General features: G+C 64.5%; 115 protein-coding genes, 2 tRNA genes, 1 pseudogene and 1 riboswitch (2 of these 119 only partly in view). Of the genes and pseudogenes, 67 read left to right on the top strand and 51 right to left on the bottom strand.

All coding sequences use genetic code 11. From position 1 onward, the window contains the following. Window positions 1-482, bottom strand: partial view of an L-threonylcarbamoyladenylate synthase gene (locus tag I6F31_RS02345; RefSeq protein WP_225155389.1) — the start only. 526 nt of this gene lie to the left of the window's left edge; only the first 482 of its 1,008 coding nucleotides appear in the window; the start codon lies at window positions 480-482; its stop codon lies off the left edge, out of view. Between the two features lie 50 nt (window positions 483-532). Between I6F31_RS02345 and I6F31_RS02340 the strand changes: the two genes are divergently transcribed. Both I6F31_RS02340 and I6F31_RS02335 read left to right on the top strand, forming a co-directional pair. After that, window positions 533-609 (top strand) — tRNA-Pro (locus tag I6F31_RS02340). A gap of 349 nt (window positions 610-958) precedes the next feature. Next, window positions 959-1,933: a tripartite tricarboxylate transporter substrate binding protein gene (locus tag I6F31_RS02335; protein ID WP_036003826.1), complete on the top strand. Its 975-nt coding sequence runs from the start codon at window positions 959-961 to the stop codon at window positions 1,931-1,933. 310 nt (window positions 1,934-2,243) lie between these two features. Here I6F31_RS02335 and I6F31_RS02330 read toward each other — a convergent pair whose 3' ends face one another. The 3 genes from I6F31_RS02330 to I6F31_RS02320 all read right to left on the bottom strand — a co-directional run bounded on the left by I6F31_RS02330 (window position 2,244) and on the right by I6F31_RS02320 (window position 3,591). Further along, the gene (locus I6F31_RS02330; protein ID WP_146207753.1) at window positions 2,244-2,540 is read right to left on the bottom strand and encodes a hypothetical protein; all 297 of its coding nucleotides are present in this window, start codon (window positions 2,538-2,540) and stop codon (window positions 2,244-2,246) included. A gap of 158 nt (window positions 2,541-2,698) precedes the next feature. Continuing rightward, window positions 2,699-3,025: a hypothetical protein gene (locus I6F31_RS02325; protein ID WP_036003836.1), complete on the bottom strand. Its 327-nt coding sequence runs from the start codon at window positions 3,023-3,025 to the stop codon at window positions 2,699-2,701. A 212-nt stretch (window positions 3,026-3,237) separates the two neighbouring features. Continuing rightward, window positions 3,238-3,591, bottom strand: coding sequence for a hypothetical protein (locus tag I6F31_RS02320; RefSeq protein ID WP_225112605.1), 354 nt, complete (start codon window positions 3,589-3,591; stop codon window positions 3,238-3,240). 129 nt (window positions 3,592-3,720) lie between these two features. On the opposite strand from I6F31_RS02320, the gene I6F31_RS02315 reads away from it, so the two are divergent. The 5 genes from I6F31_RS02315 to I6F31_RS02295 all read left to right on the top strand — a co-directional run bounded on the left by I6F31_RS02315 (window position 3,721) and on the right by I6F31_RS02295 (window position 7,520). Beyond that, entirely contained in the window at window positions 3,721-4,680 is a 960-nt protein-coding gene (locus tag I6F31_RS02315; protein WP_225146222.1) for an N-carbamoyl-D-amino-acid hydrolase, read from the top strand. A 143-nt stretch (window positions 4,681-4,823) separates the two neighbouring features. Beyond that, the gene (locus tag I6F31_RS02310) at window positions 4,824-5,375 is read left to right on the top strand and encodes a TetR/AcrR family transcriptional regulator (protein ID WP_225184618.1); all 552 of its coding nucleotides are present in this window, start codon (window positions 4,824-4,826) and stop codon (window positions 5,373-5,375) included. A gap of 82 nt (window positions 5,376-5,457) precedes the next feature. Then, a complete protein-coding gene (locus I6F31_RS02305) occupies window positions 5,458-6,651 on the top strand; it encodes an MFS transporter (protein WP_225184617.1) in 1,194 nt (397 codons plus the stop codon). Between the two features lie 121 nt (window positions 6,652-6,772). After that, window positions 6,773-7,192 carry a hypothetical protein gene (locus I6F31_RS02300; RefSeq protein WP_036003874.1) on the top strand — a complete coding sequence of 140 codons (420 nt, stop codon included), beginning with the start codon at window positions 6,773-6,775 and terminating at the stop codon, window positions 7,190-7,192. Between the two features lie 130 nt (window positions 7,193-7,322). Then, complete coding sequence (locus I6F31_RS02295; RefSeq protein WP_036003876.1) at window positions 7,323-7,520, top strand: hypothetical protein; 198 nt, start codon at window positions 7,323-7,325, stop codon at window positions 7,518-7,520. A gap of 237 nt (window positions 7,521-7,757) precedes the next feature. On the opposite strand, the gene I6F31_RS02290 is transcribed toward I6F31_RS02295, so the two are convergent. Next, on the bottom strand, window positions 7,758-8,735 hold the full coding sequence (locus I6F31_RS02290) for a LysR family transcriptional regulator (RefSeq protein ID WP_225184616.1): 978 nt from the start codon (window positions 8,733-8,735) through the stop codon (window positions 7,758-7,760). A gap of 119 nt (window positions 8,736-8,854) precedes the next feature. Between I6F31_RS02290 and I6F31_RS02285 the strand changes: the two genes are divergently transcribed. The 10 genes from I6F31_RS02285 (at window position 8,855) to I6F31_RS02240 (ending at window position 20,087) form a co-directional block, all read left to right on the top strand. Further along, window positions 8,855-9,892 carry a class 1 fructose-bisphosphatase gene (locus I6F31_RS02285; RefSeq protein ID WP_057027006.1) on the top strand — a complete coding sequence of 346 codons (1,038 nt, stop codon included), beginning with the start codon at window positions 8,855-8,857 and terminating at the stop codon, window positions 9,890-9,892. 12 nt (window positions 9,893-9,904) lie between these two features. Further along, entirely contained in the window at window positions 9,905-10,780 is an 876-nt protein-coding gene (locus I6F31_RS02280; RefSeq protein WP_036003856.1) for a phosphoribulokinase, read from the top strand. Window positions 10,781-10,796: 16 nt separating this feature from the next. Beyond that, on the top strand, window positions 10,797-12,815 hold the full coding sequence (gene tkt, locus I6F31_RS02275) for a transketolase (protein WP_225184615.1): 2,019 nt from the start codon (window positions 10,797-10,799) through the stop codon (window positions 12,813-12,815). Window positions 12,816-12,827: 12 nt separating this feature from the next. Further along, entirely contained in the window at window positions 12,828-13,913 is a 1,086-nt protein-coding gene (fba, locus tag I6F31_RS02270) for a class II fructose-bisphosphate aldolase (protein WP_036003862.1), read from the top strand. A gap of 38 nt (window positions 13,914-13,951) precedes the next feature. Beyond that, the gene (locus tag I6F31_RS02265; RefSeq protein ID WP_036003865.1) at window positions 13,952-15,412 is read left to right on the top strand and encodes a form I ribulose bisphosphate carboxylase large subunit; all 1,461 of its coding nucleotides are present in this window, start codon (window positions 13,952-13,954) and stop codon (window positions 15,410-15,412) included. An 11-nt stretch (window positions 15,413-15,423) separates the two neighbouring features. After that, window positions 15,424-15,831 (top strand): ribulose bisphosphate carboxylase small subunit, encoded by a 408-nt coding sequence (locus I6F31_RS02260; RefSeq protein WP_036003868.1) that lies wholly within the window; start codon window positions 15,424-15,426, stop codon window positions 15,829-15,831. Between the two features lie 99 nt (window positions 15,832-15,930). Then, window positions 15,931-16,863: a CbbX protein gene (gene cbbX, locus I6F31_RS02255; RefSeq protein WP_225154015.1), complete on the top strand. Its 933-nt coding sequence runs from the start codon at window positions 15,931-15,933 to the stop codon at window positions 16,861-16,863. Beyond that, window positions 16,860-17,597: a ribulose-phosphate 3-epimerase gene (gene rpe / locus I6F31_RS02250; protein WP_036003883.1), complete on the top strand. Its 738-nt coding sequence runs from the start codon at window positions 16,860-16,862 to the stop codon at window positions 17,595-17,597. Before cbbX ends, rpe begins: the two co-directional genes overlap by 4 nt. Window positions 17,598-17,849: 252 nt before the next feature. Next, a complete protein-coding gene (locus tag I6F31_RS02245) occupies window positions 17,850-19,706 on the top strand; it encodes an EAL domain-containing protein (protein WP_036003887.1) in 1,857 nt (618 codons plus the stop codon). A 168-nt stretch (window positions 19,707-19,874) separates the two neighbouring features. Continuing rightward, the gene (locus tag I6F31_RS02240) at window positions 19,875-20,087 is read left to right on the top strand and encodes a hypothetical protein (RefSeq protein WP_036003891.1); all 213 of its coding nucleotides are present in this window, start codon (window positions 19,875-19,877) and stop codon (window positions 20,085-20,087) included. An 18-nt stretch (window positions 20,088-20,105) separates the two neighbouring features. Here I6F31_RS02240 and I6F31_RS02235 read toward each other — a convergent pair whose 3' ends face one another. Further along, window positions 20,106-20,942, bottom strand: coding sequence for a universal stress protein (locus I6F31_RS02235; protein WP_036003894.1), 837 nt, complete (start codon window positions 20,940-20,942; stop codon window positions 20,106-20,108). 205 nt (window positions 20,943-21,147) lie between these two features. Here I6F31_RS02235 and I6F31_RS02230 point away from each other — a divergent pair, with 205 nt between their 5' ends. Together I6F31_RS02230 and I6F31_RS02225 are read left to right on the top strand one after the other, a co-directional pair. Then, a complete protein-coding gene (locus I6F31_RS02230) occupies window positions 21,148-22,701 on the top strand; it encodes a Do family serine endopeptidase (RefSeq protein ID WP_225184614.1) in 1,554 nt (517 codons plus the stop codon). 269 nt (window positions 22,702-22,970) lie between these two features. Then, complete coding sequence (locus tag I6F31_RS02225; RefSeq protein WP_036003965.1) at window positions 22,971-23,333, top strand: hypothetical protein; 363 nt, start codon at window positions 22,971-22,973, stop codon at window positions 23,331-23,333. A 6-nt stretch (window positions 23,334-23,339) separates the two neighbouring features. Here the strand turns inward: I6F31_RS02225 and I6F31_RS02220 are convergent, their stop codons facing one another. Both I6F31_RS02220 and I6F31_RS02215 read right to left on the bottom strand, forming a co-directional pair. Then, on the bottom strand, window positions 23,340-23,657 hold the full coding sequence (locus I6F31_RS02220; protein ID WP_225143557.1) for a DUF6496 domain-containing protein: 318 nt from the start codon (window positions 23,655-23,657) through the stop codon (window positions 23,340-23,342). 90 nt (window positions 23,658-23,747) lie between these two features. Beyond that, the gene (locus I6F31_RS02215) at window positions 23,748-23,942 is read right to left on the bottom strand and encodes a DUF3072 domain-containing protein (RefSeq protein ID WP_057026883.1); all 195 of its coding nucleotides are present in this window, start codon (window positions 23,940-23,942) and stop codon (window positions 23,748-23,750) included. Between the two features lie 115 nt (window positions 23,943-24,057). On the opposite strand from I6F31_RS02215, the gene I6F31_RS02210 reads away from it, so the two are divergent. Beyond that, a complete protein-coding gene (locus I6F31_RS02210) occupies window positions 24,058-24,279 on the top strand; it encodes a hypothetical protein (RefSeq protein WP_225143559.1) in 222 nt (73 codons plus the stop codon). A 96-nt stretch (window positions 24,280-24,375) separates the two neighbouring features. Here I6F31_RS02210 and I6F31_RS02205 read toward each other — a convergent pair whose 3' ends face one another. Continuing rightward, window positions 24,376-24,618, bottom strand: coding sequence for a hypothetical protein (locus tag I6F31_RS02205; protein ID WP_036003915.1), 243 nt, complete (start codon window positions 24,616-24,618; stop codon window positions 24,376-24,378). Window positions 24,619-24,713: 95 nt separating this feature from the next. Beyond that, window positions 24,714-24,971: a hypothetical protein gene (locus tag I6F31_RS02200; protein WP_036029986.1), complete on the bottom strand. Its 258-nt coding sequence runs from the start codon at window positions 24,969-24,971 to the stop codon at window positions 24,714-24,716. 140 nt (window positions 24,972-25,111) lie between these two features. Between I6F31_RS02200 and I6F31_RS02195 the strand changes: the two genes are divergently transcribed. Then, complete coding sequence (locus I6F31_RS02195) at window positions 25,112-25,333, top strand: hypothetical protein (RefSeq protein ID WP_036029983.1); 222 nt, start codon at window positions 25,112-25,114, stop codon at window positions 25,331-25,333. Here I6F31_RS02195 and I6F31_RS02190 read toward each other — a convergent pair. Then, window positions 25,330-26,817, bottom strand: a complete 1,488-nt coding sequence (locus tag I6F31_RS02190; RefSeq protein WP_036003924.1) for an HWE histidine kinase domain-containing protein — start codon at window positions 26,815-26,817, stop codon at window positions 25,330-25,332. The two genes, I6F31_RS02195 and I6F31_RS02190, sit on opposite strands and share 4 nt — an antisense overlap. A 13-nt stretch (window positions 26,818-26,830) precedes the next feature. Next, window positions 26,831-33,124: a HAMP domain-containing protein gene (locus I6F31_RS02185; RefSeq protein ID WP_225127578.1), complete on the bottom strand. Its 6,294-nt coding sequence runs from the start codon at window positions 33,122-33,124 to the stop codon at window positions 26,831-26,833. A 280-nt stretch (window positions 33,125-33,404) separates the two neighbouring features. On the opposite strand from I6F31_RS02185, the gene I6F31_RS02180 reads away from it, so the two are divergent. After that, the gene (locus I6F31_RS02180) at window positions 33,405-33,698 is read left to right on the top strand and encodes a hypothetical protein (protein ID WP_057026877.1); all 294 of its coding nucleotides are present in this window, start codon (window positions 33,405-33,407) and stop codon (window positions 33,696-33,698) included. 3 nt (window positions 33,699-33,701) lie between these two features. On the opposite strand, the gene I6F31_RS02175 is transcribed toward I6F31_RS02180, so the two are convergent. Beyond that, window positions 33,702-34,214: a DUF4142 domain-containing protein gene (locus I6F31_RS02175; protein ID WP_225184613.1), complete on the bottom strand. Its 513-nt coding sequence runs from the start codon at window positions 34,212-34,214 to the stop codon at window positions 33,702-33,704. A 95-nt stretch (window positions 34,215-34,309) separates the two neighbouring features. Between I6F31_RS02175 and I6F31_RS02170 the strand changes: the two genes are divergently transcribed. The 3 genes from I6F31_RS02170 to I6F31_RS02165 all read left to right on the top strand — a co-directional run bounded on the left by I6F31_RS02170 (window position 34,310) and on the right by I6F31_RS02165 (window position 35,021). After that, window positions 34,310-34,504, top strand: coding sequence for a hypothetical protein (locus tag I6F31_RS02170; protein ID WP_074447527.1), 195 nt, complete (start codon window positions 34,310-34,312; stop codon window positions 34,502-34,504). 113 nt (window positions 34,505-34,617) lie between these two features. After that, the gene (locus tag I6F31_RS36435; protein WP_271542554.1) at window positions 34,618-34,746 is read left to right on the top strand and encodes a hypothetical protein; all 129 of its coding nucleotides are present in this window, start codon (window positions 34,618-34,620) and stop codon (window positions 34,744-34,746) included. 71 nt (window positions 34,747-34,817) lie between these two features. Further along, window positions 34,818-35,021 (top strand): hypothetical protein, encoded by a 204-nt coding sequence (locus I6F31_RS02165; protein WP_225184612.1) that lies wholly within the window; start codon window positions 34,818-34,820, stop codon window positions 35,019-35,021. 145 nt (window positions 35,022-35,166) lie between these two features. On the opposite strand, the gene I6F31_RS02160 is transcribed toward I6F31_RS02165, so the two are convergent. After that, window positions 35,167-35,412 carry a hypothetical protein gene (locus tag I6F31_RS02160; RefSeq protein WP_036003940.1) on the bottom strand — a complete coding sequence of 82 codons (246 nt, stop codon included), beginning with the start codon at window positions 35,410-35,412 and terminating at the stop codon, window positions 35,167-35,169. 168 nt (window positions 35,413-35,580) lie between these two features. Here I6F31_RS02160 and I6F31_RS02155 point away from each other — a divergent pair, with 168 nt between their 5' ends. After that, window positions 35,581-35,748 carry a hypothetical protein gene (locus I6F31_RS02155; RefSeq protein ID WP_167361644.1) on the top strand — a complete coding sequence of 56 codons (168 nt, stop codon included), beginning with the start codon at window positions 35,581-35,583 and terminating at the stop codon, window positions 35,746-35,748. Window positions 35,749-35,845: 97 nt separating this feature from the next. Here I6F31_RS02155 and I6F31_RS02150 read toward each other — a convergent pair whose 3' ends face one another. The 6 genes from I6F31_RS02150 to I6F31_RS02125 all read right to left on the bottom strand — a co-directional run bounded on the left by I6F31_RS02150 (window position 35,846) and on the right by I6F31_RS02125 (window position 40,088). Then, entirely contained in the window at window positions 35,846-36,334 is a 489-nt protein-coding gene (locus I6F31_RS02150) for a DUF3147 family protein (RefSeq protein WP_225184611.1), read from the bottom strand. Next, window positions 36,334-36,681, bottom strand: a complete 348-nt coding sequence (locus I6F31_RS02145; RefSeq protein WP_036030998.1) for a DUF3147 family protein — start codon at window positions 36,679-36,681, stop codon at window positions 36,334-36,336. Before I6F31_RS02145 ends, I6F31_RS02150 begins: the two co-directional genes overlap by 1 nt. Further along, the gene (locus I6F31_RS02140; RefSeq protein WP_225136463.1) at window positions 36,678-37,265 is read right to left on the bottom strand and encodes a phosphatase PAP2 family protein; all 588 of its coding nucleotides are present in this window, start codon (window positions 37,263-37,265) and stop codon (window positions 36,678-36,680) included. The genes I6F31_RS02145 and I6F31_RS02140 overlap by 4 nt, the downstream gene beginning before the upstream one ends. A gap of 159 nt (window positions 37,266-37,424) precedes the next feature. After that, window positions 37,425-37,979: a DUF4142 domain-containing protein gene (locus I6F31_RS02135; protein ID WP_036003951.1), complete on the bottom strand. Its 555-nt coding sequence runs from the start codon at window positions 37,977-37,979 to the stop codon at window positions 37,425-37,427. Between the two features lie 85 nt (window positions 37,980-38,064). Continuing rightward, on the bottom strand, window positions 38,065-38,292 hold the full coding sequence (locus I6F31_RS02130) for a hypothetical protein (RefSeq protein WP_036003954.1): 228 nt from the start codon (window positions 38,290-38,292) through the stop codon (window positions 38,065-38,067). An 8-nt stretch (window positions 38,293-38,300) separates the two neighbouring features. After that, a complete protein-coding gene (locus I6F31_RS02125) occupies window positions 38,301-40,088 on the bottom strand; it encodes a thiamine pyrophosphate-requiring protein (protein WP_225184610.1) in 1,788 nt (595 codons plus the stop codon). A gap of 145 nt (window positions 40,089-40,233) precedes the next feature. On the opposite strand from I6F31_RS02125, the gene I6F31_RS02120 reads away from it, so the two are divergent. Beyond that, window positions 40,234-40,608, top strand: a complete 375-nt coding sequence (locus I6F31_RS02120) for a PRC-barrel domain-containing protein (protein ID WP_036003959.1) — start codon at window positions 40,234-40,236, stop codon at window positions 40,606-40,608. Between the two features lie 24 nt (window positions 40,609-40,632). Here I6F31_RS02120 and I6F31_RS02115 read toward each other — a convergent pair whose 3' ends face one another. Then, on the bottom strand, window positions 40,633-41,097 hold the full coding sequence (locus I6F31_RS02115; RefSeq protein WP_036031008.1) for a helix-turn-helix domain-containing protein: 465 nt from the start codon (window positions 41,095-41,097) through the stop codon (window positions 40,633-40,635). Between the two features lie 173 nt (window positions 41,098-41,270). On the opposite strand from I6F31_RS02115, the gene I6F31_RS02110 reads away from it, so the two are divergent. From I6F31_RS02110 to I6F31_RS02090, 5 genes are all read left to right on the top strand, one after another. After that, complete coding sequence (locus I6F31_RS02110; RefSeq protein ID WP_036031046.1) at window positions 41,271-42,008, top strand: SDR family oxidoreductase; 738 nt, start codon at window positions 41,271-41,273, stop codon at window positions 42,006-42,008. A gap of 61 nt (window positions 42,009-42,069) precedes the next feature. Then, the gene (locus I6F31_RS02105) at window positions 42,070-43,071 is read left to right on the top strand and encodes a nitronate monooxygenase family protein (protein WP_225184609.1); all 1,002 of its coding nucleotides are present in this window, start codon (window positions 42,070-42,072) and stop codon (window positions 43,069-43,071) included. Between the two features lie 109 nt (window positions 43,072-43,180). Then, window positions 43,181-43,597 carry a hypothetical protein gene (locus tag I6F31_RS02100; protein WP_225146198.1) on the top strand — a complete coding sequence of 139 codons (417 nt, stop codon included), beginning with the start codon at window positions 43,181-43,183 and terminating at the stop codon, window positions 43,595-43,597. Window positions 43,598-43,709: 112 nt separating this feature from the next. Next, window positions 43,710-45,275, top strand: coding sequence for an alkaline phosphatase D family protein (locus I6F31_RS02095; RefSeq protein ID WP_225184608.1), 1,566 nt, complete (start codon window positions 43,710-43,712; stop codon window positions 45,273-45,275). A gap of 257 nt (window positions 45,276-45,532) precedes the next feature. Continuing rightward, window positions 45,533-46,351 (top strand): aldo/keto reductase, encoded by an 819-nt coding sequence (locus tag I6F31_RS02090; protein WP_225184607.1) that lies wholly within the window; start codon window positions 45,533-45,535, stop codon window positions 46,349-46,351. A gap of 266 nt (window positions 46,352-46,617) precedes the next feature. Here the strand turns inward: I6F31_RS02090 and I6F31_RS02085 are convergent, their stop codons facing one another. Both I6F31_RS02085 and I6F31_RS02080 read right to left on the bottom strand, forming a co-directional pair. Next, complete coding sequence (locus tag I6F31_RS02085) at window positions 46,618-46,857, bottom strand: hypothetical protein (protein ID WP_225136478.1); 240 nt, start codon at window positions 46,855-46,857, stop codon at window positions 46,618-46,620. A 103-nt stretch (window positions 46,858-46,960) separates the two neighbouring features. Beyond that, window positions 46,961-47,413, bottom strand: coding sequence for a hypothetical protein (locus I6F31_RS02080; protein WP_225184606.1), 453 nt, complete (start codon window positions 47,411-47,413; stop codon window positions 46,961-46,963). A 159-nt stretch (window positions 47,414-47,572) separates the two neighbouring features. On the opposite strand from I6F31_RS02080, the gene I6F31_RS02075 reads away from it, so the two are divergent. Beyond that, window positions 47,573-47,845, top strand: coding sequence for a helix-turn-helix domain-containing protein (locus tag I6F31_RS02075; RefSeq protein ID WP_036031024.1), 273 nt, complete (start codon window positions 47,573-47,575; stop codon window positions 47,843-47,845). Window positions 47,846-47,865: 20 nt separating this feature from the next. Here the strand turns inward: I6F31_RS02075 and I6F31_RS02070 are convergent, their stop codons facing one another. Beyond that, window positions 47,866-49,098, bottom strand: coding sequence for a PLP-dependent aminotransferase family protein (locus I6F31_RS02070; protein ID WP_225184605.1), 1,233 nt, complete (start codon window positions 49,096-49,098; stop codon window positions 47,866-47,868). 51 nt (window positions 49,099-49,149) lie between these two features. Then, the gene (locus tag I6F31_RS02065) at window positions 49,150-49,677 is read right to left on the bottom strand and encodes a DUF3124 domain-containing protein (RefSeq protein WP_225184604.1); all 528 of its coding nucleotides are present in this window, start codon (window positions 49,675-49,677) and stop codon (window positions 49,150-49,152) included. A 67-nt stretch (window positions 49,678-49,744) separates the two neighbouring features. Here I6F31_RS02065 and I6F31_RS02060 point away from each other — a divergent pair, with 67 nt between their 5' ends. The 4 genes from I6F31_RS02060 to I6F31_RS02045 all read left to right on the top strand — a co-directional run bounded on the left by I6F31_RS02060 (window position 49,745) and on the right by I6F31_RS02045 (window position 55,173). Beyond that, window positions 49,745-51,475 (top strand): cation:proton antiporter, encoded by a 1,731-nt coding sequence (locus I6F31_RS02060; RefSeq protein WP_036004008.1) that lies wholly within the window; start codon window positions 49,745-49,747, stop codon window positions 51,473-51,475. A 189-nt stretch (window positions 51,476-51,664) separates the two neighbouring features. Beyond that, window positions 51,665-52,741 (top strand): 3,4-dihydroxy-2-butanone-4-phosphate synthase, encoded by a 1,077-nt coding sequence (gene ribB / locus I6F31_RS02055; protein WP_036004011.1) that lies wholly within the window; start codon window positions 51,665-51,667, stop codon window positions 52,739-52,741. A gap of 136 nt (window positions 52,742-52,877) precedes the next feature. Continuing rightward, the gene (locus tag I6F31_RS02050) at window positions 52,878-54,092 is read left to right on the top strand and encodes an acyl-CoA dehydrogenase (protein WP_036004014.1); all 1,215 of its coding nucleotides are present in this window, start codon (window positions 52,878-52,880) and stop codon (window positions 54,090-54,092) included. Between the two features lie 163 nt (window positions 54,093-54,255). Further along, the gene (locus tag I6F31_RS02045) at window positions 54,256-55,173 is read left to right on the top strand and encodes an MBL fold metallo-hydrolase (RefSeq protein ID WP_036004017.1); all 918 of its coding nucleotides are present in this window, start codon (window positions 54,256-54,258) and stop codon (window positions 55,171-55,173) included. A gap of 71 nt (window positions 55,174-55,244) precedes the next feature. Here I6F31_RS02045 and I6F31_RS02040 read toward each other — a convergent pair whose 3' ends face one another. Next, window positions 55,245-56,099: a DUF1499 domain-containing protein gene (locus I6F31_RS02040; RefSeq protein ID WP_057026863.1), complete on the bottom strand. Its 855-nt coding sequence runs from the start codon at window positions 56,097-56,099 to the stop codon at window positions 55,245-55,247. 253 nt (window positions 56,100-56,352) lie between these two features. Continuing rightward, window positions 56,353-57,981: a fatty-acid--CoA ligase gene (locus tag I6F31_RS02035; protein ID WP_225184603.1), complete on the bottom strand. Its 1,629-nt coding sequence runs from the start codon at window positions 57,979-57,981 to the stop codon at window positions 56,353-56,355. Between the two features lie 65 nt (window positions 57,982-58,046). On the opposite strand from I6F31_RS02035, the gene I6F31_RS02030 reads away from it, so the two are divergent. Next, window positions 58,047-59,129 carry an extensin family protein gene (locus I6F31_RS02030; RefSeq protein ID WP_225146195.1) on the top strand — a complete coding sequence of 361 codons (1,083 nt, stop codon included), beginning with the start codon at window positions 58,047-58,049 and terminating at the stop codon, window positions 59,127-59,129. Between the two features lie 36 nt (window positions 59,130-59,165). On the opposite strand, the gene I6F31_RS02025 is transcribed toward I6F31_RS02030, so the two are convergent. Next, the gene (locus I6F31_RS02025) at window positions 59,166-59,846 is read right to left on the bottom strand and encodes a L,D-transpeptidase (RefSeq protein WP_036031037.1); all 681 of its coding nucleotides are present in this window, start codon (window positions 59,844-59,846) and stop codon (window positions 59,166-59,168) included. 338 nt (window positions 59,847-60,184) lie between these two features. Here I6F31_RS02025 and I6F31_RS02020 point away from each other — a divergent pair, with 338 nt between their 5' ends. Further along, window positions 60,185-61,162, top strand: a complete 978-nt coding sequence (locus I6F31_RS02020; protein ID WP_036004038.1) for a magnesium transporter CorA family protein — start codon at window positions 60,185-60,187, stop codon at window positions 61,160-61,162. Window positions 61,163-61,366: 204 nt separating this feature from the next. Continuing rightward, entirely contained in the window at window positions 61,367-61,585 is a 219-nt protein-coding gene (locus tag I6F31_RS02015; protein ID WP_035696491.1) for a hypothetical protein, read from the top strand. Between the two features lie 213 nt (window positions 61,586-61,798). Here the strand turns inward: I6F31_RS02015 and I6F31_RS02010 are convergent, their stop codons facing one another. Together I6F31_RS02010 and pdxH are read right to left on the bottom strand one after the other, a co-directional pair. Next, on the bottom strand, window positions 61,799-62,551 hold the full coding sequence (locus tag I6F31_RS02010; RefSeq protein WP_036004050.1) for an SDR family oxidoreductase: 753 nt from the start codon (window positions 62,549-62,551) through the stop codon (window positions 61,799-61,801). A 26-nt stretch (window positions 62,552-62,577) separates the two neighbouring features. Beyond that, the gene (pdxH, locus tag I6F31_RS02005) at window positions 62,578-63,219 is read right to left on the bottom strand and encodes a pyridoxamine 5'-phosphate oxidase (protein ID WP_036004041.1); all 642 of its coding nucleotides are present in this window, start codon (window positions 63,217-63,219) and stop codon (window positions 62,578-62,580) included. A 113-nt stretch (window positions 63,220-63,332) separates the two neighbouring features. On the opposite strand from pdxH, the gene I6F31_RS02000 reads away from it, so the two are divergent. Together I6F31_RS02000 and I6F31_RS01995 are read left to right on the top strand one after the other, a co-directional pair. After that, the gene (locus I6F31_RS02000) at window positions 63,333-63,740 is read left to right on the top strand and encodes an RT0821/Lpp0805 family surface protein (protein ID WP_036004044.1); all 408 of its coding nucleotides are present in this window, start codon (window positions 63,333-63,335) and stop codon (window positions 63,738-63,740) included. A 166-nt stretch (window positions 63,741-63,906) separates the two neighbouring features. Further along, window positions 63,907-64,869 carry a J domain-containing protein gene (locus I6F31_RS01995; protein WP_057026860.1) on the top strand — a complete coding sequence of 321 codons (963 nt, stop codon included), beginning with the start codon at window positions 63,907-63,909 and terminating at the stop codon, window positions 64,867-64,869. Window positions 64,870-65,269: 400 nt separating this feature from the next. Here I6F31_RS01995 and I6F31_RS01990 read toward each other — a convergent pair whose 3' ends face one another. Next, entirely contained in the window at window positions 65,270-66,040 is a 771-nt protein-coding gene (locus tag I6F31_RS01990) for an anti-sigma factor (protein ID WP_036004055.1), read from the bottom strand. Window positions 66,041-66,146: 106 nt separating this feature from the next. Continuing rightward, window positions 66,147-66,635: an RNA polymerase sigma factor gene (locus tag I6F31_RS01985; RefSeq protein WP_036004059.1), complete on the bottom strand. Its 489-nt coding sequence runs from the start codon at window positions 66,633-66,635 to the stop codon at window positions 66,147-66,149. Between the two features lie 172 nt (window positions 66,636-66,807). Between I6F31_RS01985 and fabI the strand changes: the two genes are divergently transcribed. From fabI to I6F31_RS01965, 4 genes and pseudogenes are all read left to right on the top strand, one after another. Continuing rightward, window positions 66,808-67,623: an enoyl-ACP reductase FabI gene (fabI, locus tag I6F31_RS01980; protein WP_018648668.1), complete on the top strand. Its 816-nt coding sequence runs from the start codon at window positions 66,808-66,810 to the stop codon at window positions 67,621-67,623. Between the two features lie 12 nt (window positions 67,624-67,635). Then, window positions 67,636-68,235: a histidine phosphatase family protein gene (locus I6F31_RS01975; protein WP_036004064.1), complete on the top strand. Its 600-nt coding sequence runs from the start codon at window positions 67,636-67,638 to the stop codon at window positions 68,233-68,235. 181 nt (window positions 68,236-68,416) lie between these two features. Beyond that, window positions 68,417-69,505, top strand: a complete 1,089-nt coding sequence (aroC, locus tag I6F31_RS01970) for a chorismate synthase (RefSeq protein ID WP_036026145.1) — start codon at window positions 68,417-68,419, stop codon at window positions 69,503-69,505. 62 nt (window positions 69,506-69,567) lie between these two features. Beyond that, a pseudogene (locus I6F31_RS01965) lies at window positions 69,568-70,757 on the top strand (adenylate/guanylate cyclase domain-containing protein). A 42-nt stretch (window positions 70,758-70,799) separates the two neighbouring features. Here I6F31_RS01965 and clpS read toward each other — a convergent pair. The 3 genes from clpS to I6F31_RS01950 form a co-directional block, all read right to left on the bottom strand. Further along, window positions 70,800-71,105, bottom strand: coding sequence for an ATP-dependent Clp protease adapter ClpS (clpS, locus tag I6F31_RS01960; protein WP_036004073.1), 306 nt, complete (start codon window positions 71,103-71,105; stop codon window positions 70,800-70,802). Between the two features lie 141 nt (window positions 71,106-71,246). Continuing rightward, the gene (crcB, locus tag I6F31_RS01955) at window positions 71,247-71,630 is read right to left on the bottom strand and encodes a fluoride efflux transporter CrcB (RefSeq protein WP_225143576.1); all 384 of its coding nucleotides are present in this window, start codon (window positions 71,628-71,630) and stop codon (window positions 71,247-71,249) included. Between the two features lie 28 nt (window positions 71,631-71,658). Beyond that, complete coding sequence (locus I6F31_RS01950; RefSeq protein WP_225184602.1) at window positions 71,659-72,861, bottom strand: MFS transporter; 1,203 nt, start codon at window positions 72,859-72,861, stop codon at window positions 71,659-71,661. A 118-nt stretch (window positions 72,862-72,979) separates the two neighbouring features. Then, a riboswitch (Fluoride riboswitch) is annotated at window positions 72,980-73,056 on the bottom strand. Between the two features lie 303 nt (window positions 73,057-73,359). Here I6F31_RS01950 and I6F31_RS01945 point away from each other — a divergent pair. Beyond that, complete coding sequence (locus I6F31_RS01945; protein ID WP_036004084.1) at window positions 73,360-74,223, top strand: DUF1194 domain-containing protein; 864 nt, start codon at window positions 73,360-73,362, stop codon at window positions 74,221-74,223. Window positions 74,224-74,414: 191 nt separating this feature from the next. Then, on the top strand, window positions 74,415-75,050 hold the full coding sequence (locus I6F31_RS01940; protein ID WP_225143580.1) for a hypothetical protein: 636 nt from the start codon (window positions 74,415-74,417) through the stop codon (window positions 75,048-75,050). A gap of 4 nt (window positions 75,051-75,054) precedes the next feature. Here the strand turns inward: I6F31_RS01940 and I6F31_RS01935 are convergent, their stop codons facing one another. Beyond that, on the bottom strand, window positions 75,055-75,894 hold the full coding sequence (locus I6F31_RS01935) for a nucleotidyltransferase domain-containing protein (protein WP_225184601.1): 840 nt from the start codon (window positions 75,892-75,894) through the stop codon (window positions 75,055-75,057). 111 nt (window positions 75,895-76,005) lie between these two features. Here I6F31_RS01935 and I6F31_RS01930 point away from each other — a divergent pair, with 111 nt between their 5' ends. Further along, window positions 76,006-76,605, top strand: coding sequence for a hypothetical protein (locus I6F31_RS01930; protein WP_225184600.1), 600 nt, complete (start codon window positions 76,006-76,008; stop codon window positions 76,603-76,605). Here the strand turns inward: I6F31_RS01930 and I6F31_RS01925 are convergent. Further along, entirely contained in the window at window positions 76,602-77,681 is a 1,080-nt protein-coding gene (locus I6F31_RS01925) for a Tat pathway signal protein (protein ID WP_225184599.1), read from the bottom strand. The genes I6F31_RS01930 and I6F31_RS01925 overlap by 4 nt on opposite strands. Window positions 77,682-77,765: 84 nt before the next feature. Then, window positions 77,766-78,788: a GntR family transcriptional regulator gene (locus I6F31_RS01920; RefSeq protein ID WP_225143588.1), complete on the bottom strand. Its 1,023-nt coding sequence runs from the start codon at window positions 78,786-78,788 to the stop codon at window positions 77,766-77,768. On the opposite strand from I6F31_RS01920, the gene I6F31_RS01915 reads away from it, so the two are divergent. Genes I6F31_RS01915 through I6F31_RS01895 form a run of 5 tightly spaced genes read left to right on the top strand, consistent with a single transcriptional unit; the run spans window position 78,765 to window position 83,698 of the window. Beyond that, the gene (locus I6F31_RS01915) at window positions 78,765-79,700 is read left to right on the top strand and encodes a hydroxymethylglutaryl-CoA lyase (RefSeq protein ID WP_225146187.1); all 936 of its coding nucleotides are present in this window, start codon (window positions 78,765-78,767) and stop codon (window positions 79,698-79,700) included. The two genes, I6F31_RS01920 and I6F31_RS01915, sit on opposite strands and share 24 nt — an antisense overlap. Further along, a complete protein-coding gene (locus I6F31_RS01910; RefSeq protein ID WP_225146186.1) occupies window positions 79,697-80,911 on the top strand; it encodes a CaiB/BaiF CoA-transferase family protein in 1,215 nt (404 codons plus the stop codon). Before I6F31_RS01915 ends, I6F31_RS01910 begins: the two co-directional genes overlap by 4 nt. A 41-nt stretch (window positions 80,912-80,952) precedes the next feature. Continuing rightward, window positions 80,953-81,999, top strand: coding sequence for an ABC transporter substrate-binding protein (locus I6F31_RS01905; RefSeq protein WP_225112637.1), 1,047 nt, complete (start codon window positions 80,953-80,955; stop codon window positions 81,997-81,999). After that, the gene (locus tag I6F31_RS01900) at window positions 81,996-82,844 is read left to right on the top strand and encodes an ABC transporter ATP-binding protein (protein WP_225127544.1); all 849 of its coding nucleotides are present in this window, start codon (window positions 81,996-81,998) and stop codon (window positions 82,842-82,844) included. Before I6F31_RS01905 ends, I6F31_RS01900 begins: the two co-directional genes overlap by 4 nt. A 2-nt stretch (window positions 82,845-82,846) precedes the next feature. After that, the gene (locus I6F31_RS01895) at window positions 82,847-83,698 is read left to right on the top strand and encodes an ABC transporter permease (protein WP_225146185.1); all 852 of its coding nucleotides are present in this window, start codon (window positions 82,847-82,849) and stop codon (window positions 83,696-83,698) included. 9 nt (window positions 83,699-83,707) lie between these two features. Here I6F31_RS01895 and I6F31_RS01890 read toward each other — a convergent pair whose 3' ends face one another. The 7 genes from I6F31_RS01890 to I6F31_RS01860 form a co-directional block, all read right to left on the bottom strand. Beyond that, complete coding sequence (locus tag I6F31_RS01890; protein WP_225146184.1) at window positions 83,708-84,955, bottom strand: methyltransferase; 1,248 nt, start codon at window positions 84,953-84,955, stop codon at window positions 83,708-83,710. Beyond that, entirely contained in the window at window positions 84,948-85,682 is a 735-nt protein-coding gene (locus tag I6F31_RS01885) for a TlyA family RNA methyltransferase (RefSeq protein ID WP_225146183.1), read from the bottom strand. Before I6F31_RS01885 ends, I6F31_RS01890 begins: the two co-directional genes overlap by 8 nt. 27 nt (window positions 85,683-85,709) lie before the next feature. After that, a complete protein-coding gene (locus I6F31_RS01880) occupies window positions 85,710-86,264 on the bottom strand; it encodes a nucleoside 2-deoxyribosyltransferase (protein WP_225146182.1) in 555 nt (184 codons plus the stop codon). Window positions 86,265-86,481: 217 nt separating this feature from the next. Beyond that, window positions 86,482-88,410, bottom strand: coding sequence for a 1-deoxy-D-xylulose-5-phosphate synthase (gene dxs, locus I6F31_RS01875; RefSeq protein ID WP_036038029.1), 1,929 nt, complete (start codon window positions 88,408-88,410; stop codon window positions 86,482-86,484). Window positions 88,411-89,038: 628 nt separating this feature from the next. After that, window positions 89,039-89,290 carry an exodeoxyribonuclease VII small subunit gene (locus tag I6F31_RS01870; RefSeq protein ID WP_008132970.1) on the bottom strand — a complete coding sequence of 84 codons (252 nt, stop codon included), beginning with the start codon at window positions 89,288-89,290 and terminating at the stop codon, window positions 89,039-89,041. Between the two features lie 73 nt (window positions 89,291-89,363). After that, window positions 89,364-90,293 carry a histone deacetylase family protein gene (locus tag I6F31_RS01865; protein ID WP_225184598.1) on the bottom strand — a complete coding sequence of 310 codons (930 nt, stop codon included), beginning with the start codon at window positions 90,291-90,293 and terminating at the stop codon, window positions 89,364-89,366. A 122-nt stretch (window positions 90,294-90,415) separates the two neighbouring features. Next, a complete protein-coding gene (locus I6F31_RS01860; RefSeq protein WP_225184597.1) occupies window positions 90,416-92,077 on the bottom strand; it encodes a bifunctional metallophosphatase/5'-nucleotidase in 1,662 nt (553 codons plus the stop codon). Between the two features lie 230 nt (window positions 92,078-92,307). On the opposite strand from I6F31_RS01860, the gene I6F31_RS01855 reads away from it, so the two are divergent. Continuing rightward, the gene (locus tag I6F31_RS01855; protein ID WP_225184596.1) at window positions 92,308-93,540 is read left to right on the top strand and encodes an MFS transporter; all 1,233 of its coding nucleotides are present in this window, start codon (window positions 92,308-92,310) and stop codon (window positions 93,538-93,540) included. Between the two features lie 107 nt (window positions 93,541-93,647). Here the strand turns inward: I6F31_RS01855 and I6F31_RS01850 are convergent, their stop codons facing one another. Next, window positions 93,648-95,426 carry an acyl-CoA dehydrogenase gene (locus I6F31_RS01850; RefSeq protein WP_225184595.1) on the bottom strand — a complete coding sequence of 593 codons (1,779 nt, stop codon included), beginning with the start codon at window positions 95,424-95,426 and terminating at the stop codon, window positions 93,648-93,650. A gap of 243 nt (window positions 95,427-95,669) precedes the next feature. Here I6F31_RS01850 and I6F31_RS01845 point away from each other — a divergent pair. Together I6F31_RS01845 and I6F31_RS01840 are read left to right on the top strand one after the other, a co-directional pair. Further along, a tRNA-Gln gene (locus tag I6F31_RS01845) sits at window positions 95,670-95,744 on the top strand. 196 nt (window positions 95,745-95,940) lie between these two features. Continuing rightward, window positions 95,941-96,282, top strand: a complete 342-nt coding sequence (locus tag I6F31_RS01840) for a 5-carboxymethyl-2-hydroxymuconate Delta-isomerase (protein ID WP_225184594.1) — start codon at window positions 95,941-95,943, stop codon at window positions 96,280-96,282. A 28-nt stretch (window positions 96,283-96,310) separates the two neighbouring features. Here the strand turns inward: I6F31_RS01840 and I6F31_RS01835 are convergent, their stop codons facing one another. From I6F31_RS01835 to I6F31_RS01825, 3 genes are read right to left on the bottom strand one after another with little or no spacing between them, the layout of a single operon-like run. Beyond that, complete coding sequence (locus tag I6F31_RS01835) at window positions 96,311-97,105, bottom strand: IclR family transcriptional regulator C-terminal domain-containing protein (protein ID WP_036026095.1); 795 nt, start codon at window positions 97,103-97,105, stop codon at window positions 96,311-96,313. A gap of 60 nt (window positions 97,106-97,165) precedes the next feature. Then, complete coding sequence (locus I6F31_RS01830; protein WP_225184593.1) at window positions 97,166-98,404, bottom strand: FAD-dependent oxidoreductase; 1,239 nt, start codon at window positions 98,402-98,404, stop codon at window positions 97,166-97,168. Continuing rightward, a complete protein-coding gene (locus I6F31_RS01825) occupies window positions 98,401-98,724 on the bottom strand; it encodes a 2Fe-2S iron-sulfur cluster-binding protein (protein WP_081494511.1) in 324 nt (107 codons plus the stop codon). The genes I6F31_RS01830 and I6F31_RS01825 overlap by 4 nt, the downstream gene beginning before the upstream one ends. A 307-nt stretch (window positions 98,725-99,031) precedes the next feature. On the opposite strand from I6F31_RS01825, the gene I6F31_RS01820 reads away from it, so the two are divergent. The 9 genes from I6F31_RS01820 (at window position 99,032) to I6F31_RS01780 (ending at window position 108,282) form a co-directional block, all read left to right on the top strand. Next, complete coding sequence (locus I6F31_RS01820) at window positions 99,032-100,627, top strand: amidohydrolase (RefSeq protein WP_225184592.1); 1,596 nt, start codon at window positions 99,032-99,034, stop codon at window positions 100,625-100,627. Between the two features lie 56 nt (window positions 100,628-100,683). Continuing rightward, window positions 100,684-102,042 (top strand): aromatic ring-hydroxylating dioxygenase subunit alpha, encoded by a 1,359-nt coding sequence (locus tag I6F31_RS01815; protein WP_225184591.1) that lies wholly within the window; start codon window positions 100,684-100,686, stop codon window positions 102,040-102,042. A 34-nt stretch (window positions 102,043-102,076) separates the two neighbouring features. Beyond that, on the top strand, window positions 102,077-103,519 hold the full coding sequence (locus tag I6F31_RS01810) for a glutamine synthetase family protein (RefSeq protein WP_225184590.1): 1,443 nt from the start codon (window positions 102,077-102,079) through the stop codon (window positions 103,517-103,519). 82 nt (window positions 103,520-103,601) lie between these two features. Continuing rightward, window positions 103,602-104,726 carry an ABC transporter substrate-binding protein gene (locus tag I6F31_RS01805; RefSeq protein ID WP_225134249.1) on the top strand — a complete coding sequence of 375 codons (1,125 nt, stop codon included), beginning with the start codon at window positions 103,602-103,604 and terminating at the stop codon, window positions 104,724-104,726. 64 nt (window positions 104,727-104,790) lie between these two features. Then, window positions 104,791-104,949 (top strand): hypothetical protein, encoded by a 159-nt coding sequence (locus I6F31_RS01800; protein ID WP_157783994.1) that lies wholly within the window; start codon window positions 104,791-104,793, stop codon window positions 104,947-104,949. Then, window positions 104,949-105,818: a branched-chain amino acid ABC transporter permease gene (locus I6F31_RS01795; RefSeq protein WP_225134208.1), complete on the top strand. Its 870-nt coding sequence runs from the start codon at window positions 104,949-104,951 to the stop codon at window positions 105,816-105,818. Before I6F31_RS01800 ends, I6F31_RS01795 begins: the two co-directional genes overlap by 1 nt. Before the next feature lie 16 nt (window positions 105,819-105,834). Next, the gene (locus I6F31_RS01790) at window positions 105,835-106,824 is read left to right on the top strand and encodes a branched-chain amino acid ABC transporter permease (protein ID WP_109144604.1); all 990 of its coding nucleotides are present in this window, start codon (window positions 105,835-105,837) and stop codon (window positions 106,822-106,824) included. Between the two features lie 32 nt (window positions 106,825-106,856). After that, entirely contained in the window at window positions 106,857-107,588 is a 732-nt protein-coding gene (locus tag I6F31_RS01785) for an ABC transporter ATP-binding protein (protein ID WP_225112739.1), read from the top strand. Next, the gene (locus tag I6F31_RS01780; RefSeq protein WP_225143603.1) at window positions 107,569-108,282 is read left to right on the top strand and encodes an ABC transporter ATP-binding protein; all 714 of its coding nucleotides are present in this window, start codon (window positions 107,569-107,571) and stop codon (window positions 108,280-108,282) included. The genes I6F31_RS01785 and I6F31_RS01780 overlap by 20 nt, the downstream gene beginning before the upstream one ends. A gap of 515 nt (window positions 108,283-108,797) precedes the next feature. Here I6F31_RS01780 and I6F31_RS01775 read toward each other — a convergent pair. Then, window positions 108,798-109,076: a hypothetical protein gene (locus tag I6F31_RS01775; RefSeq protein WP_036026108.1), complete on the bottom strand. Its 279-nt coding sequence runs from the start codon at window positions 109,074-109,076 to the stop codon at window positions 108,798-108,800. 514 nt (window positions 109,077-109,590) lie between these two features. Here I6F31_RS01775 and I6F31_RS01770 point away from each other — a divergent pair. Beyond that, the gene (locus I6F31_RS01770; RefSeq protein ID WP_225143605.1) at window positions 109,591-109,827 is read left to right on the top strand and encodes a hypothetical protein; all 237 of its coding nucleotides are present in this window, start codon (window positions 109,591-109,593) and stop codon (window positions 109,825-109,827) included. 60 nt (window positions 109,828-109,887) lie between these two features. Here the strand turns inward: I6F31_RS01770 and I6F31_RS01765 are convergent, their stop codons facing one another. Continuing rightward, a protein-coding gene (locus I6F31_RS01765) for an SDR family NAD(P)-dependent oxidoreductase (RefSeq protein WP_057026998.1) crosses the window boundary here: on the bottom strand, window positions 109,888-110,083 show its 3' end. Its footprint extends 563 nt past the window's final position; the window shows 196 of its 759 coding nt (coding positions 564-759); the start codon falls outside the window, past its right edge — the gene reads right to left on this strand; its stop codon occupies window positions 109,888-109,890.

Below are 110,083 nucleotides of genomic sequence, written 5' to 3'. Positions count from 1 at the left end.
GTCGGCGAGACGTGGCCGGAGATGTTGGCCGAGGGCGCCACCACGGCGCCGCCGAAGGCGCGCAGGATCGCCTGCGCGACGGGATGGGCGGGGATGCGGATCGCCACCGTGTCGAGGCCAGCGGTGGCGAGATCCGCCACCGTGCAGTCCTCGGCCTTCGGCACCACGAGCGTCAGCGGCCCCGGCCAGAACGCCTCCGCAAGCGCCAGCGCCCGCGCATCGAACCGCCCGATCCGCCGCGCGGCCTTGAGGTCCGCGACATGCGCGATCAGCGGATTGAACGCCGGCCGGCCCTTGGCGGCGTAGAGATGGGCGATCGCGACCGCATTGGCAGCATCCGCCCCGAGCCCGTAGACCGTCTCGGTCGGAAACGCGACCAGCCCGCCGGCCGCAAGTCGCCGGGCGGCGGCTTCCGCGCCGGCTTCGCCGGCCGGCAATATCAGCGTTTCGACACCCGTCTTCACAGGGATAAAATTCCTCATCTCGGCCGCTTGCAGTGCGTCAAGCCCGACGCTATAAGCCGCCTTCTTGTCGGAGTGTGGCTCAGCCCGGTAGAGCACTGCGTTCGGGACGCAGGGGTCGCAGGTTCGAATCCTGCCACTCCGACCATTCTTCCAAAAGTCGACGTTTTCCAGAGTCTTGGCAGCCCGGCTGCCGGCGCGTCAGGACGCCTTTTTGCAACGATTTCGGGATTGGGTCCACGGCCGATTTGGCGGGGCAGGGTGGCCTGTCGCGGTAGCATGGCTTGCCAGAAGCGAGCGCCGGCGGTTCCGACTTGCGGAGCTAGGTCAGGGGCCTACCGCCGCGCCATCAGCACACCCACCAAAAACGCCACCATCAGCGCCGGGCCGTGGTGCCTCGCCGGTTGCCCTCCAGTCATCCCGACGGCTAGATGAGTCCCAAGCTGATCGCGCGCCTGAGGCGCGATCGGCCAATAACAAAAACAGGGCTGGAAATCATGAACAATAAAATCATCGCGCTCGCTACGGCTTTTGGCTTCGCGGCCTGCGGGTCGGCATGGGCCGCGTGGCCCGACGACAAGCCGATCGAAGTCGTCGTCGGCTTTGCGCCCGGCGGCGGCACCGATGTCATGGCGCGCAAGCTCCTTCCCTTTGTCGAGCGTGTGCTGGGCGGCAAGGCGAAGTTCGTCGTCCTGAACAAGCCCGGCGCCGGCGGAGAGATCGCGTTTGCGTCGATCGCGCGCGCGGCGCCCGAGGGCTATTCGATCGGTGTCGTCAACGTGCCAGGCTACAACTTCCTGCCGATGACCCGCAAAACCCAATACACCACGGATGAAATCCGGCTGGTCGCTCGCGTCGTCGAAGATCCGAATGTCATGGTGGTGCCTGCCGATAGCAGATTCAGCAATCTGCCGGATGTCGTTGCCGCACTGCGCAGCAAGCCGGGCTCGGTGACCTTCGGTCACAATGGTGCCGGCACGAACGGTCATCTGGCCATTCGCATGCTTGCGGCAGCCGCGAAAGTCGAGCCCAACGAGATCTCCTACAGAGGAACGGCCGCACAGCGGACCGATCTCCTGGGCGGGCATCTGGACGTCGGCATGGTCACCCTCAGCGAGATCCCCGAATTGCATGGCACCAACAAGGGGCCACTTCGTGTCATCGCGATCCTGTCGAAGAAGCGCTTTCCATCGCTGCCGGGCGTTCCGACGGCAGAGGAGGCGGGCTTTCCGGTCATGACGACGGCGGAACGCGGCTTCGCGGTCCCGAAGAGCGTTCCGGACGACGTCGTTAGGAAGCTGGAAACCGGGATTGCCGAAGCGCTGCGCAATCCCGAGTTCGTGACGAGCTCGCCCGGCGACGAGCCGGTGATCGCCTTCCTGCCTGGCGCCGAGTGGCAGAAACATCTCGACGATATGTCCGCAGCTTTACGTCCTTACGCCGAGCAGATGCGAGCAGACGGGCAGAAGTGATCGATCCTTCCGTAGCCGGCGGCTGTTGGGAGACTACCGCCGCGCCACCAGCACGCCCAGCAGAAACGGCATTGGGCCGGCTCTCAAAACCAGAGGACGAAGCCGCCCTAGTGTGGATATCGTCGCAAGTCGTGACTTTCACGATTCCTCGCTCTCGATTCGCACTCCGAATTTTAGCGGAAATTAGCTGACAACCTACTTCTGCAGCTCGCCTCGGTGCTGCGGAGCAATCCCTGCTGGTGCGCCCCGCCAACGCAAACGGCGCGGCCGTGATCGACCGCGCCGCTGTGATCTTCTGATGTGAAGGGCCCTATTCTTCGTAGGGTGCGTAGGCTGATGTGCCCCAGCGAGGCCCGTCATAGCCGTAACCCGGGCCCGGGTAACCGTAGGTGTTGGTGGGGTGCCAATCGCCGATGCGCTGGCATTGGCCGATGCCGGCCATCAACTGGCCGCCGCTCATGGCGGGCCCGGCGGCGCCGACTGCTTCTCCAGCCGGTGGGGTGCACGGGCCGGGACCGCGTCCCGCAGCGAGGCTGGGGCTTACAGTTGCGAGCGGCAAAATCGCGGCCAGAGTTGCGGCGACGCTCACGAGTTTCGTACGTGTCATGGTTGTCTCCATGTTCGAGGCTTAACGGGGGACCAATCCCTCCTGCCGCGAGACGTTCCGCGCGGAACGGTCGCGTTTTCCCGAGCAAAAAAGGTTTCCTCGGGTTTCACGGAACGCCGCGATTTCCATTGACGTGAGCGCGTCATCGCGAGCGCGCATCATCTGCGAGCGACCAGCACACCGACCAGAAAGGCCACCAGCAGCGACGGCAGCGGGGCGTCGCGCACCATGCCGCGGACGACGTCTTGCCAGTGCTGCTCCGGCACCAGTCTCGGCGATCGCACGTTGGGCGCGGGCTGGATACCCCAGTGTGATGCGAGCTCGGCGACCTCGCTTTGCGCGAGGCGCACGCCGTCGCGGACGCGATAGATCGCGGCCTCGGACCGCTCACGCGGTGCGAGCAGCATCAAGGTCTCGACCGCGGTGCGCAGCGTCATCTCGCCGTAGCCTTGCAGCCTGACCTGCTCCTCGGGATCGGACGTCATGCAAAATCCCTCACAGCGTCAAATTCTTCACAATGAGAAATGGCGCGCGATGGTGAAGGCCGCCGCCGTGCACAGAACCAGCGTGGGCCCGGCCACGTCGCGCGCGAGATCGGCGCGCGTCAGCTGCCTGCTTATGGTCTTGCTCCATGCTTTGCATGGAAATGGCCGCCGCCGCGCTTGGTTCCCTGCGCCGGCGCGAATCGGCAGGCCGACTATTTCCGCAGCAGCTCGCTCAAGGCCGCCGTCGCTTCGGCGCAGCGGATGTCGTCGATCTCCCGCGACAGGCTGAGCGCGCTCGATCTCAGCTCCTCGAGCTTCCAGCTGTCCGGATGCTGGTTTTCGAGCTGACCGAGACGCTTGTTCAGATCGTCTAATCTCGATTGAAGCTGCCCGATGCTGGCGGCCCCATTCACTTTCCAAACGCGTTGTGCGCGCATCGTCGTTCCCCTGATAGTCTCACGGCCTTGTGAGAGCGGTTCATGGCCGGAATGGGAGTTTGTTTTGTCCGGCTTCAGACGGCGGGGAACCGTTGCAGATCGGCAACGAAGTTCCTGTTTGGTGCTCACCCAGCGCCGCACGATGATACCCGCAGGCCCGGAATTTGATTGTGCCCTCAGTACGGGGCGCCGAGGCGGCCTGTGCGCGCAGGTGATAGGCTCTGGCCGGGCGCACTCGAAAAAAATGAGGAACGACGCGTGACGAGAACTGTGACCATTGCAGCCGGCCAGCTCGGACCGATCGCGAGGAGCGAGTCGAGGTCCGCGGTGATGGCGCGACTGATGGCGTTGATGCGCGAGGCGCGGGCCTGCGGCTGCGACCTGATCGTCTATCCCGAGCTGGCGCTGACCACGTTCTTTCCGCGCTGGTACTTCGAGGACCAGGCCGAGATCGACAGCTTCTTCGAGCGCGAGATGCCGGGTGCCGAGACACAGGCGCTGTTCGATCTCGCCCGCCAGCTCGGCATCGGCTTCTGCCTCGGCTATGCCGAACTGACGCTCGAGGTCGGGATTGTCAGGCGCTACAACACGTCCATCCTCGTCGACAAGAGCGGCGCGATCGTCCTGAAATATCGCAAGGTGCATCTGCCCGGCCATGCCGAGCACGAACCGTGGCGCGAATTCCAGCATCTGGAGAAGCGCTATTTCGAGCCCGGCAGCGGCTTCGGCGTGGTCGATGCCTTCGGCGGCGTGATCGGCATGGCGATCTGCAACGACCGCCGCTGGAGCGAGACCTATCGCGTGATGGGCCTGCAGGGCGTCGAGATGGTGCTGATCGGCTATAACACGCCGGTGCACAATCCGCCCGCGCCAGAGCATGACGATCTCTCGCTGTTCCACAATCATCTGGTGATGCAGGCCGGTGCCTATCAGAACGGCACTTTCGTTGTCGGCGTCGCCAAGGCCGGTGTGGAGGAGGGCGTCGACCACATCGGCGGCAGCTGCATCATCGCGCCCTCGGGCGAGATCATTGCGGCCTGCACGACAAAGGGCGACGAGATCGCGCTGGCGCGCTGCGATCTCGATCTCTGCAGTTCCTACAAGCGCACCACCTTCAATTTCGACGTGCACCGCCAGCCGCGCGCCTACGGCATGATCGTCGAGCGGAAGGGCGTGGCGATCATGGCGGATGGGACGCCGGTGCCGCGGAGGGGGTGACGCTCTCTCCTTCGTCATTGATTCCCTTCACGACCACGTGTGTTTATTCGGAAACGTTCGTTCCCTAGTATCCCGTAATGCAAAAGACCGCCCGCCGCTCCCGGCCTGCCGCCCGTCTGCCCGGCCGTCCCCGGGAATTCGACATGGACACCGCGCTCGACCGCGCCGTGCGTGTGTTTCGCGAGCGCGGCTATCATGCCACCTCGATCGGGGACCTCACTGCGGCGATGCGGCTCGCGACGGGAAGCATCTACAAGGCGTTTCGCGACAAGCATGCGGTGTTTCTCGCCGCCTTCGAGCGCTACACGGCCCTGCGCCAGCAGCAGACCCGCAGCGCGGCGCGTGGTGCAAACGGCCGCGAGCAAATCCGCAACGTGCTGCTGTCCTATGTCGAGCACTCCCGGGGAATCGAGGGGCGGCGCGGCTGCCTCGTGGTCGGCAGCGCGGTCGAGCTGTCCGCGCTCGATCCGGTCGTGGGTGCCCTCGTCAGCACACAGCTCGCGAGCAACGAGAGCTTCATCGCCGGCCTCATCCGCGCCGGACAGGCCGATGGCTCGATCCCCCGCCATGTCGTAGCCGACGACACCGCGCGGCTAATGCTCTGCATCACGCAGGGAATGCGCGTCGTCGGCAAGGCGCGTCTGCCGCTCGACGCAGAGCGTCTCGTCGGCGCCGCAATGAAGCTGCTCGCCTGAATTTTTTGTCAGAATAGGGAATGACTATTCCCTATACCTTACCTAATGGCCATTCCCTGCGCCTTACCTGGAGACCATGCGAATGACGATGAATGCCACGATCGAGACCGCGCCCGGGCCGGATGCGGTGTCGCAGCGCCTGACCTTCGTGCTTGCCGCGGCCTGTGGCATGGTCGCCGCCAACATCTATTATGCGCAGCCGCTGATCGCCCCAATCAGCGCCGCGCTCGGCCTGTCGCATGCAGCTAGCGGGCTGATCGTGACGATGACGCAGATCGGCTACGGCACCGGGCTGCTGCTGATCGTGCCGCTCGGCGATCTCGTCGAGAACCGCGCGCTGATCTGCTCGGTGATCATGCTCGGCGCCGCGGCGCTGCTCGCCGCGGCGTTCGCAAGCCATGCGCTGCCGTTCCTCCTCGCCGCACTGTTCATCGGCCTCGGCTCGGTCGCGGTGCAGATCATCATCCCCTATGCGGCGCATCTGGCGCCTGAAGCCATCCGCGGCCGCGTCGTCGGCAACGTCTCGACCGGCCTGATGCTCGGCATCATGCTGGCGCGTCCGGTGTCGAGCTTCGTCACCGCCTTGCTGTCGTGGCACGCAGTGTTCTTCGCCTCCGCCGCGCTGATGACCGTGCTCGCAGCCGTGCTCTGGATGACGCTGCCGAAGCGCAAGCCGGTCACGCGGATGCATTACGGCCAATTGCTGCTGTCGATGCCGGACCTGGTGCGGGCCACGCCGCTGCTGCGGCGCCGCGCGCTTTACCAGGCGAGCCTGTTCGGCGCCTTCACCCTGTTCTGGACGGTGGCGCCACTCCAGCTCGCCGGCGAGTTCGGCTTCTCCCAGCGCGGCATCGCGCTGTTCGCGCTGGCCGGCGTCGCCGGCGTGTTCGCAGCACCGATCGCCGGGCGCCTCGCGGACCGCGGCCATAGCCGGATCGCGACGCTGGTCGCGATGCTGCTCACGGCCGCCGGCTTCCTGGTGACCTCCATCGGCGCGTCCGGCTCGATGCTGAACCTCGCCTGTCTGGTGGTGGCCGCGATTGCGATCGATATCGGGGTCCAGGGCAATGTGGTGCTGGGCTTCCGCGCCATCTTCGCGCTCGGGCACGAGCACCGCAGTCGCCTCAATGGTCTCTACATGGCGACGTTCTTCGCCGCCGGCGCGGTCGGCTCGGCGGTCGGAGCATGGGCGTTCGCACAGGGAGGCTGGATGCTCGCATCGGCCATTGGCCTTGCTTTGCCCGTCGCGGGGTTGCTCTACGCGCTGACCGAGTAGCGGCCGTCGCCCGAACGGTGCGACCGACCTCGCGATGACGCAATTTGCATCTCGCGGATTGGTTGCGGTTGTAGTACTTTCGTCGCAACGCACCTGGTTAACGGGCGGCAGGGGGATGCTGATGAAACGTGCGGGGCTGTTTGGCGCACGGCGGGTACGGCCATGGTCGTGGGGGGCGTTTCTGCTCGGGCTCGCCGTCGTCGCGGTTTCGGCCGTGGTTCAGGGCATCTGCGTCCTGCTCGGCGCAAAGTTCTATTTCGCAGCGTTCCTGCCCGGCCTGTTCGTGCTTGCGCTGATGGCGGGTGCACCGGCGGCGGCATTCGCCGCGCTGCTCACCGTGCCGCTGGTGTGGTGGGCGTTCATCCCGCCGTTCTTCGAGCTCAATGCGCTGACCAGCGCGCATGCCGATTCCATCAACCTGTTCTGTCTTCTTGCCGTCCTCCTGATCGGCCTTGCCGATCTCTGCCGCGCGACGATGACAATCGTCAGAAGCGGCGGGCTGAAGCCTTCGGGCGAGAGCGCGGCAACGAATCCGCAATAGATCGCGCCGCGCGCGTTGCGCCCCGAGCAACAGTCCGGCAACCATCCGCGAACTTGCCGCGCGCCGCTAACTTTTCGAAAAAGATTTGGCCGCAGTTTCTCCCGCGGGAATGACGAGGGAGTTTTCGGACATGAACGGTCACGCCATCCTGGAGAACGTGCGCCGCTACCGCGGCATCGCATCGCTCTATCGCCAGACCGCAGCGTTCCGCCCGGGCCAGAGCTGGTCGCTGCTGGAGCAGGCGAGCGAGTGGGAGGCGCGGGCGCTGTCGGAGCTGGAAGCCTATTTCGCCTCGCGCACGGACCACACCGCCCCGCTCGCGGCCTGATCGCCGGCCATCGGCGCGCCCTGAACCGGCTCGCCGAAGGCGCGACCGCCACGGGCAACTACGGAGTTGTCTCCGCATCCTTCTGTGCTAGCAACGGCCGAGAGATTCTTCTTCACGTCGGCCGGGGCACGCGATGACCACCTTCAACCGCATCTTCACGACGGAGCGCCTGCTCCAGATCATCGTGGTGCTGGCGGCGACGCTCGCCATGAAGCTGATGAGCTGAGCGAAGGCCGGCTATCGTCCGCCTAGCTCGGGCAAATCAGGCAGATAATTCGAGCCTTCCGAGCCGAGGAAATCGAACATCGCCTGCGCGGGCGGCAGCAGCACCTTGTCGCTGCGGCGGATCACGTACCATTGCCGCACGATCGGCAGGCCCGCGACGTCGAGCACGACGAGCCGGCCCTCGGCGAGCTCATGCGCCACGGTGTGAGCCGAGATGAAGGCGATGCCGAGCCCGGCGATGACCGCCTGCTTGATGGTCTCGTTGCTGCTCATCTCCATGCCGATGATCGGCTCGAGATCCGATTTCTGGAACATGCCCTCCATCAGCGTCCGCGTGCCCGAGCCGGGCTCGCGGGTGAGGAAGGTCTCGTGCACGAGATCGGTCAGGCTGAGGCCGGAATCCTTCTCCAGCCAATGGCCCTTGCGCGCGACGATGATGTGCGGGTTGCGCCCGAGCTGGCGGACGTCGACGGTGACGTCGGCCGGTGGCCGACCCATTACCGCGAAGTCGAGGTCGTAGCCGTGCATGGCCTCGCGGATCTCCTCGCGATTGCCGATGGTCAGCTTGATCTCGATCTTGGGGTAGCGCTTGGAGAACGCCGCGATCGCGTGCGGCACGAAATATTTCGCGGTCGAGACCGCGCCGAGATGCACGGTGCCGTCGGTCCGCCCCGCGAGCAGGTCGAGCGCGCCCTGGCAATCGGTGATCGCGGCTTCGACCCGTTCGGCCAGCGCCAGCACCTCCCTGCCGGCTTCCGTCAGCAGCATGCCGTCGCCGGTTCGCTGCACCAGGGGCAGGCCGGCCAGGTCCTGCAGCTGCCGCAGCTGCTGGGTCACGGCCGGCTGGGTCAGCCCGAGATGGCTCGACGCCGCCGTCACGCTGCCTTTGGCCGAGAGCGCCGCAAGCGAGCGCAGCTGCCGGATCGTCAGATGCCGGAGCTGGGCCGCTGCATGGCCGGCGCTATTATAAGAAAATTCTTTGAGGCTCATTATGATTAGAAATTTTCCTTATTAAGCCGCTCCTGTCAATCTCCTGAATGCCGGCACTGACCGTGACCTGCCTCCACCAGGAGGGAATGGTTGCGGCACCGGCAAGGGGATGGACGCAGATGACCGGGCAACTCAGGCTGGACGACCACCTTCAACGGTATTCTGAGACCGCGCCGCATGCGTTGGCCGTGGCAGCCGCGGTCGATGCCATCGCGGCCGCGGCGATCGAGATTGCCGATCTCATCGCCAGCGGCGATCTCGCCGACGCCTCGGGCCTGACCACCGGGCGCAACAGCGACGGCGATCTCCAACGCGACCTCGACGTCCAGGCGGACGCGATCCTGCGCCGCTGCCTCGGCCGGCTGCCGATCGCGGCGCTGGCGTCGGAGGAGATGCGTGAGGCCCAGATCGTCGATCGTCAGGGGCGAATCTGCATCGCGATCGATCCGCTCGACGGCTCCTCCAACATCGACATCAACATGACCGTCGGCACGATCTTCTCGATCCTGCCGGCCCCCGATGATCTCTCACTCGCCTTTCAGCAGCGGGGCTCGGCGCAGCTCGCGGCGGGCTTCGTCACCTACGGCCCGCAGACCTCGCTGGTGCTGACGCTCGGCGACGGCGTCGACATTTTCACGCTCGACCGCAAGGCGGGCTGCTTCCGCTTCGCGCGCAGCGGCGTGCAGATCGCCGAAGCCTGCGAGGAGTTCGCGATCAACGCCTCGAACCGCCGGCATTGGGATCCGCCGGTGCGCGCCTTCATCGACGAATGCCTCGCCGGCGTCGACGGGCCCGCCAACCACGATTTCAACATGCGCTGGATCGGGTCGCTGGTCGCGGAGGCCTATCGCATCCTCACCCGTGGCGGCGTGTTTCTCTACCCTTCCGATGCGCGGCCCGGCTACGGCGACGGCCGCCTACGCCTGACCTACGAAGCACACCCGATGGCGATGATCATCGAGCAGGCCGGCGGCTCGGCCTCGACCGGGCGCGAGCGCATCCTCGATCTATCGGCGCAGAGCCTGCACCAGCGCGTGCCGCTGATCATGGGCTCGAGCAACGAGGTGCGGCGCGTCGAGGAGCTGCATTGCGATCCGCTGCTGGTTGCCAGCGTCTCGGCGCCGCTGTTCGCGCGGCGCGGATTCTTCCGGCTCTGAGCGAGGCGTCCGATGTCCAGGAAGCATCCGATCATCTCCATCACCGGCTCCTCCGGCGCCGGCACCACCTCCGTCAAGAAGACCTTCGAGCAGATCTTTTTCCGCGAGAAGGTCAACGCCGTCTACATCGAGGGCGACGCCTTCCACCGCTACGACCGTGCCGAGATGCGTGCGCAGATGGCGAAGGAGGCCGAGCGCGGCAACAAGCACTTCAGCCATTTCAGCCCCGAGACCAATTTGTTCGAGGAGCTGGAACGCGCCTTCCGCGACTACGGCGAGACCGGCACCGCGGTGACGCGGCACTACGTCCACGACGCCGAGGAATCGGCGCTGCATGGTGCGGCACCAGGCACCTTCACCGACTGGAAGCAGCTGCCGGAGGATTCGGACCTTCTGTTCTACGAGGGCCTGCACGGCGCCGTAGTCACCGATAAGGTGAACGTCGCGCGCTATGCCGACCTCAAGATCGGCGTCGTGCCCGTCATCAACCTCGAATGGATCCAGAAGCTGCACCGCGACCGCAGCGCACGCGGCTATTCGACCGAGGCGGTCACCGACACCATCCTGCGGCGGATGCCCGACTACATCCACTACATCTGCCCGCAATTCACCGAGACCGACATCAACTTCCAGCGCGTCCCGACCGTGGACACCTCCAATCCATTCATCGCGCGCTGGATCCCGACGCCGGACGAATCGATGGTGGTGATCCGCTTCAAGAATCCGCGCGGTATCGACTTCCCCTATCTGCTCTCGATGCTGCCGCAGAGCTGGATGTCGCGCGCCAATTCGATCGTGTGCCCGGGCGCGAAGCTGGACCTGGCCATGCAGCTGATCCTGACGCCGCTGATCATGCAGCTGATCGAGCGCAAGCGCAGCCTGAAGTGAACAGGGAGAGACTCCGATGAACATCTCCGTCCATGCCGAAGCCGACCTCAATGCGGTCACGCACAACGATCTCGCCAATGCCGTCCGCTTCCTCGCGGTCGACGCCATCGAGGCAGCGCAGTCAGGCCATCCCGGGCTGCCCATGGGCATGGCCGACGTCGCGACTGTGCTGTTCTCGCGCTTCCTGAAGTTCGACTCGGCGCATCCGAACTGGCCGGACCGCGACCGCTTCGTGCTGTCGGCGGGGCACGGCTCGATGCTGCTCTATGCGCTGCTGCATCTCACCGGCGGCGATATCAGCCTCGACGACATCAAGGCCTTTCGCCAGTGGGGCTCGAAGACGCCGGGCCACCCCGAATATGGCCACACGGCTGGTGTCGAGACCACGACGGGACCGCTGGGCCAGGGCATTGCGACCGCGGTCGGCATGGCGCTCGCCGAGCGGATGGCGAATGCGCGGCATGGCGATGGGCTCGTCGATCACTTCACCTATGTTATCGCGGGCGATGGCTGCCTGATGGAAGGCCTCAGCCATGAGGCGATCTCGCTGGCCGGTCATCTCGGGCTCGGCCGGCTGATCGTGCTGTTCGACGACAACGGCATCTCCATCGACGGTCCGACCTCGTTGGCGACATCGGACGACCAGCTCGCGCGCTCCGCTGCCTCCGGCTGGTCGGTGCGCCGCGTCGACGGACATGATCCCGAAGCGGTGGCGCAGGCGATAGCGGAGGAGCGGGAGACCGCGAAGCCGTCGCTGATCGCCTGTCGCACAATCATCGGCTATGGCGCGCCTGATAGACAGGGCACCGAGAAAGTGCATGGCGCGCCGCTCGGCACCGAGCAGACGGCAGCGGCGCGGCGGACGCTGGGTTGGGACTATCAGCCTTTCGTGGTGCCGATCCCGGTGCTCAAGGCTTGGCGGATGATCGGGCAGCGCGGGCAGGTCGATCGCCTCGCTTGGCTCGATCGTTACGAAGGTGCGACGCCGGAGCAGCGCGACCTGTTCGTCGAGGGCAAAGCCGCGGCTCTGCCCGCCTCCTATGCGCTGGCCGCGGCGAAATTGCGTGAGCACTTTGCATCCGAGCGGCCGAAGCTGGCGACGCGGCAGGCCTCGCAACAGGTGCTCGAGGGAATCGCAGGAACAATTCCCGGCCTGGTCGGCGGCTCCGCGGACCTCACCCATTCGAACCTGACGCATGCCAAGGCGCAGGCGCCGGTCAAGAGCGGTGCGTTCGCCGGCGACTACATCCACTATGGCATCCGCGAGCACGGCATGGCCGCAGCGATGAACGGCCTGGCGCTGCATGGCGGCTTCATCCCCTATGGCGGCACGTTCCTGGCGTTCTCCGACTACAGCCGGCCGGCGATCCGACTTGCAGCCTTGATGCGGCTGCGCGTCATCCACGTGATGACGCACGATTCCATCGGCCTTGGTGAGGACGGACCGACGCACCAGCCGGTCGAGCATCTCGCGGCACTGCGCGTGATCCCCAATCTACTGGTGTTCCGCCCCGCCGATGCCGTGGAGACGCTGGAGGCCTGGGATTGCGCGCTCGCGGCGGAGCATCGCCCCTCAGTGCTATGCCTGTCGCGGCAGGCCTTGCCGACATTCCGCAGCGATGGGCGCGGCAGAAACCGCGTCGCGAACGGTGCCTATCTCGTCGTCTCGCCGGACGGCGGCCGTGACGTGACGCTCATCGCAACCGGCTCGGAAGTCTCGATCGCGCTGGAAGCCGCACGCCTGCTCGCGACCGAGCACGTTCGCGCCGCCGTGGTCTCGGCTCCGTGTTTCGCACTGTTCGAGGAGCAGCCGGAGGATTACCGCGCCTCGGTGCTCGGCACCGCGCCGCGCGTCGGCATCGAGGCAGCTGTCGCCGGCGACTGGCATCGCTGGATCGGCGCTGACGGCGAATTCGTCGGCATGCGCGGCTTCGGCGCCTCGGCCCCCGCCCCGGTGTTGTACCGCGAATTCGGCATCACACCGCAAAGCATTGCGGAAGCGGCTCGCCGGGCGATGGCCCGCAAGAGCCAATAAGGAGGACGAATCTTGGCCCGTATTACTCTCCGCCAATTGCTCGATCACGCTGCCAGCCACGGCTACGCCGTGCCGGCGTTCAACATCAACAACATGGAGCAGGGCATCGCGATCATGCAGGCGGCGGCCGCGGTCGATGCGCCGGTCATCATCCAGGCCTCGCGCGGCGCGCGCAGCTATGCCGGCGATCTCATGCTTTCGCACATGATCGACGCGCTGGAGCGGACCTATCCCGACATTCCGCTCTGCATGCACCAGGACCACGGCAATGACGAAGCGACCTGCGCCTCGGCCATCGCCCATGGCTTCACCTCCGTCATGATGGATGGCTCGCTCAAAGCCGACGCCAAGACGGCGGCCGACTATGACTATAACGTCGCGATCACGCGCCGCGTCGTCGATCTCGCTCATTGGGTCGGCGCGTCCGTCGAAGGCGAGCTCGGCGTGCTCGGTTCGCTCGAGCACGGCGGCGGCGAGCAGGAGGATGGTCACGGCGTCGAGGGCAAGGTCGGCCACGATCAGCTCTTGACCGATCCGGACCAGGCCGTCGACTTCGTCCGTGCAACCAAGGTCGATGCGCTCGCGATCGCGATGGGCACCTCGCACGGTGCCTACAAGTTCAGCCGCAAGCCGGATGGCGATATCCTGGCGATGCGGGTGGTCGAGGAGATCCACGGCCGGCTGCCGAACACGCATCTGGTCATGCACGGCTCGTCCTCGGTGCCGCAGCCGCTCCAGGACATGTTCAACCAGTTCGGCGGCGAGATGCCGCAGACCTGGGGCGTGCCGGTCGAGGAGATCGTTCGCGGCATCCGAAGCGGCGTGCGCAAGATCAACATCGACACCGATTGCCGGCTGGCGATGACCGCGGTGTTCCGGAAGGTGGCGGCGGAAGCGCGCTCCGAATTCGATCCGCGCAAATTCCTGAAGCCGGCGATGGACGCAATGCGCGAATTGTGCCGCGAGCGGTTCGAGCAGTTCGGTACCGCAGGCCACGCCAGCAAGATCAAGGTCATTCCAATGAGCGAGATGGCGCGGCGCTATCGCGCCGGCGAGCTCGATCCGCGCATCGACGCCCGCGAGCCGGTTGCCGCTTAGCCAATCAGAAAGAGCAGAGAAAAGAGCAGGAGAGAGACATGAACGCACATGCAGGCACGGTCCGCGGCAAAGAGCGCTATCGCTCCGGCGTGATGGAGTACAAGCGCATGGGCTATTGGGAGCCCGATTACACGCCGAAGGACACCGACGTCATCGCGCTGTTCCGCGTGACGCCGCAGGAGGGCGTCGACCCGATCGAGGCCTCTGCCGCGGTTGCCGGCGAATCCTCGACCGCGACCTGGACGGTGGTGTGGACCGATCGCCTGACGGCGGCCGAGAAGTATCGTGCCAAGTGCTATCGCGTCGATCCCGTTCCGGGCTCACCCGGCTCGTATTTCGCCTACATCGCCTATGATCTCGACCTGTTCGAGCCGGGCTCGATCGCCAACCTCTCGGCCTCGATCATCGGCAACGTGTTCGGCTTCAAGCCGCTGAAGGCGCTGCGCCTCGAGGACATGCGCTTTCCCGTCGCCTATGTGAAGACGTTCCAGGGACCGGCGACCGGCATCGTGGTGGAGCGCGAGCGGCTCGACAAGTTCGGCCGGCCGCTGCTCGGCGCGACGGTGAAGCCGAAGCTCGGTCTGTCCGGCCGCAATTACGGCCGTGTGGTCTATGAGGCGCTGAAGGGCGGGCTCGACTTCACCAAGGACGACGAGAACATCAACTCGCAGCCCTTCATGCATTGGCGTGATCGCTTCCTCTATTGCATGGAGGCGGTGAACCGCGCGCAGGCCGCCTCCGGCGAGGTGAAAGGGACCTACCTGAACGTCACCGCGGCCACCATGGAGGACATGTACGAGCGTGCGGAGTTCGCCAAGGAGCTCGGCTCGGTGATCGTGATGATCGACCTCGTGATCGGCTACACTGCGATCCAGTCCATGGCCAAGTGGGCGCGGCGCAACGACATGATCCTGCATCTGCATCGCGCCGGCCACTCCACCTATACGCGGCAGAAGAGCCATGGCGTGTCGTTCCGCGTCATCGCCAAATGGATGCGGCTTGCCGGCGTCGACCACATCCACGCCGGCACGGTGGTCGGCAAGCTCGAAGGCGATCCCAACACCACACGCGGCTACTACGATGTCTGCCGCGAAGACTTCAACCCGACCAAGCTCGAGCATGGCCTGTTCTTCGACCAGTCCTGGGCGAGCCTGAACAAGATGATGCCGGTGGCCTCCGGCGGCATCCATGCCGGGCAGATGCACCAGCTGCTCGACCTGTTAGGCGAGGACGTCGTGCTGCAGTTCGGCGGCGGCACGATCGGTCATCCCATGGGCATTGCGGCCGGCGCGACCGCCAACCGCGTGGCGCTGGAAGCGATGATCCTCGCCCGCAACGAGGGCCGCGACTATGTCCACGAGGGCCCGGAAATCTTGGCCAAGGCGGCCCAGACCTGCACGCCGCTGAAGGCCGCGCTCGAGGTCTGGAAGGATGTCACTTTCAACTATCAATCCACCGACACGCCGGACTTCGTGCCGACCGCGCTGGAAACCGTCTGAGGAGATTTGAGATGAAGATCACCCAGGGCTGCTTCTCGTACCTGCCGGATCTGACCGACGAGCAGATCACCAGCCAGGTGCAGTATTGCCTCGCCAATGGCTGGGCGGTGAACATCGAGTTCACCGACGATCCGCATCCCCGAAACACCTATTGGGAGATGTGGGGCCTGCCGATGTTCGATCTCCAGGACGCCGCCGGCGTGATGATGGAGCTGGCCGAGTGCCGCAGGGTCTACGGCGACCGCTATATCCGCATCAGCGGCTTCGATGCCAGCCACGGCTGGGAGTCGGTGCGGATCTCCTTCCTCGTCAACCGGCCGAAGCAAGAGACGGAGTTCGAGCTGGTGCGGCAGGAGGTCGGCGGCCGTGCGGTCCGCTACACCACCGTGCGCAAGCCGGTTGCGCACGCGCCAGCTTGAGTCATCCGCTTCCGCGCGGAGCTCTCCCTGCTCCGCATCCTGGCGGACCACTGCTTCGCCGCCTCGCTCGCGGCGAAGCTCTTTTCTTCGAGGGTAGCCATGCTCGATGTCCCCCACGCAACCACGACCGAACACAGCGAGACCCATTTCGATCTCCGCAAGGAGGCTGAAGCCGCCGGAATCACCGAGACGCTTCAACAGCTCGATCAGGAGCTGATCGGGCTCAAGCCGGTCAAGAACCGCGTGCGCCAGATCGCCTCGCTGCTGCTGATCGAGCGCATCCGGCAGCGTGCCGGCCTCGCCTCCGCGCCGCCGACGCTGCACATGTCGTTCACCGGCAATCCTGGAACAGGCAAGACCACCGTCGCGCTGCGCATGGCCGGGATCCTGCACGGGCTCGGCTTCGTGCGGCGCGGGCAGGTGATCTCGGTGACGCGCGACGATCTCGTCGGCCAGTATATCGGCCACACCGCGCCGAAGACCAAGGAGATCCTGAAAAAGGCGATGGGCGGCGTGCTGTTCATCGACGAGGCCTATTATCTGCATCGTCCCGACAACGAGCGCGACTATGGTCAGGAATCGATCGAGATCCTGCTCCAGGTGATGGAGAACCAGCGCGAGGACCTCGTCGTGATCCTCGCCGGCTATGGCGAGCGGATGACGAAATTCTTCGCCTCCAATCCCGGCTTCCGGTCGCGGATCGCCCACCACATCGAATTCCCTGACTATGCAGAGGCCGAGCTGCTCGTTATCGCCGAGCTGATGCTGAAGGAGCGCGGCTACCGCTTCTCGGCTGCGGCGCGCGAGGCGTTCGAGAAATACATCGCGCTGCGCCGGATCCAGCCGTTCTTCTCCAATGCGCGCTCGATCCGCAACGCCGTCGACCGCATCCGCCTGCGGCAGGCCGATCGGCTGGTGTCCGATCTCGATCGCATGCTCGATGTCGCCGACCTCGAAACCATCGATGCCATGGACGTCTTGGCGAGCCGAGTCTTCAGCGGCGGTGCGGATGCGCGGAGTGCAGTGCCATGACGAAGGAGATCATGATCGCTCCATCGATCCTCGCCGCGGATTTCGCGCGTCTCGGCGAGGAGGTCGCCGCGATCGACGCCGCTGGGGCCGACTGGATTCATTGCGACGTCATGGACGGACACTTCGTGCCGAACATCAGTTTCGGTGCCGAGGTCATCAAGGCGATCCGTCCCTATTCGAAGAAGCCGTTCGACGTGCATTTGATGATCGCGCCGACAGATCCCTATCTCGAGGCGTTCGCAAAGGCCGGAGCGGACATCATCACGGTGCACGCCGAAGCGGGGGCGCATCTCGACCGCTCGCTGCAGGCGATCCGTTCGCTCGGCAGCAAGGCTGGCGTCAGTCTTTGTCCATCGACGCCGGATGCGGTGATCGAGTATGTGCTCGATCGGATCGATCTCGTGCTGGTGATGACGGTCAATCCGGGCTTTGGCGGCCAATCCTTCATCGCATCGCAGATCGACAAGATCAGGCGGATCAGGACCATGATCGGCGGGCGGCCGATCCGGCTCGAAGTCGATGGCGGTGTCACGCGCGACAATGCCGCGGCCGTGGCTGCAGCGGGTGCCGACACGCTGGTCGCCGGCTCCGCCGTGTTTCGCGGCAAGAGCGCTGGCGAATATGCCGCCAATATCGCGTCTATTCGCATCGCCGCGGAGACCGGCCGGGTTCCGAAGCTGCAAGATAGTTCCGCGCCCGCGAAGCGGGCCGAAGAAAGTGCGCTCATCCGGTAGATTACGGATCAGCCCACCGCCGTGGCTCCGGTGTGTCAAGGCGCGCCACTTTCTCCGGATCTCTACGGAGCATGCCTTCCAAATCGATCGGCTCATTCAGGCCGGGGTAACCAACGCACCGGAGAAGGACAATCGATTAACGACCGCGCAATGCCAAGCGTCTCAATCTGTGGTTTAGGGACGCTATGAGAGCGCGGATGCGTAACGACGGAAACTGCGGCATGAAGCCCGCACGCGGCGCAAAGTGATGGCATGAGCATGCATCGCCTGTTCGCCGAGCAGCTCCGCTGCGCCACCGATGCCACCGGACAGGTCGATCTCGTCAAGCTGGGCAAGTTCGTCAGCGCGGCTTACGAGGCCGGTGATCGCGAGCGTCAGCGGATGATCGAAGTACGCGCGCAAACGCGCGACGAGGTCGAGCAGGATCTGCTGCGGACCCGCGAGTTCCTCGACACAATCATCGAAAACATTCCGATCGCCGTCTTCGCGAAATGTGCGGAGAGTTCGCGCTACATCCTGCTCAACCGCGCCGGAGAAGACTATTACGGCATGCCGCGCGAACAGATGCTGGGCCGAACGCCCGAGCAGATCTTCCCGGCTGACGTGGCCCGCGTGGTCAACGAGCAGGATAGACGCGTCGCGGCCAGCGGCATGCCGATGGTTCTGGAGGAGCATCTGCTCGAAGTCGGCGTCAAGGGCCGCGACCGGGTCGTCAATTCACGCAAGATGCTGATCACGGATGGCAACGGGGATCCGCAATATCTGGTCGGCGTGATCGAGGATGTCACGGAGCGTGTCACCACCCGGCAGCGGATCAGCCATCTTGCGCATCATGATGCGCTCACGGACCTGCCGAACCGCAGCGCCTTCAACGCGGCGCTCGACGAACGGCTGGAGCGGGCGCAGGAGGCATCGACCAGTTTCGCTGTGCTGAGCCTCGATCTCGACCGCTTCAAGGAGGTCAACGACGTGTTCGGTCACCCCGTCGGCGACATGCTGATGCGGGCGGCCGCCGACCGGCTTGCCGCGGAAGCCGAAGGCGCCTTCGTCGCCCGGATCGGCGGCGACGAGTTCATGATCCTGATGCCCGACAACGCCAGCCGTGAGGACGTTCTGGCGCTGGCCGAACGCCTGGTCGAGACGATCGGCAAGGAGCTCGAGGTCGACGACTATCTCTCCCACGTGGGCCTCAGCGTCGGCATCGCGTTCTATCCCGACGATGGCGTGAACGCGGCGACGCTGCTCGCCAATGCCGACTCGGCTCTCTACCGCGCCAAGCGCGAGGGCAGGAGCCGGGTCCGCTGCTTCGAATCCGAGATGGACCAGGAGCTGCGCGATCGCAGGCTGTTGCAGCACGACCTGCGGCAGGCGCTGGAGCAGAACCAGCTCCTCGTCTATTTCCAGCCGCAGGCGCGGGTGGATGGCGAGGTCATCGGCTTCGAGGCGCTGCTGCGATGGAATCACCCGACGCGGGGCTTCGTGCCGCCGGACCAGTTCATTCCGCTCGCCGAGGAGAACGGGCTGATCGTCGAGATCGGTGAATGGGTGCTGCGCGAGGCGTGCCGCGAGGCGGCATCCTGGCCGCGGCCGTTGCAGGTCGCGGTCAATCTGTCGCCGGTCCAATTCCAGGCGGGCGATCTCGAGCGCTCGATCCACCAGATCCTGTTGGAGACGGGGCTGACGCCGACGCGGCTCGAGGTCGAGATCACCGAGGGCGTGCTGATCGGCGATTTCACCCGCGCGCTCAACCTGCTGCGGCGGCTGAAGGCGCTCGGCATCCGCATCGCCATGGATGATTTCGGCACCGGCTATTCCTCGCTGTCCTATCTGCAGTCGTTCCCGTTCGACAAGATCAAGATCGACCGCAGTTTCATCTCCAACCTGGAGGCGACGCCGCAATCGGCCGAGATTGTCCGCGCCGTCCTGAGCCTGGCGCACGCGCTGAAGATCCCGGTCATTGCCGAGGGGGTGGAGACGGAAGCCCAACGTGCCTTCTTGGCCCGCGAGGCCTGCGAGGAGATGCAAGGCTATCTCGTCGGCCGTCCCGACTTGATCGAGCGTTATCTCGACCTGGTGGGCGTCGCCGTGGAGCGCCGCCTCTACGCCTAGCACTAGGCACAGAGTTCCGAGCGGACGTTTGGAACTAAAATCCTTACCGGCACTTCTCGAAAATTAACTTGGTTCAGGCGCGTTGAGCGCGCAGCAAATGTTTTGCATAAACGCCATCGGCCTGACGCAAATCAGGGCAATAAGCCGGTGAACGCGAGGGAGGGTCTCATGGAGAACGTACGTCGCTACCGGGCGCTGGCGTCCCTCTGCCGTCAGCAGGCGGCCTACCGGCCGCTCCAGAACTGGGAACTCCTCGGCCAGGCCGAACATTTCGAACATCTTGCCGAAATCGAGCTCAAGGCGCACTTCGACGCGTGCAATGTGCACCGCGACAAGGACGCCGCCGCGCCCACGACATGGGAAGCTCCCGTCGCGGCGTGACGGCGCCAGGCCGGCGCGTCAATGCGACATCAGCGTCGGGACCGTCATGGCTTCCAGCATGGCGCGGGTGACGCCCCCGAGAAAGCGTTCCTGCAACCGTGAATGGCCGTAGCCGCCCATCACCAGAAGATCGAGACTCTCGTCGGCCGCCAGCGACAGAATGATCGGCTGAATGTCGGCGCGCGTGGCGGTCAGGCTGACCGTGCGGGTGGACAATCCGCGCCGGCCGAGATGTCTGGCCAAGCCGCTCGCTGAAGCTTCGCCGCAGACGTCGTCGGTCTCGTTGACGGTGATGATCACGATCTCTTCGGCGCGCGCCAGGAACGGAGCTGCGTCGCGCATAGCGCGGGCGGCAACGCGACTGCCGTCCCAGCAGATGCCGATCCGCTTCGCCTTGAAGGCTCCCCGGAAGGTGTAGGGCAGGAACAGCACCGGGCCGCCCGCGCGGAACAGGATCTCGCTCGGCATGTCGTTGTCGAACGAGCCTTGCGCCGGATCGGGCTGGAGCAGGACGCTGAGGTCGTGCAGCCGTGCCATCTCGCCGAGCGAGCCGGCGGCATCTGCCGGGATCGCGCCGAGTGCGTGGCAGGTATAGGCGATGCCGGCGTTCGCCGCCTCGCTCTTGAATACCGCGAGCGCCGCCTCGGCCCGCTCCACGGCGCGCTCGCGCTCCAGCTCGAAAACGGCCGCCACCGCCGCGCCGCCTTCCATGACGTAAGCCGTACTGGTGGCGACATAGCCGACCGCGACCGCGTCGAGATGCGCGTTGAGCTTCGCCGCGAGCGAGACCGAGCCCTCGATCGCGGGACGCATGGGACGTTCGGTGGGAATGTGGACGAGAATGTCTTTGTACATGGCGCGCCTCCGCTGAGCATCATCCGATGGTCGCAGTTTTTCACTGCGCGAAGGCGGCGCGTTGAGCTGTATCAAACGTCCGGATTGCCTGCTGCGACCGCTCATCCATTCTTTGCCGAGATTTAATCGGACGGACGGGACGCCGTAAGGTGGCAGCGACCATGTTGCGGGCAAGGCGACACCTGCTCAACATGGACATTTCGACATGAACGATCGCGTCAATTCCGACATCACCACGTCTCGCAAGATCTTGCGGCCGCGGCGGCTCGCGCTGCTCGGCACCGTGGCCGCGCTGGGCGTGGCCGCCCTGGCCATTGCGCCAGGCGCCTCGCCGTACGGCATCAACTCCTTGATTGCGCCGGCTCAGGCGGCCGAAGCCGCCGCGACGCCGCCCGGCTTCGGCGATCTCGTCAGCAGGGTCAAACCCGCTGTGATCTCGGTGCGGGTCAAAATCGATCAGGACAACGACAAGAGCGCGATGCTGCAGCAGAACCGGATGGATTCGGACGAGGACACGCCGTTCGACCAGTTCTCGCGACAGTTCGGTTTCCGCTTTCCGGGCGGCGCGAACGGCATGCCGCGCCAGCGCCACCAGATGATCACGGGCGAAGGCTCCGGCTTTTTCATCTCCGCCGACGGCTATGCCGTGACCAACAATCACGTCGTCGATCGCGCCGAGTCCGTGCAGGTGACGATGGACGACGGCACGACCTACACCGCGAAAGTGGTCGGCACCGATCCGAAGACAGATCTCGCGCTGATCAAGGTCGACGGCAAGAAGGACTTTCCGTTCGTCAAGTTCTCCGACCAGAAGCCGCGCATTGGCGACTGGGTGGTCGCGGTCGGCAATCCCTTCGGTCTTGGCGGCACCGTGACCGCCGGCATCGTCTCGGCCAGTGGCCGCGACATCGGCAACGGTCCCTATGACGACTTCATCCAGATCGACGCGCCGATCAACAAGGGTAATTCCGGCGGCCCGGCCTTCGACATGAACGGCAACGTGATCGGCGTGAACACTGCGATCTTCTCGCCCTCGGGCGGCTCGGTCGGCATCGGCTTCGATATCCCGGCTTCGACCGCCAAGCTCGTCGTCGCGCAATTGAAGGACAAGGGCGCGGTCACCCGGGGCTGGCTCGGCGTGCAGGTGCAGCCGGTGACGTCGGATATCGCCGACAGCCTCGGGCTCAAGGAGGCGCGCGGCGCGATCGTCGACAATCCGCAGGATGGCAGCCCGGCGGCGAAGGCCGGCATCCAGGCGGGCGATGTCATCACCGCCGTCAACGGCACCACGATCAAGGACTCCCGCGACCTCGCCCGCACCATCGCCGGCTTGACGCCGGGCACGTCCGTGAAGCTCGATGTCTTCCGCAAGGGCGACAGCAAGACGGTGACGCTGGCGCTCGGCGAGTTGCCGAACGAGCGGCAGGCCAAGGGCAATGGCAGTGGCAATGCCGACGAGGGCAGCGGACAGCCGGGTGTCGGCACGCCGCGCCTCGGCCTCAGCCTGGCGCCCGCCGGTGACGTCCAAGGCGCAGGCCAGAACGGCGTCGTCGTCACCGAGGTTGATCCGCAAGGCCCGGCCGCGCAACGCGGCATCCGGACCGGCGACGTCATCCTCAATGTCGGCGGCAAGGCTGTCAGCAATGTCGGCGAGGTGCGCTCCGAGCTGGCGCAGGCCAAATCGTCGGGCAAGCGCAGCGTGCTGCTTCAGGTCAGAAGCGCGGAGGCCACCCGCTTCGTTGCGGTGCCACTCGCATAACGTCAACTCGACCCTTACCAATCCAGGAAGGCGGCCTTCGGGCCGCCTTTTGCACACACGTCACGTCCGCACCAGGCCGGTCACATTCTCGTTAACGGCAGGGATGATGACCTGGTGCGTCCGAAAAAGCCGTGTTCGCTGATCACACTCGCAGGGCGCCTCGGTCCTCTGCGCCAACGTCGCCGCTGAGAGGGGTTGCAGGCGTGGAACTTCGAGCCTCCCGGCGCTTTGTGGAACTCGCCGGTGGTTCACAAGTGATCGGTGCCGACATGGATCGATTGAAGCTCTCGCTCAGGAGTGCGCTGCTCGTGGCGCCATTGGTGCTCTCGGGAGGAAACGCGCTCGGGCGCGACGACGGCCGCTACGCGAATTCTCCTCTGAAGCCATGGTTCGACAGTTTGCGCAGCCATCTCGGTCCGTGCTGCTCGGACGCGGACGGTTTCGCCCTTGCCGATCTCGACTGGGAGTCGCACAACGGGCGCTACCGTGTCCGCATCGACGGACAGTGGATCGATGTGCCGGATGAGGCCGTCATCACCGAGCCCAACCGGGCCGGCCGCACGATGGTGTGGCCGGTCAAGACTGCGTTCGGGATTTCGATCCGCTGCTTCATGCCGGGGAGCATGATCTGAGGCGGGTCAGCGCGACCGCTTGGATTTGCGCTTCGATGATTTCTTGTTCGACGATTTCTTGGACGACGTCGCGGACGTTTTCTTGGATGCTTTCTTGGACGTCTTCTTGGCGCTCTTGCGCTTCGAAGCCTTCTTCGGGACCTTCTTGCCCTTCTTGCGTGCCTTCGACAGTCCGATCGCGATGGCCTGCTTGCGGTTCTTGACGCGGCCGCCGCGCCCGCCACGGCCGCTCTTCGCGGTGCCCTTCTTGTAACGCCGCATCTCGGTGGCGACATCGCTTCCCGAGCTGCGTGAGTAGCGGCGCTTTTTTGCCTTGCGTGCCATGCATATTCTCCCTCGGCGGGGAGAACCATTCTGCACAGCCATGGTTCCGGGAGCGTGGAACGGCGCATGCCTAAAGCGCGATGCGATGCTCTAGAAGGAGTTTGCCAGCTCGATCTCCGCTTCCAGCACCTGGATGCGCCGGGCGGCCTCGCTGAAGGACAGATCCCGCGCATATTGGCCGGGCTGGTAGGCCTCTTCGCTGAGCCGCTTCAGCTTGAGACCCTGCGCCCGCGTCATCTGCTCGCCCAGGAAAAATCTGGCGTCGTATTTACCTTGAACCTGCATCTGGCGTCTCCGTCCTGAAATCGTGACTTGACTATATGTTCTTATTTTGTTCTAACAAGGCATGGACAACAGAATTAATGAAATTCGACGTAAAATCAGAGCCTTGAGGCTTGAGATGGCCGACGTCGAGGCGTCGGTGCGCGACCTCGTCAAGCGCGATCACGACTGCACGGAGAGAGCCCTGGCGCAGATGGACTTGCGCCGGAAGATCAATCTCTTGATCGCCGAATGGAAGGCTGCCGGCGGCAGCGACGTACTGCCGAACGTCCGCGACCGGGTGCGGCTTCGTGCCGTGAAGACAGGCGGCAACTCCGCGCGCGCAGCCGAGCGCCGCTGAGATCCTTGGCGCCGTATACTGAAGGCCGAGTGCCGAACCAAAGATAGAAGACAAAGGGCTCCGCAATGCGGAGCCCTTCATGATTCCAGGGAGCGCCTATTTGGTGTCGGTCATGCCGCCCTTGTTGGTCATGGTGCCGCCCTGATCAGAGCCGGGACCGGCGCCGCCTTGGCCGGACGGATCAGCGCCCTTGGAGGACTTGGTGTTGGCGCCGGTGGTCTGTGCCGACGACATCGAGGATCCATGCTTAGTCTTGTGCGATTTGGCCTGGGCGGCAAACGGCGCGGCGGCAAGGCCGGTTGCCAATATTACGGCGAGAGCGAGCTTGGTCGTCTTCATGCGGGGAAACTCCCTGAGTTAAATTGACGCAGGCACAAACCGCGCGTCGCGGCAGGGAGTTCCCGGCGAAGTATCTTCCGTGCGTCACCCACGCTTCAAGTTTGCTTGTCCTCGGCCAGGATGAACACGGCGCCGGTGAGCGTCGCGCCGATCGCGAAGGTCGTCACCAAGGTGAGGGCGAAGACCATCGCGGCCTGGCTTCCGCCATTGTTCAGCAGGTTGGCGACGGCTGGATTGGACAGGACGAGCGTGAGGCTGAAAATGAGGCCGAGCGCTGCGCCCATCATTGCATGCGTCATCAGCTTGATAAGGCCGCTGGCAGAGATCAGCTCAGACGACTTCTTGGTGCGCATGGGACGGCATCCCGAACTGCCACGCCAACGCGCATGTGATCGCCGGGTTCCGTTCCGCTGAAGGAATTGTTACCGCCCGTTTCATCCGGCGTTCATGCCGGGCTTGCCAAGATGGGCGCCAGCAAAACGGGAACATCGATATGGGTAAGGTCGTCTTTCTTTACCGCTCGCTGGCCTATCGCAACGCGGCCGCGGACATCCTGCGCAAGGCGCGCAAGCTTCCGCTTGGCGCGGAGCGAAGCGCGGCCCGCCGCTACGCGAGGGCGCTGCGCGATCTCGCCCGAACGGAAGCTTGGCTCGAAGGGCGCGTCGCGCGCGAACCACGCACGGCGCAGCGCATGAGCAGCGCAGCGTCAGGTTAACCGGATGCGCGTTGCAATTCGGCAGCGCCGGCGGTGTCGAACTTGCTTGGTGCAGCCGCCGCGGTCTTGCGTGTCAACGGCACCTCAAGACGGCACAGCAGGCCCTCGGCGCGCCAATCGAACTGCGCCTGTCCGCCAAGCTGGGACTCGATGCTCGCAAGCAGGCTTCGCGTGCCGAAGCCGCGCGATTTCGGGGTCTTGACCAGGGGACCGCCGGATTCCTCCCAGCTCAGCGTGAGCAGCTCCTCGTCGACCTGCCAATCGATCGCGAGCCGCCCCGCTCGCGTGGATAGCGCGCCGTACTTTGCCGAGTTGGTGAAGAGCTCGTGCAGTGCGAGCGCCAGCGTCTGGGCCGTCGCCGGCAGCAACTGAACTTCGGGCCCTGCCAATTTGATCTGGTCACCCAACGAATAGGGCGCAAGCTCCTCGTCGATCAGCCTGGAGAGCTCGGCGCCCTGCCAGCTCGACAGCGACAGGATGGTGTGCACGCGCGCCAGCGCATTGATGCGCCCCTCGACGGCGTTGACATAGGCCTTGACCTCGTCGGCCCGGGTGAGGCGCACGATCGACTGCGCCAGCGCCAGCGCGTTCTTCGCGCGATGATCGACTTCCCGCGCCAGCAGGTTCTGCCGCTCCTCGGCGCGCTTGCGCTCGGTGATGTCGACGGTCACGCCGCTGACGCGCACCACGCGCCCGCTCTCGTCCGTGGTTGCGGCCGCCGTGCCGACGCACCAGCGCACCTCGCCGTCGGGCCGGATGATGCGGAACTCCGTCTCATAGGCGCGTGTGCCCTTGTTGAACTCGGCGATCGCCTTGCGCAACTGGTCGACGTCGTCGGGGTGCAGCAGGGCCTGAACGTTGGCCGGATTGATCTCGAAATTGTCGGGGCTGACGCCGAAGATATTGTATTGCCCCTCGTCCCACATCCAATCGCCGCTGATCCAGTCCCAGTCCCAGGACCCCATCTTGCCTGCCGCGATCGCCATGCTGCGCCGCTGCTCGCTCTCGCGCAGCTTCGCGGTGGAAGCCTCCAGTTCCGCGGTGCGGGCGCGGACGCGATCCTCGAGCTCGTGGTTCAGCCGTTCGAGCTCGCGCGTCTTGCGGTAGAGCTCGGCAAACACCTTGATCTTGGCGCGCAGTACCTCCGGCACGACCGGAACCGGCACGTAATCGACCGCGCCCATCTCGTAGCCGCGCAGCCGGTCGATGTCGCTGACCTGGATCGCCGAGATGAAGATCATGGCGGTCTTCTGGAAACGCGGATGCTCGCGGATCATCGCGGCGAGCTCGAAGCCGTCGAGCTCGGGCATGCAGACGTCGACCAGGATCACCGCGATCTCGGTCTTGAGCAGCACCTCCAACGCCTCGCGGCCCGAGGAGGCGATCACGAGGTTCTCGCCGAGATCCTTCAGGATCACCTCATAGGCGAGCAGCTTGGCCGGCTGGTCGTCGACGAGCAGGATGTTGACCTTTTCCTGGTCCATGCGCGTGTCCAACTCAGCGATGCAGCCACATGCGGATCGCAAGCAGCAATTGGTCGGTGTTGACCGGTTTGGCGAGGTAGTCGGACGCGCCGGCTTCGAGGCATTTCTCCCGGTCGCCCTTCATCGCCTTGGCCGTCAACGCGATGATCGGCAGACGGGCGAAGGCCGGGTTCTCGCGGATCACGCCGATGGTCTGGTAGCCATCCATCTGCGGCATCATGATGTCCATCAGCACGATCGCGATCTCCGGATTGGATTCGACCAGTGTCACCGCCTCGCTGCCGGTCGTGGCCGTCAGCACCTTCATGCCGCGTCGTTCCAGCACGCTCGAGAGCGCGAAGATATTGCGGGCATCGTCGTCGACGAGCAGGGCGGTCTTGCCGATCAGGTCCTCGTCGGAACTGTTCAGCTTCTCCAGCATGCGCTGCTTCTCGAGCGGCAACTCCGTGATCACGCGGTGCAGGAACAACGCGGTCTCGTCGAGCAGGCGCTCGGGCGATTCCACGCCCTTGACCACGATGCTGCGTGCCATGGTGTGGAGTTCCGCATCCTCCTCGGCCGAGAGCTCGCGGCCGGTGAACACCACGACGGGGATGTTCGACAGCGCCTCGTCGTTGCGGATCTGATCGAGCACCTCGAAGCCGCTCATGTCGGGCAGCCTGAGGTCGAGCACCACGCAATCGCAGGGTTGCTCGCGCAACGTCGTGAGCGCGCCTGCCCCGGTATCCGTGGCCAGGATCTCGATGTCGTCGTGGTGCAGCAGCTCGCGGATCGAGAGCCGCTCGGCCTCGTTGTCCTCGACGATCAAGAGCCGCTTGCGCCGCGGCCGCGCATATTCCTTGATCTGCGTCAGCGCGGCCGAGACGCCCTCGGTCGTCGTCGGCTTGTTGACGAAGGAGAAGGCGCCGCGCGCCAGCGCATGCTGGCGGTCCTCGTCGAGCGTGATGATCTGGACCGGGATGTGGCGGGTGAGCGGATTGTGCTTGAGCTGGCTCAGCACGGTCCAGCCGAGCATGTCGGGCAGGAACACGTCGAGCGAGACGGCCGTCGGCTGGTATTGCTTGGCGAGCTCGAGGGCCTCGGCGCCGCGCGCGGCGACCAGGACCTTGAAGCCCTTGTCGCGGGCCAGATCGACCAGCACGCGGGCATAATGCGGGTCGTCCTCGACGATCAGGAGAATGGTGTCGCCGGGCTCGAGGTTGAGGCGGTCGTCGGGCAGCTGCTCGATAACGCGCTGCTGGTCGGGCGCGGCAGGCTGCAGCGCCGGCGGCTGGCCGTATTGCTGTGACGCCGGCGCCCGCGGCGCGAGGGTCGGGCCGGAATATTTCAAGGGCAGATAAAGCGTGAAGGTCGAGCCCTTGCCCGGCGCGCTGCGCAGGTGGATCTCGCCGCCGAGCAGGCTGGCAAGCTCGCGGCTGATCGCAAGGCCGAGACCGGTGCCGCCATATTTGCGGCTGGTGCCGGCATCGGCCTGCTGGAACGCCTCGAAGATCAGCTTCTGCTTCTCCAGGGGAATGCCGATGCCGGTGTCGGACACTTCGAAGGCGATCACGGCCGGCGCCGAGTTCAGCACCGGATGATCCGACCCCCAGCCGCCGATTGCGCCGGCGACTTTCAGGCGCACTTCGCCGTCGGCGGTGAACTTGAAGGCGTTGGAGAGCAGATTCTTCAGAACCTGTTGCAGCCGCTTGGAGTCGGTCACGATGCTGCGCGGCAGGTTCGGATCGACGTCGATCTTGAACGACAGGTTGCGGTTGTCCGCCTCGTGCCGGAACGGCCGGCCGACGGTCTCGAGCAGGTTCGCGGTCAGGATTTCCTCGGCGTCGACCGTCACGGTGCCGGACTCGATCTTGGAGAGATCGAGAATGTCGCTGATGAGGTTGAGCAGGTCGGTGCCGGCACCATGGATGGTGCGGGCGAACTCGACCTGCTTGGCCGAGAGGTTGCCATCGGGATTGTCGCTGAGCTGCTGTCCGAGGATCAGGATCGAGTTCAGCGGCGTACGCAGCTCGTGGCTCATATTGGCGAGGAATTCGGACTTGTACTTCGACGTCAGCGCGAGCTCGGTCGCCTTCTCCTCGAGCGCGCGGCGGGCCTGCTCGATTTCCTGGTTCTTGCGTTCGACCTCGACGTTGCGCTCGGCGAGCTGCTGCGCCTTCTGCTCGAGCTGGTCGTTGGTCTGCTGCAATTCGCGCTGCTGGGTCTGCAGCTCGCCGGCGAGCTGCTGCGACTGCTTGAGCAGGCCTTCGGTCTGCATCGTGGCTTCGATCGAATTGAGCACGATGCCGATGGAGTCGGTGAGCTGCTCCAGGAACGTCATCTGCGAGGTCGTGAAGGAGACCAGCGAGGCGAGCTCGATCACGGCCTTGACCTGGCCTTCGAACAGGACCGGGAGCACGACGAGGTTCTTCGGGGCGACGCGGAACAGCGCCGAGTTGATCGGCACCACGTCCGAGGGAATGTCGGAGACGACGCGCGGCCGCTTGTCGAAGGCGCATTGGCCGATCAGGCCTTCGCCGAACTGCAGCACCGGCTGATAGGGGTAGACGCCGTCGCTGGCGTAGGAGGCGAGCAGCAGGAGCTGGGGATCGTTCTCGTTCTCGACCTGGTAGATCACGCCCGTATGGGCGTTCACCAGCGGCGACAATTCGGTGAGCAGCAATCGGCCGACCGTGGTGAGATCGCGCTGTCCCTGGAGCATGTTGGTGAACTTGGCGAGGTTGGTCTTGAGCCAGTCCTGCTCGGTATTCACGTCCGTCGTGAGACGGAGGTTGGTGATCATCGTGTTGATGTTGTCCTTCAGCTCCGCCACTTCGCCGCGGGCGTCGACCTGGATCGACCGCGTCAGGTCGCCCTTGGTCACCGCAGTTGCGACTTCCGCGATCGCGCGCACCTGCGAGGTCAGGTTGGCCGCGAGCAGGTTGACGTTGCCGGTGAGATCCTTCCAGGTGCCGGCAGCGCCGGGCACGTTGGCCTGGCCGCCGAGCCGGCCTTCGACGCCGACCTCGCGCGCCACCGACGTCACCTGATCGGCGAAGGTCGCGAGCGTCTCGGTCATGTTGTTGATGGTGTCGGCGAGCGCCGCGACCTCGCCCTTCGACTTCACCGTGAGGTTCTGCTTCAGATCGCCGTTGGCGACCGCGGTCACCACCTTGACGATGCCGCGCACCTGCTCGGTCAGGTTCGCCGCCATGAAGTTGACGGTGTCGGTGAGATCCTTCCAGGTGCCGGCGACGCCGGGCACCTGGGCCTGGCCGCCCAGCTTTCCTTCCGTGCCCACCTCGCGTGCGACGCGCGTCACTTCGCCGGCGAAGGCGTTGAGCTGGTCCACCATGGTGTTGATGGTGTTCTTCAGCTCCAGGATTTCGCCCTTCACATCCACGGTGATCTTGCGCGAGAGGTCGCCGCGCGCGACCGCCGTGGTGACTTCGGCGATGTTGCGGACCTGGGTGGTGAGGTTCGCAGCCAACAGGTTGACGTTGTCCGTGAGATCCTTCCAGGTGCCGCCGACGCCGGGCACCACGGCCTGACCGCCGAGCCGGCCCTCGGTGCCGACCTCGCGCGCCACGCGCGTGACTTCGGCGGCGAAGGAGCGGAGCTGCTCGACCATGGTGTTCAGCGTGTCCTTCAGGAGAAGGATCTCGCCGCGTACGTCCACCGTGATCTTCTTCGACAGGTCGCCGCCGGCGATCGCGGTTGCGACCTCGGCGATGTTGCGGACCTGCGCCGTCAGGTTGGAGGCCATGAAGTTGACGTTGTCGGTGAGGTCCTTCCAGGTGCCGGCGACGCCGGGCACCTCGGCCTGGCCGCCGAGCTTGCCTTCGGTGCCGACCTCGCGCGCCACGCGCGTGACTTCGCCGGCAAAGCCGTTGAGCTGGTCCACCATGGTGTTGATGGTGTTCTTCAGCTCGAGGATTTCGCCCTTCACGTCGACGGTGATCTTGCGCGAGAGGTCGCCGCGCGCCACCGCGGTCGTCACCTCGGCGATGTTGCGGACCTGGGCGGTGAGGTTACCCGCCATCGAGTTGACGCTGTCGGTGAGATCCTTCCAGGTGCCGGCGACGCCGGGCACGTTGGCCTGACCGCCGAGGCGGCCTTCGGTGCCGACCTCGCGCGCCACGCGCGTCACCTCGCCCGCGAAGCGGTTGAGCTGGTCGACCATGGTGTTCAGCGTGTCCTTGAGCTGAAGGATCTCGCCGCGCACGTCCACGGTGATCTTGCGCGACAGGTCGCCGCCGGCGATGGCGGTGGCAACTTCCGCGATGTTGCGGACCTGCGCGGTGAGGTTACCCGCCATCGAGTTCACGGAGTCGGTCAGGTCCTTCCAGGTGCCGGCGACGCCGGGCACGTCGGCCTGGCCGCCGAGCTTGCCGTCGGTGCCGACCTCGCGCGCCACGCGCGTGACTTCGCCGGCGAAGGCGTTGAGCTGGTCGACCATGGTGTTGAGCGTTTCCTTCAGCTGAAGGATTTCGCCCGAGACGTTCACCGTGATCTTCTTGGACAAGTCGCCCTTCGCCACCGCGGTTGCGACCTCGGCGATGTTGCGTACCTGGCCCGTGAGGTTCGAGGCCATCGAGTTGACGCTGTCGGTGAGGTCCTTCCACGTGCCGCCGACGCCGCGCACCACCGCCTGACCGCCGAGCTTGCCTTCGGTGCCGACCTCGCGCGCCACGCGCGTGACTTCGCCGGCGAAGGCGTTGAGCTGGTCCACCATCGTGTTGATGGTGTCCTTCAGCTCGAGGATCTCGCCGCGCACGTCCACGGTGATCTTCTTCGAGAGATCGCCGCCGGCGACCGCGGTGGTCACCTCGGCGATGTTGCGGACCTGCGCGGTCAGGTTCGAGGCCATCGAGTTGACGCTCTCGGTGAGGTCCTTCCAGGTGCCGGCGACGCCGAGCACGTTGGCCTGGCCGCCGAGCCGGCCCTCGGTGCCGACCTCGCGGGCGACGCGCGTCACTTCGCCGGCGAAGGCGTTGAGCTGGTCGACCATGGTGTTGAGCGTTTCCTTCAGCTGAAGGATCTCGCCCGAGACGTTCACCGTGATCTTCTTCGACAAGTCACCGCTCGCGATGGCGGTCGCGACGTCGGCGATGTTGCGGACCTGCGCGGTCAGGTTGGAGGCCATGAAGTTGACGTTGTCGGTGAGGTCCTTCCAGGTGCCGGCGACGCCCGGCACCTGGGCCTGGCCGCCGAGCTTGCCCTCGGTGCCCACCTCGCGCGCGACGCGCGTGACTTCCGAGGCGAACGAGTTGAGCTGGTCCACCATGGTGTTGATGGTGTCCTTCAGCTCCAGGATCTCGCCGCGCACGTCCACGGTGATCTTGCGCGAGAGGTCGCCGCGCGCCACGGCGGTGGTGACGTTGGCGATGTTGCGGACCTGTGCGGTCAGGTTGCCGCACATCGCGTTGACGGAGTCGGTCAGGTCCTTCCAGGTGCCGGCGACGCCGGGCACGATGGCCTGGCCGCCGAGCTTGCCGTCGGTGCCGACCTCGCGCGCCACGCGCGTCACTTCGGAGGCGAAGGAGCGCAGCTGGTCCACCATCGTATTGATGGCTTCCTTGAGCTGGAGGATCTCGCCGCGGACGTCGACCGTGATCTTCTTGGAGAGGTCGCCGTTGGCGACCGCGATCGTCACCTCGGCGATGTTGCGAACCTGGTTGGTCAGGTTGTTCGCCATCGAGTTGACGCTCTCGGTGAGGTCCTTCCAGACGCCGGTCACCTCCGGCACCTGGGCCTGGCCGCCGAGCTTGCCTTCGGTGCCGACCTCGCGCGCCACGCGCGTCACCTCCGAGGTGAACACGCCGAGCTGCTTGATCATGGTGTTGACGATCGTCGCCGACTGCAAGAACTCGCCGCGGAGCGGACGGCCATCGACGTCGAGCTTGACGGTCTGAAGCAGGTCGCCTTGCGCCACAGCGGCGACCGCACGCGTCACCTCGCGGGTCGGCCACAACAGGTCGTCGATCAGCGTGTTGACGGAGCCTTCCATGTCGGCCCAGGAGCCGGAGGCGAGGCCGAACTTCACGCGCTGGCGGGTCTTGCCTTCGCGTCCCACCACCTGGCCCACCAGCTCGAGCTGCTGCGCCATGCGCTGGTTGGCGGCGATAATTTCGTTAAAAGTGTCGGCGATCTTGCCGTCGATACCGAGATAGTCGCCGCTCATGCGCACCGAAAAGTCACCGCTGCGCATCGCCTGGAGGGCGAGCAGCAGCTCCGCTCGGGAATCCGGCTCGGACGTACCGTTGATTTTTGGCTTTGGGACGCGACGACCGGAGCGTGATGCAGTTCCGGAATCGAGGTCGCTCATACTGTTTCCCCCGCAGCGTCGGCCGAATCTGAGGCAAGACGCGTTCGACGAAATAAGAGCGTCAGCCAAATTCGAAATCAAGCGCCAACGTATGACGCCAGGAAATGGAACCCGCCTTGCTCAGCCCAACCAAGCTAACGACGATCGGCCGGATTGGTTCCATAGCCCTCAGGGCAAAAGGCCGCGGGGGCGGGTCGTCCACGCGTCCGTCGTCCGCAGCCCTCCTTCGGAACGGAGCGCCGAGCCCGACGGTTAGCCAGCGCAGACAGGGAGAACGGACATGAAGGCAGCAACTGTCGCCATCGCCATCACGGCGCTTGCCGCGGGGTCGGCTCTGGCGCAGGGCGGTGCGCCAAGTGGGCGCGGCTCCGTGACGGGCGACCCCGCCGCAAGCTCCGCCAACCCGCAGGCGGACACGCCGACCACCGGAGCGGCCACCCGCTCGAATCCAAGCGGAAGCGGCACGTCCTCGTCCGGCGGCAAGGACGACAACGGCGATGCGGGTCGCGACAAGATGCCGGAGAGCGACCGCACCGTGCGGCCGCAGAGCCAGCAACGTCCGAGCGACAAGTAGAGGTTATTTGTCCGCCATGGTGCGCTCGGCGTCCCTGACCTGCGCGCGCAGCAGCGGCAGTTGTTCGCGCGCGAACGCTGCGAGCGCCGCATTGTCGGGTGCCGTCAGATAGCGTTCGAGCAGGCTGATGATCGACTCATACTCGGGAATCTGCGCGGCATAGAAGCTTCTGACATAGGCCGGACCATCCGACATTTCGGGCTCGACGAGGTTCGCGCTCGAGGATGTTGCCCTGCCGAGCTGCAGTTCGGCGCCGATCGCCTGCTGGACCTCTTTCAGCCTCTTGTCGCGCTTAGCCGCTTCCTCGGCGCGCAGGGCGGCGAGGTTCTTGACCTCGGCGTTGCCCTTGAGGTCGGTGTTCTCGAGCAGCCCCTGTTGAAACCGGCTGAAATTGTAGGCACCGCTGATCACCTCGATCGCGGAGGGCGCCCGTGCGCCGGGCTTTCGTTCGCCAAGGCTGTCGGCAAGCGCCGAGGCGCTGATCAATGCCAGAATGATTGCGGCGACAACTCGCATCGATCTTCAATGACGAACCGCATGCGAAAGTTCCCCGACCATTACGATCCGGTAAGCGGGTTGCGGCGCAAGAGTTCCGTCCCCACGTCCTCTAGATGAAACAGTCTGACGTCTTCAGAGACAACGCCGACAATTGTCTTCAGCTTGCCGAGCGCGCTGACGGACAGCCCGCCCATAAGCGCTATTCGCGCATGGCCGACGCCTGGACGGCACTCGCCAACGAGCAGGATTGGCTCGACGGCGAAATTTCGCCCGTTCCCGTCCATGCAGCTCCAAAGCGGAACGGGTGAGCTCGTCTTCAAAAATCTGCATGTGAGACCGCTCACGGAAGGTGCACAACTGATTTGGGATCATCCGGGAACGTCGATCGCGGAGATTTCCAATTGCAGAAGGAGGTTTGGCGATGGCTCCACGTCTGGCTCTTCTCTCCCTCATTCTCGCCTTTGGCGTGTCCGTCGCGTTCGCGACGGTGACAACGGTGCGACAGGTGCATCTCGAGAGCGCATCTGCCGTCCATGCCGTGCGCAGCTGATTGCGGCAGCGGAACATTCGACGCCGCAATGCGTAAGCGCTCCGACACATCAGCAGAAGCGAGAGCGCATCATGGCCCATTCCGACCAAGGCATCGTCAAGGACAAGCGTGGGGAGGAGCAGCCCCGCGACAAGGAACGCGCACAATCCGTGCACAAGACGGATCCGAAAGGCTCGCCCTCGCGTGAAGCGACGCGCGATCCCAAGCTGAACGACAACACCAAGACGCCGGGTTCCGGCGCAATGCCGGACGGCTCGAGCGACGCCACGGGCTAGCTCTCACCAGGAACGAATTTCCGCGGGAAGAGTCGACGGATTGCTTCCGGCAGTCATGCCCCCGGTGCGCCGGAAGCAATCTCCAAGGACGGCCCTGGCACCCACCGTGCCGGGGTCGTTTGCTTTTGGAGGGGCTTTCCGTGCGTCATTCGGCGCCGCTCTCCGGATCCCCCTGAGTATGTCCTTCAGGCCCGCGGCCGAATACGCCGAAGCTGCTTGACTTCACGCCGGCAGCGGCATCGACGCCCACAGCGGCCAGTCCGAACTTCAGGAGTTCGCGGACTGCTGCCGCCCGCGTCGGCATGCGGTGCTTGAACCGGAAATCGTCAATGGCGGCCAACTCTTCCGGCGAGAGCATGACCTGAAGGCGCTCGGCGCGAAGGTCGTTCATGGCGATCACGCAAATTGAGTAGGTTGAGTAGCTTACTCAACGAACCAGCTTGATGAGAGTTCCGCGAAAGCCGACGAAGTCCGCAAGTGAGTAGGAAATCAAATGAAATCAATAATTTATTGAAACGCATGCCGCCGTAAGGCATTGTTCCCGGAAGGGAGAGAAACCATGACGGACGAAGTCAGGTTACCTCGCAAGCTTTCCGAAGAACCCGCAGCGCCCGAGCCGGTGCGGCCAAGCCAGCAGAAGATCATTGATGAGGTCGAGCGCTGGGCCAACAGCCCGGGCCTCCAGCCGCCGCAATCGCAGCCTTCGACGGGAGCGAAAGCGAGCTAGGGCATGATCCGGAAAAGTGTGAAGCGGTTTTCCGCAAAGATCATGCGTAAACAACAATCTAAAGCGCGATGACGATTCATCCAAATCTCATCGCGCTTTAAGGCTTTGCGAAGCGAGAGCCCGTTGCCGACGGCGAATGGCCTGATCGGCGCGATTTGTGGGAGACACTGCGAAGCTTGCGTCTGAGCCACCAGGCCGACACGGAGACGATGGCCCAGACCGTCAGCGCGGCGAAAAAAGCGAGCGCGACGCTTGCCCCGACGATCAAGTGGAAGATAGCGGCGAACGCGGCGAGGCCGATGCTGCCGAGCGCGGCGCCGGCAGCATCGAGCGCCGCGGCCTTCTGTCCGCGACGCCGCCCGCTCAGGCCGGCCTTCTCCTTGGCGTGACGCTCGTGGCTTTCGATCAGCGTCGCGCTGGCGCAGAAGATGGCCGGAAGAGCAAGAAAGAGCCCGCCGACGGACAGGCCGAACTTCGAACCGATAACGCCCGCGAGCACCGTCGCACCGCCGCCGAGCACGAAGCGAATGGCGTACTCGTACCACCGCGTCTGTTTCAGCGCCGATGTCGATAGCTTCACCAGCATCAGGCGGCACCTCCCAGGCCGGCGAGCAGGCCGAAGGCGACAACAAGCCATGCGGCAAAGGCGAGGATCGTTGCTGGAAGCGCGCCGAAACGGAACCTCATCAGGAGGTGGCAGACGACGACGCTGTAGCAGGCGAGCGCGACGGCGCCATAGATCATCGTCCAGCTCTGGGCCGCAGCATATTGCGGGCCGTGCTGGACCACTGCGATGGCGAGGGTGGCAAGCGCCACCGACGGTGCGGCGCCGAGCAGCCCGGCAAAGCTCTTCGGCCGCAGCATGTCACCGAGGATCGCGAAGACGGATACGATCAGGCCGCCGGCGACGAAGCGCACGAGATATTCAGTCATGGCTGTCCCCCCGAGCCCTTGCGCTGCCGCTGCCGTGACTTCGCCATCGTGAACGGCCGGAACAGGCGCTCGACAACGAGGCCCAGCATGAAACCTGCCACGACATCGCTGGCCCAGTGCGCGAGCAGCGCGACGCGCGTCAGGGACAGCGCTACCGCAAAGGAGCGCGCCAGGTTGCGCGGGGCCGGCGGCAACAGGCCTGCGGCCGAGGCAAGGGCGCCCATATGCACGGCGTGACCTGAGGGAAATGCATCGTGCGCGCGTCCCGAAAAGGGAACACCGCGCCCATGGCCGCTCACCGTCAGCCGGTCGGGCCTCGTCTGATCGAACACGGATTTCAAGACATGCGGTAACACGGCCGTCGCCAGCGACACGATCAGGACATGATCAGCAACGGGGCGCTGCTGCGGGTGCCGGAAGCGGGTGTAGAGCCATCCTGCTGCCGCGAGCGCAACCAGGACATGCTCGTCGGCGCCCCAGGTCATGGCCTGGGCGGCATGCTCGAGCCCCGAGTTGGTATTGTGCGCGATCTCGTTGGCGACCGCCGTGTCGATCCGGGTGGGTTTGACTGTTACAAGGGCCATCGGTCCGTCGGCGACTGTTCCTCCATGACAGTTTTGTAAAGCCTGGAAACAAAGAAGGTTCCTGGCTCAACCGGCAGGCACCGCCCAGCGGCAGCGCGATGACGTTCTCATCGCGCGTCAGGAAGGACGCCGGAGGGCCGGCGTCCTTTCAGCAATGCGTTACTTGCTGGATTGGCCGACGCTCGGCGCCCGGCCGAGGTTCTTGGCCATCTCGAGGTGGTGCTTCAACGCCGGGAGCGTCTTGCCGGCCCAATCCTTGAGCTCGGCATTGTCGCCGCCCTTGGCGTAGCGCTCGAACAGCGACACGGCATCTTCATGCGCGCTGACCTGATAGGAATTGTAGTCCGAGCTGAAATCCTTGCCGCTCGCATTCTTGAGCTTGTCGATCTTGCTCTGATGCGAGCTGTCGAGCGCCGTCGGCAGCTTGGCCTGCACCTTGCCATTGCCGACCAGTCCCTTGAGCTCGTTGCTCGTCTTGGTGTGATCGGTGATCATCTGCTGTGCGAAGGCTTTCTCTTCCGCGTTGCCCTTCTGCTGGGCGAGCTTGCTCGATTCGATCTCGAACATGTCGCTGATCGCGACCTGCGTCACGAAGTCCGCGGTCGCAGGTGCAACGCCGAGCGCCGAATTCACGCCGGTCTTTTCGCCCAGCGACTGGGCGAGGGCAGGGCCTGCGAGAATCATGCAGGCAAGAGCGATGATTGTGCGTTTCATGGTCAAATCCTTCCGAAAAGGTCGCGTGGCCGCTTGCCGGCACGCGCGGCGACCAACACGCCGCCGGGGCCGAGGTTCCTAACGGCTAATCCGCGCGATTCCGTCCGGTGCGCGGATTGATGGGATCTGTCGGCTTGCGTCGAAGCCGTTCGGGCAGGAACGGTTCGGCCGCCGTGGCGGTCGCGTCGGCCCGTACGTCCGCGTGGTGCTGCGCCTGCTCGTGGGAGGTGGGGTTGTCACTGATCCGGCGCTTGACGTCGAGACCGTCGACCGGATCGTTGACGCCGTGCCGGATGTCGCGGAAATCACTCATGGCTCGCCTCATTGCTTTCCTGGCAGGATCGATTCCAGCACCTGCCGCGCTGCTCCCTTGATCATCCCGCTCTCGTTCGGGTCGCCCTTCATCAGGGTGAGCGAGAAGTTCTTCGCCTGCTGCAAGGTGATGTGCGGCGGCAGCGGCGGCACCTCGGGATCGGTTTTCACTTCCAGCACGACGGGCATCTCGCTTGTTAGCGCCTGTTCCCAGGCCGAGCCGAGCAGCTGTGGGCTGTCGACGAAGATGCCGCGCAGGCCGATCAGTTCGGCGAAGCGCGAATAGGAGACGTCGGGAATGCGCTGTGACGCTTCGAACTTGGGATCACCGTTGATGATGCGTTGCTCCCAGGTGACCTGGTTGAGGTCCTCGTTGTTGAAGACGCAGACGATGAAACGCGGGTCCTTCCAGTCGCGCCAATACTTCGCAGCGGTGATCAGCTCGGCCATGTTGTTCATCTGCATGGCGCCATCGCCGACGAGTGCAATCACGGGGCGGTCGGGCTGGGCGTATTTGGCCGCGAGCGCGTAAGGCACCGCAGCGCCCATCGAGGCGAGCCCGCCGGAGAGCGAGGCTGTCATGCCGCGCCGCATCTTCAGGTCGCGGGCGAACCAGTTGGCGCATGAGCCGGAATCGCTGGTGATGATGGCGCGGTCGGGCAGGCGCGGCGACAATTCCCAGGCGACGAGCTGCGGATTGACTGGCGCGGCGGGCTGATGCGCGCGGCCATCCAAAGTCTTCCACCAGGTCGCAACGTCGTCCTGAATGCCCTGGCGCCAGGCGCCGTCGCTCTTGGGCTTCAGCCGCGGCAGCAATGCGCGCAGCGTCTCGGCGGCATCTCCGATGAGGCCGACCTCCATGGGAAAGCGGATCGACATCATGCCGGCGTCGATGTCGATCTGGACGCCGCGCGCGCTGCCTTCCTTCGGCAGGAATTCGGCGTAAGGAAAGGCCGAGCCCACCATCAGCAGCGTGTCGCATTCCATCATCATGTTGTAGCTGGGCTCGGTGCCGAGCAGGCCGATCGAGCCGGTGACCCATGGCAGGTCGTCGGGCAGCGCGGCCTTGCCGAGCAGCGCCTTGGCGCAGCCGGCCGACAGCCGGTCGGCGACCGCGATGACGTCGTCGGTGGCGCCGAGCGCTCCGGCGCCGACGAGCATTGCGACCTTTTTGCCGGCATTGAGGATCTCCGCGGCGCGGTCGAGATCGGCATCACGAGGGATGACTTTAGGCGCGCTGTATCCAACGCCCGAGTGCAGCGTGCCGTGGGCGCGGGGCGGGTCCTCGTAAGCCTCCTCCTGCAAGTCGTTGGGCAAGATGATGACGGTGGGAGTCCGCCGCGCCAGCGCGATCCGCACCGACCGATCAATCAGGTGCCGCACCTGCGCGGGCGAGGAAGCCTGCATGACGTAGGCGCCCGCGACGTCCTTGAACATCGAGAGGAGGTCGAGTTCCTGCTGATATTGACCGCCGAGGGCGTTGCGCGACTGCTGGCCGACGATCGCCAGCACCGGCTGGTGATCGAGCAGCGCATCGTACAGCCCGGTGACGAGATGCGAGGCGCCGGGACCGGAGGTCGCAATGCAGACGCCGAGCTGACCTGAGAATTTTGCGTAGGCGGTTGCCATGAATGCCGCCATTTCCTCGTGCCGCGCCTGCACGAAGCCGATCTTGCCGTCGGCCCGGTTCATCGCACCGAACACGCCGTTGATGCCGTCGCCCGGATAGCCAAAGATGTGGCGCACGCCCCATTGGTGCAGGCGCTGAATGATGAAGTCGGAGACGGTCTGGGACATTGCGGGCGGCTTTCTCTGTTGCGGCCTCGATAGCCTCAGAGAACCGGTTCTTTGTGGCGATGTTCCCAAGCATTTCCGGAACACGCGCCGGAACGATCACGCACCCCTTTCGGTTGATTCACAAATAGCCGAGTGGAGAATAACGATGCTCAATCAGAGCGAACTGGACCGTAACGAGATGGGCCGGCTGATCGGAAGCGACAAGGTCGAGGGAACCGCGGTCTACGGTGCCGATCGCAACAAGATCGGTTCAATCGAACGGGTCATGATCGACAAGATCAGCGGCAAGGTCTCATATGCGGTGCTTGGTTTCGGCGGCTTTCTCGGCCTCGGCAATGATCACTATCCGTTGCCCTGGCAGTCGCTGAAGTACGACACCGAGCTCGGCGGTTACGTGACTGCGATCACCGCCAAGGATCTCGAAGGCGCGCCGAAATACGGTGAGAAGACCGACTGGAACTGGAGCGACGACGCCGCCGTGCGCGGCATCAACTCCTATTACGGTGTTCCCTTCGCTTGAGCTTTGAGAGGCGCGGCGCCTCACTCACTCCGCCGCTTCTCTCCGCCCCGGGCCCGCATGCACATGCACCTGCTTGGCATGCAGCACCTCGCCGCATTCCGAGCACACCATTACGGGATCGAACAGCTTGCCGCAGCTCTTGTGCTCGTGCAGCAGCGGGCGGCCGCGCTCGTCGCCCATATGGGCGTCGCCCCAATGCACCATCGCCATGATGATCGGGTAGAGGTCGAGCCCCTTCTGGGTGAGGATGTATTCGTAACGCTTCGGTGCTTCGGAATAGGGGACGCGGCGCAGGATGCCGAAGCGGACCAGCTTCTTCAGCCGCTCCGAGAGCAGATGGCGTGTGATCTGCAGCGAGGACTGAAACGCTTCGAACCGCCTGACCCGCAAGAAGCACTCGCGCAGGATCAGCAGCGTCCAGCGGTCGCCAATCGCGGCGACGGTGCGCGCGAGCGAGCAGGGCTCTTCCTCCAGCGTGTCCCATTTCATGATGCAGTTCCTGCAAGTCGTCAGTCTGAAAAAGGAACTAAGTTGATCGATCAGAGAGATTTTCACTAGAAGCTAACACTCAGCCACTCAGTTTGACAGTTCTATTTTTGAACTATAGCTTCCGGCACACAAACGCCGCGCGCCCGCAGTGCGGCCCATGGGAGGAGGCGGTCTTGTCCAAGCGAAACGCCACTGCGGCCGTCATTGGGGCCGGCGATTTCATCGGCGCCGAGATCGCCAAGAAGTTTGCCGCCGAAGGGTTCTCGATTTTCGCCGGCCGCCGCAATGGCGATAAGCTGGCGCCGCTGGTGCAAGAGATCGAAGCTGCCGGTGGTGACATCCACGCGCGCTCGCTCGACGCGCGGAAGGAAGATGAGGTCATCGCCTTCCTGAACGACGCCGACAAGCATGCACCGCTCGAAGTCTGCATCTTCAACGTCGGCGCCAACGTCAATTTCCCGATCCTCGACACCACCGAGCGCGTGTTTCGGAAAGTGTGGGAGATGGCCTGCTATTCCGGCTTCCTCGCGGGCCGTGAGGCGGCGCGGCTGATGCTGCCGCGCGGCGGCGGCAACATCTTTTTCACGGGTGCGACTGCAAGCCTGCGCGGCGGCAGCGGGTATGCCGCCTTCGCCAGCGCCAAGTTCGGCCTGCGCGCGGTCGCGCAGGCGATGGCGCGCGAGCTCGGGCCGAAGAACATCCACGTCGCCCACCTCATCATCGATTCCGGCGTCGACACCGAATGGGTGCGCCAGCGCCGGCTCGAGGCGCTCGGGCCGAATGCGCTCGATAATCCCGATCTCCTGATGCCGCCGTCATCGGTCGCGAGCGCCTATTGGCAGCTCTACCAGCAGCCGAAGAGCGCCTGGACCTTCGAGATGGAGATCCGCCCCTTCGGAGAGAAATGGTGACCGCCGCGAGAAAGTCCGGCTAGACTGAGCTCAACATCAAGCAAAACCGGGAGGATTTTCAGTGAAGACCGCGATCACCGAACTGTTCGGCATCGAGCACCCGATCATCCAGGGCGGCATGCATTTCGTCGGCTTCGCCGAGCTGGCCGCTGCCGTCTCCAATGCCGGCGGGCTCGGCATCATCACCGGTCTCACGCAGAAGACGCCCGAGCTGCTCGCCAAGGAGATCGCGCGCTGCCGCGACATGACGGACAAGCCGTTCGGCGTCAACCTCACCTTCCTGCCGGCCTTCTCGGCGCCGCCTTATCCGGAATATATCGCGGCCATCGTCGAGGGCGGCATCAAGGCGGTGGAGACCGCGGGCCGCAGCCCGGAAGCCTACATGCCGGCGCTGAAGGCCGCCGGCATCAAGGTCATCCACAAATGCACATCGGTGCGTCACTCGCTGAAGGCCGAGCGCATCGGCTGCGACGCCGTCAGCGTCGACGGCTTTGAGTGCGGCGGCCATCCCGGCGAGGACGACATTCCCAACATGATCCTGCTGCCGCGTGCGGCGGAAGAGCTGAAGATCCCGTTCGTCGCCTCCGGCGGCATGGCCGACGGGCGCAGCCTGGTCGCGGCGCTCTCGCTGGGAGCGGCGGGCATGAACATGGGCACGCGCTTCATCGCCACCAAGGAAGCGCCGGTGCACCAGAACGTCAAGAACGCGCTGGTCGCAGCCACCGAGCTCGACACCCGCCTGATCATGCGGGCGTTGCGCAATACCGAGCGCGTCCTGAAGAACGCCAATGTCGACCGCCTGCTCGAGATCGAGCGCGAGAAGGGCGCCAAGCTCACGATCGACGACATCCACGACCAGGTCGCGGGCGTCTATCCCAAGATCATGCTGGACGGCCAGATGGACGCCGGTGCCTGGAGCTGCGGCATGGTCGCGGGCCTGATCCACGACATCCCGTCCTGCAAGGAGCTGATCGATCGCATCATGGGCGAGGCGGAAGCCATCATCCGCAGCCGCCTGATGGGGTTCCTGGACGGGACGGACGCTGCGCGAAAGGTCGCCTGACACCGCCAAACTTCTTAACCACAGCGGCATCTGACCGCTGGAATTACGCGCGGCGCCTCCTAGATAGGGGTAAATTGCCCCTTTCATAAATCGATTTCAGGAGGCGTCCGTGGTCCTGAAAAGCGTTCCCTTCGCAACTGCCTTCGCCCTCGTGGTCGCAGGGGCCGGTGTTGCGCGCGCCGACGACTACAAGCCCGGCGAATATCTTGGTCTCGATCTCTCCAAGGCGGTGCTGTCGCCGAAACGTCTCGGGCCGGAGACGCACTTCGCGCCGGTCGCGCTCGAAGCGCGTGGCGCGAACGAAGCGCAGGCGCGTGCTGAGCCGGTCGATGTGCCGAAGAAGGTTGCCGCCGAACGTGTTCGTGTGGCCGAGCCGAAGAGCGCGCATGCCAGAAGCGCACCGTCGCGCGGGGCGGCCCGCGCCAAGCTAGCACGCCGCGGCAACCCGCTCGATGCGCAGGCGATGGACACCCGCATCCAGACCTGGCCATGCCGCTCTGGCGGCATCTGCAACTGGAAGCGGTGATCACAGGCGTCATCCCAGCGTCGCAAAACCGTAGGCGCGGAGTTAAGAAACCGTAAGCCGGGAGTCAAGGAGCGCAGGCACCTTCCGTCGCGATTCGACGAAGGTCTCCTGAATGGCAACGCTCCGCGCCTCGCGCGCATGGACCCGGCGGCAGTTTCTGGTCCGCTCCGCTTCCAGTCTCGCCATCGCCGCGCTCGCGAAGCCTCATTTGAGCCGCGCCGCCGATCGGCCGCCGATCGCAGGCGGCATCCAGTCCGGCGATGTCTCCGGCGGCTCCGCGGTGATCTGGGCGCGCGCCGACCGTCCCGCGCGGATGCAGGTGGAATGCTCCACGGTCGAGAGCTTCAAGACCATCATCGCCTCGGCCTCGGGCGATGCGCTGCCCGCTGCCGATCTCACTGCAAAACTCCTGCTGGCGGATCTGCCGCCCGGGCAGGACATCTTCTACCGCGTCCGCTTCGACGACATCGCCACCGGACTCGTCGGCGAAAGCCGCGTCGGCCATTTCCGCACCGCGCCGGCAGCGCGCCAGTCGATCTCGTTTCTGTGGTCCGGTGACACCGCGGGCCAGGGCTGGGGCATCGACGTCTCCCGCGGCGGCTATCGCAGCTATCGCACCATGCTCGATAACAATCCGGATTTCTTCATCCACTGTGGCGATCACATCTACGCGGACTGCACGATCCCTTCCGAGCAGAAGCTGCCGAACGGCGAGACCTGGCGCAACCTCGTCACCGAAGAGAAGTCGGAGGTGGCGCACACCCTGGCGCAGTTCCGCGGCAACTACAAATACAACCATCTCGACGAACACTTTCGCGCCTTCCATGCGCAGGTGCCGATGTTCGCGCAATGGGACGATCACGAGGTGACCAACGACTGGTCGCCGATCGGGACCTATGACGAATCCGGTTACGAGGACGACGGCACCCCGCGCCTGGTCGCGCGCGCCCGCCGGGCCTTCTTCGACTTCATGCCAATCCGCGACATCGGCGCGCGGCACGGCCGCGTCTATCGCAAGATCGCCTATGGCCCGCTGCTCGACGTCTTCATGATCGACATGCGCAGCTACCGCGACGAGAGCTGGAACAAGGGCGATGATCACCGCGGCTGGATCCTGGGCGCCGAGCAGCTCGCCTGGCTCAAGCGCGAGCTCGCCGCTTCGCGCGCGACCTGGAAGGTGATCGCGGCCGACTTGCCGATTGGCCTGATCAGCCTGGATGCCGTTGCGCTCGGCGATGGGCCGCCCGACCGGCGTGAGCACGAGATCGCCGATCTGCTCGCATTCATCACGCGCGCCGGTATCCGCAACATCGTCTGGCTCACCGCCGACATGCATTACACCGCCGCGCACTACTACGATCCGAAGAAGGCGCAATTTAAGGATTTCGAGCCGTTCTGGGAGTTCGTCTCCGGCCCGCTGCATGCCGGCAGCTGGGGACCGGGCGAGCTCGACGACACCTTCGGCCCGGTCGCGATGTATCAGCATGGCTGCAGCGCTGCGCAAGGCGAGAATCTCGCGCCCTGCTTCGGCTTGCAGTTCTTCGGGCGGGTCGACATCGATGGCCACAGCGGCGTGATGACGGTGACCCTGAAGGACGTCGACAATCGCGACCTCTGGTCGGTCGACATCGTGCCGCAGCCGCAGATGCAGCCCGCGATTGTGGCGCAGCATTGGTGAGGTTGCGGCGCGCCAGTCGTCATGCCCGGGCTTGTCCCGGGCATCCACGTTCTTCGTGCCGCGTGGCAATGCGTGGATGACCGGGACAAGCCCGGCCATGACGATGGAGAGGCATTGCTAACCCGATCTTGATTGGCCGCTGTGCTCCTCCCGCGCTAGGGTGAGGGGTCCCGCCACTTCTTTTCCATCACCGAAAAGTCTGCTCACGCGGCATCGCCGCGCGATCCGGTGGGCTGAATTGCTCAGGAGCCTGTTGCATGGATCATCTGAAAACCCAGGGCATCAGCACGCCCAAGCTCGGCCTCGGCACCTTCCGCATGCAGGGCGATGCCTGCCGTGCCGCGGTCGAGAGCGCGCTTTCGATCGGCTATCGCCACATCGATACCGCCGAGATGTACGCCAACGAGGAGGCGATCGGCGCGGCCATCGCCGCGTCCGGCGTGTCGCGTGGCGAGTTGCACGTCACCACGAAAGTCTGGCACGAGAACCTCAGCTCCGATGCGATCCGCCGCGCTTTCGAAGCCAGCCTTAGGAAGCTCCGGCTCGACCATGTCGACCTCTATCTCGTGCATTGGCCGTCGAAGGCCGCGAACTGGGGGGCGGTGTTCGAAACGCTGATGACGCTCAAGGAGGAGGGGCGCACGCGCGCCATCGGCGTTGCCAATTTCACCACCGCGCTGCTCAAGGTCGCGGTCGAGGAGATCAAGGCGCCGATCGCCTGCAACCAGGTCGAATATCACGCCATGCTCGATCAAGCGAAGGTGCTTGCCTATCTCCAGCCGCGGTCGATCCCGCTGGTTGCCTATTGTCCGCTGGCGCAAGGGCGTTTCGCGAGCGATCCGGTGCTGGCCGACATCGGCGCCCGGCACAATGCCACCGCCGCGCAGGTCGCTTTGAAATGGCTGCTCGACCAGGACGGCGTCGCCGCGATCCCGAAGGCCTCGCGGCGCGAGAGCCAGCAGGCCAATCTCGACGCGCTGAAGATCACGCTCGACGATGCCGACCGCGAGAAGATCGCCGCGCTGGCGAAGGACAGACGCTGCGTCAATCCAGGCTTCGCGCCGGCTTGGGATTAGGCGCTCTTAACCCTCTCCCCCTGTGGGAGAGGGTGGCTCGCCGCAAAGCGGCGAGACGGGTGAGGGGTCTCTCTCCGCGCATGAGTCTTTCACTTTCGGACTTGCTGACGCAACCCCGCATCCGGCGCAATAGCCGATGCGCATTATCGGCGTTCTCAAGAACGGCGGCCGAAGGCCGCCTATGCCACCTTCTCCCACAAGGGGAGAAGGAAAAGAACACAATAGAAATGGCCCCGTGAGGGGCCATTTCCTTGTCGCGTTGCGCATTAATCCCAGTGATGGTGGCGATGGCTGCGCTTGATCACAACGACCTTGTCGCCGCGATGGTGGCGATGCCAGCCGTGATGACGATGTCCGCGGAATTCGGCGCGGGCGCCGTACGGGCCGTGGTGATGATGATGATAGCCGCCGCTGCGCTTGATCACCACCGTCTCCGCACTTGCGAGCGTCGGCGCCGCGATCACGAGCGCACCGAGAGCCGCAACCACATAACCAAGCTTCGTCATGATGTCCTCCTCCAAAACGAATGCACATCTAAACCGCAGATTTGCGCGAACGTTCCGGAGGAGCGGGGAGAGAATTCTGAACGGATGTTCAGACGAAGGCGTGCTAATCGCAGCGCTGCTGCGCGGGCGTCGGCGCACCGCTGGCGACGTATTTGCCGTTACTGATCGTGTACTCGCCGCGCTCGCTGCGATTGTAGATCGCGCGCAGGCTGCCGTCCTTCTGCAACAGCAACCCGAACTCGCGGGCCTGATGCAGCGAGGGGAAGTACACCATGACATTGAGCAGGCCCTCGGCATTGACCGTGGCGGACACCACCTCGTTCTCGTCCCTGGCCTCGCCGAAATTGCGCCGGTACATCACCCGGCCGTCTTTCCGGATTTCGTAAGTCAAGCGCGCGCCCTGGTCGCGGTCGGGCCTACCCGAGCAATCGACCGCCCAGGAGCCGAGCAGGCCCCATTGCTCAACGGTCACGGCCAGCGTCTCGGCACCAGCCGCGGGGGTGAACGCGACCCACAGCACCGCAGCCGCGATCCAGCGGCCCGAACAACGCATCATGTCCTGAAAAACCCCGCCTCGAACAATTCCAAAGTCTAGCATCCCGCGCGTGACCCCGCCACGGCGGCTGCCGATCGCCCGCGAATTTGATCCGCGTCAATGAGGCGGGGCGGTTCGAAGGTAAGATGGCGTTTCCCGAAGGCGAACGTGGATAGAGCAATGCTGAATCAAGTCATGGATTTTGCGGGCGAAGTACTGCCGGGGAGCTGTGCCGTACCGCCTTATTCCGAGGCCGCGTTTCTGAGCGAGCTGGGCGATCGGTTGCGGTCCTCACGCATGCGCTGCGATCTGTCGCGCCGGGAGCTCGCCCGGCGCTCGGGGATTTCCGAGCGCTACATCGCCCAGATCGAGGCCGGCAAAGGCAACGTCTCCATCGTCCTGTTGCTGCGGCTGGCTTCCGCGATTCACGGCAGTCAGCCACAGGCGGCGTGAGGAGACGTCCGGACTGGGCCTCAGGCTCGCTTCTCCACATTGGCGCTGCGGGCGGGCACGCCAAACTCCTTGCGGCAGACTTCGGCTAGCACGGCGACGCCATCGCGGATCTGCTGGTGCGTGGGGCTGGCAAAGCACAGCCGCAGCCGCGAGGCGGAATGGCCCTTGCTGGTCGACCATTCCGGCCCCGGATTGATCGAGACGCCGGCGGCGAGCGCGGCCTGATACAGCTTCAGCGTATCGACCTGGTCGGGCAGCTTCACCCAAAGGAAGATGCCGCCCTTGGGCTCCTCGAACTCAGCGGCGGTCCCGAACTGCTCGTTGAGCGCTTCCATGAGCGTGTCGAGCTTGGTGCGCAGCGCCTTGGTCAGGGCCGGCACGTGAGTAGAAAAATGCGGCTTGCAATAGGTGGCGAGCACCATCTGCTCCAGCGCACCGGAGCCAGCATCCGTCTTCAGCGCCAGCATCCGCGACATCAACTCCCAGGGCGCCACGACGAAGCCGACGCGCAGCGCCGGCGCGATCGACTTGGAGAACGAGCCGATATGAATCACGCCGCCGCTCTCGCTCATCGCGTAGATCGCGGGCGGCCGCTGCCCCGACCAGATGAGGTCGGCATAGCAATCGTCCTCGAAGATGGGCACGCCATATTCGGTCGCGAGCCGCACCAGCTCGGTGCGGCGGCTCTCGGGCATGATGCTGCCGGTCGGGTTCTGCACCGTCGGAATGGTGTAGATGTATTTCGGCCGGATGCCGCGGCGCTTCAGGTCGGCCAGCGCGGAGGCCAGCAGATCCATGCGCATGCCGTCCTGGTCGAGGGGAATGCCGACGACGTTGACGCCGAGCCGCGCCAGCCGTGTCAGGGAGCCCTGATAGCTCTCCTGCTCGAAAATCACGGTGTCGCCGCGCGTCAATAGGGTGGCGTTGACGAGGTCGAGCGCCTGCAGCGAGCCGGAGACGATCAGGAGGTCGTCGACCGTGCAGCTGATGCCGGCGTCGCGCTTGAGTTTCGTCACCAGGAATTCGCGCAACGGCAGGTAGCCCTGCGGACCATGCGCCAGACCGTAGGTGGCGAGCGAGCGGCCCTCGCGCCGCAGCACCGTGTCGGCCGCTTCGATCAGCTCGTCGAGCGGCACCTGTTCGGAATCGTTGTTGCCGCCGACGAAGCTGTATTTGGCAAGGCCCGTCCAGCGCGCAGACGGGGCCGGCAGCCCTGCTGGAAACAGGGGCGCGAAATCGAAGCTGGACGTCATGGGAGCGTTCCTCGTTTTGTTCTTGTTGAGCTCGGCTTTGCACCGGCCGCCTTACTTCTTGCCGGCCGTCCTGGTCGGACGGCCCTGACTGATGAAAGCGTAATGCGTGTTGGCGATGCCGCCAACCATTAAGGCTTCGACCACGGGTGCTGCGATCTCGCCCGTGGCGGCCCAGTCGACCAGAAAATTGGCGCCGGTCCCGCCGCGCACGTCGTCGGTCGGAATGAAGATCGAGACGGTGGCGAGCGGCCTCAACGCCACCGGCGTCTTCAGATAGCTCTCGACCTGCTTGCCTGCGGTGTCGAAATAGGCGATGCGTTTGATGACCAGCGGCTGGGTCTCGGAGGCGTTGTGTACGCTCAGCGTCACCGAGAAGTCGACACGCAGCTTGCCCTGGCTCATCGCGACGCTGGAATAGGCGGGCACGTAGAAACCGCCGGATACGGCGAGGTCCTCCTTCAGCGGCGTGGTGAGCGAATCGGCAAAGTTTTGTTCGATACTGACCTTGGATTGCGCGGCGGCGGGCACGGCAAAGGCGAGGGGAGCGAGCAGCATGGCTGCGAAGAGCCCATTTCGCATGTGACGAATTGCTCGCTTGTCGCACCGCAACCCACCTCTAGGGTGCGGCAAAACGGACCAATTTGGCATGCATGAGCTCATTCGCGATATCACACTCTCTATCCTGTTCGCCTGGATGCTGGGGCTTCTCGCCCATTTCTCCCGGCAACCACTGATCCTGGCCTACCTTATCGCCGGCTTCTGCATAGGTCCATTCGGCGCCGGCTGGGTCCATTCGCAGGAATCGATCAGCGTCATCTCCGAGCTTGGCCTGATCTTCATGCTGTTCATGATCGGGCTCGAGATCGACCTGAAGAAGATCGTTCGGGCCGGGCGGGTGATCCTGTTCGCGGCGGGCAGCCAGCTGCTGGGCGGCTGTCTGCTCGGGCTTCTGTTCTTCGTCGGCATCGGCCTGTCGCTCGGCGGTGGGCATTTCGATGCGGTCTATCTCTGCGTCGCCTGCGCGCTGTCGAGCACGGTCATCATCGTCAAGGTGCTCTACGAGAAGCGCGAGCTCGACACGCTGCCGGGCCGCATCACGCTCGGCGTGCTGGTGCTCCAGGACATTTTCGCCATCCTGTTCCTGGCGGTGCAGCCGAGTCTCGCCAATCTGCAGGTCAGCGTCATCCTGCTCTCGATCGGCCGCGTCGCGGTGCTGGTCACGGCCGCGCTTCTGGTCAGCCGCTACGTGCTGCCGCGCGTGTTCCACCAGATCGCCCGGCGGCCCGAGCTGATCCTGCTCGGTGCGCTCGCCTGGTGCTTTCTCGTCGCCGAGACCGCCTATCAACTGTCGCTGTCGCGCGAGATGGGTGCGCTGATCGCCGGCGTCTCGCTCTCGACCTTCCCCTATGCGCTCGATGTCACCGCCAAGGTCACCACGCTGCGCGACTTCTTCATCACGCTGTTCTTCGTCGCGCTCGGCATGACCATTCCCGTGCCCGGCCTCTCGGTGATCAGCCTCGCCTTGATGATCGCGGCGTTCACGGTGGTGAGCCGCCTCGTCACCACCTTCACCCCGCTCTATCTGATGAAGCAGGGCCTGCGCGCCAGCCTGTTGCCGGCGCTCAACCTCGCGCAAATCTCCGAGTTCTCGCTGGTCGTGATCCAGACCGGCGTCGCGGACCGCCACATCGCAGCCGAGACGGCGAATGCGGCTTCGTTCGCCTTCGTGGTGCTGGCGGTGCTCTCGACCTTCGTGATGACCCGCAGCGACGAGATCACCCGTTGGGCGATCGGCCCCTTGAAGCGGATCGGCCTGCGCGATCTCGACCATGGCAACGGCCATGCCGAGGAGGGCCACGGGGGCGGCCATGGCGAGGCCCGCCGCATCGTCATCCTTGGCTTTTTCCGTGCGGCGAGCGCGCTGCTGGCCGAGATCGAACGGCAGGCACCGGTGCTGCTCGAGCAGATCACCGTGGTCGATTTCAACCCCAATGTGTACCAGACCCTGCTTTCACGTGGTCTGCACGTGATCTATGGCGACATCAGCAGCGCCGACACGCTGCTCCATGCCGGCGTCGGCAAGTCCGAGATGATCATCCTCAGCGTGCCGGATTCGCTGCTGAAGGGCGCCACCAACGAGAAGTTGGTCCGTCACGTCCGCGCGCTCAATCCGACCGCCCTGATCGTCGCCACGGCCGACCTGTTGGCCGACGTCGGCGCGCTCTACGAGGCCGGCGCCAGCTATGTCACCGTGACCCGGCTCAGCGATGCACATGAGCTGTTTACCGTGATCGAAGCCGCCCAGGCCGGCCTGCTCGCGGACAAGCGCGCCGAGCTCGATCAGCGCCTCGGCGAGCGCCGCGAGGTGCTGCCCTGACGGCGTCGGGCCGCCTTCCTTGCCCGCCTTCCTTGCGGGCAATCTGCGCCTATATCGCTGGTATGCCCGGTGCAAGCCTGAAACCCATCGGCAGGCCCGCCCTCGGACATATGTGGTTGCGCTGGGGAGACTAGCGCCCCGACCCAAGTCCGGCTAAGCCTCCCGGCCATAACCGATAGAGATTGGGAAATGCCCGATAGCGTTCAGGAAGTCTTGCAGGCCTTTGCTCGGGGTGAGCTCGTGGTCGTCACCGACGACGAGGACCGCGAGGGCGAGGGCGATCTGATCGTCGCCGCCTCGCTGTGCACCGCCGAGAAGATGGCCTTCATCATCCGCCATACCTCCGGCATCGTCTGTGCGCCCGTGACGACCGAGGACGCGCGCCGGCTGCGGCTCGATCCGATGGTCGCCCACAACGATTCCGCGCACACCACCGCGTTCACGGTCTCGATCGACTACAAGCCCGACGGCGGCACCGGCATCTCCGCCGAGGAGCGCGCCTCGTGCTGCCGCGCGCTCGCCAATCCCAATGTCGGCGCCAACGACTTCGCCCGGCCCGGCCACATCTTCCCGCTGATCGCCAAGGACGGCGGCGTGCTGCTTCGCTCCGGCCACACCGAGGCCGCGGTCGACCTCTGCAAGCTTTCCGGCCTGCCGCCGGTCGGCGTCATCAGCGAGCTCATGAACGACGACGGCAGCGTGATGAAGGGCGAGCAGGTCGCGCAATTCGCGGTCAGGCACAAGCTCAAGCACGTCACCATCGCGGACATGATCGCCTACCGCCAGGCGCGCGAGAAGCTGATCGAGCGGGTCTCGACCTTCGTCACCGACAGCCCGATCGGTCCCTTGCAGGGCTATGCCTACCGCTCGCCGTTCGATTCCATCGCCCACGTCGCCTTCGTCTATAACGGGGTCGGCGACGGCAAGAACGTGCTGACGCGCTTTCACAAGCCGAACATCGTCAAGGACACCTTCACCGGCCACAAGCGCATGGCCGCCGTGCTCGAGCATTTCAAGAAGACCGGCCGCGGCGTGCTGGTCTACCTGCGCGACGGCGCGGCCGGCGTGCCCGTTTCGCCGCTGCCGGACGAGACGTCGACGGAGGCCGACCGCAACCGCCAGTGGCGCGAGGTCGGCGTCGGCGCGCAGATCCTGCGCGACCTCGGCGTGACTTCGATCCGGCATCTCACCTCGTCGGTGCACGACTACAAGGGCCTATCGGGCTTCGGCATCGAGATCGTCGCCAACGAGCAGCTCGAAAGCTGACACGCATTGTCTTTCTCCCGGTCGCGCTGAAAGCGCCACCCCGGAACGACCAAGCCAGGATGCAATTGAACTTGTTGCCGCGGCGCTTTACTTTGTCGGGCAATTATCGACGGAACCAGACGCGAAAGGACGTTTCATGAGCGTGCGCCCTCAGGCCAAGGACAAGCCGGCTGCGGCTTCTTTCCAGTGGGACGATCCGTTCCTGCTCGACGAGCAGCTCACCGAAGACGAGCGCATGGTTCGCGACACCGCCCGCGCCTATGCGCAGGACAAGCTGCTGCCGCGCGTCTCCAAGGCCTATCTCGAGGAGAAGACCGACCGCGAGATCTTCAACGAGATGGGCGAGCTCGGCCTGATCGGCATCACGCTGCCGGAAGAATATGGCTGCGCCAATGCGAGCTACGTCGCCTATGGCCTCGTCGCGCGCGAGATCGAGCGGGTCGATTCCGGCTATCGCTCGATGAACTCGGTGCAGTCCTCGCTGGTGATGTACCCGATCTACGCCTATGGCGACGAGAACCAGCGCAAGAAGTATCTGCCCAAGCTCGCCAGCGGCGAGTGGGTCGGCTGCTTCGGCCTGACCGAGCCCGATGCCGGCTCCGATCCGGCCGGCATGAAGACCCGCGCCGAGAAGGTGTCGGACGGCTATCGCCTCACCGGCAGCAAGATGTGGATCTCGAACGCGCCGATCGCCGACGTCTTCGTGGTCTGGGCCAAGTCGGCCGCGCACGACAACCAGATCCGCGGCTTCGTGCTGGAGAAGGGCATGAAGGGCCTGTCCGCGCCGAAGATCGGCGGCAAGCTCTCGCTGCGCGCCTCCATCACCGGCGAGGTCGTGATGGACGGCGTCGTGGTCCCGGAGGACGCCCTGCTGCCCAACGTGTCCGGCCTCAAGGGCCCGTTCGGCTGCCTCAACCGCGCCCGCTACGGCATCTCCTGGGGTGCGCTTGGCGCCGCCGAGGACTGCATGCACCGCGCCCGTCAATACACGCTCGACCGCAAGCAGTTCGGCAAGCCGCTCGCCGCGACCCAGCTGGTGCAGAAGAAGCTCGCCGACATGGAGACCGAGATCGCGCTCGGCCTGCAGGGCTCGCTTCGCGTCGGCCGCCTGATGGACGAGGGCAAGTTCGCGCCCGAGATGATCTCGATCATGAAGCGCAACAATTGCGGCAAGGCCCTCGACATCGCCCGCACCGCCCGCGACATGCACGGCGGCAACGGCATCTCGATCGAGTATCACGTGATGCGCCACGTCCATAACCTCGAGACGGTCAACACCTACGAGGGCACCCACGACGTCCACGCCCTGATCCTGGGCCGCGCGATCACGGGCATTCAGGCGTTTTTCTAGTCACTGTGTTTTTCCGCCGCGGCTAGCTTGCTCAACTGTCATCGCCCGCGCAGGCGGGCGATCCAGTATCCCAGAGACTTCGCTTTTGTCACTGGCGCTGCGGCGTACTGGATACCTCGCCTTCGCGGGGTATGACGGCAGAGAGTGTGGCACAGGAAGTCCCATGTCCGACAACGACGACGTCCCGTTCAACCGCAACTTTCCGCTGAAGCCCGGCATCGTCGAGGAGGTCCGCCCCGGCGTGCGGCGCGTGCTCTGCAACAATCCGAGCCCGTTCACCTTCACGGGCACGGTCAGCTACATCGTCGGCAAGGGCAATGTCGCGATCATCGATCCCGGTCCAGACGATGCGGCGCATGCGGCGGCGCTGCTCGATGCCGTGCGCGGCGAGACCGTGACGCACATCTTCGTCACCCACACCCATCGCGACCATTCGCCGAACACCGCGCGGATCAAGCAGGCGACGGCGGCGCCGGTCTATGCCGAAGGCCCGCATCGCGCCTCGCGGCCGCGATTCGAGAGCGAGAAGCACAATCCGGAATCCGGCGCCGACCGCGATTTTGCCCCGGACGTCAATCTCGCGCACGGCGACGTCGTGGAAGGTGACGGCTGGCGGCTCGAAGCCGTCGCGACGCCCGGCCACACGGCCAACCATCTGGCATTCGCCTGGCCGGAGCGGAAGTTCAACTTCGTCGGCGATCACGTGATGGGCTGGTCGACCTCGATCGTGGCGCCGCCGGACGGCTCGATGATCGACTACATGGATTCGCTCGACCGGCTCGCCACCCGCGAGGAGGATCTCTATTTCTCGGGCCATGGCCCCGAGATTCCCGAGGGCCAGCGCTTCGTGCGCTTCCTGATCCGCCACCGCAAGGCACGCGAGGCTTCGATCCTGCACCGCCTCGCCAAGGGCGAGACCGACATCCCGACCATGGTCCGCGCGATCTATATCGGTATCGATCCGCGCCTGACGACAGCTGCCGGCTATTCCGTGCTGGCGCATTTGGAAGATCTGGTCGCCCGCGGCGTGGTGGCGACGGATGGCGATCCCGTGATCGGCGGGACCTATCGGATGGCCTAGGGGGCGAATAGCGAATGGGGAATAGCGAATGGGCGGCTCCATTCGCTATTCGCTACTCCCCATTCGCCAAGTCACTTCTTCACCGTCTTCGCCGGCGCCTTGGGCGGCGTCACCGGCGTCTTCTTCACCGGCTTGAGTGCATCGGCATCGGCGGCGGTGTTGAGGTCGTCGATGAACGCCTTGACGCGTGCGGCATTGCTGCCGAGATCGCTGTCGAAATTGCGCGACGCAGAGCGGATATCGACGCGGGAATCATCGCCATCCGGCACGACCCTGATCGAAACGTCCTCGCGGAAACCCATGATCGGCGTGCGCGCCACCGCCTCGATGCGGCCGATGCGGCGCGGCGGCTGCGGTGCGCGCTCGTCGATCACGATCCATTTGCGCTTGTGGACGAGCTGAAGCGCGATCGCATAGGCGCGGTCGGCCGAGATCTCGAGCTCGACGGGCTCGATCTCGGGATAGAAATGGCGCTGCTGCTCCGCCGAATAGAGGCCGGCATAGACCGCGGTGTTGGTGCCCTCGCCGGTGCGCAGGCGCGCCAGCGCATCGAAGCGCGGCGGATCGATCGGATTGGTGGTGATGTCGTAGATCGACGGCAGCTTGCGATATTGAAAGGCCAGATAGGCGGGATAGGCGAGGATCGCCCCGTCGATCAGGAAGGCGAGCAGGATGCGCGCCATGCCGCGCGAGCCGTTCTGCCAGATTGCGGCAAAGCCGGCGAGCCCGAACAGGATCGAGAGGCCGGCGATCGCGAGCCCGCCGATGAACGTCGCCAGCGCCGGCTTGGGCTCCAGGAAATCGAAACGGACGACGATGATCGACACCACCACCGCCAGAACCGCGAACACGGCCAGATTGCGCGCCCAGCTCGCGAGGCTGGACACGGGCTCCGACTGGTAGGGAGCGGAAAACCTGCGGGCCATCGGGTGAGCTCTGCCGGGGTTGGCGATGCCGGCCGATTTGGCGCGACGATGCGCAGTTGAGACCACGGCGCGGGAGCAAATTCAAGGGTTCCGGCTACGCCCAAGCCGTCATGCCCGGGCTTGTCCCGGCCATCCACGTTCACTGCACCGTGGGGCAAGGCGTGGATAGCCGGGACAAGCCCGGCCATGACGTCGTGGAGGCTTCAACAAGTCGGACGCTGACGCCCCTCCAAGGAGGGGCGCACCCAGCCCGTCACGCCGCCGCGTTCGGGAACCGGTAATCCTTAAACTGGTCGCGCAGCGCCGTCTTCAGGATCTTGCCGGTGGCGGTGTGCGGAATGCCGTCGACGAAAGCGACGTCGTCGGGCATCCACCATTTGGCGATCTTGCCCTCCATGAACTTCAGGATGTCCTCGCGCGTGGCCTGCTGGCCCTGCTTGAGCTGCACGATCAGCAGCGGCCGCTCGTCCCATTTGGGGTGGAACACGCCGATCACGGCGGCTTCCGCCACGGCGGGGTGGCCCACCGCGAGGTTTTCGAGGTCGATCGAGGAGATCCACTCGCCGCCGGACTTGATCACATCCTTGGAGCGGTCGGTGATCCGCATATAGCCGTCCTCGTCGATGGTCGAGACGTCGCCGGTGTCGAAGAAGCCGTCCTCGTCGAGGATGTTGCTATCGACGCGGTAATAGGCCTTGGCGACGGCGGGCCCGGAGACCTTGAGGCGGCCAAAGGTCTTGCCGTCCCAGGGCAGCTCCTTGCCGGCATCGTCGGTGATCTTCATCTGCACGGCGAACGGCGCATAACCCTGCATCTGCAGCACGTCGAGCCTGGCATCGCCGGTCGTATTCTGGAACGGCGGCTTCAGCGCCGCGACGGTTCCGATCGGGCTCATCTCGGTCATGCCCCAGGCGTGGCGGACGTTCGAACCCATGTCGAGGAAGGCCTTGATCATCGAGCGCGGCATCGCCGAGCCGCCGCAGATCACCATCTTCAGATCCGGCAGTTTGAGATTGTTGGCCGTCATGTGCTGGAGCAGCATCAGCCACACCGTCGGCACGCCGGCGGTGTGCGTTACCTTCTCGGTCGAGAGCAGTTCGTAGACCGAGGCGCCGTCGAGCTTGGCGCCCGGCATCACCAGCTTGGTGCCCTGCGAGGGCGCGGAGAAGGCGATGCCCCAGCTGTTGGCATGGAACAGCGGAACGACCGGCAGCATTGTCTCGGACGCACTGGTGCCGAGCGCGTCGACGTTATTGGCCATCAGCGCGTGCAGCACGTTGGAGCGATGCGAATACAGCACACCTTTGGGATCGCCGGTCGTGCCGGAGGTGTAGCACATCGCCGCCGCCGTGTTCTCGTCAAAGTCCTTCCATTTGAATTTGCCGTCGGCCTGCGCAATCCAGTCCTCGTAGGCGACCGCGTTCTTCAGCGTGGTCTCCGGCATGTGAGCCTTGTCGGTGAGCACGATGTAGCGCTCCACGCTGGGCAACTTGTCCGCGATCTTCTCCAGGATCGGAATGAAGGTGAGATCGGTCATCACGACGCGATCCTGCGCATGATTGATGATCCAGGCGATCTGTTCGGGGAAAAGGCGGGGATTGACGGTATGGCAGATGGCGCCGATCCCCATGATGCCGTACCAGACCTCCAGATGGCGCCAGGTGTTCCAGGCGATCGTTGCGACGCGATCGCCGAGCTTGATGCCGTCGCGCTCCAGCATCTGCGAGACCTTGAGCGCGCGCTTGTGGATCTCGGCGTAGTTGGTGCGATGGATCGGTCCCTCGACCGAGCGTGTGACCACCTCCTGCTTGCCATGAATCCTGGCGGCGTGTTCGATGATCCGGTGGCAGAGCAGGGGCCAATCTTGCATCAAACCAAGCATTCCGACGTTCCTCCGAGAAGTCGCTGGGCGCGTTATCGCTCTCAGCGTTGGGCCAAAGAATTGCCATGAGTTTTAGCCTGCCGGACTTTCGTCGCAAATGGTCTTGTCGCGGCTATATGTCCGCCGGGGCGGCAATGGTTACCGCTGCGGCGGGGCTGTTGCTGATCGCCGAAAGGGCAGAGGCGCGGAAATATCATGCGCCGCTCGATATCTTCAACCTTGGAGCACCGAAGCCCCGCGCAACCGTTCGCGCCGCCAGGATTCCGCTGCCGAAGCCGCGTCCCGAGGAGGCCCCCAAAGCGTCGGGTGAGGGGGCGGCGCAGGCAGACGGCAAGCCGTCCCCCGACAAGCCAGATGCGGACAAGCCCGCCGAGGCCGCGCCGCCGCCCGAGAAGCAGGCCTCGGCCTGCCGGCTGGCGCTGAACGAGGAGATCGCGATCGCGCCGTCCATTCCGGATATCCGCGGTCCCGGTGCCTGCGGCGGCGAGGATCTGGTGCGACTGGAGGCCATCGTGCTGCCGGACAAGCGCAAGGTGACGGTCAAGCCGGCGGCCATCCTCCGCTGCACCATGGCGTCCGCGCTCGCCGATTGGGTGCGCAAGGACATGGCGCCGCTGGCGACCAGCCTCGGCTCCGCCGTCAGCGAGCTCGACAATTTCGACAGCTTCGAGTGCCGCGGCCGCAACCGCGTGGCCGGCGCGATGCTGTCCGAGCACGGCAAGGCCAATGCCATCGACATCCGCGGCATCAAGCTCGCCAATGGGCAGTCGATCGGCCTGACCGACCGCACCACCTCGCGCGAGGTGCGCGAGCGCGTGCTGCACTCGGTCTGCACTCGCTTTTCCACCGTGCTCGGCCCGGGTTCGGACTGGTACCACGAGGACCACATCCATCTCGATCTCGCGCAGCGACGCAACGACTACCGGATTTGCCAATGGAACGTGTGGGATCCGCTGCCTCAGGTCGCACCGCTGCTGCCGGCGGAGCGTCCCGAGGAGGCACCGCCGCGCGAGGTCGCGGCCAAGCCCGAGGCAAAGGAGGGCGCCGACGGCGGTGAGGCGGAAAAGCCTGCTGCACCTGCGGACAAGCCGGCGGCGGATGGCAACAAAGCCCGATCGCACCAGCCGGCAACAAAAAAGCGCCGGTGAAACCGGCGCCTTTGAAAGGCCTCGGGCAAGGCCTGCTTAGTAGGGTGAACTGGAACCACCCTGGAGCGCGAGGCGCGGCTTGTAGGGCGAATCGCCGTGCTTGGGCTCGAGCACCACGACGAGGGTGCCGAGCTTGACGCGATCATAGAGATCGATCGCGTCCTCGTTGGTCAGGCGGATGCAGCCTGACGAGATCGAGGCGCCGATATATTCCGGCTGGTTGGTGCCGTGGATGCGGAACAGCGTGTCCTTGCCCCCAGAATGGAGGTACAGCGCGCGGGAGCCCATCGGATTGTCCGGTCCGGGTGCGACATAGGTCGGCACGCCCAAGCGCGAGATTTCGCCGGGGGTGGGGTGCCAGGCCGGCCATTCGGTCTTGCTGGCCACCTTGGCGATGCCCGACCAGGCCATGGCCTCTTCGCCGACAGTGATGCCGTAGCGGATCGCTTTGCCGCCCTCCAGCACGTAATAGAGGTAATGGTTGTCGGAATCGACCACGATCGAGCCCGGCGCTTCCTTGCGGTGGAATTCGACAATGGCGCGGCGGAACGGTTCTGCGACCGCGGTATTCTCGTATTTCACCTTGGCAAGGAGTTCTTTGTCCTTGGGCTTGAACGCCTTGGTGTCCGTCGCCTCGTAACGCGTCGTGGCCTGCATGCAGCCCGACAGCATCAGGCCAGCGGCCAAAATCCCAAACATAATTTTCAGCGACGACATGGTTTGGTTCCAATCAAAGCAATCGTGCGGAAGGGACCTGAGCGTAGCGCCCAAGTTCCTCGACTCCGTTAAGCCCATTATGGTTGAAATCTGCCACAATTCCAGCGCTGAAGCCGTTTTCCAGGGCTGTAAGACCCCAGCTGTGGCTTTTCTGCCGCAAATTTGGGGGTGTCGTGCGGGTTTTTTTGGTAAGACGCGCCAGACTGTTCCTCCGGCGCCACAGTTGAGCCCTAAGGGCCGCCGCAGATGCAAACGCTCCGTTAATGTTGTTGTCATCGTGAACCTGTCAGAATCGCGCTAAGGGCTGTCGTTCTGTCGTAGGATCTCTGGAGCTTTTGATGTTTTCGGTGTTCGTTCTCTCCGAGACCTCCCTCAAGAAGGCGGTTGTCGAGGATCTCACAGCGCTGCCGGAGAACGCAGTCTGGATCGACCTCGTCAACCCCTCGGCTGCCGAGGACAAGGCGGTCGAGCGGCTGGCGGGCATCGCCATCCCGACCCGGGAAGACATGCAGGAGATCGAGATCTCCAGTCGCCTCTATATGGAGAACGGCGCGCGCTACATGACCGCGACGCTGATGTGCCACTCCGATACCGACATGCCCCGGACCACCGCGGTGACCTTCATCCTCGGCGATCACCGCCTGGTGACGGTCCGCTACGACCTGCCCAAGCCCTTTGCGCTGGTCGAGGCCAAGCTCGCCCGCTCCTGCACGCCCTCGATCACCGGCGAGATGGTGCTGATGGAGCTCCTGGACGCCGTGATCGACCGCTGCGCCGACATTCTGGAGCGCTGCGGCGCCGAGATCGACCAGGTCTCCCACGAGATCTTCGAGCCGGAGAGCGAGCGCCACGGCCACGCCAAGCGATATTCCCAGATCCTGATCTCGATCGGCCGCAAGGGCGACTTGACCTCGAAGGTTCGCGAGAGCCTGGTGTCGATCGGCCGCGTCGTGACGTTCCTGTCCGCCGTGGTCGAGGGCGTGAAGTGGTCGAAGGACATGCGCGAGCAGCTCAAGACCATGCAGCGCGACGTCGCCTCGCTGACCGATCACGCCTCCTATCTCTCCAGCAAGATCACCTTCGTGCTCGACGCCATGCTCGGCGTCGTCAATCTCGAGCAGAACAACATCATCAAGCTGTTTTCGGTCATGGCCGTTGTCCTGATGCCGCCGACCCTGATCGCCTCGATCTACGGCATGAACTTCAAGGTGATGCCGGAACTCGAATGGGTGCACGGTTACCCGATGGCGCTGGTGATGATGCTGATCGCCGCCATCGTCCCCTACTGGATCTTCAAGTGGAAGAAGTGGCTGTAGGATCGTGCGCGAGCAAAGATACCTACCGAGACCTTACGCCGCTCGCATAGACACGATCAATCGTGTCGCAGAATCGATCGGGATTGCGGCGACGCGGTGACGCGTGTGTCATGCCGCAATTCCTCCGGTAAAATTTGAGCGGTGGGCTGAACGTTTGCGCGAAACTTGTCTGCGATAAGCAGGGCGTAGCCGCGAGGAACAGCCATGGTTGAGAAACACATAACGTCGCCCCGCAACGTCATCGATCTGGCGAACTACCGTCAGGTTCTGGCGAGCGGCAAGGCGCCGTCGATGTCGGCACGCATGTGCCGGCACTGTGGTGCTCCGCTGCTCGATGGTGAGAACGACGACGACTGCTCGACTGCATTCAGCACGGCCGCTCCGCGGCCGCGCGAGCGGTCACGTCGGATTCGACTCGATTGAGGAACGGAAGGTAAGGGCGATCCAGGTCTTGCGGCGGCGTTGTCTGGATCGCCTTGCTTCCCTGAGCGGCCATTTCCACTTCCGTCATTGCGAGGAGCCACCCGGTCCCGCCTCCGGCGGGCCGGATGACAGGCTCCGCGACGAAGCAATCCAGACTGTCTTTGCGGAGGCAGTCTGGATTGCTTCGCTTTCGCTCGCAATGACAGTGCCCGCCTACACGTGCTGGCCGCCGTTGATGTGGATCTCGGCGCCGTTGACGTAGGAGCTGGTGTCCGTGCACAGCACGTAGATGATCTTTGCCACTTCGTCGGGCGTGCCGAGGCGGTGCATCGGGATCTGCTGCTCGACGATCTTCTCGGTGCCCGGCGACAGGATCGAGGTGTCGATCTCGCCCGGGGCGATCGCGTTGACGCGGACGCCGATGCGGCCGAAGTCGGAGGCCATCTCGCGTGTCAGCGCTGCGAGCGCGGCCTTCGAGGTGGCGTAGGCCGCGCCTGCGAAGGGGTGCACGCGCGAGCCCGCGATCGATGTGACGTTCACGACCGACCCCTTGGCGGCCTTCAATTCCTCGATCAGCCCCCGCGCCATCATGATCGGCGCGAAAAAGTTGACATGGAAGACGTGGGTCCAGGTATCGAGGTCGGTGTCGACCGAGCCCAACCGCGAGCCGCCGGCGCCCTTCGGCGAGATCGCGGCGTTGTTGACCAGCGCATGCAGCGTGCCGCCCTCGAGCCGGTTGCGGATCTCCGAGATCGCGCGCGCGGTGTCCTTGGGATCGCCGAGGTCGACCTGGATGTGGTCCTCCGGCCCTGCGTCCCAGGGGCAGTCCTCCGGGAAAGGATGCCGCGAGCAGGTGATGACGCGCCAGCCCGCCGAGGAGAAACGGATCACGGTGGCGTGGCCGATGCCGCGGCTGGCTCCGGTCAGGAGCAGCGTACGGCGCGGCGCATTGGACGAATGCGGCATGGACATCTTTCAGGTCGGCCCAAAGCTTACGGATACATTCGCGTCTTGGACCACGGTTGGCCGGCCGCGTCACGGCGAAATTCAATGCGGTCGTGCAGGCGGAACGGGCGGTCGTGCCAGAACTCGATCCGCACCGGCGTGATGCGCCAGCCGCTCCAGCCCGGCGGCCGCGGCACTTCGCCGATGACGTATTTGGCCGCGACCTTGGCGATGGCCTGCTCGAACGCGAACCGGCTCTCCAGCTCTTGCGATTGCTTGCTCGCCCAGGCGCCGATCTGGGCCTGCTTCGGTCGCGTCGCGAAATAGGCGTCGGCCTCCGCGTCGGTCACCGGCGTCACGTTGCCGCGGATGCGCACCTGACGGCGCAACGACTTCCAGTGAAAAAGTAACGCTGCCTTAGGATTTGCGGCGAGTTCGCGGCCCTTCTGGCTGGCGATGTGGCTGTAGAAGACGAAACCCTCGGTATCGAAGCCCTTCATCAGCACCATGCGCACATCAGGCAGCCCGTCGGGATCGACCGTTGCGAGCGCCATGGCGTTCGGATCGTTCGGCTCGCTCTTGACCGCTTCGTTGAGCCAGGCCTCGAACAACGCAAATGGCTCGTCGGCAGCGGTGAAATCACCGGATGTTAAGGGTGTCTGGTGTTTCATCGAGGTCGTGTCGGTCATGTCCGGAGTCCGAGTTGCGTCCCGCGGCCCAAAACGCGTTGTTGTCCGCTACCGCCCTATATAGGGCATGGGGACGCGTTGGCCTATCGGCGATCCGGCCGTCCGGCTTCGTCATGACGATGATTCTGATCGGGCTTGGTGCCGGCGGCTGCAGCTTTTCCCGCAACGACGGCAGCGCCTATGCCAAGGCCGAGGACAGCGACCTCACCGGCTCGATCGCGCGGCCGGCGAAGGACGCTCCCCCGACCGAGACCGATCTCGCCTTCACCCGCAACGCCGCCTCTGACGTCCTCAGCAAGGGCGACAAGGATTCCAGCCAGCATTGGGAGAATCCGGAGACAGGGGCGCGCGGCTCGGTGACGCCCATCGCCCAGTCCTATGCCGCCGAGGACGGGCGCAAATGCCGCGACTTCCTGGCGAGCTACGTCAACGGCAATACCGAAAGCTGGCTCCAGGGCGCCGGCTGCCAAAGCGGTCGTGGCCGTTGGGAGATTCATACGCTAAAGCCGTGGCGGAGCTGAGCATGATCCGGAAACGTGGGAACCGGTTTTCCGATCAGACCATGCTCCAAAGATAGAGCTTCAGCTCGCGTTCCTAGTTGCAAAAATGCCACTCTCTTCCCACATCACCCGCAGGTGGGGCGGGGAGCCCTTTGAACAATTCGATTTCTTGAAGGAGACGTGACGAATGCGCGACCCCTATGAGGTCTTGGGGGTGCCGCGGAGCGCCAGCGCTGCCGCGATCAAAAGCGCCTATCGCAAGCTGGCCAAGAAGCACCATCCTGACAGCAACAAGGGTGATCCGAAGGCTGCCGAACGCTTCGCCGAGATCAACTCGGCCAACGAGATCCTCGGCGACGAGGACAAGCGCAAGCAGTTTGACCGGGGCGAGATCGACGCCGAGGGCAAGCCGCGCTTCCAGGGTTTTCCGGGCGGCGGCGGTCCTCGCGGCCGCGCGGGCCCAGGCGGGTTCGAAAGCTATACGTTCCGAAGCGGCGGTGCGGGCGGCCCGGGCGGCGGTGCGTTCGAGGACATCCTCAACAGCATGTTCGGCGGCGGGATGCGCGGCGCACGGCCCGGAGCCGGCGGCGGCGCCCAGTTCGAGTTCGACACTGGCGGCATCGGGCTCGATCTCGACGTCAACGTCGCCATGAGCGTCTCGCTGGAAGAGGCGGTCAAGGGCGGCGAGAAGCGTGTGCGGCTGCCGACTGGCAAGGAGCTCAACGTCAAGATTCCGGCCGGGGTCACCGAGGGCCAGCAAATCAGGCTGCGGGGGCAGGGAGAAAGTGCGCAGGGCCATCCGCCCGGCGATCTCCTGATCACCATCAACATTGCACCGCACCCGTTCTTCAAGGTCGAGGGCGCAGACCTCAGGATCGACCTGCCGGTCACGCTCTACGAGGCGGTGCTCGGCGGCAAGGTCCGCGTGCCGACCCTCGGCAATGCCGTGGAGCTCTCGGTCCCCAAGAACACGTCCAGCGGCCGGACCTTCCGCCTCAAGGGCAAGGGCCTGCCGAAAGCCGGCGGAACTGGGGATCTCTTCGTCATCATCAGGATTATGCTACCGGACGGGAACGACGCCGAGCTTGAAGCATTGATGGAGAAGTGGCGGGACCAACACCCCTACAATCCACGTAGCGGTGTCGGCTAAAGCATGTCCGGAAAAGTGTGGAGCGGTTTTCCGGAAAGATCATGCGCAAACAAAGAGCTAAAGCGCGAGCCATCGCGCTTTAGGGCGAGAGCGAACTGAAGGGGTTCTCCTAAAGGACCACGGCATCGTCCTGGAGATGATGCCCATCATACGCCTGAGGCGTGGTAGCGCTTCATGGTCTCGACGTGTCGGCTGTCCGGCGGGGCAGCCGATAAAAAGGTGCGGCCTCGAGAGGGGGACCAGCGCGGTACCAAAAACCCCAATCGAGGCCGCCCGCGTCGATCGGCGGATCGAACGCCACTCATAATCGCGTGAGCACCCGGTGCGATAATGAGACGTGTCGATGTCCTGATTCCAAATTTTCGATGACGGAATCTGGGCACTGGCCTTGCGCGGTTGTCTAGGTGCCGTTTTTCTCTGCTTGGTCGTAGACGGCCTGCGCCACCTTGGTCAGCCGCTCGCGATCGCTGCTGCCGCTGACGACGTAGCCGACGCCGCGCTCGGACCAGAACAACGCGCCGTCCTTGTCCGTCTTGGCGTAGCGCATTTGCGTTGCACCATTCTCGGTCTTGGCGCTGTAGATGGTGTACCGTTCGCCCGAGGCGCCCTCGTACATCAGGAACGACGCCGGACCGTTCGGTCCCGGCAGAAGCCGGCCGCCGACCAGCTTCAGCCCGCTCGCCTCCAGGTTCGGCGCGAACACGGTCCAGCCGCAGCGCCGGGTCAGCCAGGCCTGCAAGTGATCGCGCTCGTTGCCGCCGACCTCAACGGGGTGGCGGACCTCGACGACATAGAGGCGGTGGGCGTCGAGTGCGTCCGCCGTAAAGCTCCGGAAGGTCGAGGGCGCGTTGGCGGCGCCATGCGCCACCCAGCCGGCGGTGCCGCCGGCGACGAAGGCGACCAGCACGGCCGCGGCGGCGCCATAAAACCATTGCCGCGGGCGGCGCTCCAGCCTCTCGAGCTCGAGCCGTGCGGGCACCCGTTCATGGGCAATCGAATCGTAACGCGCGTGCAGCATCTCGGCCATGGTCCGCCAGGACTGCACCCGCTCGGCGTCCTCGGGGTGGGCGGCAAGAAAGGCCTCGACGTCGGCGCGTCGCTCGGCCGGCAACTCGCCGTCGACATAGGCGTGCAGTTCGTCCTCGGTTACTGGAATCTTGCGGTCGTTCATATCGGTCGTCTCTGGCTCTGCGGCCCAAAATGTCTTCTGCGAGTTAGCTTCGCGCAGCTCACTATCCGGCTGCGGGCGGAGATCGTTCGATGCATCGACCCGGCCATCATTTCACCCGCCTGAGCGCCGTACGCTCGCCCTCCAGTGAGGCTTTGACGTGGGCTCTTGCGCGCGCCAGGCGCGACATCACGGTGCCGATCGGCACGCCCTGGATGTCGGCAACCTCGCGGTAGCTCATGCCTTCCAGCATCACCAGCAGCAGCACCGAACGCTGCTCCTCGACGAGAGTAGCCAGTGCCTTCTCGATGTCGCGTCCTTCGGCCTCGGTCCCGCTGGCATCGGGGTTGTTGTCCGTCAGCGGCATGAATTGCGGCCGCCTTGCCAGCGAGCGCCGCCGGTTCTTGTTGAGGTTGGTCAGGATCGTATAGAGCCAGCTCCTGACGTCGCCTCCGAGAAACAGCCGCTCCGAACGCAGCGCGCGTACCAACGTATCCTGGACCAGATCGTCGGCCGCATCCGCATCGCGTGTGAGCGCGCGGGCGTAGCGGCGCAACGCCGGGATCATGGCTTCCACACTCTGGCGAAACGCACTCATTGCGGTCCTGACATCCCTGGCGTTCGGCGCGCGCCTATAGCGATCATAACACCCAAGCGGAACGGCTATTCCGGCACTCGAAACAGCGTTAATGCTGCGGATTAGGGCTGTACCGCGAGGGAGGGCTGGTGTACCTCCAGACCTCAACGAGAGTTCGACGGGACGTGCAAAAATGGCGCAGAATTCGGGTCTGATGCAAGGAAAGCGCGGGGTCATCCTCGGCGTCGCCAACAACCGCTCGATCGCCTGGGGAATCGCCAAGGCATGCCACGCCGCTGGCGCCGAGCTCGCCTTCACCTATCAGGGCGATGCGCTGAAGAAGCGCGTCGAGCCGCTCGCCGCCGAGATCGGCGGCCTCGTGCTCGGCCATTGCGACGTCACCGATGCCGCGACCATCGATGCCGTCTTCGCTGTGCTGAAGGAGAAATGGGGCAAGATCGACTTCCTCGTGCATGCGATCGCCTATGGCGAGCAGCTCGACGGCCGCTACGTCGACACCACGCAGGAGAATTTTTCGAAGTCGATGCTGATCTCCTGCTATTCGTTCACGGCGGTGGCGCAGCGCGCCGAGAAGCTGATGACGGATGGCGGCTCGCTGATCACGCTCTCCTATTACGGCGCCGAGAAGTGGATGCCGCACTACAACGTCATGGGCGTGGCCAAGGCGGCGCTGGAAGCCAGCGTGCGCTATCTCGCTGCCGATCTCGGCGAGAAGAACATTCGCGTCAACGCGATCTCGGCAGGTCCCATCAAGACGCTGGCGGCGTCCGGCATCGGCGACTTCCGCTATATCCTGAAGTGGAACGAGACCAACGCGCCGATGCGGCGCAACGTCTCCACCGAAGACGTCGGCGGCAGCGCGCTGTATTTCCTTTCCGACCTCTCGCGCGGCGTCACCGGCGAGGTGCACCACGTCGATTCCGGCTATCACGTGCTCGGCATGAAGCGGCCGGATGCGCCTGATATCTCGCTTGGCGGGAAGGACTAGCCTCTAACTGAAATGCCCAAGCCTACGATCTACTATCTTCGCCACGGCGAGACCGAGTGGAATGCGCTCGGCAGGCTTCAGGGCACCAGGGACATTCCGCTGAACGCGCGCGGCTGCAGCCAGGCCGTGCAGGCCGGCGGCATTCTCGCCGAACTGTTCAAGCGCGACGGGCGCGACAAGGCCGCGCTGGCTTACGTGTCGAGCCCGCTCGGCCGTGCGCGCCAGACCATGGAGCTCGCGCGCGGCAAGCTCGAATTGCCGCCTGCCGATTACGCGCTCGACGATCGTCTGCGCGAGATCGGCTACGGCACCTGGGAGGGGCTGACGCTGGCCGAGAGTGAGGCGAGGGATCCGGACATCTATGCAAGGCGCCTCGCCGACAAATGGACCGTGGGGCCTGCGGGCGGGGAGACCTACGCCGACGTGCAGGTCCGCGTGCGCACCTGGTACGACCAGCTCCTGTCCGACACCGTCGCAGTGGCCCATGGCGGGACCTGCCGAGCTCTGATGGTGGCCTTGGGCCTCGAGACGCCCGCCAGCGCCGCCGAGCTCTATATCGAGCAGGGCGCCGTCTACGTGTTCCGCGACGGGCGGTTGGAGAAGTTTAGTTAGCCCGGAGCGCTGCCTCGCCCCCGCCGTCATGCCCGGGCTTGTCCCGGGCATCCACGGACTTTACCTCCCGAACTGAGAACGTGGATGGCCGGGACAGGCCCGGCCATGACGAAATTGACGGCCATTTGACCCCTCATCGAGAGCGCGTTACCACACGCCGGAACCGAACCCGCGAGCAGCGATGTCCTTCAACACTTTCGGCCACATGTTCCGCGTCACAACCTTCGGCGAGAGCCATGGGGTGGCGATCGGCTGCGTGGTTGACGGCTGCCCGCCGATGATCCCGCTCACCGAGGCCGACATCCAGCGGGATCTCGACCGGCGCCGTCCCGGCCAGTCGCGCTTCACCACCCAGCGCCAGGAGCCGGACCAGGTGAAGATCCTGTCCGGCGTGATGGCCCATCCCGAGACCGGCGCTCAGGTGACGACGGGCACGCCAATCGGCCTTCTGATCGAGAACACCGACCAGCGCTCGAAGGATTATTCCGAGATCAAGGACAAGTTTCGTCCCGGTCATGCCGACTTCACCTATGAGGCGAAGTACGGCCTGCGCGATTATCGCGGCGGCGGGCGCTCCTCGGCGCGCGAGACCGCGATGCGCGTTGCCGCAGGCGCCATCGCGCGGAAAGTGCTGCCGGATGTGAAGGTCCGAGGCGCCTTGGTGCAGATCGGCCCGCACAAGATCGACCGCGACAAGTGGGACTGGGACGAGGTCGCCAAGAATCCCTTCTTCTGTCCCGACAAGGACAAGGCCGCGTTCTTCGAGACCTATCTCGACGGCATCCGCAAAAGCGGCTCCTCGATCGGCGCCGTGATCGAGGTCGTCGCCGAGGGCGTGCCGGCAGGTCTCGGCGCGCCGATCTACGCCAAGCTCGATTCCGATCTGGCGGGCGCGATGATGACCATCAACGCGGTGAAAGGCGTCGAGATCGGCGCCGGTTTTGGCGCGGCGGAACTGACGGGCGAACAGAACGCCGACGAGATGCGCTCCGGCAATGACGGCACGCGCTTCCTCTCCAACCACGCCGGCGGCGTGCTGGGCGGTATCTCCACCGGGCAGCCCGTGGTGGTGCGTTTCGCGGTGAAGCCGACCTCGTCGATCCTGCAGCCGCGTCTCACCGTCGATCGGCAAGGCACCGAGACCGAGATCTTCACCAAGGGCCGTCACGATCCCTGCGTCGGCATCCGTGCCGTCCCCGTCGGCGAGGCCATGATGGCCTGCGTGCTTGCCGATCACTTCCTGCGCGATCGCGGACAGGTCGGGCGTTGAACTCGCGGTACTAGTCCACCGTGCAGCTTGACGGCCCCGCAACTTCGTCCGCAAATGCGGCCATGAACAGCTCCGAGCTTCAGCGCATCACCAACTGGCTGATCGATGGCACTTGGGCGGCTCAGGAGCCGGCCGTAGGGATTGCCGATTTCTGTGATCGTCTGGTCGCGGCCGGCCTGCCGCTGTGGCGGTTCGGCATCTTCATCCGCACGCTGCATCCCGAAGTCTTCGGCCGCAACTTCATCTGGCGGCAGGGCGAGGGAGTTGAAATCGGCAGCGTCGATTTTGAGATCCTGGACACGCCCAATTCGCCCACAGCCCGCTTCGCGTGGTTTTCGAGCAGGGCATCGAGGTCAGGGGCCGCGCAGGCGACCCCGACAGCAAGCGATTTCCGTTCCTCGAGGACATGCACGCCGAAGGCGCGACCGATTATATCGCGGTGCCGGTGCCTTTTCTCGACGGCTCCATTCACGCGACGAGCTGGATCACGCGGCAGCCCGGCGGCTTCAGCGACGACGACATCGCAGCCATCCGAGCTCTCATAGCGCCTCTCGCACGCATCAGCGAGATCATCACTATGCGCCGCACCGCCGAGATGCTGCTCGACACCTATGTCGGTAATCGCGCCGGCGCGCGCATCCTCGGCGGCCAGATCCGCCGCGGTCACAACGACACCATGCAGGCGGCGATCTGGCTGTCGGACCTGCGCGGCTTCACCGCGCTGTCGGACCGGCTGCCGCCCGAGACGGTTGTCCAGATCCTCAATCATTATTTCGACTGCCAGGTCACGGCGATCCGAGACCATGGCGGCGAGGTGCTGAAGTTCATGGGCGACGGCCTGCTCGCCGTGTTCCCGATCGACGAATATGTCGGCGATGCCGCTCATGTCTGCGCGCGCGTGCTGGAGGCGGCGCGGGAATCCCGCGCCAGCGTCGAGGCGCTGGCCTTTCCGGTCGGCGAGGCCGTCGAGCGCTTCCGTTTCGGCGTCGCGCTGCATGTCGGCAACATCCTGTACGGCAATATCGGCGGCGGCAACCGCCTCGACTTCACCTGCATCGGCCCGGCGGTCAATCTCGCGGCAAGGCTGGAGAAGATCACGGGGCGCCTGGGGCGGACCGTCGTCGCCTCGGAAGGTTTTGCCAATGTCTGCCGCCATGATTGGCACCAGCTCGGCGAGTTTCCGATCGCAGGATTTTCCAAGGCGCAGCGCGTCTACGGGCTGGCGGAGGAGACGCCGGTGGTGATGGCGTGATGTGCACTGAGCTGAAAGACATTCATCGCCGCAGGATGAAGCCTATTCCTCCGGCTCCGTCGTGAACAATAGCGGATAGCCCTTGGCGCGGCCGGCGTCGGTGGCGCGCGTTGCCTTGGTTTCGGCGACGTCCTTGGTGAATACGGCCACCACGCAGGCGCCCAGCTTGTGCGCGGTGATCATCACCTTGTAGGCCTGATCCTCGGTCATGCGGAATTCGGCCTTCAGCACCATAGTGACGAATTCACGCGGCGTGTAGTCGTCGTTGATCAGGATGACCTTGTGGAGCTTCGGCCGCTCGACCTTGGTCCTGGTCCTGGTTTTCGGTTTGGTGACGGTGTCGTTCATCGTGCCCCGAAACGCCCTAGCTCGAATGAGCCACCAGCCAACACATCATACCGCAGGAGCGGGGAGCGCTCCAAGATATGCGGCCGCTCGCCACTATGCCGTCGCGGCTGGGCAGGAATGCACGACTTGCGCCTGCGCGAGTTACGGAAGTGCGCGAACGAGCTGTAATGCGGCGATCAGAGCGCCCACCGACAGCACGACCGACGCAATCATGTAGGCGGCAGATGCCCATGTCTGGCCGCGCTCGATCAGATACCAGGCATCCAGCGAGAACGTCGAGAACGTCGTGTATCCGCCACAAACTCCGACCGTCAGAAACATCCGCGCGGCCTGCGGCAGGTTCCATTTGGTCGCGAACAGCGCGGCGAAAATGCCGATCAGGAACGATCCGGTGACGTTGACGATCAGCGTGCCCCACGGAAAATCCGTACCGAACGCGCGGCCCGACCCGATCGCAACGAGATAGCGTATGACCGCGCCGAGCGCTCCGCCGCCGGCAACGGCGAGAATGTATTGAATGTTCAATCTCTCGTTCCCCACTTCGCCATTTGCTTCACTTGCCCTCGGTGGCCAGACCTTTGCCGACGGCGAGCAGCCCCACCAGCGAAACCAGCGCGAATCCAAGCCCGGCAAGAAACGTTCCCGCCGGTCCATAGGCGTCCCACAGCGCACCCGCGATCACGCTCGCAGCCAGCAAGGCAAGCCCGGTGAACAGGTTGAAATAGCCGAAGGCGGTGCCGCGCAGGCTTGGCGGGGCGGCATCGGCGACCATGGCCGAGAGCAGGCCCTGCGTCAGTCCCATATGGAGTCCCCACAGCACGACTCCGAGCGCGAGGCCCGCAAGGCTCGGGAGCAGCGCCAGCGCGAGGTCGGCCGCGGCGAGGAAGACCAGGCCGAGCGCGAGCAGGCCGGTCCGGTTGATCCGGTCCGACAGCACGCCGGCCGGATAGGCCGACAGTGCATAGGCGACGTTCATCAGCACCAGTACAGCCGGCACCCACATCACGTCGAGCCCGATGTTCTGTGCGCGCAAGATTAGGAAGGCCTCGCTGAAGCGCGCGAGCGTGAACACGACGCCCACGGCGACGACGCGCCAATAGACCGCTCCGAGCTGGCGCATTGCGGCGAGATTGAGCGGATTTTCCGCACGTTTCCGGCTCGGATCGGGCTCCGGCTCCGTGACCGCGAACGCGATCAGCCCGAAGGACAGGAACGCCGGCAGCACCGCGACCCAGAACACGAGGGTAAAATTGTCGGCCGTCCACCACATCAGGCCGATGGCCACGAGCGGCCCGACGAAGGCGCCGATCGTGTCGAGCGATTGCCGCAGGCCAAAGCTCGCGCCGCGCAGGCCGACGGGCGCGATGTCGGCGATCAGCGCATCGCGCGGCGCGCCGCGAATGCCCTTGCCGACTCGATCGATGAAGCGCGCGGCCACCAGCCATCCGACGCTGGATGCGAGCGGGAACAGCGGCTTGGTGAAGGCGGCTAGCCCATAGCCGAGCGCGGCGAGCAGCTTGCGGCGGCCGAGCCAGTCCGACAGCGCACCGGAGAAGATCTTGGTGATCGAGGCGGTCGCCTCGGCGATGCCCTCGATGAAGCCGACGGTGAGGGTGGAGGCGCCGAGCACGGTCACGAGATAGACCGGCAGCAGCGCGTGAATCATCTCGGAGGAGATGTCCATGAACATCGAGACGAAGCCGAGCACCCAGATCCCCCTGGGCAGCGTGGTACGTACGGCATTCGGTGTCGTCATCGTCACGTCTTCGTCGTCCCCTCGCATTCGCCCGCCGGCCGCCAGCAGGCAACAAAAAACCCGCCATCGGCGGGTACGTCCATGCTCCCGCCAAAGGCAGAGGCCCAAGATTGCCTCTCCTCGAGCAGGAGTCATCAGCCCATGAGGTCATCGACCGCCGGGCGGTTATCGGGGGACTCCATCCCCATCTGTGCGACCAACCTAGCATGGAAATCGTGCCGGACAAATGGGCGGGGTCGCGTGCCTCCGCCGGCAGCTGTGATTCCCGGGGATGCGCAGCATCGAACCCGGAATCTCTCAGATTCCGGGATCCTCGCTTCGCGAGTCCCCGAACGACGGCTCTTGAGACCGCGCCTGTTCCTGACGCAAGCGCGGCAACATGGCGGCAGACTTGCGTAACGTGTGAATTCCTAACTCGAATGTGAAGCACAAGCGATCTTCGGCCTTTGCGGCAAGCCGATTGCATGTCACCATCGCGTCATACGACGGGAGACTGCGATGCGTTTGCTGTTCTCGATCGGGGCTGTGCTGGTGGCCGGCATGTTTGCCGGAGGGGACGTCGCGGGCATCGCGGCACCAGGACCCAAATTCGAATCGCCCAGAACTCAACCGCAGCGGCTTGCGGCCGACAAGGACGCGCAGAGCGTCGATGTCGAGCTGATCCTCGCGGTCGACGTGTCCTACTCGATGGACATGGACGAGCTCGCGATCCAGCGCGAGGGCTATGCCCAGGCGATCCAGTCGAAGGAGTTCCTGCAGGCGCTGAAGCTCGGCCCGAACGGCCGTATCGCGGTGACCTATTTCGAGTGGGCCGCCTCCAGCGACCAGAAGATCATCATTCCCTGGCGGCTGATCGATGGTCCGGAGACGGCGGACGCGGTTGCCGCCGAGATCATGAAGACGCCGATCCGGCGCGCTTCGCGCACCTCGATATCAGGCGCGATCAACTTCGCGATGCCGCTGTTCGACGAGGATCCCTATCGCGGCCTGCGCCGCGTCATCGACATTTCCGGCGACGGTCCGAACAACAATGGCGGCCCGGTCACGATGGCGCGTGACGCCGCGCTGGAGAAAGGCATCGTCATCAACGGCCTGCCGATCATGGTCAAGGAGCCGTCCTATTCGACCATGGATATCGACAATCTCGATCTTTATTACGAGGACTGCGTCATCGGAGGGCCGGGGTCCTTCGTCATCACGATCAAGGAGCGCGACAAGTTCAAGGAAGCGATCCGCACCAAGCTGCTGATGGAAATCGCCGGCCGCACCCCGGAGCGGCCCGTGATGCCGGTTGCCGACAAGGAGCCGCGCGTCAATTGCCTCATCGGCGAGAAGATCTGGTCCGATCGCTGGGGGCGGTGAGGGGGCGGTTTTTTCCGGTGGCATCACGCCAGTTCCGGCTGAGATCTTTTGCCCGCCCGGCCGACGCGCGCGCTTAACGGCTCGTTAACGGGTGCGTGGCCCTAATCGCATCGTTACTGTTCGTTCCCGCCGGCATCCTGACCTGCCCAAGCCAGCGAAAGCGGGTTTGTGAGGCCCGTCCGAGCAATCCAATGGCCATCGTCACATCGAGCACCAGCCAGATTTCGCCCGCCAACGAGCGGCTGTATCGCCAGAGCGCTCTGCTCGGTGACTGGAAGGGCAATTGGGTGGGCAACAACCAGCCCGTCGGCTTCAAGGTCGTCAACATCCGCGGCGCCCGGGCGCAGGTCGAGTACACCCACAACGGACGCACCGAGCGCGGCTTCGGCGAGGTTCAGGGCACGCTCATCACCTTCGGCGGGGTCACGGTCGGCACCAAGGACGGCAAGAACATGGTGATGCTGTTCTCGTTCGGGGGCGTCGGCAAGCAGACTGCAAATCTGCAAAAGCAGGACCCGCCCGCGTCCGACAGCCGCCTGATGGGAAGCTGGGGCGGCTATTCCAGCGAGAACGGCAAGAGCGCGAGCTTCAAGGTGCTGTCCGTCAATGGCAAGGAGGCCGAGGTCAGCGTCACCACCGACGGCGTCACCCGCAAGGGCACCGGCTTCGTCTACAAGAACGTCATCATGTTCGGACAGACGCAGATCGCGACCGACGACGGGCAGAACGGCAAGATCATCTACCAGGTCGGCACCAAATCCTTCATGGTGCCGGTGACAAAATATCCGCCGGCGGATTCGTCGTCTTCGGTCGACAAGACCGCATAACCCTTTACGGCGCTGTTCCGCCGGGGTGAGCCAGCGCCTTCAATTCTCGGTCGACCTGCCGCAGCATTGCGCAGGCCTGCGCGAAACCGCCATCAGCGACAAGTCGCCAGATTTCGTCGGCCTGCTCCACCAGGTGTGGAATCGTCAGCGGCAGGCCGGCTGCCTCCTGCAGCGCCCCCTTCTCGTTGATCAGATAGCGCTCGTTCAGCGCGAACAGTACCTGCGCGACGCAGGCGAGCGACCTGTAGAGGCATCCCGCGACATGGGTCCTTTCGTTGCGTGCGGCCGCGAGCTCGGCATTCTCGATGCTGAACAGGACTTCCCATTGGAAGCGCCGGATCAGGGCGCTGCGCAGAGCTTCCGGATAGGGAAGTGCGATCGACTTGAATCGGGCAATCAGGCCGGTCGGATCGTGCAGCGGCTGACAATATGCGATCTCGCCCATCCAGATCGCCGAGCAGAAGCCATGTGGATGGCCGGGTTGGTAGTCCATGGTGACCACGCCGGCGCCGCAGGATTCCATGACGGCCTCGACCGCGTCGGCGTCGCGATAGAGCAGGTCGACCTTGCAGCCTCCCACCGAAAGCCAGGCGCCGCCGACGATCCAGGGCCCCCATTCTCCGACGGGCGTCACCGTCGTGGCGGCGGGATCGTCCGCGATCGTCTTCGCGGCGGCCAGCAACCGTCCGATGTCCAGCGCTGACTTGAAATAGAGTCCGATATCGTAGTCCGAGGCCGCATGCGCGCGGCCCCGCGCGCGAGAGCCGCCGAGTACGACAGCTTGAACGCCAGGTACATCGGCAACAACGGATGTCAGGCGGGTGAGCAGCGGATCGTCCGGCATCAGGTGCGGTTCCCCGAAAGACCTGCGGCCGCGAGGGCCGGCGCGGTCACTCCGCTGGCATTGATGATGGTCGAGGAGTATAGTTTTAAGGGCTTTTAGACGGTAGCCAGAATGTTCGACCTTGCACGCTCATGCGCTCTTGCAGCTCTCGCCGTGTTCTGCCTCGGCGGAGCGCCGGTTCACGCGCAAGTGGCGCCGCTGCGATATTGGATTCCCGGCGGGCCTTTCGGCCTTGGCGGCGCTGCCGGCCTGAGCTCCGACAGCTATGGCAACTTTGCGGGCTTCAACGCCGGAGAGGCCGATTGGCGTACGAGCTCTGCGAACGGCTTCGTCATCGGTCGCGAACGCGGAAATCTCGGATTGAGCGGCTTCAACCAGGCGGGCTCGCTCGGCAATTTCAGCGCGCTCTCTTATGACAGCACGCAATTTGGCTATCAGATGAAGACCGCCGGCGGCATGCCCGTCACCTTCTTTGCCGGCTTCGACACGCTGAAATACGGCAACGGCATCGGCAGCTCATTGGCGCCGCTCACCTCCACCGCCGCGCCCGGCTATGGCGGGTTTGCGGGTGTCGAATTCAAGCCGACCTCAAATCTCAGCCTGTCGTTCGGCGTCGGCTACGCCCAGCAGGACTCGGGCCGCATGGACAGCGATATCAGATCGAACATGCTGCCCGGCGAATCGCCGGCGCTGAGCGGCCTTCGGCGCTAGGGTCGCATCACCAGCTCCGGTGGACGCCGCAGCGATTTCGGCAGGCTTGGGCCGGTGCCGAAGCGCATCACGATGTCGGGGCGTCGTACGCCGAGGCCGAGCCGGGTCGCGAATTGCTGCCTCAGTGCTGCGACCTCGACCGGCTGGTTGACGAAGGAATATTTCAGTCCCAGTGCGGTCGCCTGCAAGCCGAAGCGCTGGCAGGCGCGGCCGACCGCGATCCAGTGCGAGGTGTCGCTGCGATCGGCAGCAAGCACGACGACACCGGCCGAGCTGTCGAGCTGCTCGCGATATTTCTTGTTTTCTCCGCTTTCGGTGAAGAACAGCTTCAGAAGCGGCCGGGCTATCCAGGACGGCAGCGCAGGATTTCCCGATGCGGGCGCGAACAACCCGTCCATGGTCGCGACCGCCTCTGCCTCGTTGAAGCGGATCCAGTCGACGAGCTCGCGCATGAAGGCCTTGTCGCGCATCTGCGCCGAATTGCCTTCGAGCACATAGTCGGCGACCTCAGCCATTCCGGCACGCTCGGTGATCAGGATCGCAGCGACGCCGGGTTGCCGGCAGGCGTTCTCGAGCTGGCGCAGGATCTCGGGCGCGGCAGGCTTGCCGGCGAAGGCCGCGCGGGTGCATTGCCTGACGGGAATTGCATCGGCCAGGGCCGATGCGGCAGGAGCGGCCTCGTCGAGCGTGATCACGATGCGATCGCCGTCGACGACCGGATCGGCGCGCCAGCCCAGCGTGGCCGCGGCGAGGATGAGGTTTTCGGCGGCACAGCCGAGACTGACGAAGAGATGATGATCGCCGGGATCGACGGCCGGACAGCGCCGCGCGACGTCAGGCGCAATCGTGATGACATTGCCGCGGACGGCGAAGATCCACGGCTGGGTGTTGTGGCTGTTGGCCGCAAGCGTCGCAAACCGGACGAGCTCGCGATCCCTGGGCGCTGCTCGCAGCGGAGCCCGTGACGCGTTGATGGCCTCGTCATAGGTCATCGCCGCCAGCGCGGCGGAAGGGCTGCCGATCGCTGCCGCAGAAAGCCCGAGCGCGGTCGTGATGAATTGTCGCCGGTTGGCCACGGACTTCCGCTCCACACCCCATGATGAGGCATTCTTAGCGCCAGGCGGCGCCGAGAAGATTGACCGGAATCAAGGTCGGCAGGATCACGATACGCCGGCGACCAGCGGACGCTGCAGGTGCCGGGCCATCAGGTCGGCGGCTTCGCTGTAGCGCCGCGCTTCCAGAACGTCGAGCAGGCGCAGATGCTCGCGCACGTGCCGCCTCATGCCGTCACGATCGGCGAAGCTGCGATAGGCGAACAGGCGCCTGATCGAGTTCACGCGCTTGAGCGCTTCGAGGAAGAATGGATTGCCTGTTCCGCGGATGATCTCCTCGTGGAATTCGCAGCCGGAGTGAAAGATCTCGCCAATCGTCATCTTCTCGATTTCGCCGTCGAAGACCCGCTGTTGGCGCTCGCGCAGGCGTGTGATCACCTCCTGGGGCAGCGCAAAGCCGGGCTGTGCGATCGCCGCCGGCTCGATCACTGCGCGAAACGCCTTGGCCTGCGCCTGCGCTTCGGGGCTCGAGACCGTCTCCGCGAAACGCCAGCCATAGCCGGGCAGGCGTGCGATCCAGCCCTCGGCGGCGATACGGTCCAGCAGCCGCTGCAACTCCGCGCGGCTCAGATCATAGCGGCGCAAGAGCTCCGCCTCCGTGACGTCGGCTGGGAGTCGGCTCGCGAGCACGTCCCCTGCGATGGCCGTATAAACCTGCTCGCCGCGCCTGACGGCCGCGAGCGCCGGTTGGGCGGCGCCGCTGGTCGGATTCTTCGCCAGCACGAAGCCGCGATGCGGCTCGCCGCGCGCCAGCCCCGCCGCTTCCAGGGCCTTCAGGCCGAGCCGGATCGGCGCGCGTGAAAGATCCAGCGCATCCGCAAGCCTTTGTTCGACCAAGCGGTCTCCGGCCTTCATGCCTTCGCGGCGGGCTAGCGCCATGATCAGGCCGGCGAGCTGCTCGGCCCGCTCGGAACCGTTCTTGTCGCTGCGCGGTCGGGAACTGTCGGTGGCGCTCATTGCAGTGCACGCAAGTTTTAGGGCTTGACAGACTGTCTCATGGATTGTTCTTTTATGCAACAATATACAATCGTCCCCAGGGAGACCCACATGGCCCGCGAGCCCGATGTCCACATTTGCGAGGTCGCGCCCCGCGATGGTCTTCAGAACCTGGACATCTTCGTTCCGACCGAGGCCAAATGCGCGTTGATCGACATGATCGCCGCCGCGGGCATACGCGAGATCGATGCCGGGTCGTTCGTCCCGCCGAAGGTCGTGCCGCAATTCGCCGACGTTGATGCGGTGATGGCGCATGCGCTCATGCACAAATCCACTATCATCGGCGCGCTGGTGCCGAACCCGAAGGGCGCCGAGCGCGCCATCGGCGCGGGCGTCGACGCCGTCTATTTCGTCATCTCGGCCAGCGAGACGCACAACCGCGCAAACGTGCGCCGCTCGGTCGACGAGCAGGTCGAGGGGTTTCGCGCAGTCCGCGCTGCGATCGACGCCCGGCCGTTGGGGCAGCGGCCGCGATTGATGGGGGCGATCTCCACCTCCTTCGGCTGCTCGCTGGAAGGGGAGGTGAGCGAAGCGGCGGTGTGCCGGGTTGCGCGCGCTTTTGCCGAAGCGCGTGCCGACGAGATCGGGCTTGCCGATACCGTCGGTTATGCGACGCCGAAATCGATCCGGCAGATCGTCGGGGCGGTGCAGCGCGAGCTCGGGTCGCAAATGACGCTGCGGCTGCATCTGCACGATACGCTCGGCGCCGGCCTGGCCAATGCCGTCGCCGGCCTTGAAGCGGGCATCCGCCGTTTCGATGCCGCCGTATCCGGCCTCGGCGGATGTCCCTTCGCTCCGGGCGCACGCGGTAACATCGTCACCGAGGATCTGGTGTTCATGCTGGAGCGCATGGGGCTCTCCACCGGCATCGACCTCGACCGCCTGATGCAGACCCGCGAGATTCTCGCCCGCCACATCCCCGCAGACCATCTGACCGGGCATCTGCACGAGGCCGGAATTCCCAAGCTCCTGCGGAGCGCGGCATGACCATGGCTGTGCGTGAGACGGGATCTGAGCTTCGTCCGTTGGCGGGCCTTCGGGTCATCGAGTTCAGCCAGATGGTGATGGGGCCGAGCTGCGGCTTGATCCTGGCCGATCTCGGTGCCGACGTGATCAAGGTCGAGCCGCCCAAGGGTGACCGTACCCGCGCCTTCAAGGGACCTGCCGCCGGCTTCTTTGCGACCTACAGCCGCAACAAGCGCAGCATCGCTCTGGACACGTCGACAGCGCAGGGCCAGCACATCGCACGCAGACTGCTCGAGCACAGCGACGTGCTGATCGAGAACTTCCGGCCGGGCCTGTTGAAGCGGATTGGTCTCGACTACGAGAGCGTCGCGGCTTTCGCGCCGCGCCTGATCTATTGCTCGCTCAAGGGCTATCTGCCTGGTCCTTACGAGAACCGCCTGGCGCTCGACGAAGTCGTGCAGATGATGGGCGGCCTCGCCTACATGACCGGTTTGCCCGACAGGCCGATGCGCGCCGGCGCCTCGGTCAATGACGTCATGGGCGGCATGTTCGGTGTGATCGCGATCCAGGCCGCGCTCGCCGAGCGGCAGCGTACCGGCCGGGGCCGCTACATCCAGAGTGCGCTGTATGAGAACAACGTGTTCCTGATGGCCCAGGCGATGATGTGCGAGGTGGTCAGCGGGCAGCCATCGATCCCCTATTCGATCAAGGACAGCCCGTGGCCCGTCTACGACCTCTTCGACACCAGGGATGGCTCAAAACTGTTCGTCACCATCGTCGGTGAAGAGCAATGGGAAGCGTTCTGTCGCGCCTTCGATCGCGAAGCCTGGCTCTCCGATCCACGCTTTGCGACCAGCAATGGCCGGGTCGATCATCGCGGCTGGTTGATCCCGGAAATCGCGAATATCTTCAAGCAATGGGACAAGGCCGATCTCGCCGCGCGGCTCGAGCAGCTCGATCTGCCCTACGCACCGGTGAACAAGCCCGGCGATCTCTTCGATGATCCGCATCTCAACCAATCCGGCGGCCTGACCGACATCCGTTTGCCTGACGGTAATGAGGTCAAGACACCGCTGTTGCCGATTGCCATGGACGGAAAGCGGCTGTCCAACCGCTACGATCCACCCGGTATCGGCGAGCACAGCGGCGAGATCCTGCGCGAGATCGGGATGTCGCCGGATGAGATCGAACAGCTGCGACAAGCAGGGACAATCAAGGTCCCGCCGTCCTGACGGACCGCGCGATTGAACAAGAACCAAGGGAGGAGGATCACATGAGCATTTCGAGACGCCAGGCGCTGTTCGCGGGGTCTGCATGGGCCGGCGCGTCACTGCTGCCGGGGCCATTGCGTGCGGAGGCCAAGCAGGTCTCGCTCGCTTTCGGGCCGGTGTCGCCGGTTTACGCCGTCGGCATGATCGCGGAGCTGAAGGGATACTTCAAGGACGAAGGGCTCGACTCCAAGCTCGTTACCGGCAATGCCGGTACGTTCGGCCGGCAGACATTGGCGGCGGGGCAGGCGCTGTTCGCGCACGGCGATGCCAGCCATCCGCTCCAGCTCGGTGCGCGCGGCAAGCCCTGCAGGATGCTGCTCGCGACCGAGATGGTATGCTCCTACGCCAACATCGTGGTCCGGCAGGACCTCTACGAGAGCGGCATCAATTCGATCGAGAAGCTCGCGGATTACAAGCGCCCCGACGGCGCCAAGCCGATCGTTGCCGCGACCGCCATCGGGTCAGGCACCTGGGTGTACGGCACCTATGTGTTCGAAGCGCGTGGGCTCGGCAACAAGGTGAACTGGGTTGCGGGCGGCGGGCCCAACACGATGTTCCCATCGCTGCAGACCAAGCAGTTCGACGCCATCGTGGCGCCGCCGAGCTGGATCGTCGAGGTCGAGAAGAAGGGTTTTGGCCGGACGATCTACGACACGTCGAAGCCTGGCGTGTTCGAGAAGGATTTCGGCGGGACGTTGCCCGTGCTGGTGATCTACACGCTCCAGGACACGGTCCAGCAGGACAAGGCGATGGTGCAGGCCTACGTCAACGCGATCTACCGGGCGATGGCTTTTGTGAAGGCGGCGCCGCTCGCGGAGGTGCAGGCGCTGGTCACGCCGAAGTACTTTTCAGGGATAGATCCCGATGCCGTCAGCGCCGAGCTCGGCTTCGACAAGTCGACCTGGGCCTATGACGGCGTCATCGACAAGGCGTCGTTCGAGCGCGGCGCCAAGCCCTGGTACCGCAAGGGCACGGACATTCCCGAGACCAGGTACGAGGATGCGGTCGACATGAGCTTCCTTCAGGCGGCCAGGGCGAAATACAAATGATCGCCGCGCCAAGCCAGAGCCTCGCGCTCGCGCGCGACGAGGATCGCGCAGCGGCTGCGCGCACGCGCATCGCCGTACAGGGTCTTGCCAAGCGCTTCAACGCGTCCGGACGCGAGTTCGTGGCGGTGGATGACGTTTCCTTCGAGGTCAAGCAGGGCGAGTTCGTCGCGCTGCTCGGTCCATCCGGCTGCGGCAAAAGCACCATTCTCAATATGGTCGCGGGGCTGTTGCCGCGCTCCGGCGGACGCATCCTGATCGACCAGGACACGGTCGAGACCGGCGAGGTCAACCCCAGGGTCGGCTATGTCTTCCAGCGCGATACGCTGTTTCCGTGGCGGACCGTGGAGCAGAACATCGGCTATGGGCTGGAGATCGCGGGAGTGCCAAAGAGCGAGCGCGCCGCGCGCGTTGCCACCGCCATCGAGAAGGCCGGCCTTGCAGGCTTTGCGCAGAGCTTCCCGCGCATGCTGTCCGGCGGCATGCGCCAGCGTGTCGCCTTAATGCGCACGCTGATCCTGGAGCCCGAGATCCTGCTGATGGACGAGCCGTTCGGCGCGCTCGACACCCACACCAAGCTCGAGATGCACAAGACGCTGCTGGAGATCTGGGAACGCGAGCGGCAGACCGTTCTGTTCGTGACTCACGATCTCGGCGAAGCCTTGACGCTGGCGAGCCGCATCATTCTGCTCTCGGCGCGCCCCGGGCGTCTCAAGGAAGACTTCGACGTCGCCATTCCGCGGCCGCGCGATCCCGTGGCCGTGCGCGAGACGGCCGAGTTCGCCCGGCTCTATTCCCACATCTGGCATTCCCTCGGCGAAGAATTCCGCCGCACCAGGGCCGACTGATCATGTCCAACAGCCGCACCGTCATCCTGTTCTGGCAATTGGCCATTCTCGCAGTGGTTCTCGTCGTCTGGCAATGGGGCTTCGAATGGAGCAAGACGCTGCTGCCGAAGGCCTACGTGCCGAAAATCCTCGATCCCTATTTCGTCGCCAAGCCGTCGCTGATCTGGCAGAGTTTCCTGCGGCTTGGCTGCTTCGCAGACGCGACCGGCTTTACCGCCTGCATCAAGGGCAGCGACAACAATCTATGGCTTGCCACACTCGTCACGTTGAAGAACACCTGGTGGGGCTTTCTATTCGGCTCGGCGAGCGGGATCGCGGCCGGCCTGGTGCTCGGCCGTTCCGATTTCCTCTCTCGCGTGTTCAGCCCCTACATCGTGGCGTTCAACTCCATACCGCGCATTGCGTTGGTCCCGCTCGTCATCCTGATTTTCGGCCTCGGTGACCTCTCCAAGATCGCAACCGCCTGGCTCGTCGTGTTCTTCGTGGTGTTCTTCAACACCTTCGAGGGAACGCGTGCGGTCGACCGTGACCAGATCGCTGCCGCCCGCCTGCTCGGCGCCAGCGAATTCACGGTGCTGCGCACGGTCGTGATCCCATCCGCGCTCGCCTGGGTGTTTGCCTCGCTCTTGCCGGCCGTTTCTTTCGCGCTGATCGGCGTGATCGTCGGCGAGTTCATCGGCGCCGAACGCGGTCTCGGCAAGCTCATCATCGAAGCTGAGGCGCGGGCCAATGCCAGCGAGATGATGGTAGCCATCTTCGTCATGATGTTCGTCGGCATCCTGCTGGCAATCGCAGTGCGCTCGCTGCAGTCCTACCTGTTGCGATGGCAGCCGCAGTTCGAGGCCTCGGCGTAGCCGCCCGCGTCAGCGGCTGAACCGCGCCACCAGCTCGACATGCGGCGTGTGGCGGAACTGGTCCACCGGCACTACGGCCTCCAGCCGGTAGCCGCCGTCGATCAGCAGCCGCGCGTCGCGGGCAAAGGTTGCAGGGTTGCAGGACACGGCAATCACGACCGGCACCTTGCTCGCCGCAAGCTTCAGCGCCTGCGCCTGCGCGCCCTGGCGCGGCGGGTCGAATACCACGGCGTCGAAGTCCCGCAGCTCCTGCGGCACCAGCGGGCGGCGGAACAGATCGCGGGGCTCGCACTTGATCGGCTTCAGGCCAGGTGTTCGCGCAGCTTTCGCCAGCGCCGCGATGGCGCCGGCGTCGCTGTCATAGGCTGCAACGCGCGCCTTCTCCGCGAGCCTGAGCGCAAACGGACCGACGCCGCAGAAGAGGTCGAGCACCTCCTTGGCCTTGCCGATGCGCTCTGCGACGAGTGCCGCAAGCGTCTCTTCGCCCGCCACCGTCGCCTGCAGGAACGAGCCCGGCGGCAGCGTCACCTCGGCGCGGCCCATCCTCACCGTCGGCGGCAGGCGTTGCAGCACCAGCTCGCCATGCCGGGTCAGCCGCGCCAGGCGGTGCTGCTCGGCGACGCGCGACAGCGCCGTGACCAGCGCCGTCGGCAGCGGGCCCGAGCCGCGCACGTCGACATCGAGCCCGTTGGCGGTCGCGGTGACCTGGATGTCCAATGGCTTGGTCACCGGCATCTTGGACGTCAGCGGCTCGGCGAGTGCCCAGGCGGCATCGAGTGCGCCCTCGAGCGCGGGATCGAGGATCGGACAACGATGGATCGGGATGACGTCGTGCGAGCTCGCAGCCGAAAAGCCGACCTTGAGGATGTCGTGCGTGCCGAACCGGCCGTGCAGCGTGATGCGCCGGCGCCCGGCGCCGTGGGCGTCGACCAGCGGCGCCACCTCGCAATCGATGCCGGCCTGCGCCAGCGTTTCGATCACCATGTTGCGCTTCCAAGCCCGATACGGCTCGTTCGCCCAATGCTGGATCGCGCAGCCGCCACACACGCCGAAATGCGGACAGAATGGTTCGACGCGTTCCGGGCTTGCGACCTCCACCGCCAGCAGCTTGCGCCGGTCGGGATGATGGCCTGCGACGTGATCGACCTCGACGGTCTCGCCGCCGAGCGTATAGGGCACATAGATTGCTTCGCCGGCGTCGAGGCAGACGCCGTCGCCGCGATGGCCGACATGATCGATCGTGATGCGCTCAACCACGGCGCGCGCCCAGGAAGAATTCGATATTGCCGTCGCCGCCGGTGATCGGCGAGGGGAATATGTCGATCTCGGTGCAGCCGAGCGATACCGCGAAGGCTGCGATGTCGTCGCAGATCTCCCGGTGCACGGCAGCATCGCGGATGACGCCCTTCTTGTTGTGCTTCCTATCAGCCTCGAACTGCGGCTTGATCAGCGCCAGCAGGCTCATCGGTGCGTCCGCGAGCGACAGCGCCACCGGCAGCACCGTTTTCAGCGAGATGAAGCTGACGTCGATGACGACGACATCGGGGCGCGCCGGCAGGCGCTTGCCCTCATAGCTGCGGATGTCGGTCTCCTCGATCGACACGATCTTGGGATGATCGCGCAGCGAGGGATGCAGCTGGCTTGTGCCGACATCAATCGCGAACACCAGGCTCGCGCCGTTCGCCAGCAGCACCTCGCTGAAGCCGCCGGTGGAGGCGCCGACGTCGAGGCAGACATGGTCCTCGATCTCGATCGGGTACCGCTCCAGCGCCCCGGCGAGCTTGACGCCGCCGCGGGAGACGTAAGGGTGCGCCGGCTCGGCCTGGATCACCGCGTCCTCGGCAATCGTCTCCGACGGCTTTGCGATTTGCTTGTCGTCGGCCGTGACGAGGCCGGCCTCGATCGCCGCGCGGGCCCGCGCCCGGCTCTCGAACAGGCCGCGCTCGACCAGCAATACATCCGCGCGCTTGCGGGCAGGGGGCATCGGATCTCCGACGGACGACTAAAAAGCTTATGTAGCGATCAATCGCGCGGCCGCCATCCGGACGCAAGTCTCGAACGCGGTGAGATCGTGCCAGACGTCGGTCGGCATAGTGGCCGGCGTCACCAGCGGGCAGCCGTGCAGCTCCAGCGCATGGATCATCATGAGGTTGTCGACGAGGCCGAAATCTTCGACCGCCAGCCCTTGGGCATCGACCAGCCGCCCGTTCTCGGAGGTGACCTCCATGAAGCGACTGAGGCGGTCGGCATAGGCGGCGCCATCGTTGGAATAAGCCAGGCAGAATTTGCGGCGGCCGGCCATGTAGCCGAGCTCGTAGACGGTGCCGGGATCGGCGCCGGCGCCGCGGAACGGCGTGAGGTTGGCGATGATGGCATCGGCCGCGTCCATCATCGCCTCGTTGCCGCAGAAAATCTGCCGCGAAGCGTCGCGCGCGGTGAGGTCGATCGCGTTGTCGAGGGGGTAGAGCCCGGTAAGCCCGTGCGCGGCGCAGATTTCGACCTTGCGCCGGCCGATCTCGACGGCATCCGGCAGGAACACGTCGGGGCCTGCCAGATAGATTTTCATCGCACGACCGATTGAGAAGGCATCGGAGTTGCCGCGACGTTGGCGGTGCAAAACCTCTCCCAAGGGGAGAGGTCGCGCCGAAGGTGCGGGTGAGGGTTACGCTCTCACGTGGGATCTGAGCCCCTCACCCGGATTGCACTGGACGATGCTTCGCATCGCCAGGAGCAATCCGACCTCTCCCTACGGGAGAGGTGGGGTTCAGCGTCTGCCGCGACAATCAAGCCAGCTTGACCGTCTCGGTCTTCACATCCTTGCCGAGCGCCTCGAACACCTTGGCCACGATGCCCTTGGCGTCGAGGCCGGCGCGGGCGTACATGGCGGCCGGGGTGTCGTGATCCTGGAACACGTCGGGCAGCACCATCGAGCGGAACTTGACCATGCCGGTGTCGAGCACGCCCTGATCGGTCAGGTATTGCGCGACATGCGAGCCGAAGCCGCCGATCGAGCCTTCCTCGATCGTGATCAGGATCTCGTGGTCGCGCGCGAGCTTGAGGACCAGCTCGGTGTCGAGCGGCTTCATGAAGCGCGCATCGGCGATCGTGGTCGACAGGCCGTGGGCGGCGAGCTCGTCGGCGGCCTTCTCGCATTCGGCGAGACGGGTGCCGAAGGAGAGCAGCGCGATCTTGCTGCCCTGGCGGATCACGCGGCCCTTGCCGATCTCGAGCGGAATGCCGACCTCGGGCATCTCGATGCCGCGGCCTTCGCCGCGCGGATAGCGAAGCGAACTCGGACGGTCGTCGATCGCGACCTGGGTCGCCACCATGTGCACTAGCTCAGCTTCGTCGCTAGCTGCCATGATCACCATGTTGGGCAGGCAGCCGAGATAGGCGTTGTCGAACGAGCCGGCATGGGTCGCACCGTCGGCGCCGACAAGGCCGGCGCGGTCGATGGCGAAGCGGACGGGCAGGCTCTGGATCGCGACGTCGTGGACGATCTGATCGTAGCCGCGCTGCAGGAAGGTCGAGTAGATCGCGCAGAACGGCTTGTAGCCTTCGGTCGCAAGGCCCGCGGCAAAGGTCACCGCGTGCTGCTCGGCGATGCCGACGTCGAAGGTGCGGTCGGGGAAGGCCTTGTTGAAGATGTCGACGCCGGTGCCCGAGGGCATCGCCGCGGTGATGGCGACGATCTTGTCGTCCTTCTGGGCTTCCTTGACGAGGCTCTGGCCGAACACGTTCTGATAGGCCGGCGCGTTCGGCTTGGCCTTGGCCTGCGTACCGGTCGCGACGTCGAACTTGACGACGGCGTGATACTTGTCGGCGGAGGCTTCCGCCGGGCCGTAGCCCTTGCCCTTCTGCGTCACGACGTGGACCAGGATCGGACCGGTCTCCATGTCGCGGACGTTCTTCAGCACGGGCAGGAGATGGTCGAGGTTGTGGCCGTCGATCGGGCCGACATAGTAGAAGCCGAGCTCCTCGAACAGCGTGCCGCCGTCCATCATGAAGCCGCGGGAATATTCCTCGACGCGATTGGCGCGGTTGGCGAGGATCTTGGGCAGGCGCTTGTTGATCTGCTTGGCCGCATCGCGCAGCGTGCGATAGGTCTTGCCGGAATAGAGGCGCGACAGATAAGCGCTCATGGCGCCGACCGGCGGCGCGATCGACATGTCGTTGTCGTTGAGGATGACGATCAGGCGCGAGTTCATGGCACCCGCATTGTTCATGGCCTCATACGCCATGCCGGCCGACATCGCGCCGTCACCGATCACGGCGATAACGTTGTTCTTGCCGCCGGAGAGGTCGCGCGCCACGGCCATGCCGAGGCCGGCGGAGATCGAGGTCGAGGAATGCGCCGCGCCGAACGGATCGTAGTCGCTCTCGCTGCGCTTGGTGAAGCCGGACAGGCCGCCGCCGGTGCGCAGCGTGCGGATGCGGTCGCGCCGGCCGGTGAGGATCTTGTGCGGATAGGCCTGGTGGCCGACGTCCCAGATCAGCCGGTCGCGCGGCGTATCGAAGACGTAATGGATCGCGGTGGTGAGCTCGACCACGCCGAGGCCCGCGCCGAAGTGACCGCCGGTCACCGAGACGGCATCGATGGTCTCCTGCCGCAGCTCGTCGGCAACCTGGCGAACCTGCTCGACCTTGAGCTTGCGCAGATCTTCCGGCGTCCGGATGGTGTCGAGAAGCGGCGTCTTACTGTATGCGTTCACGGCGATTTCCAATTTGTCAGCACCGGAAGGTCATTCCGGTGCGCGATGGGTTTGCACAATATCGGCGCAGCGCGAGTCCTATAACCGTCGGAGCCACCTGCACGGGGCAAGGCCCCGCCTTCAAGCTTAGGTAAGCTTAAGTGTGCTCCGGTTCAGTCTCTGTGATCCCTGTCACTTAGATCGGCTTCGTCCGTCCCCAAGCCAATTTCATCAGCAGTTTGAAGCACTTGTCGTCGGTAATCGGTGCCCACGCAAGGCTTACAAAAAGCCACACTCCGCGCAGCTTTACACCAAAGCTTAGGCCAAAGCCAACCCGCTGGGCCGATTAGGGGTATGCAGGTGCAACTCGCGGACCAGAAGTGGTTAACCTCGGGGCGGGATAAGGGGTTCCGGCCTTGCTCGGTTCTTGGCAGGCTTTTGGCCCGAGTATGGGCTTTTCTCGCTCTCAACGACCCGATTCGAAGGCAGGGACGTATCCACCGCCAGGGAACCGCATGCCGGCCGGGAGCTGCGCATGGCGATAAGGACGCAGCGGCCACGCTCACCGCGAAGACATTCTACGCGGACCTGCGTCGCGGTCTTGCACGGCCCTGCGGGGGTCAGAAGACTGAGCGGGAGAGCACTCTTATTACTGGACGTCGAGCGGGGCCGTGCCGGTGGCCTGGCCGCTGGCATCGGTGGTGATCTTGTCGACGCGCGCCTCGGCCTGGCGCAGCAATTCCTCGCAGCGCCGCTTCAGGGCCTCGCCGCGCTCGTAGATCGTCACGGATTCCTCGAGCGGCACCTTGCCGTCCTCGAGCCGCTTCACGATCGTTTCGAGTTCCTCGATCGCGCGCTCGAAGGTGAGCCTGGAGACGTCGACTTGAGTGTTTTCGGCCATATCCGTTTCCGATTGCCCGATTCGCTTCACCTTTGAGAAAGCAGAGTTTTGCGGGCGTAATGTGGCGGGTGGGTCAAGCGCCCATCAGGGCGCCGACATGCGCCGTAACAGATTCTTTCAGTCCCTGCAGGTCATAGCCGCCCTCGAGCACCGAAACAACGCGGCCGCCGGCGGTCTTGTCGGCGAGATCCATCAGCTTGCGCGTCACCCAGGCATAGTCCTCCGCGCGCAGGTTCAGCGAAGCCAGTGGATCGCGATAATGCGCGTCGAAGCCGGCCGAGATGATCAAGAGCTCGGGGCTGAATTTCTCGAGCTGCGGCAGGATCAGATTCTCGAACGCGATGCGGAATTCCGGGCCGCCGTCCTCGGAGGCGAGCGGCGCATTGACGATGGTGTCGTGATCGCCGCGCTCGCTTTTGGCGCCGGTGCCCGGAAACAGCGGCATCTGGTGCGTCGAGCAGTACATCACGGTCGGGTCCGACCAGAAGATGTCCTGCGTGCCGTTGCCGTGATGCACGTCGAAGTCGACGATGGCCGCGCGCTTGATGCCGTATTTGCGCTGGGCGTGGCGCGCGGCGATCGCGACGTTGTCGAAGAAGCAGAAGCCCATCGGCTTGCCGATCTCGGCGTGATGTCCGGGCGGGCGGACCGCGACGAAGGCGTTGCGATGCTCGCCGGCCATCACTGCTTCGGTCGCCGCGACCGCGCCGCCGACGCCGCGCATCACCGCCTCCCATGTGCCGGGGGACATCGAGGTGTCGCCGTCGATATAGACCTGACCGCTGGTCGGCGCGATGTGGCGCAGCTCGGTGACGTAATGCTCGTTGTGGCAGAGCGTGACGAGATCGAGATCGCCCTCCGGCGCCTCCTCGCGCGCCAGGAACTGGAAGCGCTCATTCGACAAAGCTTCTTCCACCGCGCGCAGGCGATCCGGCCTTTCAGGGTGTCCCGGCGGCGTGACATGGTCGAGGCAGGCCTTGTGGGAAAGGAGAAGCGTGCTCATCAGGTCGGCCTCACGGAAAAGGGGCTTTCGGCGTCGTTGGCGCATCCAGCGCCAAAACGCAATGCAAAACCCAATCTAGGCGCTTGGCCGGGAATGGCAAAGGGCTGCCCGCTTGATCCGGATCAATTCACCCGCAGGATGCGGGTGGGCGGCAGCGGACCGACCGGCCCGTGCGCCCGGAAGAATGCGAACAGCGCGTCCGCATCGTAGCCGCCGTATTGTGGCGCCGTGCCTTGTTTGGCGACGGTAAACCCGTCTCCGCCGACGGCGAGGTAATCGTTGAGCGTGACGCGATAGTCGCTTCCAGGCTCGATCGGCCTGCCGCCCAGCGTCATCCTCTCCAGGCTGACGCGCTCGCCGAACGGCTTTGAAGCATCCCAAGTATAGCTGAAGCCGTTCGACACCTGGAGAATCCGCGGCCGCTTCGGGTCCAGCCATTGCTGCTCGAGCAAGTCCTTGAGCTGGCTGCCCGTCAGCGTCATGGTGACGAGACGATTGCGGAACGGCTGGCTGGCGAAGACGTCGCCGAACGTGATCGCGCCATTCTCTTTCGGAACGATGTCGGTGCGGATGCCGCCGGGATTGGTGAGCGCGATGACAGCGCTGCCATCCTTCGCATCGCGGGTTGCGAGCAATTGCGCGTCGGCAATGATATCGCCGAGCGCGCTTTCGCCGGCCTCGTTCGGCACGCGCGACAATGTCTGCGTCACTGAGCCGGCGGGTCGGTTGGCGATCGGCGCGGAGAGCTTGTCGTAGGCGTCGATCAACGCGGTCTGCTCGGGATCCCTGGCCAGCGAAGCATTGGCGACGATGACGTTCTCGGCCTTGGCGGCGACGATATCGCGAGTCACAGGATCGAGCTTGAGGTCGATCGCGGTGACGAGTGTGCCGTATTTGTCGCCGCTAGTGACGAGCCGCCCGTCGATATTGCAGATGTAGGCGCGGTGGGTGTGGCCGCTGACGACGACGTCGACGGCACGGTCGAATCTCCTGACGATGTCGACGATCGGCCCGGTGATGGCAGGGCATTCATTGTAGTCGCCGACGGGCTCGCCGCCCTGGTGGATCAGCACCACGATCGCTTCGACGCCGCGCGCCTTCAGCTGCGGCACCAGCGCGTTCACCGTCTCGGCCTCGTCGCGGAATTCGAGCCCGGCGATGCCCGCTGGCGAGACGATGCCGGCGGTCTCCTTCAAGGTCAGGCCGATGAAGCCGACGGGGATGCCGTCGAACTCCTTAATTTCGTAGGGCGGCAGCACGCTCTTGCCGGTCGCGGTCTCGACGGTGGAGGCCGCGAGATAACGGAATTTGGCGCCCGTGAAGGGATGCGGCCCCTGGCAGCCGTCGACGGGATGACAGCCGCCGTTCTGCATGCGCAGAAGCTCGGTGTTGCCCTCGTCGAATTCGTGATTGCCGACCGAGCTGATCGCAAGGCCCATCATCGAGAGCGCCTCGATCGAGGGCTCGTCGTGAAACATCGCCGACAGAAACGGGCTCGCGCCGATCAGGTCGCCCGCGGCGACGAAGATGGCGTTCTTGTGTCCTTCGCGCAGCTGCTTCAGCAGCGTCGCCATGTACTCGGCGCCGCCGGCCGCCACCGTCACCTTCTTGGACTTGTCCTCGGGGTCGTTGATGCGGATGCCGCCCGGCGGCGGCCGCAGATGGCCATGGAAATCGTTGATCGCGAGAATGCGCAGCTCGACGGGGGCTGCGCTCTGGGCCGCAGCGGGGAGGGTGCCGGTGAGAGCGAGGACGAAGCAAGCCAGGCGGAGAAGATGTCGCATGGAGTTAGACTATTCGTTCGGCGCGAAGATTTCACGAAGGTTGTTGTCGTCATTTTTGAGGCACGCGCAGCGTCGTTCCCCCGACAATCCCATCATCGCACGAGCCATGCCGCTCGATGAATGCCAGGTCCGCTACGTGCCGCAACAATTAGCTACAATGTTTCATTTGAAAAACCGCTGGTTGTGGGGCACGATCCGGCCCCGTTCCCTTCAGACAGACCGTCAGATTCATGATTGCCGCCCCCCGGATCGACGAATCCTCACCGTATTATCGCGGCTGGCGGGTCGTGCTGGCGTGCTTCCTGATGGCCTTCTTCATGTTCGGCTTCGGCCTCTACGGCCAAGGCGTCTATCTCGCCGAGTTGCAGCGCGCTCACGGCTGGCCGGGCACGCTGATCTCCGCGGCCAGCACCTTCTCGTTTCTCCTGACCTCCGTGCTCGTCATCTTCACCGATGACCTGCTCGAGCGCATCGGGCTGCGCGCGCTGATCCTGTGCGGCCTGTCGGCGCTCGGCGCTTCCACCGTGCTGCTGGCGCTGGTGCAGACGTCCTGGCAGCTCTATCTCGCCTATGCGCTGATGTCGGTTGGCTGGACCGGCATGGGCACGGTGGTGATCGCGACCGTGCTGAATTCCTGGTTCGAGCAGCGGCGCGGCCTCGCGCTCAGCCTTGCCTTCAACGGCGCGACTTGCGGCGGCATCATTCTCGTTCCGCTGCTGCTGTCGCTGACCGGCAGCATCGGCTTCCGGTCTGCGATGCTGACGGCGACCCTCGCGATGATGGTGCTGGTGCTGCCGGCGGTCGTGACCTTCATCGGATGGCCCGCAGGGATGTCGCCTGCAGCCGGCGGACGTTCCTCCGGCTCCTCAGCGCCGGTGCGCTCGCGCAAGGCGGTGCTCGCCAACGCGGCGTTCTGGACCATGGTGCTGCCGGTCGCGCTCGCGCTGCTGGCGCAGATGGGTTTCATCGTCCACCAGGTGACGTTTCTCGAGCCGCTGATCGGCCGCTCCGCCGCAGGGCTTGCCGTCACGATCATGGCGGCGATGGCGATCGTCGGGCGCCTCTCGCTCGGCCTGTTCGTCGACCGGCTCGATGCCCGGCTCGCCTGTGCGGTTTCGATGACGAGCCAGGCGGCTGCGCTGTTCGTGGCTCTGCAAAGCACGAGCCCGACCGTGCTGCTGGCCTGCTGCGCCGTCTACGGCTTCTCGATGGGGAACATGATCACGTTCCCGCCCTTGATCATCCAGCGCGAGATCGGTGCTTCCGCCTTTGCGACCGCAGTGGGCCTGGGCACCTCGATCAGCGGCATCGTCGGCGCCTTCGGCCCCGGTGTCGTCGGTCTCGTGCGGAGCGTTACGGGCAATTACACGACGGCGTTTGCGATCTGCGTGGTGCTCGATCTCGCCGCGGCGGGCGTGGTGCTGTGGCGGCCGGGGAGAAGGGCTCAGGTCGCAGCTTTGTAGCCCGGATGGAGCGCAGCGCAATCCGGGACCGCTGTATCCGCGGTGAGACTTTCCCGGATTTCGCTACGCTCCATCCGGGCTACGATGTCGCGTTTGTGGCGCTCACCTTACCCCAGCAACGCCGCATCCGCCGCTGCGACCGACTCCGCGCTCTCCGTCACGGTGCGCTCGAGCGCGCCCGCCTGCACCGCGATGTTCTCGGCGAAGAAGCGCGCCAGCGCGACGTAGCGCGGCGCATCGCCAAGGCCTTCGGCCTTGGCAGCGAGCGCCTCGGAGGCGAGCAGGCAACCGCCGAGCGTCGCGCCGAATTGCTGCAGATAGGGCGTCGCCCCCGCAAGCGCGTCGTTGGGCGCGGAGGCAACGCGCTCCAGCAGCCATTTGCTGGTGCGCGTGAGCGCCTCCAACGCCTCGCGCAGCTTGGTGCCGGTGGTGCCGAAGGCGGGATCGTTGGAGGCCTCCACCTGCTTGACGGTCGCCGAGAGCTCGTCGAGCAGCGCCCACACCGACGCGCCGCCATTGGCAGCTAACTTGCGCGTGACGAGATCGATCGCCTGGATGCCGTTGGTGCCCTCGTAGATCGCGGTGATGCGGGCATCGCGGTAGTGCTGGGCCGCGCCGGTCTCCTCGATGAAGCCCATGCCGCCATGCACCTGCACGCCGAGATAGGCGACCTCGTTGCCGATATCGGTGGAATAGGCCTTGGCCATCGGCGTCAGCAGCGCCGCGCGTGCGGCGGCTTCAGCGCGCACCGTCGGATCCTTGGCGCGGGTCGAGACGTCGATCGCGACCGCCGTCGCATAGCAGATGGTGCGCGCGGCCGCGGTCTGCGCCCGCATCCGCATCAGCATGCGCTTGACGTCGGGATGCACGAAGATCGCATCCGAGCCGTCGCCTTTCTTGCCTACCGCGCGGCCTTGGCGGCGCTCCTGCGCGTACGACAGGGCCTGCTGGTAGGCCCGGTCGGCGACGCCGACGCCCTCGAGGCCAACGCCGAGGCGGGCCTGGTTCATCATCGTGAACATGCAGCGCATGCCCTGGTTCTCTTCGCCGATCAAATAGCCGATGGCGCCGCCATGATCGCCCATGGTCATGGTGCAGGTCGGCGAGGCATGCATGCCGAGCTTGTGCTCGACGCCGCTCGCATAGATGTCGTTGCGCGGCCCCAGCGAGCCGTCCGCGTTGACCATGAACTTCGGCACCAGGAACAGCGAGATCCCCTTGGTGCCGGCGGGCGCATCGGGCAGACGCGCTAGCACGAAATGCACGATGTTGTCGGTCATGTCGTGCTCGCCATACGTGATGAATATCTTCGTCCCCTTGATGCGATAGGTGCCGTCCGCCTGCTTTTCGGCGCGGGTGCGCAGCGCGCCGACGTCTGAGCCGGCCTGCGGCTCGGTCAGCTGCATCGTGCCGGTCCATTCGCCGGAGACGAGCTTTTCGAGATAGATTGTCTTCAGCTCGTCGCTGCCGTGGGCGTCCAGCGCCTCGATCGCCGACGCCGTCAGCAGCGGACAGAGGCCGAAGGCGACGTTGGCCGCGCTCCAGATCTCGGTGCAGGCGGCGTTGATCGCGATCGGCAGGCCCTGGCCGCCGAAATCTTCGGGGCCGGACACCGCGTTCCAGCCGCCGTCGGTCCAGCGCTTGTAGGCGTCAGGCCAGCCCGGCGCGGTCGTGACCTTGCCGCCCTCGAGCTTGATGCCGTGCTCGTCGCCGATCTTGTTGAGCGGCGCCAGCACGTCGGTTGCAAACTTGCCGGCTTCCTCCAGCACGGCCGCGGCAATGTCGGCGTCGAAATCGCCGTAATGGCCGGCCTCCACGGCGGCCTTGAGGCCCGCGCCATGGTTGAGCGACAGCAGCATGTCAGAAATCGGCGCGCGGTAGGTCATGGCTCACTCCCCGAGAACGGATATTGGCGCCGTATTCCCATGAAACGGGAGCGGTCTCAACTGCCGGGACGCCGGATGGCCTGGCCGGAACGGGCAGGGCCGTTGGGGCCCAGCATAGAGTGTCGGCCGCCGGGCCCTTTTTGCCCCTCCAGGCGGTTGAAATGCCGCGCCGCTCCCTATAGACCGGCTGCGACCGACGGGAATCTGCGGGTGCCGGTTCTGCCCGTTCCGTTCGTCGTCTGTTGGGGCGTAGCCAAGCGGTAAGGCAGCGGATTTTGATTCCGCCATTCGGAGGTTCGATCCCTCCCGCCCCAGCCAGATTGCCCGCTCCGCCTGAAATCACTCACGAAACCGGCTCTGCGCTGCACAGGGTGTTTCTCGGCAAAGATTCCGCCGACCGGGCCTTCCCCATGCGAACCATGACCCGCCGCGACAAAGATGGCGACGTTGAGGGGCGAACGGTCTACGACGGTGAGGTCATCTCATGAACGCCACCTAAAACGAGAACAACGTCATGCCGCACTTGGTGATCGAATATTCGGAAGGGGCGCTCGCTCGCGACGACGTAACAGCCTTGATGGAAGCGCTCTTTGAAGCCGCTTGGCGAACGGGCATCATGAAGGCGGAGGACGTCAAGGTGCGCGCGTGCGTCTACAACGACTTCCTGGTTGCCGGGAAGCGCGACAGCTTCGTGCATCTGTCTGTCTATTTGCTCGAAGGTCGATCGCCCGACCAGAAGGTCGAGCTGAGTACGAGCCTTCGACGGACGATGACAGAGCGATGCCCGGATGTGGCCAGCATAAGCGTGGATGTCCGTGACATGGACCCGGTCGCCTACAAGAAACGACTAAAATGACGGGTGCTCGCCAAAAGACGGCAGCTTCTCAGACGAGCAGGGGCTGCGCGGCGAGGGACATCTCCTTGAGGAGAGGCAGGAAGCGATCGATCATCTCACCGGTCGTGATGCGATCGACATGAGCGCCGATATTTGCGGCCGCGATGACGGCGCCATCGTAGCGGCGAATTGGCACCGATATCGACCGAAAGCCCTCTTCGGCTTCCTGATCGACAAGGCTATACCCTTTGGTGCGGTCGGCAATGATCGTCGCAATCACTGCCGATTTGTCGACCAGCGTCGACTGGGTCAGAGCCGCCAGCTTCATGCCGTCGACCGTTCTCGTCAGCTCGTCGTTTGCCAATCTGCCCAGCAGAACGCGTCCCACCGACGTGCAGAAAGCCGGCAGCCGATATCCTATGTCCAGTCCGGTCGAAAATACCCGCGCCGGACTCGACCGGGCGATGAAAACGACCTCTTCGCCATCCAGGACCGCAAGGGAGCAGACCTCCCTGGCCTTGCCGGCGACCTCGTCCATCAACGGCTGCATCACGGTGCTGATTTGGTTCGACGTCAAATAGGCCGAAGCCAAAAGCAGCACTCTGGGCGTTAGCGAAAACAACCGCTCGTTGCCCGCGACGAATCCGGATTTTACGAGGGTCATCAGAATCCGGCGCACCGTCGCCCGCGGAAGATTCGCGCTCTTGGAGAGGTCGCTGAGGGTCATTGGACGGCGATCGATACCGAACGACTGTATCACGCGAAGACCCCGATCCAGGGTCTCGATGAACTCGCTGCCCTCCCGCGCCTTTTCCTCTTCTTCCGTACGCTTCAGCCTCGGCATTCTATTGGGCGGTCCCTCTCAGTGGCCTCTCGAAAGCGAGAACCATCACAAATCCGCGCGCTAGGCGCCAGCCTTGTCTCCGGCTGTCACCAGGGATTTGAGGTCAAAGGAAGGGTCTGCGGCTTGCTCCGGTGCAGGGGAGATTCCCGCCGCAATCAGGCGTCGGGCTGCCATTTGCTCGCCTGGCCGGTTGACGCTGTCCACCGCGACCAATCGGCCCTGGCGATAGTAGAAGACCGAGAATCTTCCGTCGTCGACCGAACCTCGAACCGCCTGCCGATCATATCGTCCGGCCAGCCCGACGATCTGCAGCTTGACGTCATATTGGTCGGACCAGAACCTCGGCACATTCTCATAGGGCGCTCGAGCGCCGGCGATCGCCAGTCCAGCGGCCTTCGCTTGATCCTGGGCGTTTTGCACCGATTCCAATCTCACCCAGCTTTCGCAAAAGCGGTTGAAGTGGTTGGCGCAGTCACCGGCCGCGAAAATGTCCGATGTTTCGCATTGTCCGTGCGCGTCAACGACAATTCCATTCGTGCATCTAAGCCCCGCCGAGCGCGCGATCTCGTCATTGGCGACACCACCAATCCCCACCAGCACCAGGTCGGCGTGGACAACGGCACCGTTGCCCAGCACGACAGCGGAAACTTTTCGACCGTTTCCTTTGAAGCAAGCAACCGTTTCGTCGAGCATCACGTCGACGCCAGCCCGCAAATGCGTATCAAGAAGAAAGGTCGACAAGACCGGCGAGACGGCACGTTCAAGCAGGCGGCTGCTCGCTTCCACGACGGTGACCTTCTTGCCCAGCTTTGCCGCGGAGGCCGCAACTTCCAGCCCTATGAAGCCGCCCCCGATGATGACAATCTCCGCAGCATTGGCCAGACCTGCCTTCAGGTCGATCGCATCGGTCACCGAACGCAGATAGAAAATTCCATCGAAGTCCGCGCCTTCAACCGCGATGCGCCGCGCGCGCGAGCCCGTGGCGAAGAGGAGTTTTTCAAACTTCAGAGCGTTGCCGCCGGCCAGAGTGACCTGTCGCGCGCGCAAATCGAGCAGCGTGGCGCGCTGCCCAAGAACGAGATTGATCTGCTTGCCTTCGAAGAAAGTCTCGTCGCGCAAGATCAGATTTTGCTCGCTGATGCGCCCGAGAAGGAAGTCCTTGGATAGCGGCGGCCTCTGATAGGGCAGCCACTCTTCGTCGCACACAATGATGATGGGCTGAGAATAGCCGGCGTCACGAGCCGTGAGAGCGGCTTGAACCCCGGCATATGATGCGCCGATGATGACCAGCCCTGTCATGATTGCCTCGCCGGCACATGGACCACCAGCTCGTCGAGAGGGGCGGGCACCTTCAGCTGGCAACTCAGCCGACTGTTCGGCTTTCGCTCTCCCGAGACGGCGGACAGCAACTCGAGCTCTTCTTCGCTCGGCTGAGGGAGAGAGCTTGCTTGTTCTTCATCGACGTAGACGTGACAGGTCGCGCAATCGAGGCAGCCGCCGCATTCGCCGTCGATGCCGTGAATACCGTTGCGGACGGCCGCGAGCATCACGCTCACGTCGCGTCCGACCTCGATGGATTTTCCGCTGCCGTCCTGCTGGACAAATCTCACTCGCGGCATCCGACCTCCGTTTCCTAAGCTTGTTCGATCTTAGAACATAAGTTCGTTAAACGGTTACTTCAGTTCTGGCGGACCCTCAATCCCGACTTGTTGGCCGCCGCTGCGGTTCCATTAGGCAAGTTATGCGGAAATATTTTGCTTGCTTGCGCGTCACATTGGAGTCATTCTGAACGATATCGAACTAATGTTCGACTACCGAACGACAGGGCAGGATGCAATGAAGCTGACGACAGCGATCGTGGGAGTGGTGCTGACATCAGGCGCGGCGTTTGCCCAGCAGCAGGAGGCCAATGCTCCCTCGCTTGCCTTGATCAACGGCAAGATTCTCACCATGGACGGTCAGTCAAAGGTCGCGGAAGCGCTTGCCGTTCGCGACGGAAGAATCTTGGCCGTAGGAGATGCGGCGACGATCAAGGCGTTGGCCGGAAATCGCACCCGCACGATCGACTTGCAGGGCAAGACTGTCGTTCCCGGGCTGATCGACACGCACGCGCATTTCAAGGCTGCCGGTCTGTCCGACTACGTCGTCAACATGAGCGGCGCCAAGACTGTTGCGGATGCCCTCGCAAGCATCAAGCAGTTCGTGGCGAAGAAAAAGCCCGGCGAGTGGATCATCGGAAGCGCCTGGCATCCCCCGTCACAGCTCGCGGAAAAGCGTTACCTGACACGCCAGGAAATCGACGGCGTCGCGCCGAACAATCCGGTCTATCTCCGGACCGTTGGCCACTTCTCGATGGCCAATTCGATGGCGCTCGAGAAGGCCGGCGTAACCAAGGCCACGCCAAACCCAAGCGGCGGATCGTTTGAGCGCGACAGTGCCGGTGACCTGACCGGCGTTCTGGTCGAGACGGCGATCGATCAGGTCGAAAAGACCGTTCCGGAGTGGACGGCGGACGACGAGTTTCGCCAATTCAAGCTCGCGGAAGGTGTGCTGAACTCGTTCGGGATCACCAGCGCCGTAGAAGGGGCCACCTCGCCCAGGGACATCGCGGCCCTGCAGCGCGTGGCGCAGGCCGGTGAAGCAACGCTACGGGTCGGTCTCATGTGGCGCCCGGAGCCCCCCGCCGAGAACGCGGCCTGGGAGGCCATCATGCGAGGCAACGGCGCCTCCTCCGGCTTTGGCGATGACTGGCTGAAGTTCGCCGGAATCAAGATCCTTTACGATGGCGGCATGACGCTCAAGACGGCGCTCATGCGCGAGGCCTATCCAGACTCGCATGATGGCTACCACGGCATTGCCCAGCAATCGCCGCAACGCCTCAAGGAGCTGGTGTCCATTTGCAATCGCCACAATTGGCGCGTGGGTGTCCATGCCGTCGGCGACAAGGGCATCGACCACGTCCTTGATGCATTCGAAGCGGCCGACAAGGAGAAATCGATCAAGGATCGGCGTTTCGTCCTGATCCATGGAAGCTTGATAGTGCCCGAGCAAATGGAGCGCGCGAAACGCCTCGGTGTCAGAGTCGACCTCCAGAACGTTTTCATGTGGGACAAGGCGGCCACCGTCGAGCGCTTCCTGGGTGCGGCGGTCGCCAATCGGGCCGTGCCCACGAAAACTCTCATCGAGAAGGTGGGGCTGAACAGCCTCGGCGCAGGCACCGACTTCCCGGTGAACACGATCAATCCCTTCATCAACATCTACGTCATGGTAACCCGCAAGGATCTCGCCGGACGCGTTTATGGAGCGAACGAAGCCGTCAGCCGCGAGCAGGCGCTGCGCCTCTACACCAGCGCGGCATCGCACTATATGTTCGAAGAGAACGAGAAGGGGACGATCGAGGCCGGAAAACTCGCGGACCTGACCGTGTTGTCGGCGGACCTCATGACGGTCCCCGAGGAGCAGATCAAAGACATCAAAGCCGACCTGACGATCGTCGGCGGCAAGATCGTGTTTCAGCGTTAGTCTGCGTCCCGATAGCATGAGGACGCATCTCGAAGCCGAGAGAGGAGATCCAAGTCATGATGAGCCAAGAGCAGAACGACCTCATTACCCGCATCGGACCGAAGGCGCCTGCGGGAAAGCTGATGCGGATGTATTGGCAGCCTGCTGCGCTCGTCGACGAACTCGCGGAGGGGCGCCCCATCAAGGCCGTCAAGCTTCTCGGCGAGAACTTCGTTCTGTTCAAGGACGAAACGGGGCGCTATGGCCTGCTCGATCGCGACTGCCCGCATCGGGGCGCCGACCTTGCCTTCGGCCGGCTCGAGAACGGTGGCCTGCGCTGCGCCTTCCACGGGTGGCTGTTCGACGTCACGGGACAGTGTCTCGAGACGCCCGCCGAGCCTGCAAACTCCTCGCTCTGCAAAAATATCAAGCAGCGGTCCTACCCCGTCGTGGAGAAGGGTGGAATCCTGTGGGCGTATTTGGGTGAAGGCGAGCCGCCCGCGTTTCCGGAGATCGACTGCTTCGCGGCGCCGGACGAATACACCTTCGCCTTCAAGGGCCTGATCGAATGCAATTGGCTGCAGGCGCTGGAAGTCGGCATCGACCCGGCCCACGCATCGTTCCTTCACCGGTTCTTCGAGGATGAGGATACATCGGCGGCCTATGGCAAGCAGTTTCGCGGTGCGTCGGCCGACTCGGAAATGCCCATGACGAAGGTCCTGCGCGAGTACGACCGGCCGATCATCAACGTCGAGCACACCGAATACGGCCTGCGGCTCATCGCCTTGCGAGAAATCGACGAGCAGCGCACCCACGTTCGCGTCACCAACCAGCTATTCCCGCATGCGTTCGTCATTCCGATGAGCACGGAGATGACGATTACCCAGTGGCACGTGCCCGTCGACGACGTGAATTGCTATTGGTATGCGATTTTCACCAGCTACGCCGCGCCCGTCGACAAGGCGAAAATGCGCGCGCAGCGCCTCGAGCTTTACGAATTGCCGGAATACCGCTCGCGGAAGAACAAGTCGAACGACTACGGCTTCGACCCGCACGAGCAGGCGACCGAGACTTACACCGGCATGGGTGCGGACATCAACGTCCACGACCAGTGGGCCGTCGAGTCGATGGGCGCTATTCAGGACCGGACGCGTGAGCATCTCGGGCAATCCGACAAGGCGATCATTCAGTACCGCCGGCTGCTTCGCCAGGAGATCGAGAAGGTGGCCTCCGGGGGCAAGCCGCTGTTGTTCCTCGACGCTGTCAGCGCGCGCAGCATCCAGGGGCCGGCCACAATGGACGGCATCGGTCCGACGAAGGGCTGGGAAACCTACTGGATGGAAGTGGACGTCAAGCGTCGTCGGGGCGCTCCCTGGGCCGCGCCGGTGCCCGCCGAGCTCGCCAGGAAGGTGCCTCACCTGACCGCCGCCGAATGATCCACGCCGGCCCAGCTCAGCAAGGGAGATGTCGTTGAGTTTCGTCGAAAAGCACGGTCTCTGGTCGGCCGAACAGAAGGAGGCTGCCATCCGCATGCGGCGGATGGCAGAAGAGCAGGAGTTGCATACGATCCGGCTCTCCTTTCCGGACCAGCACGGCATCTTGCGCGGCAAGGCGCTGGTCGCTTCCGAGGCGCTCTCGTCGATCGAGAGCGGCTGCTCGATAACGACGACATTGCTCGCGAAAGATACCTCTCACCGCACGGTGTTTCCCGTCTTCACCGCCGGCGGCGGGTTCGGGATGCACGAGATGCAGGGGGGCGGCGACATCTTGATGGTCGCTGATCCCACCACCTTCAAGGTTCTCCCCTGGGCACCAAAAACCGGGTGGGTGCTTTGCGACCTCTACTTCTCCGACGGACGACCCGTGCCCTTCGCCTCCAGGGGCCTGTACCAATCCGTGCTGGGGCAGCTCAAAGACCGGGGCTATGATTTCAAAGCGGGCCTCGAGGTCGAATGCCACATCTTCAGAGTCGAGAATCCCCGACTGGCGCCTTGGGACGCCGGCAGTCCCGGCCAACCGGGTGAGCCTCCGGAGGTCAGCCTGCTTTCGCAGGGCTATCAGTACCTGACGGAGCAACGTTACGACCAGATGGAGCCTGCGCTCGAGCTGATCAGGCAAAATATCGTGGCGCTGGGCTTGCCGCTTCGGTCGATCGAGTTGGAATACGGGCCGAGCCAGTGCGAGTTCGTGTTCCAGCCCACCGTCGGGATTGAGCCAGCGGACACCATGGTGTTGTTTCGTACGGCCGTGAAGCAGATCTGCAACCGCCACGGCTATCACGCGACCTTCATGTGCCGGCCGCGGATACCGAACGTGATGTCATCGGGGTGGCACCTTCACCAATCGCTGGTCTCCCGAACAGACGGCGTCAACGCGTTCATGACCAGCGAACCGGCCGGCCTGTCGAAACTTGGCAAGCACTATATGGCCGGGCTGCTGGAGCATGCCAGGGCATCCGCGGTCTTCTCGACGCCGACGATCAATGGCTACAAGCGCTACCGTTCCTATTCGCTGGCTCCGGATCGGGCGATCTGGGGACGCGACAACAGGGGCGTCATGATCCGCGTGCTGGGCGGTCCCGACGACAAAGCCACCCGGCTCGAAAACAGGATCGGCGAGCCGGCCGCAAACCCCTATCTTTACATGGCGTCGCAGATTCTGGCCGGCCTCAACGGCATTGATCGCCAGCTCGATCCCGGTCCGTCGGCGGACACCCCCTACGAGACCAAGGCGAACCTCCTGCCGACCTCCTTGCGCGAGGCGGTGTTCGCGTTGCGCGATGACCCCTTCTTCCGCGAGGCTCTGGGAGAGAAATTCGTCGACTACTACGTTTTTATCAAGAACGCGGAAATCGAGCGCTTCCAATCGACGGTCACCGAGTGGGAGCAGCGAGAATATTTCGAAATGTTCTGAAACAGCAACACCGAAGCGGGAGAAGAGAGATATGAGCTTGAGGTTTGGACTTGTTGGGGCCGTCGCGATTGCCACTGCCTGGATGTCGCCGGCGCAGTGCGACACCATCAAGGTGGGCATCATCGGCACCATGTCCGGTCCGTATGCCTTGTTCGGCCAGAACTTCAAGTACGGCATTGACGCCTGGGTGGCCAAGCATGGATCGAAAGTGGGCGATCATCAGATCGAGTTTGTCTATCGCGACGAAGAATCGCCGAACCCCGCCAAGTCGAAATCATTGGCTCAGGAGTTGATCGTCAAGGAGAAGGTTCAGTACATCGCGGGACTGTACTTCACTCCGGACGCCCTGGCCGTCGCTCCGCTTCTCGAGGAAGCGAAGGTGCCTATGATCGTCATGAACGCCGCGACGTCCGCGATCGTCGAGAAGAGCCCCTACATCGTGCGGACGTCCTTTACGATGTGGCAGAACACGGTCCCCGCGGCGAAGGTGGCGAAGGCCAGAGCGGCCAAGAAGGTGGCGATCGCCGTCAGCGATTACGGCCCCGGCATCGATGCCGAATCGGCCTTCAAAAAGACGTTCGAGGCAGATGGAGGCACCATCGTCCAATCGATCAGGATGCCGCTCAATACCACAGACTTCGGCCCGATCATGCAAAGGATCAAGGATTCCGGCGCAGACATGATCTTCACATTCTTGCCGGCCGGTCCACCAACCCTGGGGTTCGTCAAGGCCTATATCGACAACGGGCTGAAAGCGTCTGGCGTGAAGTTGTTGTCCACGGGTGATGTCGTGACCGAGCCCGATCTTCCGACTATCGGTGACAGCGGCGTAGGCATCCTGTCGACCTACCACTACGCGGTCTCGCATGACTCTTCAGAGAACAAAGCCTTCCTGGCCGATCTGATCAAGGCTGGCGCCAAGGCTGACGACATCACCATGGCGTCGGTCGCGGCCTATGACGGTGCTCGGCTCATCTACAAGATGGTTGAGGCCACGAACGGTCAAAAGGATCCGGACAAAGCCCTTGCGGCCGTGAAGGGCATGAAGTGGGTCAGTCCGCGCGGCCCCGTGTCGATCGACCCGGATACCCGGCATATTCGTCAGAACGTTTATCTGCGCGAAGTCGTGAAGCAGGACGGCAAGCTCCTCAACAAGGAACTGCAAACGTTCGATGCGCAGCCGGACTGGGGCCTGGCTAAGAACTAGGGCGGATCGCTCGCGATGTAAATCTCGCGAGCAATCTCTTCATCGTGTCGGATAAGGGCCCGGAATGAGTGGTCGGTCGCAGTCTATTCGCTTCGTCAACGGTCGCATCTATCGCGATGCCAGCGACCGGATGATACCCGGCTTGACGGACGCGCACATCCACCTGTTCGGGCTGGCTGCCGAGCGGCTCCAGATCCGAAAAGCCGCGGAAGCATTCAACTAATGGCGTGGACGGGTCTCAGCATCGGGCTAGATGCCCTCTCGTACGGCATGGTGCTTTTCATCATCTCCATCGGCCTATCCATCATGATGGGCCTGATGAGGGTCGTGAATCTCGCTCATGGCGCATTTGCGATGATCGGGGGATATCTCGCGTCTTTTGCGCTCAAGAACGCAGGAGTTGGATATCCACTCGCGATTGTCCTGGCCGTCCTCGGCACCATCGCGATCGCCTTTCCGCTCGAGTTTCTTCTCTACCGCCGGATTTATCGCAAGTCCGATGAGCTGACCCAGATATTGCTCACGATCGGCATCGCGTTCGTCATCATCGGCGTTGCCAACTACATTCTTGGCCCGACAACCAAATCCATTCCGCTGCCCGCGCTGCTGAGCGGTCCCGTTGATCTCGGCTTCCGAATGATCCCGGCTCATCGGATTTTCGTGATGATTTGCGGAGTGTGCACCGCGGGCTTGCTCTGGCTGCTGATCGACCGCACCGAGTTCGGGATCCGGCTGCGTGCCGCGGTCGACAACGGTGACATGGCCGAGTCGCTCGGAATCAAGACGCAGATCCTTTTTTCCGCGACCTTTGCGCTTGCGGTTGGCCTGGCGGCGTTCGGGGGCGTGGTGGGCGCCGAACTGTTGCCCGTCGAACCTTTTTACGCGCTCAGATATATGGTGACGTTCCTTGTCGTCGTCTCGGTCGGCGGGGCAGGATCGATCCCGGGCGCCGTGGCGGCATCGATATTGCTTGGCCTCGCGGACACGACCGGCAAGTATCTTGCACCCGAATATGGTGAGTTCTTCTTCTATCTTGCGGTCATTCTGGTCGTGTTTCTGTTCCCGAACGGCCTTTTGGGCAGGAGGCACTGACGTGACCGATCGAGCCATGGTCGATGGCGTGAGCCCGCCGCGTTTTTCCGTGCCGCTTGAGCTGCGCGCTGTCGCAATCACGCTGGCGCTCGGAGTGCTCGGCTACACGCTTTTTCCGGAGGACCTCGCGTTTCTGACGCGACTGATCAGCATCACGCTTCTGGTGCTGTCGCTCGATCTGGTCACGGGGTATTGCGGTGTCGCCACCCTTGGACATGCTGCGATCTACGGTGTGAGCGCCTACGTCGTGGGTAACGCATGCCTTGCCGGACATTCCGACCCCCTGCTGTTGTTGCTCGTGGGGGCGGTGGCCGGTGCCGTGATGGGGCTGGTCTCAGGCGTCCTTGTCACGAGGTTCAAGGGTCTCCCCCAGCTTGTGCTATCCATTGCCGTCGGACAGCTCGTCGCGGCGCTGGCCAACAAACTGTCCAGCCTGACGGGCGGAAGCGACGGATTGTCCGGCATTTCGCCTGGACGAGTCTTCGGGGTCTACGCGTTCGACATGTACGGTCGCACCGGCTACGTGTTCTCCGTTGCGGTGCTCATGGTCGTGTTCGTGGTGCTGCTTCGAATCGTGCACTCTCCGTTCGGCCTGCTTTGTCAGGCAATCAAGGATGACAGCCTGCGAGCTCGGATGATCGGTGCCCGCGTGTATCCCCGGCTCGTGCTGATGTATGGCGTGTCGGGGGTTGTTGGCGGAATTGGTGGTGCTCTCAATGCCATCAATACGGGCGTCGTGGGACTGGATAGCATCGGATTTGAGCGGTCGGCTGAAGCTCTCGTCATGCTGGTCCTGGGTGGCGCAGGCAGTCTCTGGGGCGCGCTGATCGGATCCATCGTCTTTCAAGTGTTCGAGCACTACGTCTCGGCTGCGAATCCATTCCATTGGATGACCATGGTCGGTGCGTTGCTGATCGCGGTCGTTTTGTTCGCCCCGAAAGGCCTGGTGTCCCTTGGAGGCTTGCTTGCTGGTCGCACCGCCTCGGTGATGAGGAGGCGCCCGTGAGCCGGCCGCTGCTCGAACTGCGAAACGTTTCGATGTCCTTCGGCGGGATGCGGGTCAACGATGATATTTCCTTCAGTATCGGGAAGGGAGAAAGGGTCGCGTTGATTGGCCCGAACGGCGCCGGCAAAACCACGCTCGTCAACGTCATCTCCGGCGACTTGACCCCTTCACAGGGCGCCGTCCACCTCGCCGGGGTTGATGTGACCGCACTACCGATTTCCGATCGCGTCGACGCCGGCTTGATCCGGACCTTTCAGATCACGAGGCTCTTCAAGAGCCTGACGGTCGCACAAAACGTCGCGCTCGCCGTGATGCAACGAAAGGGGCTCACGAGAAGCATGTTTTCCTCCCCGATGGATCGGCCGGACGTTCGTCGGGAGTGGGAGCGGGCCCTTGGAACGCTCGGTATCGCCCATCTGGCCGACAGGCAGGTCTCGCAACTGGCGTACGGTCAGCAGCGCCTTCTTGACCTGGCAATCGGGCTTGCTCTCGAGCCGAAGGTCCTGCTCCTGGACGAGCCCGCGGCAGGGGTTCCGTCAGAGGAGTCCTCCAAGATCATCGAGGCGATCGACAGATTGCCATCTGATATCGCGGTCTTGATGATCGAGCATGACATGGACCTGGTGTTCAAATTTGCCCGCCGTGTGCTCGTTCTCGCCAACGGAAAGCTGATCTTCCAGGGCGATCCGGCAGAAGTCACGCACCATCAGGAAGTCCGTCGAGCTTATCTAGGTAGCTACGCAGATGCCCGCCACGCGTCTTGAAGTCAAAGGTCTCAGTGCCGGGTATGGCCCCACCCGTATCATCGATCACATGTCGTTCGAGGTCTTGCCAGGAGGCCGTCTCAGCGTCCTTGGTCGAAACGGAGCCGGCAAGACGACCTTGCTCGCATCGCTGATGGGTCTGACGACCCATCATGGGGGAAAAGTATTCCTGGGCGAGGCTGATCTCACGGATACCAAGGCATCGACACGCGCTCAACGAGGTCTCGGTTACGTACCGCAGACACGCGACATATTTCGGTCGCTGACGGTGGAAGAAAACCTGGTCGCGGGTCTCAAGGATCGAGGTCGAGAGGCACTTGAAGAGGTCTACGTGATGTTTCCGAGGTTGGCCGAACGTCGACGCCATTTCGGGACGCAATTATCGGGCGGCGAGCAGCAGATGCTCTCGCTCGCCAGGACGCTGCTGGGAAGGCCTTCAGTTCTCCTCTTGGATGAGCCGCTCGAGGGGCTCGCGCCGGTGATCTGCGATCAGATCATGGAAATCATCACCGCGCTGGCGAGTTCTGGTGAAATGACCATCGTTTTGGTCGAGCAGCAGATCGAACGAGCGCTGCGCTTTGCCGATCATGTCATGGTGGTTGAACGCGGCAAAGCGGTCTGGAGTGGTGAATGCTCGCACTTGCGCGACGACCCCAAGATGGTCGAGCGCCTGCTCGGTGTTGGGGTGCACTGAGGCATGCGGCTTCCTTGTCATTGAGACAATGGGCAAGCTCGTATCACCCTTGCCCCGTCGGGGCGGCGGGGCTTGGCCGTAGGGCTCGCCCGGAAAGGCGAACCGGCAGCACGATCGCACGCCAAAGGGCCGGACAAGTTGATCCCTTGCCGCAAAGCGCTCAAGGACGACCGCAAGCGCTGTCAGTTCAGCCTTCCAAGCAGTCTTCGGATGATCTTCCGCAAGTTTTCGGCGTACTCATCGACGACCTGACGCCTCTCGGCCGATGGCGGCAGCTGACATTCGTCGTTCCCATCCGGCGACGGAGGATCCGTCTTGGAACTCCCGCGCATGATCGAGGCGATCGGCTTTGTCACTTTCACGGGAAGTCTGACCTCTGATGCACGACGCGCGTCGTTCAGGCTAGGTGCCAATTCCATCTGCGGCCTTCACACAAGTTAAGTCGCCGGAGCGGGTCGATCTGCATGGCTCGTCGCCGACGCGTGGCGCCGCAACATTTTGCAAATCGCGGCGCGCTAGGTGCACGAGGCGGTCGGATCGCACTTCGGGCAGCGGCCGTCGGCGGCTGCGCCGAGCTGGCGCCCGAGCTCGGCCCTGAGAGCCTCCTTGTTCCATTCGGCGCCGTCGCATCTGACGATTCGCTTGGCGCGCTCGAAGGCGTGACTCTCGGCGGCGTCATCGCCGATGCGGACGATCACGTCCCGATGGAACGGGCAGGCCGTCGTCGCGCGGGTCGTCTCCAGGGCGTAGCGCACGACCTCGGTGAGATCGTCGGTGTCAATGTCGGCAAGCATGTCGGTTCTCCTGATCGGCGTCCTCCCTTGTCCAGACCATGCACTACCTTCGACGAAAACCGGCCTCGGGCTCGATGGGAGCGCCGAGGCCGATTGTTCGCGTGGCTCTTCCATCCAGGGTCTGAACTCGTCCAGCAAACCCGCGCTGCCGATCTTCGTTCCATCGAACTCTTCGGCGGAGCCGCTCTCCGGCCTGCTCCATGTTCGCGGTCTTCTGCACTCTCCGTGAAAGCGGCGCCGGAAAGGCCTCGAAATCCAAACGTCGCTCGCTCCGGCAAAGGGGACCTCGAAAAAGCGTTCCCGATGCCGACACAAGACTATCGTCGGCGTCGCAAACATGTCTTGATCCAGCTCAAGGGAGGCGGCGGTATTTGACCGAACGCTTCTCGATCGGCAAGCCGCTTACAAGCGCTGCGCGATGTCTTCACCGCTGCTCGCGTCAATCCGTTCAGGACATCTGCGTAAGTATTGGACCGCAATTTCCAGGTCGCCGCGCCGGGCGCATATCTCCAGCATGGAGCGCAACGTCATCTTCAAATGCCCCCGCACGGGCATGAACGTGCAGCACTGGATTCCCGGCACAGGCTCCGACGCCGCGGACACGCACGTCCCGGTCCGGTGTCCCGCTTGCGCCTCGCTGCACTTCGTCAATGTCGCCAGCGGCAAGACCTTGAGCGAGGGCATCGGTCGGCCTCGCGCGACCACGGCGCCAGCCGGTCTCGGCGACCGGCTCGATCCATCGCGGCCTTGACCGCGTGAGCTCCGCCCGGCCGCGTCCGGATCGGATCTTCCGACTGATCCCTAGGGCATCTCAGACCCAGCCGCCATCGACGATGTAGTGCTGGGCGGTGCAGGCGGAGGCCTCGTCGGAGGCGAGGAAGACGGTGAACTTCGCAACCTCGTCCGGCATGAGCCGGCGCTTCAGGCATTGTCGCTGCTGCAGCTCGATCTCGCCGGCCGGCGTCATCCATTTCTCGAGCTGCCGCTCGGTCATGATCCAGCCTGGC

The organism is Bradyrhizobium sp. NBAIM01 (assembly GCF_020194115.1).
GTDB classification, from domain to species: domain Bacteria; phylum Pseudomonadota; class Alphaproteobacteria; order Rhizobiales; family Xanthobacteraceae; genus Bradyrhizobium; species Bradyrhizobium yuanmingense.
Note: the sequence above shows the minus strand (reverse complement) of the source record. Positions and strands in the feature narration are given on the sequence as shown.

Coding starts and splice junctions, on each gene's coding strand:
- I6F31_RS02335 (WP_036003826.1), top strand. CDS start 959: ATGAACAATAAAATCATCGCGCTCGCTACGGCTTTTGGCTTCGCGGCC.
- I6F31_RS02330 (WP_146207753.1), bottom strand. CDS start 2,540: ATGACACGTACGAAACTCGTGAGCGTCGCCGCAACTCTGGCCGCGATT.
- I6F31_RS02325 (WP_036003836.1), bottom strand. CDS start 3,025: ATGACGTCCGATCCCGAGGAGCAGGTCAGGCTGCAAGGCTACGGCGAG.
- I6F31_RS02310 (WP_225184618.1), top strand. CDS start 4,824: ATGGACACCGCGCTCGACCGCGCCGTGCGTGTGTTTCGCGAGCGCGGC.
- I6F31_RS02305 (WP_225184617.1), top strand. CDS start 5,458: ATGACGATGAATGCCACGATCGAGACCGCGCCCGGGCCGGATGCGGTG.
- I6F31_RS02300 (WP_036003874.1), top strand. CDS start 6,773: ATGAAACGTGCGGGGCTGTTTGGCGCACGGCGGGTACGGCCATGGTCG.
- I6F31_RS02295 (WP_036003876.1), top strand. CDS start 7,323: ATGAACGGTCACGCCATCCTGGAGAACGTGCGCCGCTACCGCGGCATC.
- I6F31_RS02290 (WP_225184616.1), bottom strand. CDS start 8,735: ATGAGCCTCAAAGAATTTTCTTATAATAGCGCCGGCCATGCAGCGGCC.
- I6F31_RS02285 (WP_057027006.1), top strand. CDS start 8,855: ATGACCGGGCAACTCAGGCTGGACGACCACCTTCAACGGTATTCTGAG.
- I6F31_RS02280 (WP_036003856.1), top strand. CDS start 9,905: ATGTCCAGGAAGCATCCGATCATCTCCATCACCGGCTCCTCCGGCGCC.
- tkt (WP_225184615.1), top strand. CDS start 10,797: ATGAACATCTCCGTCCATGCCGAAGCCGACCTCAATGCGGTCACGCAC.
- I6F31_RS02265 (WP_036003865.1), top strand. CDS start 13,952: ATGAACGCACATGCAGGCACGGTCCGCGGCAAAGAGCGCTATCGCTCC.
- I6F31_RS02260 (WP_036003868.1), top strand. CDS start 15,424: ATGAAGATCACCCAGGGCTGCTTCTCGTACCTGCCGGATCTGACCGAC.
- cbbX (WP_225154015.1), top strand. CDS start 15,931: ATGCTCGATGTCCCCCACGCAACCACGACCGAACACAGCGAGACCCAT.
- rpe (WP_036003883.1), top strand. CDS start 16,860: ATGACGAAGGAGATCATGATCGCTCCATCGATCCTCGCCGCGGATTTC.
- I6F31_RS02245 (WP_036003887.1), top strand. CDS start 17,850: ATGAGCATGCATCGCCTGTTCGCCGAGCAGCTCCGCTGCGCCACCGAT.
- I6F31_RS02240 (WP_036003891.1), top strand. CDS start 19,875: ATGGAGAACGTACGTCGCTACCGGGCGCTGGCGTCCCTCTGCCGTCAG.
- I6F31_RS02235 (WP_036003894.1), bottom strand. CDS start 20,942: ATGTACAAAGACATTCTCGTCCACATTCCCACCGAACGTCCCATGCGT.
- I6F31_RS02230 (WP_225184614.1), top strand. CDS start 21,148: ATGAACGATCGCGTCAATTCCGACATCACCACGTCTCGCAAGATCTTG.
- I6F31_RS02225 (WP_036003965.1), top strand. CDS start 22,971: ATGGATCGATTGAAGCTCTCGCTCAGGAGTGCGCTGCTCGTGGCGCCA.
- I6F31_RS02220 (WP_225143557.1), bottom strand. CDS start 23,657: ATGGCACGCAAGGCAAAAAAGCGCCGCTACTCACGCAGCTCGGGAAGC.
- I6F31_RS02215 (WP_057026883.1), bottom strand. CDS start 23,942: ATGCAGGTTCAAGGTAAATACGACGCCAGATTTTTCCTGGGCGAGCAG.
- I6F31_RS02210 (WP_225143559.1), top strand. CDS start 24,058: ATGGCCGACGTCGAGGCGTCGGTGCGCGACCTCGTCAAGCGCGATCAC.
- I6F31_RS02205 (WP_036003915.1), bottom strand. CDS start 24,618: ATGAAGACGACCAAGCTCGCTCTCGCCGTAATATTGGCAACCGGCCTT.
- I6F31_RS02200 (WP_036029986.1), bottom strand. CDS start 24,971: ATGCGCACCAAGAAGTCGTCTGAGCTGATCTCTGCCAGCGGCCTTATC.
- I6F31_RS02195 (WP_036029983.1), top strand. CDS start 25,112: ATGGGTAAGGTCGTCTTTCTTTACCGCTCGCTGGCCTATCGCAACGCG.
- I6F31_RS02190 (WP_036003924.1), bottom strand. CDS start 26,817: ATGGACCAGGAAAAGGTCAACATCCTGCTCGTCGACGACCAGCCGGCC.
- I6F31_RS02185 (WP_225127578.1), bottom strand. CDS start 33,124: ATGAGCGACCTCGATTCCGGAACTGCATCACGCTCCGGTCGTCGCGTC.
- I6F31_RS02180 (WP_057026877.1), top strand. CDS start 33,405: ATGAAGGCAGCAACTGTCGCCATCGCCATCACGGCGCTTGCCGCGGGG.
- I6F31_RS02175 (WP_225184613.1), bottom strand. CDS start 34,214: ATGCGAGTTGTCGCCGCAATCATTCTGGCATTGATCAGCGCCTCGGCG.
- I6F31_RS02170 (WP_074447527.1), top strand. CDS start 34,310: ATGAAACAGTCTGACGTCTTCAGAGACAACGCCGACAATTGTCTTCAG.
- I6F31_RS36435 (WP_271542554.1), top strand. CDS start 34,618: ATGGCTCCACGTCTGGCTCTTCTCTCCCTCATTCTCGCCTTTGGCGTG.
- I6F31_RS02165 (WP_225184612.1), top strand. CDS start 34,818: ATGGCCCATTCCGACCAAGGCATCGTCAAGGACAAGCGTGGGGAGGAG.
- I6F31_RS02160 (WP_036003940.1), bottom strand. CDS start 35,412: ATGAACGACCTTCGCGCCGAGCGCCTTCAGGTCATGCTCTCGCCGGAA.
- I6F31_RS02155 (WP_167361644.1), top strand. CDS start 35,581: ATGACGGACGAAGTCAGGTTACCTCGCAAGCTTTCCGAAGAACCCGCA.
- I6F31_RS02150 (WP_225184611.1), bottom strand. CDS start 36,334: ATGCTGGTGAAGCTATCGACATCGGCGCTGAAACAGACGCGGTGGTAC.
- I6F31_RS02145 (WP_036030998.1), bottom strand. CDS start 36,681: ATGACTGAATATCTCGTGCGCTTCGTCGCCGGCGGCCTGATCGTATCC.
- I6F31_RS02140 (WP_225136463.1), bottom strand. CDS start 37,265: ATGGCCCTTGTAACAGTCAAACCCACCCGGATCGACACGGCGGTCGCC.
- I6F31_RS02135 (WP_036003951.1), bottom strand. CDS start 37,979: ATGAAACGCACAATCATCGCTCTTGCCTGCATGATTCTCGCAGGCCCT.
- I6F31_RS02130 (WP_036003954.1), bottom strand. CDS start 38,292: ATGAGTGATTTCCGCGACATCCGGCACGGCGTCAACGATCCGGTCGAC.
- I6F31_RS02125 (WP_225184610.1), bottom strand. CDS start 40,088: ATGTCCCAGACCGTCTCCGACTTCATCATTCAGCGCCTGCACCAATGG.
- I6F31_RS02120 (WP_036003959.1), top strand. CDS start 40,234: ATGCTCAATCAGAGCGAACTGGACCGTAACGAGATGGGCCGGCTGATC.
- I6F31_RS02115 (WP_036031008.1), bottom strand. CDS start 41,097: ATGAAATGGGACACGCTGGAGGAAGAGCCCTGCTCGCTCGCGCGCACC.
- I6F31_RS02095 (WP_225184608.1), top strand. CDS start 43,710: ATGGCAACGCTCCGCGCCTCGCGCGCATGGACCCGGCGGCAGTTTCTG.
- I6F31_RS02090 (WP_225184607.1), top strand. CDS start 45,533: ATGGATCATCTGAAAACCCAGGGCATCAGCACGCCCAAGCTCGGCCTC.
- I6F31_RS02085 (WP_225136478.1), bottom strand. CDS start 46,857: ATGACGAAGCTTGGTTATGTGGTTGCGGCTCTCGGTGCGCTCGTGATC.
- I6F31_RS02080 (WP_225184606.1), bottom strand. CDS start 47,413: ATGATGCGTTGTTCGGGCCGCTGGATCGCGGCTGCGGTGCTGTGGGTC.
- I6F31_RS02075 (WP_036031024.1), top strand. CDS start 47,573: ATGCTGAATCAAGTCATGGATTTTGCGGGCGAAGTACTGCCGGGGAGC.
- I6F31_RS02070 (WP_225184605.1), bottom strand. CDS start 49,098: ATGACGTCCAGCTTCGATTTCGCGCCCCTGTTTCCAGCAGGGCTGCCG.
- I6F31_RS02065 (WP_225184604.1), bottom strand. CDS start 49,677: ATGCGAAATGGGCTCTTCGCAGCCATGCTGCTCGCTCCCCTCGCCTTT.
- I6F31_RS02060 (WP_036004008.1), top strand. CDS start 49,745: ATGCATGAGCTCATTCGCGATATCACACTCTCTATCCTGTTCGCCTGG.
- ribB (WP_036004011.1), top strand. CDS start 51,665: ATGCCCGATAGCGTTCAGGAAGTCTTGCAGGCCTTTGCTCGGGGTGAG.
- I6F31_RS02050 (WP_036004014.1), top strand. CDS start 52,878: ATGAGCGTGCGCCCTCAGGCCAAGGACAAGCCGGCTGCGGCTTCTTTC.
- I6F31_RS02045 (WP_036004017.1), top strand. CDS start 54,256: ATGTCCGACAACGACGACGTCCCGTTCAACCGCAACTTTCCGCTGAAG.
- I6F31_RS02040 (WP_057026863.1), bottom strand. CDS start 56,099: ATGGCCCGCAGGTTTTCCGCTCCCTACCAGTCGGAGCCCGTGTCCAGC.
- I6F31_RS02035 (WP_225184603.1), bottom strand. CDS start 57,981: ATGCTTGGTTTGATGCAAGATTGGCCCCTGCTCTGCCACCGGATCATC.
- I6F31_RS02030 (WP_225146195.1), top strand. CDS start 58,047: ATGAGTTTTAGCCTGCCGGACTTTCGTCGCAAATGGTCTTGTCGCGGC.
- I6F31_RS02025 (WP_036031037.1), bottom strand. CDS start 59,846: ATGTCGTCGCTGAAAATTATGTTTGGGATTTTGGCCGCTGGCCTGATG.
- I6F31_RS02020 (WP_036004038.1), top strand. CDS start 60,185: ATGTTTTCGGTGTTCGTTCTCTCCGAGACCTCCCTCAAGAAGGCGGTT.
- I6F31_RS02015 (WP_035696491.1), top strand. CDS start 61,367: ATGGTTGAGAAACACATAACGTCGCCCCGCAACGTCATCGATCTGGCG.
- I6F31_RS02010 (WP_036004050.1), bottom strand. CDS start 62,551: ATGCCGCATTCGTCCAATGCGCCGCGCCGTACGCTGCTCCTGACCGGA.
- pdxH (WP_036004041.1), bottom strand. CDS start 63,219: ATGACCGACACGACCTCGATGAAACACCAGACACCCTTAACATCCGGT.
- I6F31_RS02000 (WP_036004044.1), top strand. CDS start 63,333: ATGACGATGATTCTGATCGGGCTTGGTGCCGGCGGCTGCAGCTTTTCC.
- I6F31_RS01995 (WP_057026860.1), top strand. CDS start 63,907: ATGCGCGACCCCTATGAGGTCTTGGGGGTGCCGCGGAGCGCCAGCGCT.
- I6F31_RS01990 (WP_036004055.1), bottom strand. CDS start 66,040: ATGAACGACCGCAAGATTCCAGTAACCGAGGACGAACTGCACGCCTAT.
- I6F31_RS01985 (WP_036004059.1), bottom strand. CDS start 66,635: ATGAGTGCGTTTCGCCAGAGTGTGGAAGCCATGATCCCGGCGTTGCGC.
- fabI (WP_018648668.1), top strand. CDS start 66,808: ATGGCGCAGAATTCGGGTCTGATGCAAGGAAAGCGCGGGGTCATCCTC.
- I6F31_RS01975 (WP_036004064.1), top strand. CDS start 67,636: ATGCCCAAGCCTACGATCTACTATCTTCGCCACGGCGAGACCGAGTGG.
- aroC (WP_036026145.1), top strand. CDS start 68,417: ATGTCCTTCAACACTTTCGGCCACATGTTCCGCGTCACAACCTTCGGC.
- clpS (WP_036004073.1), bottom strand. CDS start 71,105: ATGAACGACACCGTCACCAAACCGAAAACCAGGACCAGGACCAAGGTC.
- I6F31_RS01950 (WP_225184602.1), bottom strand. CDS start 72,861: ATGACGACACCGAATGCCGTACGTACCACGCTGCCCAGGGGGATCTGG.
- I6F31_RS01945 (WP_036004084.1), top strand. CDS start 73,360: ATGCGTTTGCTGTTCTCGATCGGGGCTGTGCTGGTGGCCGGCATGTTT.
- I6F31_RS01940 (WP_225143580.1), top strand. CDS start 74,415: ATGGCCATCGTCACATCGAGCACCAGCCAGATTTCGCCCGCCAACGAG.
- I6F31_RS01935 (WP_225184601.1), bottom strand. CDS start 75,894: ATGCCGGACGATCCGCTGCTCACCCGCCTGACATCCGTTGTTGCCGAT.
- I6F31_RS01930 (WP_225184600.1), top strand. CDS start 76,006: ATGTTCGACCTTGCACGCTCATGCGCTCTTGCAGCTCTCGCCGTGTTC.
- I6F31_RS01915 (WP_225146187.1), top strand. CDS start 78,765: ATGGCCCGCGAGCCCGATGTCCACATTTGCGAGGTCGCGCCCCGCGAT.
- I6F31_RS01910 (WP_225146186.1), top strand. CDS start 79,697: ATGACCATGGCTGTGCGTGAGACGGGATCTGAGCTTCGTCCGTTGGCG.
- I6F31_RS01905 (WP_225112637.1), top strand. CDS start 80,953: ATGAGCATTTCGAGACGCCAGGCGCTGTTCGCGGGGTCTGCATGGGCC.
- I6F31_RS01900 (WP_225127544.1), top strand. CDS start 81,996: ATGATCGCCGCGCCAAGCCAGAGCCTCGCGCTCGCGCGCGACGAGGAT.
- I6F31_RS01895 (WP_225146185.1), top strand. CDS start 82,847: ATGTCCAACAGCCGCACCGTCATCCTGTTCTGGCAATTGGCCATTCTC.
- I6F31_RS01885 (WP_225146183.1), bottom strand. CDS start 85,682: ATGCCCCCTGCCCGCAAGCGCGCGGATGTATTGCTGGTCGAGCGCGGC.
- I6F31_RS01880 (WP_225146182.1), bottom strand. CDS start 86,264: ATGAAAATCTATCTGGCAGGCCCCGACGTGTTCCTGCCGGATGCCGTC.
- I6F31_RS01870 (WP_008132970.1), bottom strand. CDS start 89,290: ATGGCCGAAAACACTCAAGTCGACGTCTCCAGGCTCACCTTCGAGCGC.
- I6F31_RS01865 (WP_225184598.1), bottom strand. CDS start 90,293: ATGAGCACGCTTCTCCTTTCCCACAAGGCCTGCCTCGACCATGTCACG.
- I6F31_RS01860 (WP_225184597.1), bottom strand. CDS start 92,077: ATGCGACATCTTCTCCGCCTGGCTTGCTTCGTCCTCGCTCTCACCGGC.
- I6F31_RS01855 (WP_225184596.1), top strand. CDS start 92,308: ATGATTGCCGCCCCCCGGATCGACGAATCCTCACCGTATTATCGCGGC.
- I6F31_RS01850 (WP_225184595.1), bottom strand. CDS start 95,426: ATGACCTACCGCGCGCCGATTTCTGACATGCTGCTGTCGCTCAACCAT.
- I6F31_RS01840 (WP_225184594.1), top strand. CDS start 95,941: ATGCCGCACTTGGTGATCGAATATTCGGAAGGGGCGCTCGCTCGCGAC.
- I6F31_RS01835 (WP_036026095.1), bottom strand. CDS start 97,105: ATGCCGAGGCTGAAGCGTACGGAAGAAGAGGAAAAGGCGCGGGAGGGC.
- I6F31_RS01830 (WP_225184593.1), bottom strand. CDS start 98,404: ATGACAGGGCTGGTCATCATCGGCGCATCATATGCCGGGGTTCAAGCC.
- I6F31_RS01825 (WP_081494511.1), bottom strand. CDS start 98,724: ATGCCGCGAGTGAGATTTGTCCAGCAGGACGGCAGCGGAAAATCCATC.
- I6F31_RS01815 (WP_225184591.1), top strand. CDS start 100,684: ATGATGAGCCAAGAGCAGAACGACCTCATTACCCGCATCGGACCGAAG.
- I6F31_RS01805 (WP_225134249.1), top strand. CDS start 103,602: ATGTCGCCGGCGCAGTGCGACACCATCAAGGTGGGCATCATCGGCACC.
- I6F31_RS01800 (WP_157783994.1), top strand. CDS start 104,791: ATGAGTGGTCGGTCGCAGTCTATTCGCTTCGTCAACGGTCGCATCTAT.
- I6F31_RS01795 (WP_225134208.1), top strand. CDS start 104,949: ATGGCGTGGACGGGTCTCAGCATCGGGCTAGATGCCCTCTCGTACGGC.
- I6F31_RS01790 (WP_109144604.1), top strand. CDS start 105,835: ATGGTCGATGGCGTGAGCCCGCCGCGTTTTTCCGTGCCGCTTGAGCTG.
- I6F31_RS01785 (WP_225112739.1), top strand. CDS start 106,857: ATGTCCTTCGGCGGGATGCGGGTCAACGATGATATTTCCTTCAGTATC.
- I6F31_RS01780 (WP_225143603.1), top strand. CDS start 107,569: ATGCCCGCCACGCGTCTTGAAGTCAAAGGTCTCAGTGCCGGGTATGGC.
- I6F31_RS01775 (WP_036026108.1), bottom strand. CDS start 109,076: ATGCTTGCCGACATTGACACCGACGATCTCACCGAGGTCGTGCGCTAC.
- I6F31_RS01770 (WP_225143605.1), top strand. CDS start 109,591: ATGGAGCGCAACGTCATCTTCAAATGCCCCCGCACGGGCATGAACGTG.